Origin of the sequence: Streptomyces sp. NPDC004609 (assembly GCF_042873655.1) — a bacterium.
Lineage (GTDB): Bacteria > Actinomycetota > Actinomycetes > Streptomycetales > Streptomycetaceae > Streptomyces.
Genome location: NZ_JBIALS010000003.1, coordinates 117810 through 233152, shown reverse-complemented (window position 1 = coordinate 233152; position 115343 = coordinate 117810). Strand labels below are relative to the sequence as shown.

Genomic DNA, 115343 nt, shown 5'->3' with positions numbered 1-115343 from the left:
TCGAGCGCCGTTCCGCCCATGTGTACGCCCAGTGGTGGCTGCGCGGGATGCAGTCCGTACGCGGTCATCTCCCCGCTCTGACAGCGGCGGTCGGGCAGCGGGAGATGAGGCGCTTCGAACCCCGGCTGGGCGGTGTCTTCCGGGGGCTCGTGGGCGCGGGCGGCGCGGCGGACGAGGCACACACCCGGAGTTCGCGCACGCAGAGTGACTGATCGACATGCGTGGTGTGTCCGCCCGTGCCACGCTGAAGGAGCCCCAGGGGTCGTCACGGCCCGGGGCTCCCCCCACACCCCTCACGAGGAGTGAACAAAGCATGGGCATCAAGGACCAGTTCCAGAACAAGGCGCAGGAGCTTCAGGAGCAGGCGAAGCAGCGCGCGGGCAGGTCGAAGGACCAGCCCCAGGACCGCGACCGGCGCCGTGAGCGCCCCCAGGACGAGCCCCGCGACCGCACCCCGCAGGACGCCGCCCGCGGGGCGGAGGACCGGTACGGCCGGTCCCCCGACCGCGACGCCTGACGCCGCGCGCGTGTTCTGAAGGGGCGCACCCGCCGGGGACGGCGGGTGCGCCTCGCGGCGTCTTCGGGCCGGGCGCGGCTATGTCGCTGGGCGCGGCTATTCCGCCGGGCGCGGCGGCAGCGGGGGCCGTCGGCGGTCCGGGACGTCGTCGTAGCCGGGGGGTTCGGCCGCCGGGTGTTCCGCGAGCAGGTCCAGTGCCAGCCGGACGGCGTCGTCGAGTTGCACATGGCGGCCCTCCGCCCAGTCGAGCGGGGTGCGCAGCGCGTCCAGGTCGGGCTCCACACCGTGGTTCTCCACCGACCAGCCGTACGTCTCGAACCAGGCCGCGTTCATGGGGACCGTGATCACCGAGCCGTCGCCCAGCCGGTGCCGGCCCGTGATGCCCACGACCCCGCCCCAGGTGCGGCTGCCCACCACCGGCCCGAGCCCCAGCAGTTTGAACGCCGCCGTGATCATGTCGCCGTCCGACGAGGTCGCCTCGTCCGCCAGGGCGATCACCGGGCCGCGCGGGGCGTTCGAGGCGTACGAGACGGGCCGCGCGCCGCGCGTCAGGTCCCAGCCGAGGATCTTCCGGGTCAGCTTCTCCACCACCAGCTCGCTGATGTGCCCGCCCGCGTTGCCGCGTACGTCGACGATGAGCGCCGGGCGGGACATCTCCAGCCTCAGGTCCCGGTTGAACTGGGCCCAGCCCGAGCCGCCCATGTCGGGGATGTGGAGATAGCCGCACCTGCCGCCGCTCAGCTCCCGGACGACCTCACGGCGCTTGGCCACCCAGTCCTGGTAGCGCAGCGGGCGCTCGTCCACGAGCGGCACGACCGCCACCCGCCGCGAGCCGCCCTCCGCGGCCCGGAAGGTCAGCTCGACCGTGGTGCCGCCCGCCGCCGACAGCATCGGGTAGGGGCCGGCCACCGGGTCGACCGGGCGGCCGTCGACATGGGTGAGGACCGCGCCTTCGCGGATGCCCGTACCGGCGAGCGGCGACCGCGCCTTCGAGTCGGACGACTCGCCCGGCAGGATCCGCCGGACCGTCCAGTTCCCGTCCCGGCAGACCAGGTTGGCGCCCAGCAGGCCCATCGGACGCTGGTAGTGCGGGGGTCCCTCGTTGCGGCGGGCGGGTGTCACATAGGCGTGCGAGGTCCCGAGCTCGCCCAGCACCTCCCGCAGCAGATCCGCGAACTCGTCCGGCGAGGCGACGCGTTCGACCAGCGGCCGGTACTGCTCCAGGATGTCCGGCCAGTCGATGCCGCTCATCTCGGGGTCCCAGAAGTACGCGCCGATCAGCCGGCCCGCCTCCGCGTACGCCTGCCGCCACTCGGACGCCGGGTCCACCTCGTGCAGAATGCGGCGCAGATCGAGCTGGACCGTGGAGTCGGCGTCAGCGGACTCGGTCGCGGGGACCGCCCGCAGCTCGTCGTCGTCCACGACCACCAGCCGCGTACCGTCACCGCTCACCGCGAACCAGTCCAGATCGCCGACCAGTTCGGTCCTGCGGGCCTTCGAGATGTCGAAGTGCTCCAGGGTCGGGCGGCCCGAGGTGTCGGCGGGATTGGCGAACGTCTCCCCCAGCGCGCCCGAGATCGGCCACCGCAGCCACACCAGACCGCCGCCGCTCACGGGGTGCAGCGCCGAGTACTTGGAGGCCGCCACCGGGAACGGTGTCACCCGGCTCTCCAGCCCTTCGGTCTCCACCACCGTCCCGGCCCCCTCCTCGGGCGAGCCCGCCGACTCGTCCAGCGGGTCGAGACCGCCCGCGGCGGGCCGCCCGTCCGGGGAGAGCGCGAAGGGCGACGGTGTCGCGGACGACAGCGGTACGAGGTAGGGGCGGCAGCCGAGCGGGAAGGACAGGTCCCCGGTGTGCACGTCGTACACCGGGTCGAAGCCGCGCCAGGACAGAAACGCGAGGTAGCGGCCGTCGCTGGTGAAGACCGGGTTCTCGTCCTCGAACCGCCCGTTGGTCACGTCGACGATCGACCGGTCCTTTATGCGGGCCATCCTGATCTGCCGCAGCGACCGGCCGACTCCCGGCTGCGACCAGGTCAGCCATGTCCCGTCGGGCGAGAACGCCAGATCCCCCACGGGCCCGTTGCCCGACCGCACCAGCTCCACCACGCCCGAAGGGGACGGGGAGTCCGCGGCCGTACCGGAGGAGCTCCCGCCGTCCGTAATGTCACGTACCTCCGTATTGTCCGGCTCCTCCGTGCTCCGGGGGCCGACCGTGTCGCACGTGCCGGCCGCCTGTCCCGTGTCACCCGCGTCCCCTGTGCCTCCCGTCTCGTCCGCGCCTCCCACGTCCCCTGTGCCCCCGGCGTCGCCCGCGTCGAGCAGCAGCAGCCGGCCGTCGTGGGACGCGATCGCGAGGCGCTCGCCCTCCGGGTCCGAGACCAGTTCGAGGACGCGGCCCAGCTCGCCGGAGGCCAGCCGCCGGGGCTCGCGGTCGCCGGTGGCCCGGGGGAGATACGCGATCTCGACCGCGTCCTCGCCCTCCGCGTCCGTGACGTAGGCGACCTGACCGCCGGTGCCGAGCATCACGGGCAGCCGGACCCGTACACCGGGGGTGTCCGCGATGGTGCGCGCGGGCCCGTCGCGGTGGGTGAGCCAGTACAGGCTGCCCCGTACGGACACGGCGCTCGCGCGGCCCGTGGTGTCGACGGAGACCGCGTCCACATGGCTGGCGGCCGGGACCTGGTACGTACGCCGTCCCGCGCGCGGCCCCCCGAGCCGTACCTCCAGCCGGCGCGGCACCGCGCCGGGCACGGTCAGGTCGTCGACGATCCACAGGTCGCCCGCGCACTGGTACACGACCCGGCTGCCGTCGCTGGAGGCGTGCCGGGCGTAGAACGCGTCGTGATCGGTGTGGCGCCGCAGCCCGCTCCCGTCGGGCAGACAGGAGTACAGATTGCCGACGCCCTCGTGGTCGGAGAGGAACGCGATCCTGCCGCGGACGAACATCGGGCAGTCCAGATGCCCGTTCAGATCGGCGAGCAGGCGTTCCCCGTGCAGCCACAGACGCCCGGTCGCCCCGCCCCGGTACCGCTTCCACGCGGCGGGCTCGTGCGGCGGCTTCCCGGTGAGCAGCAGGGTGCGCCGCTCCCCGTCGATGTCGGTGACGGCGATGTCGGAGACCGGCCCCCAGGGCAGTTTGCCGCCGGGCGCGCCGTCGAGCGGGACGTTGTAGGCCCAGGAGAAGTACGAGAAGGGCTGGTTGTGCGAGGAGACGGCGAGGATCTGGCCGTCGGGGGTCCAGCCGCAGACCCGGGTGTCGACGGAGCCCCAGTAGCTGAGCCGCCGGGCCGGGCCGCCCTCCACGGGGGCGAGATGGATCTCGGGGTCGAGGCTGCGCCAGGTCGTGTACGCGATGTGGCGGCCGTCGGGGGAGAAGCGCGGGTGGCCGATCCGCGTCCGGTCGACGGTGACCCGCCAGGCCCGCCCCGGCCGCTCGCCCTCCGGTACGAGGGGCGCGATCCACAGATCGTCCTCGGCGGCGAAGCACAGCAAGTCGTCGTGCAGATGCGGGAAACGGAGATACGCCACGTCGTCACTCACCCTCCCATGCTTTCCGCGCGGGGGTGCCGGGGCAACTCCTGAGCGGGGGTGAACTGCTGCCCGGGTCCCTTCCGGCCCGTGGCCGACGGGCGCGGACGCCTTACATCTACTTTTGGTTGAAGTCCGCACTACGTGATCAAGCCCACATCGAAACGGTTTCGTTTCGATGGCGGGTGCAGGTTATGTTCTCTGGGTCACAGATGTACGAAACCGTTTCGTTCGGATGGCGAACCGACCGGCGAGGGGAGGCCGATTTCATGACGCGCAGCCGACTGACCCCCGAGCGCGAGAACGAGCTGTTCGAAGCAGTGCTCGATCTGCTGCGTGAGGTCGGCTACGACTCCCTGACGATGGACGCCGTCGCCGCCCGGACCCGATCCAGCAAGGCCACGCTCTACCGGCAGTGGCACAGCAAACCCGAGCTGGTGGCCGCGGCCCTCCAGCACAACCAGGTCGCCGGTGCCCACGAGGTCGACACCGGAAGCCTGCGGGGCGACTTCCGCGCGATGCTGACCGCCGCGGACGACCTCCAGATGGAGAAGGACTCCGCGCTGTTGCGGGGGCTCGTCCACGCGATCCACACCAACCCCGATCTCCACGACGCCCTGCGCAAGAAGCTGATCGAGCCGGAGACCGCGGCGCTCAACAGGGTGCTGCGGCGAGCGGTGGAGCGGGGGGAGATCGGCGCGGACAATCCGGCGGTCGAGTTCGTCCCGCACATGCTGCTCGGCGCGTTCTTCACGCTCCAGGTCATCGAGGACCGGGACCCCGGCCGGGACTTCCTCACCCGCTACATCGACGCGGTGGTTCTGCCGGCCCTGGAGGCACGATGACCGCGCGGTCCTCGCTGCACCGGGCCGTCGCCCGGGGGGCGACCCCCGGACGGACACGGCGGTGCGGCGGTGTCGGAGGGCTCACGGGGCCACCGCCTCCCCGGGCCTGAACCCCTTCCCCGGGGTCCGCGTCCTTCGAGGTCCGAACCCGCCGGTTCCCCGGCGACCCGGGGTCCCCACCCAAGGATCCCGGCTCCCCGCCCCCGGATTTCCCCACCATCCCCAGGCTTCCCGGCCGTCCTCCCCGGACACGCCCGCTCGCCTTTGCACCATCCGTAACACCAGAAACACCTGACGCGCGCCGCTCTCGTCGTCGGGCCGACTCCCCCTGCCCATGTCGTCTCACCAACGGGAGTACGCCCTCGTGGCCACGTTCCTCTACAAACTCGGGCGGCTCGCCTTTCTGCGCCGCCGAATCGTCGCACTTGTCTGGGTGGCACTGCTGGTGCTCGCCGGAGTCGGTGCCTCCGCCGCGTCCACCCCCAAGGAACCGGGCTTCGCCCTGCCGGGCACCGAGTCCCAGAAGGCGTTCGACCTTCTGGAGCAGCGGTTCCCCGGCGGTGGCGCCGACGGAGCCACCGCCCGGATCGTCTTCAAGGCGCCCGACGGCCAGAAGATGACCGACGCCGAGAACAAGGCGGAGGTCACCAAGGCGGTCACGGACCTCCAGAAGTCGCCCCAGGTCGCCAGTGTCGCCGACCCGTACAGCGCCGCCGCGGTCTCCAAGGACGGCGACATCGCGTACATCCTGGTCACCTACAAGGTCACCGGCATGGAGCTGACCGACAAGGCCAGGGACGTGCTGAAGGAGTCGGGCGACACCGCGCGTGACTCCGGGCTCACCGTGGAGATCGGTGGCGACGCCGCCATGGCGGAGGAGCACGCGGCCTCCACCGAGATGATCGGTATCGCGATCGCCGCGGTCGTCCTGGTGATCACCTTCGGCTCGCTGATCGCCGCCGGTCTGCCGCTGCTCACCGCGCTCATCGGCGTCGGCGTCGGCATCTCCTCCATCACGGCGCTCGCGAACGTCCTCGAACTCGGCTCCACCACCTCCATGCTGGCCATGATGATCGGTCTGGCGGTCGGAATCGACTACGCCCTCTTCATCGTCTCCCGCTACCGGGCCGAACGGGCCGAGGGCCACAGCCCCGAGGAAGCGGCAGGCCGGGCCACCGGCACCGCCGGCTCCGCGGTCGTCTTCGCCGGTCTGACCGTCGTCATCGCCCTCTCCGGTCTGGCCGTCGTCAACATCCCGCTGCTCAGCAAGATGGGCTTCGCCGCGGCCGGTACGGTCGTGATCGCCGTCGTCATCGCGCTCACCCTGATCCCGGCGCTGCTCGGCTTCGCGGGCGACAAGGTGCTCGGCCGCAAGGCCCGCAAGGCGGCCAAGGCCGGAGCCCACTCGGCCGCCGCCCAGGCGGTCACCGCGGGCAAGCCCAACATGGGCACCCGCTGGGCGCGCTTCGTCCTGCGCCGCCCGGTCGCCGTGCTGCTCGCCGGTGTCGTGGGCCTCGGCGTGATCGCGCTGCCCGCGTCGTCGCTGGAAGTGGGCCTGCCCGACGAGGGCTCGTCCTCTCCCGCGTCCACCCAGCGCAAGGCGTACGACCTGCTCTCCGACGGCTTCGGGCCGGGCTTCAACGGTCCGTTGACGGTGGTCGTGGACGCCGCGAAGAGCGAGGACGCCAAGGGAGCCGTCGACGAGGTCGCCAAGCGGATCGAGAAGCTGGACGGCGTCGCCGCGGTCGCTCCCGGCCCGCTCAACAAGGCGGGCGACACCGGAATGATCAACGTGGTGCCCGAGGACCGGCCGTCCTCGCTCAAGACCGAGGACCTGGTCCACGACATCCGGGACATCAACAGCGCGGTGAAGTCCGACACCGGTGCGACCGTGCTGGTCACGGGTATGACCGCGATGAACATCGACTTCTCCCAGAAGATGAACGACGCCCTGGTGCCGTATCTGGCGCTCGTCGTCGGACTCGCGTTCCTGCTGCTGGTCCTGGTGTTCCGCTCGATCCTGGTCCCGCTGAAGGCGGCCCTCGGCTTCCTGCTCTCCGTCCTCGCGGCGCTGGGCGCGGTGGTCGCCGTCTACCAGTGGGGCTGGCTCGCCTCGCTCTTCAATGTGGAGCAGCCCGGCCCGATCATGTCGATGATGCCGATCTTCATGGTGGGTGTGGTCTTCGGTCTCGCGATGGACTACGAGGTCTTCCTCGTGACCCGGATGCGGGAGGCGTACATCCACGGCGAACGGCCCGGCGAGGCGGTCGTCACCGGCTTCAACCACGGTGCGCGGGTGGTCACCGCGGCCGCGGTGATCATGGTCGGTGTCTTCGCCGGCTTCATCGGCTCGGGCGAGCAGATGGTCATGATGGTGGGCTTCGCGCTCGCCATCGCGGTGATCTTCGACGCCTTCGTGGTCCGGATGACGATCGTCCCCGCGGTCCTGGCACTCCTGGGCCACAAGGCGTGGTGGCTGCCGCGCTGGCTGGACCGCGTGCTGCCCAATGTGGACGTCGAGGGCGAGAAGCTCCAGAAGCACCTGACCGCCGACCCCGACGACCCGCACGCGGACCGCGAACTGACCCGCGTCTGACCCTGCACACGCGTGGTGGCCGACTCTGTCTTCCTGGACGGGGCCGGCCACCACGCGTTTGGTTTGAGGCGCGGTCTACGCGGCGCTCGGGTGCGTGGGGGGCAATTCCAGCCCCGCCGGCGTTTGAGGCGCGGGGTCCGGGGCGGAGCCCCGCAAGCGGCTTGCCCGGGCGGGCGACTGTCACGCCACCCGGCTTGCCCGCCGCCGGAGGCCAACGGCAGGGCTCAGGCGCTCAGGTGATCCGCCGCACCCGCACCCGCGCCCGCCGCCGCATACGTATGCCGCAGAAAGCGGTCCAGCACGTTCGAGTCGAACTGCACCACCGCCACTCCGTCCGGACTGTGGAACTCCATGACCGCCTGCACCCGGCCGCACGGCCAGACCTCCACATCACCGATGCGGGCGGGGGCCCGCAGCCCCGTCTCCAGCAACTCGCGCGGGAACGTCCAGCCCATTCCGCCGGGAAAGGCGAAGCGCACCGCCTTCGGGTCCTCGGCGGGCTCGTAGGACATCGATACACGGACCGGCCGGTACTGGGGAGCGTCGGTGACTATCCGGGCCCATGCGTGGTCCTCGACGGCGTCCGCGGACATCGCTCGCTCCTCACACTCGTCTTCTTTGTCATCTAATGTCCCATATTTTGGCCAGGGGTTCGATCGGTAGCTGTGACGGAGACGCTCTTGCAAGTCATGTGCAGGAGGGCAGAAACATGGGCAGTCATGCAACGGGACAGCCGGAGCTGTTCTCCCTGCCGCCCTTTCCGTCCTTCCGTCTTGCCGAAGCGGAGCCCGCCATGCATGTTCCCGACGGATTCATCAACGCGCCCGTATCGGTTGCCGCCGGCGTCCTGGCCGCCGGGGCCGTCGCCGTCAGCCTCCGGGGAGCCCGCCGGGAGCTGAGCGGGGGACTGGCGGCGGCCACCGGAACGGGCGGTGAACGGACCGCGCCCCTCGCCGGACTCGTCGCCGCGTTCATCTTCGCCGTACAGATGCTGAACTTCCCCGTGGCCGCGGGCACCAGCGGCCATCTCCTCGGCGGCGCGCTCGCCGCGATCCTCGTCGGGCCCTGGACCGGGGTCCTGTGCATATCCGTCGTCCTGCTGATGCAGGGCATCCTCTTCGCCGACGGCGGCCTGACCGCGCTCGGCGTGAACATCACCGTCATGGGCGTGGTCACCGTCCTCGTGGCCCACGGCCTCTTCCGCGCCCTGCTCGCTCTTCTGCCGGCGGGCCGCCGCACGGTCACCGCCGCCGCGTTCGCCGCCGCGCTCGTGTCCGTACCGGCGTCGGCCGCCGCCTTCACCCTGCTGTACGCGATCGGCGGAACCACCGACGTACCGATCGGCAAGGTCCTCACCGCCATGGTCGGCGTCCATGTCCTCATCGGCATCGGAGAGGCCGTGATCACCATGCTGACGGTCGGCGCGGTCATCGCCGTACGCCCCGATCTGGTCCACGGCGCCCGCGGGCTGAGCACCCCGCTCGTCCTCCGGGTCGGCGGCCGGCCCGTCGAAGCCGCCCCCACCGCGACCGCCCCCACGGCAACCACCTCCGACCCGACGACACGCGCACCCGGGACCGACCCCGACCCCGCCCCCGTCACAGGACCGGCCCCCGACCCCGCGAGCACCCCCGCCCGCTCCCCGCGCGCCGTGTGGGTGACCGGCCTCGTCACCGCCCTCGTCCTCGCGGGCTTCGTCTCCTTCTACGCCTCCGCCAGCCCCGACGGCCTGGAGAAGGTCGCCGCCGACCAGGGCATCGACCGGAAGGTCCGGGAGCACGCCGCCGCCGACTCCCCGCTCGCCGACTACGGAATCGAGGACGTCACCGACGCCCGGATCTCCGGCGGCCTCGCGGGCGTCATCGGCGTCGCCGCCACGGTCGCGGTCGGCAGCGGTGTCTTCTACGCCGTGGTCCGCCGGCGCCGTACGGACCGGGGAGCGGACGAATCCCCCCGCGTACCGGACGCGACGGGCTGACCGTGGGCGCCGGACACGGCCACAGGCTCCACCGCCCCGGTGACACCCCGGTGCACCGCCTTCCCCCGCACTGCAAGCTCGTCGCCGTCCTCTGCTTCGTCCTGGCCGTGGTCTCCACCCCGCGCGAGGCGATGTGGGCCTTCGGGCTGTACGCGGTGCTGCTCGCCGCGGTCGCGGCCGTCGCCCGCATCCCGCCGGGTTTTCTGCTCAAGCGGCTGCTGATCGAGATCCCGTTCGTGGCCTTCGCGCTGCTCATGCCGTTCGTCGTCCCCGGCGGGCGGACGACCGTGCTGGGGGTGTCGCTGAGCGTCCCGGGCCTGTGGGACGCGTGGAACATCCTCGCCAAGGGCACCCTCGGCGTCGCCGCGTCCGTGATCCTCGCCTCCACCACCGAACTGCGCGCCCTGCTCCTCGGCCTCCAGCGGCTCCGGCTGCCGCCGCTGCTGGTGCAGATCGCGTCCTTCATGATCCGCTACGGCGACGTCGTCACCGACGAGATGCGCCGGATGTCGATCGCCCGCCGCTCCCGCGGCTTCGAGGCCAGGGGCGTACGGCACTGGGGCGTTCTCGCCGCCTCGGCCGGGGCCCTCTTCATCCGCTCCTACGAACGCGGTGAGCGTGTGCATCTGGCGATGATCAGCCGTGGCTACACCGGCACGATGCCCGTGATCGACGAGGTGGCCGCCTCCCGGGCCCAGTGGTCGTCCGCGGCCGCCCTCCCCGTCTGCGCGCTCGCCGTCTGTCTCCTGGGATGGTGGACCCTGTGACCCTCTCCCTCGACGTACGCGGTCTCGCCTACGCCTACCCCGACGGCCATCAGGCGCTCTTCGGCGTGGAGTTGGCCGTCGCGCGCGGTGAGCGGGTCGCCCTGCTCGGCCCCAACGGCGCGGGCAAGACCACCCTCGTACTCCACCTCAACGGCATTCTCGGCGGCGGTCTCGGCACCGTCACCGTCGCGGGCCTGCCGGTCGCCGGGCGGAACCTCGCCGAGATCCGGCGCCGGGTCGGCATCGTCTTCCAGGACCCGGACGACCAGTTGTTCATGCCGACGGTCCGCGAGGACGTCGCGTTCGGCCCGGCCGCGTCCGGGCTGCGCGGCCCGGACCTGGAAGCCCGGGTCGCGGGCGCGCTCGAACGGGTCGGCATGGAGGAGTACGCGGACCGGCCGCCGCACCATCTCTCGTTCGGGCAGCGCCGCCGGGTCGCGGTCGCCACCGTGCTCGCGATGGAGCCGGAGATCCTCGTGCTCGACGAGCCCTCCTCCAATCTCGACCCGGCGTCCCGGCGTGAACTCGCCGACATCCTGCGATCGTTGGACGTGACCGTGCTGATGGTGACGCACGATCTCCCGTACGCGCTGGAGCTGTGCCCGCGCTCGGTGATCCTCAGCGAGGGGGTGATCGCGGCGGACGGGCCCACCCGGGAGCTGCTGAGCGACGAGGAGCTGATGCGGGCCCACCGGCTGGAGCTGCCGTTCGGGTTCGATCCGCGGTCCGTGCCCACGGGAGCGTGAACACGGGTCGAGTGCGCCCCGGCCCCCGGCCCTCCGACTCCAGGCCCCCGGACCCCCGCATCCGGCCCCGAGCCGCGTTCGGCCGTCCGGAACCGGCCCCGCCGCGCCCGCCCCGCGCCCGTACCCTCCCGTCCCGAGCGCCTACCCTCCGGCCCCGGACCCGCGTACCGCGCCACACGCCGTCCGCGACACCGCCGGCGCATCCGTCATGCTGAGCTGACCTGGAAGGATTGAACTCCCGCGGCCGTTGCACCATGGGGGGACGAACGGGAGCGGGAGGACAGGCACAGTGGACGTGCGGGGCACGGTGGCGGAGGGCTTCGAGCCCGTAAGGGACGCTTTTGTCCGCAACTTCGAGCAGCGCGGCGACCGGGGAGCGGCCGTCGCCGTCTACCGCCACGGGCACAAGGCCGTCGATCTGTGGGCGGGCACCCGCGACGTCGACGGCCCGGCGCCCTGGGCCGTCGACACCGCGCAGATCGTCCGCTCCGCCACCAAGGGGGTCGCCGCGGCCGTCGTCCTCCTGCTCCACCAACGCGGGCAGATCGATCTGGACGCCCCGGTCGGCACCTACTGGCCCGAGTTCAAGGCGGCGGGCAAGGAGCGTGTCCTCGTACGGCAGTTGCTCTCGCACCGCGCCGGGCTGCCCGTCCTCGACCACCCCCTCACCCCCGCCGAGGCCGCCGACGGTGTCAGCGGTCCGGCCGCGCTCGCCGCGCAGAGCCCGGTGTGGGAACCCGGCACCGACCACGGCTACCACGTGCAGACCTACGGCTGGCTGACCGCCGAACTCGTCCGCCGGGTCACGGGACGCGGCATCGGCCGCTGGGTCGCCGAGGAGATCGCCCGCCCGCTCGGCCTGGACTTCTGGATCGGGCTGCCGGAGGAGGAGGCGGGCCGCGTCGGCCGGATTGGACCCGTCGACGAGCCGCCGGCCGCCGAGGGCGGGGGACTGCGGCTGCGCCCCAAGCGGTCCGTGGCCGAGGCGTACCGCGACCCGGGCTCGCTCACCCGCCGCGCCTTCGGGGCCGTCACCCCGCTGCCCGACGAGAACGATCCCGCCTACCGCGCCGCCGAACTCCCCGCGTCCGGCGGCATCTCCACCGCCCGCGCGCTCGCCCGCTTCTACGCCGCCACGATCGGCGAGGTCGACGGCGGCCCCCGGCTGTTCGCCCCCGCCACGCTCGCCCTCGCCCGCACGGAGGAGTCGGCGGGCCCCGACCGGGTCCTCGTCGTGCCCACCCGCTTCAGCCTCGGCTTCATGCTCCACGGCCCGGCCGCGCCCCTGCTGGGCCCGGGTTCCTTCGGCCACCCCGGCCGCGGCGGCTCCCTCGGCTTCGCCGACCCGGAGTCCGGGATCGCGTTCGGCTATGTGACCAACGGTCTGCGCAAGGGAGTGACGGCCGATCCGCGTGCCCAGGCGCTGATCAGGGCGGTACGGTCGGCCCTATGACTCCTGGGGTGACACGTTTCCACGGCCATGGTGCGCTGATCACGGGCGCGGCGCGCGGCATCGGCGAGGCCATCGCCCGGCGGCTCGCCGCGGAGGGCGCGCGGGTCCTCGTGACGGACGTCGACACCGAGGCCGGGGCACGCACCGCGGGGACCATCCCCGGAGCGGAGTTCACCGTCTGCGATGTCTTCGACCGTACGCAGGTGGAGGCGGCCGTCGCGTACGCCGTCGAACGCTTCGGCACTCTCGACGTCCTCGTCAACAACGCTTTCTCGTGCGCCCCCGACACCCCGCGTTTCGAGGACCAGCCCGACGACACCTGGCAGCGCGACCTCGACATCACCCTCACCGGCGCCTTCCACTGCGCCCGCGCCGCGCTGCCCGCGCTGGAGGCGTCGGGCCGGGGCGCGATCGTCAACATCGGCTCCGTCAACGGCGAACAGGACTTCGGCAACCACGCCTACAGCGCCGCCAAGGCGGGCCTCGCCTCCCTCACCCGCACCCTCGCGGGCGACGCGGGCCCCCGCGGCGTCCGCGTCAATCAGGTCAACCCCGGCACGATCCGCACCCGCGGCTGGGAGGGCCGCGACAAGGTCCTCGGCGCCCTCGCGGACCTCTACCCCCTCGGCCGCGTCGGCGAGCCCTCAGACATCGCGGCGGCCGTCGCCTTCCTCGCCTCCTCCGACGCGTCCTGGATCACCGGCACGACCCTCCGCGTCGACGGCGGCCTGCTGGCGGTGAACACCTCGTTCGGCACGACGATCGCGGCGGTCGAGGCGGAGACGGATTCGTAAAGGGGCTTCGGGGAGCCTCCGCGTCCCGGCCGTCCCCGTCAGGATGAGGAGATGGCGACCCTGCTGGCTTTTCACGCTCACCCCGACGACGAAGCGCTCATGACCGGTGGGACCCTCGCGCGTGCCGCCGCCGAGGGGCATCGGGTGGTGATCGTGGTGGCCACCGACCACATGGGCGCCGCCACGGAGGGGGAGTCCGGGCGCATGACGGAGCTGCGGGCGAGTGCCGACGTGCTCGGGGTGCACCGTGTGGTGCATCTGGGGTACGCGGACAGCGGACACGGCCCGGTGCTCCACCCGGACCCGCCGGGGCGAGTGCGCTTCGCGCGGGCGGACACGGAGGAGGCCGTCGGGCGACTGGCGCGGGTGCTGCGTGAGGAGCGGGTGGACGTGCTCCTCGGTTACGACCCCAACGGCGGCTACGGCCACCGCGATCACATCAAGGTGCACCACGTGGGCAGGCGCGCGGCCGAACTGGCGGGAGTCGCACGGGTGCTGGAGGCGACGATGCCGCGTGATGCGGTCGTCCGCCTGGTGAGGCTGATCCGGATGCTGCGGATTCCGTTCCGCTACGATCCCGAGGCCCTGCGGGCCGCCTACAGCCCGCGTTCGGCCATCACGCACGTGATCGATGTCCGGCCGTTCGCGCGGCAGAAGCGGGCGGCGATCGCCGCGCACCGCTCCGAGGTGACGGGGAACGGCCGTCTGGCCCCGGTCATGCGGGTCCTGGTACGGCTCCCGGTGCCGGTGTTCGCTCTGGTGCTCGGGCGGGAGTGGTACGCGGAGTCGGGGGCGCCGCGTCCCCCGGGCACGGCCGTGGGCGCCGATGTCTTCCGGCCCGCGACCCAGCCGGGGACCCGGAGCGGGACCCGGAGACCGTGACCGCAGACCGCAGACCGCAGACCGCAGACCGCAGACCGCAGACCGTGGTCCGGAGCCCGCCGGGCAGGGTGCCGGGCGGGGTGCGGGGCCGCCGCGTCGGCGCCGTCGGCCCGTGGCAGGGGCCGGCCGCAACCGGCCCGGCCCCGCCGAACTGCCCGGCGCGGGAACCGGACGACGGATTCCGGACGTCCCACGCCGTGTCGCAGACGTCTTCGACCGCCCGTAGTCCGCCGCTGGAGGTGCGCCGTATGTGGGTCGCTCTGGGCCTGTTGTATGCCGCCGTACCGCTGGTCGCCTGGTGGCTGCTGGCGCGGACCCGCCGGATCGGACCGCCGGTCGGCGCCGTGCTGCTGACCGGTGCGGTGGTGCTGGTGGCCGTGCAGCACGGCTGGATCCCCACCTACCGGGCGGACGCCCATCTCGTGTACGCGGTCTGCGCGGCGCTGCTCCTCGCCGTCGGCACCACCCTCGAAGGCCGGTACGCGGGCCAAGGGCCCGAGGTGTGGGCCCGCCGCAGGAGCAAGGCCGTCGGTCTGGTGGGCGTCCAGCTCGCGCTCACCGTCTGCGGCTCGGTGCTGTACTCGCTGGCGCTGGAGGCGTCGTTGCCGCCCATGCGTGCCGTCCCGCCGCTGCCGCCCGGGCTCACGGTGGTCGGGCATCACAGCAGCTGCGGCTCGGGGAGCTGCTTCCGCCAGCTGGAGATCGGCAGTACGACGGGACTCTCCCGCGAGGAGATCATCCGCACGCTCGACCGTCCGCACGAGACCTGCCGTGCCAACGGCTGGCTGCTGGACCGGCGCGACCTGTGCATCGGGGTCGACGACTCCGACGAGCGGAGGGTCCGGATCTATGTGAGCCTCTCCAACACGCTGGACTGACCGGGACGTCACCCGTCCCCGTCACCCGTGGGGCGGCCGGCCGGAGTTCCCGCGACCCGTACCGAGCGTCCGCGTACCCGGGCGCCCGTCCGTCCCCGCTCGTCCCCCGTCCGTCCCCGTCAGCTCCGCCTGAGTGGCGCGTGCGCGCCCCACCGCGAGCCGCGCCGCAAGCTGCCCGTCCCCCCGGCATCCTGTGCCGCATGTTCCTGATCTGCGCCCTCGTCATCGGTGTGCTGGTGCTGTACGGCCCGGGGCTGGTGGCTCTGCGCGGCTACGCCCGCGTCTCGTGGGGGGCCGCGATCGCCATGGCACCCCCGGTCTCCGTCGGCTTCACGGCCTTCGTGGCGCTGACCCCGGGCGGGCTCGGCGGCTTCACCCTGCTGACCTGGGCGGTGTGGACCACGCTGCTGGCAGCGCCGTTGTTGCTGCTGCTCAAGGGGCGCCGTACGGAAGGGGGACGGCCGGCACGGGACGAGCGCCGTACGAACGCGCTGACCGCCGCCGGGATGGGGCGCCCGCTCCTCATCGGCACCGCAGCCACCGTGGTGCTCGCGGCCTGGGTGTGGTGGCCCGCGCTCACCGGCGTCCCCCAGAGCTACGACTTCAACTGGCACGGATACGTCGTCGCGAGCGTCCGGAACCTCCAGAGCGGCGCGCCCTGGGATCTGGTCCCGCTCGACCCGCTGACTCCCCGGGTGCGCCAGTACTACCCGATCGGCATGCACAACGTCATGGCCCTCTCGGCGACCGGCTCCACCTCGGTCGTCCCGGCCGTCAACGCCGTGCAGTTCCTGCTCGCCGCCGTCGCCGCCCCGACGGGCGTGGCCGTCCTCGTACGCCGGGTCCTGCCCCGGCTGCCGCTCGCCGCCCCCGTCGCCGCCGCGCTGGTGGTGCTCGCTCCGAGCTTCGGGCCGAAGATCGTCGCCATTCCCTCGTACGCCGCGGGCCTGGCGCTCGCCCCCGCCGTGCTGGCCCTGATCCTGCGGGCCCACCATCCGGGCGGGCCCCGGTCGGGTGCCGGAGCGGCCCCGGCCCCCGTGGCGCTGGTCCTCGCGGCGGTGTTCGCGACGGTGGGCCTCTTCGCGACCCACCCGGCCGCCGCGGTCTGCGCGGCGGTCCCGGCCGCGCTCGCCCTCGCGGGGGTGCTGATCCGCTCGCCGCGGCGGACCCGGGCCCTGCTCCGGATCACCGGCTTCACCGCGCTCGCGCTCGTGTCGCTGCTGCCGTGGGTCCTCTCCGGTCTGGACACCGCCGTGGGGATCACCAGCACCGACCGGCCCGCGTACACGGACGTGCGCGGCGGGCTCGTCGATCTCGCCCTGCTCGACTGGCGCGGGCGCGGCTCGGGGCTGTTCTCCGCGACACTGCTCGCGACGGCGCTCGGCTGGACGGGCCTGCTGTGGCTGGGTGTTCGCTGTCGTGTGTGGTGGCCGCTGCTCACGGCGACCGTGTTCGGCGGACTGTACGTGGTGGCCGCGGGCACCAGGACCCCGTACCGCGAGACCCTCGTCGGGCTCTGGTACGGGGACTGGTACCGCCTGCTGCCGGTGGTGGTGCTGCTGGTCGCCGTCGGCTTCGGCGCCGCGGTGGCCGCCGCCGCCCGTACGCTCTCCGCCCGCGACGTGCGGCCGAACCCCGGGACGGCCGCCCTGCTGATCGTCGTCTGGGGGGTCGTGGGCGGGGTCGTCTGGTACGACAGTCAGGCTCCGGCCGCCCGTGACTATGTGACGGGCTCCCGCCGCCCGACGCTGGTGACGGACGGCGAGGTCGCCGCGTTCGGCTGGCTCAAGGAGCGGGTCGGGCCGCGTGAGCGGGTACTCAACGACTGGGTGCAGGGCACGGAATGGATGTACGCGACCCATGGTGTGGTGCCGTTCCAGCCGTACGCGTACACGACCCGGGCGGAGGGCCGCCGCAATCAGCTCCTGCGCGATCTGCCGAGGCTGGGCGAGGATCCGAGCGTGCTCAGCAGGCTCCAGGCGTACCGGATCCGGTACGTCATCGTCAGCGTGTCGCAGCTGGCCGCCCCGGTGAATCTGGCGCTTCCGCCGGAAGGGCGCGGGCTGACGACGGTGTTCCGCCGGGACGACACGACGGTCTACCGCATCGACGGCACCTGACCCGCGCGGCGGCCGGCGGCGGGGGCGGCACCCACGCCCGGGCCCGGCCCGCGCGGTGACCGCCGATCGGGCCCGCACCGGACTTGCACCGGGCCCTTCGGCCGAAGCCGCACCGGGCCCTTCGGCCGAAGCCGCGCGGAGGCCGCTGCTCGGAAGCAGCCGCGCGGAGGCCGCCGGAAGGACACCGTCCGGCAGTGATCGCCGGGACGCCCTCCGGCACGTACTCCGCAGCACCCCGTGCCACCCCGGAACGCCCCGACCGCCGGAGCCGGATCAGCGCCGGAACAGGATCAGCACCTCAGCGCCGGATCAGCGCCAGCATCAGCACCATCACGGCCCGCGCCAGCAACAGGCAGGCCCGCAACGGCCGCTGGCTCGGCCGCCCGCCCGTCCGCGCCCGCATGGCGACGGGCACCTGCCGTACGCAAAAACCGCGCCGCGCCGCCATCGCCAGCGTCTCGACGGTGTCCCCGAGGTACTCCACGGGGTACTGCGCCGCGAACACCTCCACCAGCGGCCGGGACACGGCCCGTATCCCCGAGGTGACATCGGTCAGCCGGGTCCCGGCCAGTGCCGACAGCGCCGTGCTGAGCAGGAACATCATCCAGCGCCTGGGGCCATGGACGGCATAGTCGCCCTCTCCGGCGAACCGGGCCCCGATCACCAGGTCGGCGCCCCGGTCGAGCCGCTCGCACAGCGCCCGCGCATAGCGGGGGTCGTGCTGTCCGTCCGCGTCGATCTGTACCACCGTGTCGTAGGCCCGCGCCGCCGCGTACCGGTAGCCGAGGCGCATCGCCCCGCCGACACCGAGGTTGTACGGCAGCCGGGCCACGGTCGCCCCGGCCGCGTGCGCGCGGGCGGACGTCGCGTCGTCCGAGCCGTCGTCCACCACCAGCACATCGGCGAACGGCAGCGCGGCGCGCACCTCGGTGACGACCGCGCCGATGGACGCGGCCTCGTTCAGGGCCGGTACGACGACCAGAACGCGCCGCTCACCGTTCACGGCCGCGCCACCCGGGCGAAGGCACCGGGGGAGATCCGTCGCACCCCCCGCGCCGCGCCGCCCCGCCCGGCCCCGCCACCCCGGTACGACGGCCACCGGCCGGAATCGGCCGGGCCGCTCCGTACCGCCGACGACCGCCCGGCGCCGGCACCAGCACCGGCGACCGTCCGTACCGCCCCTCACTCCTCATAGCCGCGCATCCCGTCGGGCCGGGGCTCGGGCACCAGCAGGGCCGGTTCGGGCTGGGGCCGGGGCCGTTGTACCCGGTCGTCCTCCCGCTCCAGCCGGATGAGCGCGATCTCCTCGGACAGGGTGCGGGTCTTCTCGTCCAACCGGCTCGCCTCCCAGGTCAGTTGGGCGCAGACGGCGAGCAGGAAGACAACGCCGAGGAACAGCACCAGGCTGACGCCGTTCTCCACACCGAGGGCGTGCGCGGCGAGGTCGGGCCCGCTCGGGAAGGCGGCCAGCACCACCACGAGCACCCCCGTGACCAGCCACAGCACCGCGTACTTCTCGCGGAGCTGTCGGCGTCGCAGTAACTCGATGAGGCCGGCCACGATCGCCAGGCCGACCACCGCGGTGAGAAGGACCAGTCGCACGGCGGCGACTCTAGCTTTTGACGGTTCGTCAGCAAGGTGGCGCGCGTATCGGCCCGCCGCGTACCGGCGTACGGCGCAGAAGGTGCGTCCACCCGGCCTATCCGGATATCGCAAACGCTGTAAATGGGGCATAAGGCGAAATTCTGCGTGTAAAGATATGCCCGCTTTCCCCACTGTTGCTCAACTTCCGAGGCCTGTGGAGGATCTCGTGTACGACAATCATCTCGCCGCCACGGGCTCGGGGGCGCTCGTCATCGGCTCCGTGGTCCTGCCCTGGTGGCTGATCGCCCTGCTGCTCGTCAGCGTGGGCGCGGGTCTTGTCCTGACCCGCGTCCACGCCCGCCGCGCCCAGGACCGGTACTGACCGTGAAACTCCCCCTGAACTGGCTGCCCTCCGCGACCGCGATGGCCGTCGCCCTCGGTCTGGTCCTCTATCTGGAGGACGGCTCCGACCCCGGCTTCTACGGCATCGCGATTTTCGTCCTGCTCGCCGCCAAGCTCACCGCGTCCCTGCTCCACCGGCCGAAGACTCCCACCCCCGCCGAGCGCGAGCGCGCCCGGGCGCTGAACGTGGTTGCCGTGATCACCGCGTACAACGAGGACCCGGCCACCTTCGCCCGCTGCCTCGAATCCATGGTCCGCCAGACCAGGCCGCCGCAGCACCTCGTCGTGGTCGACGACCATTCCGCGGACTCACGAGCGCTCGACCACGCCCGTTCCGCGGCGGTCACCGAGTCGTTCGCCCGCGCCGGAATCGGCTACGAGGTCATCGCCTTCCCCGTCAACCGGGGCAAGCGCCACGCCCTCGCCGCCGCCTTCCGCGCGCACCCCGAGGCCGATGTCTACCTCGGCATCGACTCCGACACCGTCCTCGACGAGTCCGCCGTCGACGAGGGCACGCTCCCCTTCGTCAACGCCGACGTCAACGCGGTCACCGGAATCGTCGGCGCGCTCAACGCCCGGACGAATCTGCTCACCCGGCTCATCGATCTGCGCTACGCCAACTCCTTCCTCTACGAGCGGGCCGCCTACTCGCTCCTCGGTTCGGTCCTGTGCTGCTGCGGCTCGCTCGCCTTCTACCGCGCGTCCGTCATCCGGGCCAACCTCGACGACTTCCTCGCCCAGCGCTTCCTCGGCCGGGCGGCGACCTTCGGCGACGACCGCCGGATGACCAACTACTGCCTCCAGAACGGCCGGGTCCTCCTCCAGCCGACGGCACTCGCCTGGACACTCGTCCCCGAGACCCTCGGCCACTATCTGCGCCAGCAGATCCGCTGGAACAAGTCCTTCGTCCGCGAGTCCCTCTGGGCGGTGAAGAGCGCCCCCGCGCGCAGGCCCGCGTTCTGGCTCTCCCTGCTCGAACTCAGCTCCTGGATCACGTTCACCACCCTGCTGCTGATGGCCCTCGTCCTCACCCCCATCCACGCGAACGCGCATGTCCTGCTGCTCTACCTCGTCTACGCGATGCTCGTGGGCTACGCCCGTTCCGTCCGCTACCTCGAATCCGACCACCCCAACGGCATGCCCTGGCCCGAACGCCTCGGCACCTTCCTCCTCGCGCCCCTGTACGCGCTCCTGCATCTGACGCTGCTGCTGTGGGTGCGCCTGTACTCGCTGGCCACGCTCAAGGACAACGGCTGGGGCACGCGCGAGAACGTCGAGGTCTCCCTGACGGGCGCGCAGGCCGCTGTGCAGCGGGCGTAGGACCCGCGCCCGCTCCACAGCGCACAGGAGCTCTGCCCGGTACGGGACCGGGCAGAGCTCCTGTGCTTGGTGCGACGGCCACGGCTCGTGGCCACGGCTCGCGGTTTCGTCGGGCCACGACTCACGGTTCGCGGGAGTCACCGCGTACGGAACGGGGGTGCGGGAGCCGGGGGTTCGGCCGGCGCGGGCGCATCCGCCGTCAGGGCTTGCGGGCCACCGCCCCGTACATCCCGACCTGGCTCGTGTCGACGGACTCCTGCTCCGGGTCCGGGCGCCAGCGGTGGACCTGGGCCAGTCCCGGCTCCACCATCTCCAGCCCGTCGAAGAACGCCTCCACCTGCTCGCGGTCGCGGGTGACCACCGGGATGCCCCGGCCCCGGTACAGCTCCATCACCCGGTTGATCTCCTCGGGGGCGAACTCGTCGGTGACCGTGGAGATCGCCAGATAGCTCCCGGAGGGCAGCTGGTCCAGCAGCCGCCGGACCAGCGCGTAGTCGTCCGGCGGGGGCACGAACTGGAGCATCGCGATGATCGTGAGCGCGACGGGCTGCTTCAGATCGAGGACCTCGCGGAACGCCTCGGACTCCAGAATCGCCCCGGGGTCGCGCATGTCCGCGTCGACGTAGGCGGTACGGCCCTGGGAGGAACTGGTGAGCAGCGCCTGTGCGTGCGCCAGCACGATGGGGTCGTTGTCGACGTAGACGATCGACGCGTCCGGCCGCTCCTCCTGCACCACCTCGTGCAGATTCGGGGAGGTCGGCAGCCCGGTCCCGATGTCGAGGAACTGTCCGATCCCCGCCTCCCGCGCGAGATAGCGCGCCACACGGTTCATGAACAGCCGGTTCTGACGCATGCTCACCGGCATGGAGGGCCACTCGGCGACCATCGCGTCGCCCGCCTCCACATCCACCGGGTAGTGGTCTTTTCCGCCCAGAATGTAGTCGTACACACGCGCTGAGTGCGCGCGCCCCGTGTCGATCCGGTCCCTCGCACTGCCGTCGTGTGTCATACCGCAACTCCCGTCGTTTCGCGGATGGTTCAGGAGTGTAGGGGCATCCCGGACGGATGACCGCCCATCGCCGTATCCGGGACCACCTGAAGCTCCCGTCGAGCCCTGGCTCAGCCCGCCCGCAGGATCAGCCCGATGCCCACCACCATCAGCCCCGCCGCCACGATCCTCGGTGCGCCGAAGCGTTCCTTGAACAGGAGCGCCCCGATCGCCGCGCCGACGATGATCGAGGACTCGCGCAGCGCCGCGACCGGTGCGAGCGGGGCGCGGGTCTGCGCCCACAGGACCAGTCCGTACGCGGCGGTCGAGACCGCCGCGCCGAGGAGCCCCCGGGCCGCGTACGGGCGCAGCCGGGGCAGGAACCCGCCGCGCAGCCGCACCAGGGCGTACAGGGGGACCAGCCCGCCCTGGAGGACCAGCAGCCAGGCGAGATAGCCGAGCGGCGAGCCCGATTCCCGGACTCCGGCACCGTCCACCACCGTGTACGCGGCGATCATCAGGCCCGTCGCCAGCGCCGTCGCGAGCGCGGGCCACTTCGGCCGGGACCCGGCGTCCCTGATGCCCCACAGCGCCACACCGACCAGCCCCGCGGAGCCGATGATCACCCCGGCGAGCTGCGGTCCGTTCAGCGTCTCGCCGATGAACAGCGCCGCGGCGGCGGTCACCGCCAGCGGAGCCGTACCCCGGGCGATCGGGTACATCTGGCCGAAGTCGCCGAGGCTGAACGACGTCATCAGCAGCCACTGGTAGCCGATGTGGAGCAGCGCGGAGACGATCAGATACGGCCACGCCCCGGCCCGGGGGAGGGGCGTGAAGAACGCGAGCGCCACGCCCATCAGGGCCCCGCCGCCCGAGATGAGGGTGAAGGCGGTCAGCCGGTCCCTGATGGTGTGGGCGACGGCGTTCCAGCCGGCGTGGGCGACCGCGGCCAGGACGACCGCCGCGGCCACGAGCGGTGTCACTTCCCGCGCTCCCGCACATCCACCAGCGTGCCGCCCGCGTGCGCGATCAGCGTCTTGGGATCGAGGGGGAAGACGGTGTGCGGGGTTCCGGCCGCCGCCCACACCACGGCGTGGTCCAGCAGCGCGCGGTCGGCCAGCACCGTGGTCCTGGTGACGTGCCCGAAGGGCGGTACGCCCCCGATCGCGTAACCGGTGGTCTCCCGTACGAGATCGGCGTCCGCGCGCTTGACGGACCGCGCGCCCAGCTCCTCCCGCACCCGCTCGACGTCCACCCGCGACGAGCCGTCCATCAGCACCAGCACCGGCACCCCGTCCGCCGCGAAGATCAGCGACTTGACGATCTCGCTGACGTCGCAGCCGATCGCGGCGGCGGCCTCGGCGGCGGTCCGGGTGGCGTCCGGGAACCGGCGTACCGGAACATCGAGCCCCAGCTCTCGCAGGGCGGCGGCGAAACGGGGGTGGGCGTCGGTGTCGTGAGTGCTCATGGTGCGGCACGGTATCGGTAGCTGTAGAAGCCATGCGAGGGGATTCGCCGAGGTCCGCGGACCTCCGGCCCGACCGCGATCCGGCGCCCCGGGCCGTACCGCCGACGACACCGCCCGCGCCCGGTGATCCGGCCGCACCGGGCCGTACGGCTCACCTCACCGAGGACCCCGCGTCACGGTGTCGGTCCGCGGCCGCCGGCCGCGCCATCCGGCTCACCGCGCCCGCAGGACCTTCGCCACCACCGGGCCCGCCGCGTCGCCGCCGTGGCCGCCCGCCTGGACGACCGCCGCGGCGGCCAGATCACCGGCGTATCCCGTGAACCAGCTGTTGCTGGAGCCCTGTCCGTCGACCTCCGCCGAGCCGGTCTTCGCGCCCTTGTCCCCGCTCACCGACGACATCGCCTCCTGGCCGGTGCCGTAGGCCGCCGACGCCCGCATCAGCGAGCGCAGGGTGTCCGCCATGGAGCCCGGCATCGGCTGCGCACGGGCGATCTCGCGGCCGTCCAGCGCGGGCGGCACGATGACGGGCTGCTTGAAGCCGCCGTTCTTCACCGTCGCGCTGACGGACGCCATGTTGAGCGCGTTCATCGTGATCCGGCCCTGGCCGATGTAGGAGGCGGCCGTCTCCGGACCGGACGACTCCGGCACCTTGCCGTCGGCGCTCACCACCCCGGTCTGCCAGTCGAGCCCGAGGCCGAAGTACTTGCGGGCGGTCTCGCCCAGCGCCGTACCGGAGAGGTCCTTCTCGTCGAGCGGTTTGACGGCCTTGATGAACGTGGTGTTGCAGGACCGGGCGAAGCTCTGCTCGAACGTCGGGTTCGTGAGGGAGAACCTGTCGAGGTTCTGGATGGTCCGGCCCATCCAGGTCACGGTCGCCGGGCACTCCACCCGGGAACCCGGCCCCTGCACCAGCCCGTTGTCCAGCATCATCGCGGCGCTGACGATCTTCATCGTCGAGCCCGGCGCCTGGCCGCCCAGCATCGCCGTGTTGTAGCCGTCGGCGGGCTTGTTGGCGACCGCCAGGATCTCCCCCGTACTCGGTCTGATCGCGACGACCGACGCCTGGGAGTACCGGCTCACCGCGGCCTCGGCCGCGGCCTGCACCGTCGCGTCCAGCGTGGTGGCCAGCCTGCCCTCGGTGCCCGGGGCGAGGGTGAGCAGCGGCCGGTCGGGCACCTTCCCTTCGGTGGACGCGACCACCAGCTCGGTCCCGGCCGTACCGCCCGCCGCCTGGCCGTACTTGGCGCGCAGCGCGTCCAGGACCGGCCCCAGCGAGGGGTACTTCTCCTTCGTCAGCTCCCGCCCGTCCCGGTCGACCGCCTTGATCGGCGGGGCCGACGCCCCGGAGGTTTTGAGCGTGGTGCCGGCCGTCAGCATCGGGTGCATGACCGCGGGCTTCCAGTCGACCAGCGCCCGGCCGGTGGTCAGGCCGCGCACCACGGTCAGTTCGGAGGCGTACGTCCAGAGCTTGCTCTGTCCCCCGAACGTCACCGTCGCCTTGACCGTGAACGGCACTTTCGTGCCGAGCGGCGGCCCCGGGGTGATCACGGCCTTGGTGACCCCCGCCTCGGACCGGTATCCGGTGAGCGACGGCTCCGCCCGCACGGCGTCGTTGGTGAGCCGGGCCGCGCCCGCCGCGTCACCGCCCGCCCAGGCCGCCAGGAAGTCCCGGGAGGTCTCGCTGATCTCCTCCGGGCTCGGCGGCCCCGTCGGCCGCTTCCCCTCACCGGACGTGGAGCCGGCCCCGTTCCCGCCCGTCATGTCGCCGATGAGCTGGTAGCCGCCGTACCCCACGCCCGAGGCGACCACCAGAAAAACACTTCCGACAACAGCGACTTTCGCCCCACTGCGCATGGTGTGCGGTCCTCCCCAGGAGCCCGGCCACTTGAACGTGTTCAAGGTGTGTGTCCCCCGCACACTAGGCGACGGGAGGGGCCGCGGCCGGAACCGTTACTGGACCGCTACACCCAAGTGTCCAGCCACATCCGGTCCCGCCACTCGTCCACCGGGATCGGGGTGCCCGTGTAGATCGGATAGAAGTAGATGAAGTTCCAGATGATCAGCAGCACCAGCACGCCCGCGCCGATCGCGCCGACCGCGCGCCGGCGTTCGTCGCTGCCGGGCGGCCCGAGCATCGCGCCGACCATCATGGCGACGGCGAGACAGAGGAACGGCACGAACACGACCGCGTAGAAGACGAAGATCGTACGCTCCTGGAAGAAGAACCAGGGGACCCACCCGGCCGCGACGGCACAGGCGATCCCGCCCGCGCGCCAGTCGCGGCGGAAGAGCCAGCGCCACAGGACGTAACACAGGGCGAAGCAGCCCGCCCACCACAGCAGGGGGGTGCCGAGGGCCAGGACCTCGCTGGCGCACTTCTCCGCCGTCCCCCGGGGACAGCCGTCCACGCCCGGCGCCGGACTCTCGTAGTAGTACGAGACCGGGCGGCCCATGACGATCCAGCTCCAGGGATTGGACTCGTAGGGGTGGCCGGAGGTCAGGTTCACATGGAAGCGGTACACCTCGGCCTCGTAGTGCCACAGGCTGCGCATCCAGTCCGGGACGAACGGCCAGTCGGTCTCCCGCCCCGGGCCGGTGGAGGCCCACTGCCGGAAGTGGCCCCGGCCGGTGAGGATCCACCCGGACCAGGACGCCACATACGTGACCAGCGCCACCGGCACCGTCGCCACGAAGGCCGGGACGAGATCCTTCCTCAGCACCGCCGCGTACGGGCGGACCGCGCCGGCCGTCCGGCGCGCACCCACGTCCCACAGGACCGTCAGCAGCCCGAACGCGGCCAGATAGTAGAGGCCGTTCCACTTGGTGCCCGCCGCCAGGCCCAGCATCACGCCCGCCGCGATCCGCCAGGGGCGCCAGCCGAGACGGAGGGTCTCCGCGATCGCGGAATCGGGGCGCAGCACACCCTCCGCGTCCGTGGGCAGGGCCGCCGCGAGTCTCGCGCGCACCGTGTCCCGGTCGACGAGGAGACAGCCGAAGGCCGCCACCACGAAGAACATCAGCACCAGATCGAGCAGCGCGGTACGGCTCATCACGAAGTGGAGCCCGTCCACGGCGAGCAGCAGACCCGCGAGACAGCCGAGGAAGGTGGAGCGGAACAGCCGGCGGCCGATCCGGCAGAGCAGCAGCACCGAGAGGGTGCCGAGCAGGGCGACCATGAACCGCCAGCCGAACGGCGTGAAGTCGAACATCTTCTCGCCCAGGCCGATGAACCACTTGCCGACCGGCGGATGCACCACATAGCCGGGGTCGGTGGGGACCTGGACCGACGACGGGTCGGCGATGAGCTTCTGGTCGACGTTCTTCGGCCAGTTGCCCTCGTACCCCTGGTTGATCAGCGCCCAGGCGTCCTTGGCGTAGTACGTCTCGTCGAATATCACCGCGTTCGGCGAGCCCAGGTTCCAGAACCGCAGGATCCCCGCGAACAGCGCGACCAGCAGCGGACCTCCCCACGGGGCCAGCCGCAGCAGGGCCGCCACCAGCGACGGCGGCGCTCCCAGCACCGACCACAGCCGCGGGGAGGGGCGGGTGTAGGGCGGCACCAGGCGCTCACGCAGCCCGATCACGGGCCGGGGCGCGTAGCCGAATCTGCGCAGCCGCCGCTGCCAGCCCGGCGGCTGCTGGTCGGCGTCCCCGCCCTGGCGGGTCTGTGGCGCGGTACTGGTCACCGCGCCATCGTAGGGAACGCCACTGTGATCGGTGGGCGACCGGCCCCAGGACCACCCCGCGACCGGCCCGGGCGCCGTCGCGGGGCCGGTGCGGGGCCCGGTGCGGGCCCGGTGCGCGCTCCGGGCGTGCGCCCGTTCCGGGCCCTGAGCGCACGGGCTCCGGGCCCGGGCGTGCGCCGGGCCGGTCCCGGCCGGGGCAGTCGCGGGGTACGGGCGTGCACTGACTCCGGGCCTCGGAGAGCATGTGCGCCCGTTCTCGGGCCGGTGCCTGTTCCGGGCCGTCGGGGGCCCGCGTCGGCTCCGCGCACCGCGCCCACCGGCACTGGCTCCGGTTACCGCGCGGGTGTCCGGTCCGGGCCCGGGCCCGGAGGGGCTCCGCGCACCGCGTGCCCTGCTCCAGGCCCGGACGGGTGGGCTGCTCCCGGCCGAGGGTGTCCGGTCCGGGGCCCGCAGGGGCTGCGCGCACCTCGTGCGCCCGGTTTCGGTCCGGGCGCGTGCCCCGTTCCGGCCCGCGCGGGTGCCCGCTCCCGTTCCGGCACAGCGCCGGTCCGGGCAAACGCCGACAGGGGCGGGTACGGGGCCTGCCCGGTCCGGTACTAGGACGAGGGCTGCCCGGTCCGGTGCCCAGGCGGTGCCTCGCGGGGGCCGTACCCGGTGGCCGGGCCGGGGCCCGGTCCGCGCCTGGGAGGATGGGCGGGTGAGCACCGACACCCCTTCCGCCCCGCACGCACCCTCCGCCGGGCTGCTGATCCTCGCCGGAACACCCATCGGCGACGTCGGCGACGCCCCGCCCCGGCTCGCCGCCGAGCTGGCGGGAGCGGACATCGTCGCCGCCGAGGACACCCGGCGGCTGCGGCGGCTCACCCAGGCGCTGGGGGTACAGACCCGCGGCCGGGTCGTCTCGTACTTCGAGGGCAACGAGGCCGCCCGTACGCCCGAGCTGGTGGAGGCGCTCACCGGCGGCGCCCGGGTGCTGCTGGTCACCGACGCCGGAATGCCCTCGGTCTCCGACCCCGGCTACCGGCTCGTCGCCGCCGCCGTCGAGCGGGACGTCCGGGTCACCGCCGTTCCCGGCCCCTCCGCCGTGCTCACCGCGCTCGCCCTCTCCGGGCTGCCGGTGGACCGGTTCTGCTTCGAGGGCTTCCTGCCCCGCAAGGCGGGCGAGCGCCTCGCCCGGCTGCGCGAGAGCGAGCAGGAGCGCCGCACCCTCGTCTACTTCGAGGCCCCCCACCGCCTCGACGACACCCTCGCCGCCATGGCCGAGGTCTTCGGTGCCGACCGCCGGGCCGCCGTCTGCCGGGAGCTGACCAAGACCTACGAGGAGGTCAGGCGCGGCGGTCTCGGCGAGCTGGCCGCCTGGGCCGCCGAGGGCGTACGCGGGGAGATCACCGTCGTCGTCGAGGGCGCGCCCGCCACGGCACCCGGCGATCTCGACCCGGCCGAGCTGGTGCGCAGGGTGCGGGTGCGCGAGGAGGCGGGGGAGCGCCGCAAGGAGGCCATCGCGGCGGTCGCCGTGGCGGCGGGGGTGCCCAAGCGCGAGGTGTTCGACGCGGTCGTCGCGGCAAAGAACGCGGCCGGAAAGGTACCCGGAGACGGTAAAGGACTATCGTAAAAAGCAAAGCGCGGACCGCGTCCAGGGGCAGTTGGGCATGGGAACGCCAAAGACCACACCATTATTCGACAGGCGCTGATGCGCTCCCGCCGGAATGGCAGTCCACTGGGGCAGTGGAGAGGAGCAGGCATGAGTGAGATCACCGGCACCGCCAAGGCCCACGAGGCCTATGCCTTTGCTTGTATGCGCTGCGGGCACGGCTGGGAACAGTCGTACGAAATCGAGCACCACGTCGATCCCACCGACCCCGCCCGCCATGAATACGTCGTCTACAAGACGGGTGGCGTGCGCGTGCCGTCCCCGCTGTCGAGCCCCACGTGCGCGAATTGCGGCGGGCACGTCGTGAGGATCATGCGAGCCGGACAGGTCTCGTCCGTGCTCGATCTGGTCGAGCGGTCGTCGCGCACGGTGCGCCCGCCGCGGGGGAAGAAGTCCTCTGACCGCAAGCCGGCGGAGGAACGGGAGAAGGAGGGCGTCGCCGCCGAGGGGGCGCGGGACACCCCCGCCGAGCCCCATCACTGGCACCTGTCCGACCTGCTGCACCCGTTCCGGAGGTAGCCCGGACACCCGGGGGCCTCGGGGGTCCTCGGGCGGGCGCCGGGCCGGACCCGGCCCCAGGACAGGTGGGGCCGGAGAAGGCGGAGGCGGCACCGGGACCGGGACGGGTGGGCCTGACACGGCCCCGGGCGGGACCGAGGGCGGGCGCGCCTGGCCGGGCCTCGTAGGATCGCGTCCATGAGTGCGAAGTCCGCCCCGCCGCCGCTGCCCGAACCGCTCGGGGTTCCGGTCGCCGATTCCCACACCCACCTGGACATGCAGGAGGGCACCGTCGAGGAGTCGCTGGCGAGGGCGGCGGCCGTGGGGGTCACCACCGTCGTCCAGGTGGGCTGCGACCTCAAGGGCTCCCACTGGGCGGCCCGGATCGCGGCCGACCACCGGGAGGTGCACGCCTCGGTCGCCCTGCACCCGAACGAGGCCCCGCGGATCGTCCTCGGCGACCCCGCGGGGACCCCCGCGGCCGGAGCCCGGCGGGGGGTGCGCGAGGCCGGCGGGGACGGCGCCCTCGACGACGCGCTCGCCGAGATCGACGCGCTGGCCGCCCTGCCGCAGGTGCTGGCGGTCGGGGAGACCGGGCTCGACTATTTCCGTACCGGACCGGAGGGAATCACCGCTCAGGAACGCTCATTCCGCGCGCATATCGAGATCGCCAAACGGCATGGAAAAGCGTTGGTGATCCACGACCGTGACGCGCATGCCGATGTTCTTCGCGTCCTCGCGGAAGAAGGCGCGCCCGAGCGCACGATCTTCCACTGCTATTCGGGGGACGCGGAAATGGCGGAGGTGTGCGCGGCGGCGGGCTACTACATGTCCTTCGCGGGCAATGTGACCTTCAAGAACGCCCGTCCCCTGCGGGACGCCCTCGCCGTCGCCCCCCGCGAACTCGTCCTCGTCGAAACCGACGCGCCCTTTCTCACCCCGGCCCCCTACCGCGGACGGCCCAACGCCCCATATCTCATTCCGATCACGCTGCGGGCCATGGCGGAGGTCAAGGGACTGGACGAGGACACGCTGGCCGCGGCCGTCGCGGCGAATACCGCCGAGGCCTTCGGTTACTGACCGATAACGGAATCGGGCCCTTTTCGGCGCGTACGGCGTATCGACGCGACGCTGAGTAGTCGTATTGCAGGGGAGAGTGACAAACCTCCGATATCGTCCCCGCCGCGAGACCTTCGGGCGGACCGGACATACGGAGCGTCATGAGCAATACGGGCAATGGGGGCGATGGTCACGGGGGCGGCGGGGGCGGAGAGAGCGGCGGTGGCGGCACCGCCACGCTGACGGAGCCGCACGCGCTCCCCTGCGAACCCGGCACCCCCGTTCCGGCCCCTGCCCGGAGGACCGGGACCCGCCGGGTGCCCGGACGCCGCCGCCCTGCCCGGCGGACCGGCACCCTGCGCAGGCTGCTCCCGCAGGCGCTCGTCGTCGCGTTCCTCGCGGGCGGCACCTCCGCGTTCCTCGCCGACGACAAGGCCGTCCGGCTCACCGTCGACGGCGTGGCGCGCACCACGCACACCTTCGCCGACGACGTCCGGGAGCTCCTCGAAGAGGAGGATCTCGACGTCGGCGCCCACGACATCGTCGTCCCCGCCCCCGGCACCCCCCTCGGCAGCGGGGACGAGATCGTCGTCCGCCACGGCCGTCCCGTCACCCTCACCCTCGACGGCCACCGCCGCCGGGTGTGGACCACCGCCCGCACCGTCGACGGCGCGCTGCGGCAGCTCGGGGTCCGCGCCGAGGGCGCGTACCTGTCCGTGTCCCGCTTCTCCGTGATCTCCCGCGACGGCCTCTCCCTGGACGTCCGCACCGAGCGGACCGTCACCTTCCTCGCCGACGGGCGCGAGCGCGTGATCCGTACCAACGCGGCCACCGTCATCGAGGCGCTCGCCCGGGCGGGCATCACCCTCACCGGCGAGGACACCACCTCCGTACCGCCCGCGAGCTTCCCGTACGACGGGCAGACCGTCACCGTCACCCGGATCACCGGCACCACACGGATCCGCGAGGTGCCGATCCCGTACGACACCGTCAGGACCGAGGACCCCGGCGAGTTCGCCGGTACGGAGGTCGTCGTCCAGCCGGGCCGGGCGGGCGCCCGCCGCGTCACCGACGCCCTGCGCACGGTCGACGGCGTCCGCCAGAAGCCGAGGCGGATCGCGGACGAGGTGGTACGCCGGCCCGTCACCCGGCGGGTCGCGGTCGGCACCCGGCCGCTGCCGGAGTCCGTACGGGGCGCGGACGGCCTCGACTGGGCCGCCCTCGCGCAGTGTGAGTCCGGCGGCCGCCGGAACGCGGTGGACCCCTCGGGCACCTACGGCGGGCTCTACCAGTTCGACATCCGCACCTGGCGCTCCACCGGCGGCAGCGGACGGCCGCAGGACGCGTCCGCCGCCGAGCAGACCTACCGGGCGAAGAAGCTGTACGCGCGGCGGGGCGCGAGCCCCTGGCCCCACTGCGGCAGCAGGCTGAACGGCTAGCACCCTTAGGCTGTATCGGTGAGTACCACTGAGCCCCCCGATCCCGATGCCGCCGGCGTCCTCCTCGGTCCCGCGGACATCCGCGAACTGGCCGCGGCGCTGGGCGTACGCCCCACCAAGGCGCGCGGCCAGAACTTCGTCATCGACGCGAACACCGTCCGCCGGATCGTGCGGACCGCCGGGGTCCGCGAGGACGACGTCGTCGTCGAGGTCGGACCCGGGCTCGGTTCGCTGACCCTCGCGCTGCTGGAGACGGCGCGGCACGTCGTCGCCGTCGAGATCGACGACCTCCTCGCGGGCGCGCTGCCCGCGACGGTCCTGGCCCGGCTGCCCGGGAAGGCGCGGAACTTCTCGCTCGTCCACGCCGACGCGATGACCGTCGGGGAACTGCCCGGCCCGTCGCCGACCGCGCTGGTCGCGAACCTCCCGTACAACGTCGCCGTGCCCGTCCTCCTCCATATGCTCGACCGCTTCCCCGGCATCGCGCGCACCCTCGTGATGGTCCAGGCGGAGGTCGCCGACCGGCTCGCGGCCGGGCCCGGGAACAAGGTGTACGGCGTGCCGTCGGTGAAGGCGAACTGGTACGCCGAGGTCAAGCGCGCCGGGTCGATCGGCCGCAACGTCTTCTGGCCCGCGCCCAACGTCGACTCGGGGCTCGTCTCCCTCGTCCGCCGCGACCCTCCGGGGACGACGGCGTCCAAGGAGGAGGTTTTCGCGGTGGTCGACGCGGCCTTCGCGCAGCGCCGCAAGACCCTGCGGGCCGCCCTGGCGGGCTGGGCGGGCTCCCCGGCCGCCGCCGAGGCCGCCCTGCTGACGGCGGGCGTCTCCCCGCAGGCGCGCGGGGAGTCCCTGACGGTGGAGGAGTTCGCACGGATCGCGGAGGCGAAGGCGTGAGCGTCACGGTACGGGTCCCGGCCAAGGTCAACATCCAGCTCGCGGTGGGCGGCGCGCGCCCCGACGGCTTCCACGACCTGGCGAACGTGTTCCTCGCGGTGTCCCTGTACGACGAGGTCACCGTCCGCCCCGCGCCCGCCCTCACCCTCACCTGCGAGGGCCCCGACGCGGCGCGGGTCCCCCTGGACCGTACGAACCTCGCGGCCCGCGCTGCCGAACTGCTGGCCGCGCGCCACGGGCTCTCCCCGGACGTCCACATCCACATCGCCAAGGACATCCCCGTCGCGGGCGGCATGGCGGGCGGCAGCGCGGACGGCGCGGGCGCGCTCCTCGCCTGCGACACGCTGTGGGGCCTCGGCACCCCCCGGTCCGAACTGCTCTCCCTCTGCGCCGAACTGGGCTCCGACGTCCCCTTCAGCCTCCTCGGCGGCGCGGCCCTCGGCACCGGCCGCGGCGACCGGCTGACCCCCCTCGGCGTCGGCGGCACCTTCCACTGGGTGTTCGCCGTGGCGGACGGCGGGCTGTCGACCCCCGCGGTGTACGGCGAGTTCGACCGCCTCACCGCCGGTACCCCGGTCCCCGCCCCCGAGGCGTCCGCACCGCTGCTCGACGCCCTCCGCACGGGCGACGCACCCGCCCTCGGGGCCGCCCTGGCGAACGACCTCCAGCCCGCGGCCCTCTCCCTGCGCCCGTCCCTGCGGTCCACCCTCGACACGGGCCTGGCCGCGGGCGCGCTCGCGGCCCTCGTCTCGGGCTCGGGCCCCACGACGGCGTTCCTGGTCAAGGACGAGGACGCGGCGGCCTCGGTGGCCGCGGCCCTGTCGGCGTCCGGCACCTGCCGCGCGGCGCGGGTGGCGTCCTCGCCGGTGCCGGGCGCGGTGGTCCGCTGAGCGGACCCCCGGGACGGGGTGCCGGGGCCCGAGCGGGCTGGACCCCGGGGTTCCACCGGCCGGACTCCTTCGTCCCACGGGGCCGGACCCGGGGAGTCCACCGGCCGGACTGCCGGGGCCCACGGGGCCGGACTCCCGGGTTCCACGGTGCGGACCCCGGGGTTCCACCGGCCGGGCTCCCGCGTCCCGCCGGACCCGGACCCGGACCCGGACCCGGAGCCGCGTACCCGGACCGGTGGCGCACGAGCCCGGAGCGGTGGCGCACGAGCCCGGACTCCATCCGACCCACCCGGATCTTTCGGGTGATCGGCACGCCGGCCCGGTGTGTGGTGCCGCTCCCGTCCGCCCCCGCGTGATCGATTGCTCTCCATGCCCGGTTCCGGTGACCGGGCCCGGAGAGGAATCCATGAAGAGCACCCTGGCCAAGGCCCTCGTCACCGCGGGCGCCGCACTGTCCCTGGCCGCCGTCGCCGCCCCGGCCCACGCGGACGCCACCGCCGGCGGGGGCGGCGAGTACATCGCCTCCGCCGAGCACCCGTTCGTCTTCGCCGCCTCCGAGGAGTACGGCTTCGCGGCGACCGACACCGTCTTCGTCGGGGGCACCGCCTGGAACTGGGCCACCGGCAGCACGGCGGGCAGCGGCTTCGAGGGCGTCGCGATCATCGAAGGACACTGACGCCGGGCCGGGGCCGGGCGCGGGGCCACGGGGGCTCGGCGCCCGGCCTCCGGCCTGTCCGGACCGCTGCCGCGGACGTAAGCTGACGTATACGCTTTGTCGCTTCCGCCGGTCCGGTGAGGAGCGTCCGCCGTGGCGTTGGCCGCCCCCTGGGTGCGGCCGGTATTCCGGGGATCAGCCCAGGACGGAGAGAACATCGATGCGTCGCCCGCGCTTGGGGATCGCCATCCTGACCATGGGCAACCGGTCCGCCGAACTGGCCGCCCTGCTCGACTCGGTCGCCCGCCAGGACACCCCCGCGACCCGGATCGTGGTCGTCGGCAACGGTTCGCCCCTGGAGCCGCTCCCCGCCGGGGTGACCGGAGTCGAACTGCCGGAGAACCTCGGCGTGACCGGCGGCCGGAACGCCGCGATCGCCCGGCTCCGTGAGTTCGGGGACGTCGACGTCGTCGTGGATCTGGACGACGACGGACTCCTCATCAGTACGGATGTCTTCACCCGGCTCGCCGGGCTGTACGAGTCGGACGCCCGGCTCGGCATCGTCAGCTTCCGCATCGCCGACGAACACGGCCGCACCCAGCGCCGCCACGTTCCCCGCCTGCGGGCCAAGGACCCCGAGCGCGGCGGATGGGTGACGACCTTCCTCGGCGGCGGGCACGGCCTGTCCATGCGGATGCTCGACGAGATCGGCGGCTGGCCGGAGGAGTTCTTCTACGCCCACGAGGAGACGGACCTCGCGTGGCGGGCCCTGGACCGGGGCTGGAAGGTGCTGTACGAGCCCGGGCTGGTGCTCCGTCACCCCTGGACCTCGCCCACCCGGCACGCGATGTTCCACCGCATGGTGGCCCGCAACCGCGTATGGCTCGCCAAACGCCACCTTCCCGCCCTCCTCGTCCCCGTCTACCTGGGCGTATGGACCGCGTTGACCCTGGCCCGCACCCGCTCGGCCTCCGGCCTGCGCGCCTGGTTCGCCGGCTTCGCCGAGGGCGTCCGCACACCGTGCCCGCCCCGGCGGCCGATGCGGTGGACCACGGTCTGGCGCATGACCCGCCTGGGCCGCCCCCCGGTGATCTGACCACCACCCGCCACCCGCCTGGGCGGCCCTGCCCCCGGGGTGGGGCCGCCAGGGGAACGGCGCGGTGCCGCCCCGCTGCCGTGAACGGCTGGGTCGTCGGCTGGCGGCTTCACGCGCGTGTGTGTTCGTCGGGGGTGGGGCCGGGGGTGAGGTGGGGTGCGCAGTGGGGGCAGGCGTAGTGGAGTGAGCGTTCTATCCAGCGGATGGGGATGGGGGCGTGGGTGGGGCGGGTGCAGTGGGTGCAGGTGGCGGTGAGGGGCTCGGGTGCGGGGGCGGTGAGTGCGGCGGCGTTCACGGGCACGCTCCCGGGAGTGCGAGGCCGTGGGGTGCGTGCAGGAGCGTCTTCCGGCGCGGTCCGCGGTTGCGGATGCGGAGTTGGAGGGTGTCCTCGACGGGCGCGTAGGGGCGTACGAGCCGGTTGTCCTCCCCACGGAGCGGCGTACGGCGTTCGACGACATGGACCGGGACGGGCGTGGTCCATGGCTCCCCCCACGGGTTGAGCGGGGCGGACCGGTCCGCGGGGGCGTGATCCCCCTGGGCGGATAACAGCCGGCCCAGCACCCACATCAGGACTTGGGCGAGGGTGTGGCGCATGGGGTGGTGGCTCCTTGGTCGGTGGTGGGTGGCCCCGGCCTGCCCGTGACGGGGGGTGTGGGCGGGCCGGGGCCCGGGGGCCGCCCGGGGGCGGTGGTTTGCGGGGAGGTCAGGCGCGTTCGCAGGGCCGGGTGTGGAAGACGAGGGTGACGCCCGCGCCCGAGCCGGAGAACTTCACGGCCTCCTCGTACGGTTCGCCGGGCAGGAGGGGCTCCCGGCAGCAGTCACAGCGCCGCAGCACCCCGCCCGGGGCGGGAACGACCCGCAGATACGCGGTCCTGATCTCCCGGAACCCGCTGTGCTCCGGATGCGCCTGGGTATGCGCGATGGCCCACGCCTCCGGCCCCAGACCCTCCGTACACGCCTGCGACCGCCCGTCACACGAGGTGCACTCCACCTCCCGCACCGGCCCGGACACCCCCGGAGAACGATCCGCCCCGATCACCCAGTCCGCCCGCGTCACGACCGCCGCCACGACCCCACCACCGGCACCGGCCCGGCCGCCGCCGCGGACGCCGTACAGCGGGCACACGAACACGCCGGAAACGCCAACGACTGAGGAACGGGCCGGTCCTCATCGCTGGGTACCTCAACCGGTCGGCCCACGGGAACCCGCTCCCCGTCCCGGCCCACCCGATACACCTTGATCGTCATCACGGGTCGTCCCCCGTCGCCTCAGGTCCCTGGTCAGTGGTGAGACGACGCTAACGGCCGTGCACGTGAGGCAGGCGCACAAAGTGTGCGCAGTTGTTCAGGCGGCCAGCATGCCCAGCTTCACCGCGAGTTCGCAGGCCCGTTGCCTTCGGCCCGGAGCCTTGGACGCGGCTTCCTCCAGGATGATCCGCTTGGCGTAGCCGTTGTACTTGATCGTCTCCGGGGCGGCCTCGTGAGCCTGTGCCAGCGTGGCGAGGGCCACATCGGGTTGCCCGTCGAGTTGGTAGCCGCGGGCCTGCTCGATGCGGTGCCGGGCGCGGCGCGGCCGCGACGGAATGGTCGTGGCCTCCGAGGCGGCGGCCTGCCGTACGGACTCCCCGCCCGCGTGCAGTTCGACCGCGACGGTCACGGCGTGAGCGCCCACGATGGCGCGCGAGAACGACGTCACGGGGTGGTAGTACGCCTCCGGAAGCCTGTCGGCCATGGCACGGGACCGGTCCCAGTACTGCCAGGCCGTACCGGATTCACCGCGGCGGGCAGCCGTGTATCCCGCCTCGAACGTCAGCGCTCCGGCGATCGCGAGAACGTCATCTGCCGCGTCGGACAGGAGAGGCGCGAGGAACGACAGGGCTCCCATGGTGACCGCGTCGGCCGCGTCGTAGTGCCCCGGGCCGGAGTCGCGGTGGGCCTGGGCGGTGAGCCATGCGGCCACTCCGATGGTGTGCGGATCCTCGGACTCCTGTGCCGCGACCATGCCGCGTTCGGCGACGCGCCACAGGAGAGCGGTGTCGGGCTGGTAGGCCAAGAAGAACTGGGCGAGGGAGTAGACCTCGCTCAACACGCCCTGCGCGGCACGTCGTTCGGCGGCGCTGTCAGCCTGTCGTACGGCGGCCTGGGCGTCCTTGACCAACTCGGGGAGCAGCGCGCCCACGACCTCGCGGTGATCGGGCGCGGAGTGGCGGGCCGCCCACGCACGGGCGAGCCGGGCGGTCAGATGACCCACGGTCGGCGCCTCGCGTCCGGTGGTGAGAGGGAACGCGTCGACAGCGGACCTCACCGCCGCGAGTCGCGGATGGCCTGGGCCGGTGAAGAGGGCGACGGGCACGGACTGGTCCCCGGTGAGATCGGACAGGTCCCGTACCCGCAGAATCTCCGCGATACGCAGCACGACGTCAAGACGCGGCACCTTCAGCCGCCCCTCCTCCAGGGCACGCACCCACGACGCGGATTTCCCCATGAGACCCCCGAGCTGTTCACGGGTCTGCCCGCGCCTGGTTCGGAGGATCTTCAGCCTCTGCCCGAAGGCGATGGGGTCACGGTACGGATCCGGGCTCGCGGTTCCTCGCACGGCTTCGCCCCTCTTCCTCACACAGCCTGGTCACCGCCAGGGTAGGCCCGAGCCCGCTGCCACGGGACCCCACAGATCGCGGTCGCCGCCGCTCGGAAGGGACGCCCATGACCCCGCACCCCGCGCTCGACCTCCGTCACCACGACCACACCCACGCCGTCGCAATCCGCACACTTCTCCTGGACGTTCACGACGAGGCGTACGAGGGCAGTGACGATCCCCTCGCCGGGCGGGACGCCTTCGCCCGGTTCGTCGACCACTGGTCCGCCCGCGACGGCTTCGCCTGCGTGATCGGCTACGACGGTGGGCAGCCTGTCGGCTATGCCTACGGCGCACCGCTGAGCTCGGCCACCACCTGGTGGGCCAAGGTCGTGCCGCCCCTGCCGGACGGGTTCACCGCCGAGACCGGCAACCGCACCTTCGCTCTGTCCGAACTCATGGTCCGTGCGCCCTGGCGCGGCACAGGGGCCTCCCGGCGCATTCATGACGCCCTGCTGGCCCCGCGTACGGAACAGCGGACCACTCTCCTCGTACACAAGGAGCATCCGAAAGTGCGGGCCCTGTACACAAGCTGGGGTTACCGGTCCGTCGGAGAGGTCGTTCCCTTCCCGGGCGCACCGGACCTGTGCGCGATGGTCCTGGAGCACGGACTTCGACCGCGCGCCGGCACACCCCCGGCCTGAGCGGACGCCCCGTCCACACCGAGGGCGAACGGTCGGCCCTGACAGCCATGGCCGCCCACACCACCGTCCCGCTTCCGCCGCGGCATTACCCCGGACGTAATCGACCCGCACCCCCGGTGCCCGGCAAGCTGAAGGCATCCGGAGCACGGGGGTGGGGAACTCCTCCCGGCTCCGGTGCCACCGGCACAGGGGACCGACCACTTTCAGGAGACTGATTCACATGTCCGTGCACGAGACCGCTGTCGCCCGTTACTTCGAGGCGTGGAACGCCCAGGGGGCCGAGGACATCGCCAAGGCCGTCGCCGACGCCTGGACGGAGGACGGGACCTACACCGACCCGCTGGCCGACGTCAGCGGCCACGCGGGCGTCGCCGCGGTGATCGCCGGCGCCCATGAGCAGTTCCCCGGGTTCGAGTTCCGGCAGCTCGGGGAGGTCGACGGTCACCACTCGATCGCCCGCTTCGGGTGGGAGCTGGTGTCCGTCGCGGACGGGTCCGCGCCCGTCGCCGGGTTCGATGTGATCGAACTCGCGGAGGACGGCCGGATCCGCCGGGTGTTCGGATTCCTGGACCGTGTCCCCACGAGCTGAGGCCCGCGCGTCCGCGAGGGCCGCGCATCGGCCGTGACCCCGGGGGCGTCCCCGTACTCAGAGCGGAGTTGAGTACGGGAGCCCTCACCGGGCGGGGGCCGGGCGGGTGACCGTACCGGTATGGGATCAACCGTTCGTGAGCTGGCCGCCGCCACCCCCGGTACGCGGGACCGGTACGTCGATCTGCTGCGGGTCGCGTCGCTCGGCGTCGTGGTGCTCGGGCACTGGCTGATGGCCGCCGTCACCGGGGACGGGGTCGGGAATCTGCTGGCCGTCGTCCCGGAGCTGCAGGCGCTGACATGGGTGCTCCAGGTCATGCCGGTGTTCTTCTTCGTCGGCGGGTTCTCGCACGCGCTCTCGTACCGCTCGCTGAGCCGGAAGCACCCCGGGGGCACCGGGCTGTACGCCGTGTTTCTGCGGGCCAGGCTCCAGCGGCTGCTGCGGCCCACGATGGTGTTCATCCTCGTGTGGGGCGCCGCAGCGCTGATCGTGCAGCTGCTCGGCGGGGACAGGGGACTGACCGGGGTCGCGCTGCGGCTCGTGGCGCAGCCGCTGTGGTTCATCGGGATCTATCTGGCGATGGTGGCGTTCACCCCGGCGCTGCTGAAGCTGCACGAGCGGTACGGGTGGGGAGCCTTCGGTGCGCTGCTCGCGGGAGCCGTCGCCGTGGACGTCGCGCGGTTCGCGCTGGGCGTTCCGTATGTGGAGTTCCTGAACTTCGGTTTCGTATGGCTGGCGGTCCACCAACTCGGATTCCTCCGGGCGGACGGGAGGATCCGGATACCGGCGGCCCTCGCGGGTGGCGGACTCGCGGGGGCCGCCGCACTCGTGGCGTACGGGCCCTATCCGCTGTCCATGGTGGGGATGCCCGGCGAGAAGGTGTCCAACATGGCGCCGCCGACGCTCGCGCTGCTCTGCCACGGGCTGTGGCTCGTCGGCGCGGTCGAGCTGCTGCGGAGGCCGGGGACCCGGCTGGTGCGCGGGGCCCGGGTCTGGCGCGGGGTCGTGGCCGCGAACGGGATCGCGATGACCGCGTTCCTGTGGCATCTGACCGCGATGCTCGGGGTGTACGGCGCGATGCTCGCGCTCGGGGCGGGGCTGCCCGAGCCCGCGTCCGCCGCCTGGTGGGCGGGGACCCCCGTCCGTATCGCCGCCGCCGCTCTCCTCACGGCCGGTCTCGTCGCCGTGTTCCGGGGCTTCGAACGGCCGGCCCCGGGCACCCCCGCCCCGCGCGGTGGCGGCCCGGCCCCGGGCACCTCCGCGCCGGGCGGGAGCGCTGCCGGCACGGCGCCCGGCGCGGGCACCCCGGCCGAGGGCAGAACCCCGGCCGCGGGGGAAGCCGCGACCGAAGGCGAGCCCCCGGCACCCGGCACAAGCCCGGCACCCGGCGGGAGCCGTCCCCTGCCCGGCCGGACCGCCCGGGCCCCGCGCTCCGGACCCCTCGCCGCGATCGGGGTCGCGCTGTGTCTGTTCGGGGTGCTCGGGCTGTCCATGGTCGGCTTCGGCGGCCTGCTGGACGGCAGGTCGGCGACGCTGATCGCGGTACGGATCACCGCGCCCGCCGCCGTGGCCATGGCGCTCGCCGGGTGGCTGCTGGTGGAGCGAACCGGGCGCTCCTGAGCGTTCCGCGCGGCGACTACCCTGGGAGGCCGATGCTTCCCCCGCCCGTATCAGGAGAGTAATGGCCGTCAATCTGGTCAATGTCGAGGCCGTCAGCAAGGTGTACGGAACCCGTGCCCTGCTCGACACCGTGTCCCTCGGCGTCTCCGAGGGCGACCGTATCGGCATCGTCGGCCGCAACGGGGACGGCAAGACCACCCTCGTACGGCTGCTCGCCAAGCTGGAGGAGCCCGACACCGGCCGAGTGACCCAGAGCGGCGGACTGCGGCTCGGGGTGCTCACCCAGCACGACTCGCTCGACCCCGCGGCGACCGTCCGCCACGAGGTGATCGGCGATCTCGCCGACCACGAGTGGGCCGGGAACGCCAAGATCCGGGATGTGCTGACCGGACTGTTCGGCGGGCTCGACCTGCCCGGTTTCCCGCAGGGCCTGGACACCGTCATCGCCCCGCTCTCCGGCGGTGAGCGCCGCCGCATCGCGCTGGCGAAGCTGCTCATCGCCGAGCAGGACCTGATCGTCCTGGACGAGCCGACCAACCATCTCGACGTCGAGGGCATCGCCTGGCTCGCCGACCACCTCCGGCGCCGCCGCTCGGCGCTCGTCTGCGTCACCCACGACCGGTGGTTCCTCGACCAGGTCTGCACCCGCATGTGGGACGTCCAGCGCGGTGCGGTGTACGAGTACGAGGGCGGCTACAGCGACTACGTCTTCGCCCGTGCCGAGCGGGAGCGCATCGCGGCCACCGAGGAGGCCAAGCGGCAGAACCTGATGCGCAAGGAGCTGGCGTGGCTCAGGCGCGGCGCCCCCGCCCGTACCTCCAAGCCCCGCTACCGCATCGAGGCCGCCAATGAGCTGATCGCCGATGTGCCGCCGCCGCGCGACACCAGTGAGCTGATGAAGTTCGCCAGCGCCCGGCTCGGGAAGACCGTCTTCGACATGGAGGACGTGACCGTGCAGGCCGGGCCCAAGGTGCTGCTGAAGCATCTGACCTGGCAGCTCGGCCCCGGTGACCGGATCGGCCTGGTCGGCGTGAACGGCGCGGGCAAGACGTCCCTCCTCAAGGCGCTCACCGACGCGGCCGTCAGCGACGGCGAGACCCAGCCCGCGGCCGGGCGGGTCGTGGTCGGCCGGACCGTCCGGCTGGCGTATCTCTCGCAGAACGTCACCGAACTGCCCCCCGCGCTGCGGGTGCTGGAGGCCGTCCAGCAGATCCGTGACCGCGTCGACCTCGGCAAGGGCCGGGAGATGACCGCGGGCCAGCTGTGCGAGCAGTTCGGCTTCGGCAAGGAGAAGCAGTGGACGCCCGTCGGCGATCTCTCCGGAGGTGAGCGCCGACGGCTCCAGTTGCTGCGGCTGCTCATGGACGAGCCGAACGTCCTCTTCCTCGACGAGCCCACCAACGACCTCGACATCGAGACGCTGACCCAGCTGGAGGACCTGCTGGACGGCTGGCCGGGCTCGATGGTCGTCATCTCCCACGACCGGTTCTTCCTGGAGCGGACGACGGACCGGACGTTCGCGCTGCTCGGCGACGCCACCCTGCGGATGCTGCCGCGCGGTATCGACGAGTATCTGGAGCGGCGCAGGGCGATGATCGAGGCGGCGGTCCCGGCCTCCTCCGCGTCCGTCTCGGGTGCGGGTGCGGGTGCGGGTGCGGGTGCGGGTGCGGGCGCGGGCTCGGGTGCCGGTGCCGCGTCCGGATCCGCGGGCCCGGCGGTCAAGGTGAGGACGGCGGGGGAGCAGCGGGCCGCGCAGAAGGAGTTGCAGCGGATCGAGCGGCAGCTCGACAAGCTCTCCGCCAAGGAGGCCGGACTCCACGACCGGATCGCCGAGAACGCCACGGATTTCGAGCGGGTGGCACAGCTCGACGCCCAGCTTCGGGAACTCGCCGGGGAACGCGAGGATTTGGAGATGCGCTGGCTGGAGTTGGCCGAAGACGCATAGTCGGCGGGGCGGGCACGCGGTCGTGACGGCGGCGTGCAGGTCTCGTAACAACGCCATCACGGGCCCGTCAGTCCTTGGGTACAGCGTGGACCGGGCACCGGTTTGACATGGCACGGGTGATAGAAAGAAGTTCCGCTCGACTGCCGTGAGAACGCGGATCCATGTCTGAAAACGCTCCTTTCCGGGATACGGCACATGCGACAGAAGTGCGCACCGGAACAGCGGGGGAGGCTGTCGGACAGCGGACCGTATGAAGGGGGAAGCGCTGATGTCTCAGCCGCCCAGCCAGCAACCGCCGGGGGGCTTCGGAGCACCCCGGGATCCCCGCCAGGGGGTTCCCCAGCCGCCGCCTCAGCCGCCCCAGGGCCCGCCGCCGCAGGCACCCGGCCAACCCCCGGCGCAGCCTCCGCAGATGCCGCCCGCTCCGCAGGGCGCGCCCCAGGCGCCGCCTCCGGCGGGCCCGCCCGCGGGTTCCCCCGCCGGTTACGGCTACCCGGGCCAGCAGGGCCAGCCGGGGCCGTACAACCAGCCCCCCGGCCCTTACGGACAGCAGCCCGGCCCCTACAACCAGCCTCCGGGGCCCTACGGCGGCTGGCAGGGCCAGCCGCAGTTCCCCGGGCCCCCGGCCGGTCCCGGAGGTCCCCCGGCACCGCCGTCCGGCGGCGGCGGTTTCTTCAAGGGCAGGACGGGGGTCGTCGTCGCCGCGGCGGTCGCCGCGCTCCTGGTCATCGGCGGCGGCACCTACGTCGCCCTGAGCGGGGACGACAAGAAGGACGACAAGCAGAAGAACGTCAGCAAGAGCGACGACCCGAGGCCCTCGGCCTCCGAGTCCGTCGACCAGGGCGACGGCTCCGGCACCGGCAGGGGCGACGACGACCTCAACGCCGGGCGCAAGCCGGGCGAGGCGAAGGCCCTCTTCGTCGCCAAGAACGACGTCGACCTGCCGAGCGGCGGGGCGGACGTCTTCGGTCCGTGGGTCGCCGGCGACACCGTCGCCAAGGCGATGTACCGCAGTGTCGTGGGGTACTCGGTGACCGACGGCAGCAAGAAGTGGACGGTGCCGCTCACCACCGAGGTGTGCGCGGCCACCCCCCAGCCGTCCGCCGACGGGAAGATCGTCATCGCGGTCAAGGACGGCCCCACGGACAAGGCCAAGTGCCTCGACCTCCAGCTGATCGACCTCACGACCGGCAAGGTGGGGTGGAAGAAGTCGATCCCGAAGGGGACCGGGTTCCTGTCCTTCTCCGACTTCACGCTCACCATCAACGGCAACACCCTCGCGGCGGGCGGCACCGGTGCGTCCTTCGGCTTCTCGATGGCCGACGGCCGACAGCTCTTCCAGGGGCCGAAGAGCGGCTGCAAGCCCTTCGCGTTCGCGGGCGGGCCCAGGCTGCTGACGGCCCTGAGTTGTCCCACGAAGGACTACAACAAGCCCAAGCACCAGCTCCAGGAGGTCGATCCGGCGACCGGCAGGGCGAAGTGGACGTTCGACGCGCCCCCGGGCTGGGAGATCGACAAGGTCTACTCGGCCGACCCGATCGTGATCTCGCTGATCCAGCGGGAGCCGAAGAAGTGGGCCGTCTTCGCGCTCACGTCCAAGGGCACGGTCCGCTCGCAGATCGACGGCGGCAAGGACAAGTACCGGATCGCCTGCGGCGGCTCGTTCGTCGTCTTCGGGCAGAACCTCGAAGGCTGCACCGGGGTCGCCGCCGACGCGAACACCTTCTACATGCCCACCGACTCCGCCCGCGCGGGCGGGGCGAACGAGGTCGTCGCGTTCAACCTCGACACGGGCAAGCCCAAGTGGCGCTCCCCGTCGGGCGGTGACACCGGGCTGATGCCGCTGCGCATGGAAGGCGGCAGCGTGGTCGTCTACCGCGAGCCGTCGTACGACTCCGGTGGCGCGATCGCCACGATCGCCCCGACGGGCGGTGCGCCGAAGGTCGTCCTCCAGCACCCCGAGGCCGCCGCGGACGTCGAGAACTCCTTCTACACGGCCCGCTATCTCTACGCGGGCGAGCGCTTCTTCATCGCGGCGGGCCGGGTGAGCGCCCGCAACGACACGGAGGAGATGCGGACCGCGACGATGATGGCCTTCGGCAAGTGACCTGCCGTCTCCGCGGCCCGTACGCGCGGACCCGGGACGCCGTCCGCCTTCCGCGCCGGTACGTCCGGCTCCCGGGCGGGCCCGCCGTCCGCTTCCCGGGCCGGTGCGCCTGCCGCCAGGGCCGGCACGCCCGGCTCCCGGGCCCGCACGCCTGCCTCCGGGGCCCGGTCCGGGCCGGCGGGCAGCCCCGGGCCCGGGCCGACGGCACTACGGAACTCCACGGCCCGGGGCCGACGGGACTCCACCACCCGGGGCCGACGGGACTCCACGGCCCGGACCTCTCCGGACCGCACGGCCCGGACCCTTCCGGACTCCGGTGTCCGGACCTCTCCGGGCTCCGGTGTCCGGGGTCCGCCCCTCTCCTTCTTCCGCTTTCTTCCGAGGTAACCACGCCATGACACAGCCGCCGCCCCCGCCGCCCCACCAGCCCCCGCAGGAGGGAGGGTTCGGCGCACCGCAGGATCCGCCCCCCGGGGGGTTCGGGCCACCGACGCCACCGCCGCCGCAGGGGCAGCCACCGCAGCCGCCCCAGGGACAGCCCGGTTACGGGTATCCGCAGCAGCCCCCGGGACAGCCGGGATACGGATACCCCCAGGCCCCCGGCGGGCAGCCGGGATACGGTTTCCCGCAGCAGCCGGGCCAGCCCGGTCAGCCCGGGTACGGGTATCCGACCCAGCCTCAGTACGCGGCACCGCAGCCCGGCGGCCCGGGCGGTCCCGGAGGCGGCAAGAAGCTCAGCACCCAGATGCAGATCATCATCGCCGCCGCGCTCGCCGTGGTGCTGATCATCGGCGCCGGCGTCTGGTTCGCCGCCTCCCGGGGCGACGACGGCGGCAAGAAGGACGAGGCCAAGAACAGCTCCGGCAAGACGTCCGAGGGCGCCACCGGCGGTGAGGACGAGAAGCCGCCCGCGGACGGCGACGGCAAGGAGAAGGCCCCCGCCAACGTCAAGTCGAAGGTGGCGTTCCAGCTTCCGGAGCCCAAGATCAGCGACATCACGGGCGTCAAGGGCTCCTGGGCCACCGACAAGGCGTACGTCAAGCCGGGTGTCGACTCGGTCGTGGGCTACGACCTCGCCAAGGGCAGCGAGCTGTGGAAGCTCCCGCTGCCCGGCCAGGTCTGCGGCGCGTCCCGGCACCAGTCCGCGGACAACAAGACCGCGATCCTCTTCGAGGCGGCCAAGCGCACCGGCACCGGGATCCAGAACTTCCAGCCGTGCACCGAGGTCGGCGCGATCGACATGACCACCGGCAAGCTGCTGTGGAGCAAGTCGATCACCACCGCGTCCAGCGGTGACCGCAAGGTCCGCTTCTCGGAGGTCACCCTCAGCGGTAACACCGTCGCCGCGGGCGGCCTCGACGGCGGCGCGGCCTTCGATCTCACCAGCGGCGCCATCCGCTGGAAGCCCACCACCAACACGGAGAACTGCGCCGACCAGGGTTACGCCGGCGGAGCCGCGCTCGTCGCGGTCCGCAAGTGCGGCGACTACGGCAGCCAGCAGGTGACCATCCAGCCGGTCGACCCGAACAACGGCACACCCCGGTTCTCCTACAAGATGCCCACGGGTGTGGAGTACGCGAGCATCATCAGCACCAAGCCGCTGGTCGTCGCGGCCGATGTCGGCGACACGGGCAAGTTCGGGATCTCGGACTTCTTCTCGATCGACGACACGGGCAAGCTGCTGGCCAAGATCTCGGCGACGGGCGACAAGTTCGAGGCGCGCTGCCGTTCCACCGAGGTCGAGTCCTGCACCAAGGTCGTCGTCGGCAACGGCCGTATCTATCTGCCGTCCGCCGAGCACCGGGGCACCGGGGACTTCGGCCGCACCAACGAGATCGTCTCGTACGACCTCGCCACCGGGAAGCCGCTGCCGGGCCGCGCGGACGCGGGTGACAAGTACACGATGTTCCCGCTCCGCATGGACGGCGGTCATCTGATCGCGTACAAGGTGCCCCCCTACGACAAGGGCGGCCAGATCGTCAGCATCCACGGCGGCACCCTCAAGCCGACGGTGCTGATGGACAATCCGGCGGAGAAGCCGGTGCGGGACGCGGAGACCAGCTTCACCCCGGACTACGCCGAGTACGTATACGCGAACGGCCGCCTTTTCATCAGCCAGGTGCTGATGAGCAAGCCGACGTCGAACAGCTCGGCGTACGGGAAGAAGTATCTGGCGGTCGCCTTCACGACGGCCGACTGACATGCGGGCCGACATGCCGACCGTCATGTCGGCCGGCGGGGCGGCGGACATGACGGCCGGCCCGGCGAGAGGCTCGCGGCCCGCACGGCGACAGGCCGGACCGCCTGCTGACGCGACGGCGGCCGGGACCCGGCCGGCCGGGCCGGACGAGACCGGAACGGGCTGATCCACCGATCAGTAGTGGCCCGGCGCATCGGAGTATCCGAGGCGCCGGGCCACTGCTTTTCGGTCATGTTGTGGCCATGCCATGGTCATAAGTAGCCCTGTTTGGCGAAGAATTCCGCACTCTGGGGGACTTCTGCCAAGTTAGGGGCGCGCAAAGTCGAACAAGCGTGTAGCTTGCCGGGGCAAGCGGCAACGGGGGATGGGGGTTGCTCGATGGGCGTTCGGCTCATGGTGGTCGACGATCACCGGCTGCTCGCCGAGGCGCTCGCCTCGGCGCTGAAGCTGCGGGGGCACCGGGTGCTCGCCGCGGCCGCGCCCGCCGCGGGCGCGGCCGAGCTGGTGGTGTCCCGGGCGCCCGAGGTGTGCCTGCTGGGCACGGCGACGCCCGCCGAGCCGGGGGCCTTCGACCCGATCGTGAAGATCAAGCGGGAGCGGCCCCAGGTGGCCGTGGTGGTGCTCGGACCCGTGCCCAGTCCCCGGGGGATCGCCGCCGCGTTCGCGGCGGGCGCGTCCGGTTATGTGCGCCACGACGAGCGCATCGAGGGCGTCGAGCGCGCGATGGTCAAGGCGCGGGCCGGTGAGGCGGTGGTGGCTCCCCAACTGCTCCAGGGGGCGTTCGCCGAACTGCTGAACCCCGTCGCCCAGCCGGACGACGAGGGCCAGCGGCTGCTGCAACTGCTCACCCCGCGCGAGGTGGAGGTGCTGGTCAGGGTCGCGGAGGGCGAGGACACCCGGCTGATCGCGGCCGGTATGGGGATCGCGCCGAGCACCGCCCGCACCCATGTGCAGCGGGTGCTGATGAAGCTCGGCGTGGGCTCCCGGCTGGAGGCCGCCGCGCTCGCGGCGCGCACCGGGCTGCTGGACCGCGCGGCCCTCGCGGCCCCACCGCCCAACGCCCGCTGACCGGCGCCCGTACCCGCGCCTCTCCACGTACGGGCTCCTCGGCGCCCGTGCCTTCCGCCGTACGGGCCCTTTGGCGCCCGCGGGGCTCCCGTGGCGGGCGCGCCCGTCCCGTGGTGACCGCTCTGCCCTGCGGACGCCCGCAGTGCTCCGTCGACCGGCGCCGGGCGGGCCGACCGGTCGGGGTCCCGTCGGCCGGGTCCGTCTCTCGTCCGACCGGCCCGGCGGCCCGCCGACCGGGCGGCCGGCGCGGGGCGATCGGCCGGATCACCCGACCCGCTGTGACGGGCCGGAAGCGCCGGATACCGTCACCTCACCGTTTATAGCGATATATAGAGGCATGCCCGAACAAGCGCACCCCGCCCGTTGACGACGTCTGTTTGATGGTGATTCTTTATGTGCGGTTGTGTGAGAGAGGGTGAGGGAGTCCACCGTGAAGAAGACATCGACCCGGCTCGCCGACGGTCGTGAGCTGCTCTACTACGACTCCCGTCACGACTCCGTGCGCGACGCCGTCGACCGCCGCCCGCCCGGCCCCGTCGCCACCGGCTCCGAGATCCGCCGTGACCCGCTGCTCGGCGACCGTGTGGTCATCGCGTCCCACCGCCAGTCCCGTACGTACCATCCGCCGGCCGACGCGTGCCCGCTCTGCCCCTCCCGCGACGGCCGCCTCAGCGAGATCCCGGCGGCCGACTACGACGTCGTCGTCTTCGAGAACCGCTTCCCCTCCCTCGCCGGAGGCACGGGCCGCTGCGAGGTCGTCTGCTTCACCTCCGACCACCACACGTCCTTCGCCGACCTCGGCGAGGACCGGGCCGCGCTCGTCCTCGACGTCTGGACCGACCGCACCGCCGAACTCGCCGCACGTCCCGAGGCCGAGCAGGTCTTCTGCTTCGAGAACAGGGGCGCGGAGATCGGCGTGACCCTCGGCCATCCGCACGGCCAGATCTACGCCTTCCCCTTCGTCACCCCGCGCACCGCGCTGATGCTCAGCTCCGCCGCCGAACACCGGGCGGCCACCGGCCGCAACCTCTTCGACGACCTCGTCGCGCGCGAACTCGCCGACGGCTCACGCGTCGTCCTCACCGGTCGGGAGTGGGTCGCCTTCGTCCCGTACGCGGCGCACTGGCCGTACGAGGTGCACCTCTACCCCCGCCGGCGCGTCCCCGACCTGCGCGGTCTCGACGACGCCGCACGTGCCGAGTTCCCCCGCGTCTATCTGGAACTCCTCCGGCGCTTCGACCGGATCTTCGGCCGGGACGAACCGCCGACGCCCTATGTCTCGGCCTGGCACCAGGCGCCGCTGCGCGCCGAGGGCCGGGACCGCTTCGGGCTCCATCTGGAGCTTTTCACCATTCGACGGAGTTCCGGCAAGCTGAAGTTCCTCGCCGGCGCCGAGTCCGGTATGAGCGTTTTCATCAACGATGTGCCGCCGGAAGCCGCGGCCCAGCGACTGCGGGAGGCAGCGAGCGCATGAGCAAGTATCTGGTGACGGGCGGGGCGGGGTACATCGGCGGTGTCGTGGGCCGCCGACTGCTGGAGACGGGACATGAGGTCGTCGTGCTCGACAACCTCTCCACCGGGTTCCGCGAAGGCGTCCCGGACGGCGCGGAGTTCATCGAGGGCGACATCCGCGACGCCATCAAGTGGCTGGACGGCTCCTACGACGGAGTGCTCCACTTCGCCGCGTACTCCCAGGTCGGCGAGTCGGTCACCAGACCCGAAAAGTACTGGGACAACAACGTCGGCGGCACGATGGCCCTGCTCGCCGCGATGCGCTCGGCCGGGGTGCGCAGGCTCGTCTTCTCCTCCACGGCCGCGGTGTACGGGGAACCCGCCCGCACCCCCGTCACCGAGTCCGACCCCACCGCCCCCACCAGCCCCTACGGCGCGTCCAAGCTCGCCGTCGACCATATGATCGGCGGCGCGTGCACAGCGCACGGGCTCGCGGCGGTGTCCCTGCGCTACTTCAACGTGGCCGGTGCGTACCGCGGCTCGGGTGAGCGCCATGAGCCCGAGTCCCACCTGGTGCCGCTGCTCCTCGACGTCGCGCTCGGCCGCCGCGCCTCGGTCTCCGTGTACGGGAGCGACTACCCGACCCCGGACGGCACCTGCGTACGCGACTACATCCACGTCGCCGATCTCGCGGAGGCGCATCTGCTCGCGCTGGACGCGGCCCGCGAGGGCGAGCAGCTGATCTGCAACCTCGGCAACGGCAGCGGCTACTCCGTGGCCGAGGTCATCGAGACCGTCCGCGCGGTGACCGGGCATCCCGTGCCGGTCACCGCCGCCCCCCGGCGCGCCGGTGACCCGGCGGTGCTCGTCGCCTCCGCCGCGAAGGCGCGGGAGCTCCTCGGCTGGGCGCCCCGGCGGCCCGCCCTGGCGGGAATCGTCGCGGACGCCTGGGAGTTCGCCCGGACGCGGGAGTCGTGATGGAGGGCGTCTGGGCCGCTCCCGGCCGGGTCAATCTGATCGGTGAGCACACCGACTACAACGACGGCCTCGTCCTGCCCTTCGCGCTGCCGCACACCGTCGTCGTGACGGCCGCGCGCCGGAACGACGGCGTCCTGCGGCTGCGGTCGGCGGACGCACCCGGCGGCGCGGTCGAGCTGCGCGCCGCCGACCTCGCGCCCGGCCACGGCCCGCGCGGCTGGACGGACTACCCGGCGGGCGTCCACTGGGCCCTGAGCACCGCGGGCCACCGGCCCGGCGGCGCCGAGCTCTCCTTCGAGTCGGCCGTACCGGCGGGGGCGGGGCTGTCCTCGTCCGCGGCGCTGGAGGTCGCCACCGCGCTGGCCCTGAGCGATCTGTACGAACTGGGCCTGGAGCGAGACGAACTGGCCCTGCTGTGCCGGCGCGCGGAGAACGAGTACGTCGGCGCGCCCGTCGGCGTCATGGACCAGACGGCATCCGCCTGCTGCACGGCCGGTCATGCGCTGTATCTGGACACCCGCGATCTGTCCCGGCGGCCGATCCCGCTGGACCTCGACTCCCACGGCCTCGCGCTGCTCGTCGTCGACACCCGGGTCGAGCACGCGCACAGCGGAGGCGAGTACGCCGTGCGCCGGGCGGGCTGCGAGGCCGCGGCGGTGGCGCTGAGGGTCCCGGCACTGCGGGACATCGGGCCCGCCGGTCTCCCGGACGCCCTCGAACGCCTCCCGGACCCCCGGGCGCGGGCCCTGGTCCGGCATGTGGTGACGGAGAACGCGCGGGTGGAGCGGGTCGCGACCATGCTCCTGTCCGGCGCACTCCGCGCCGTCGGACCCGTCCTCACCGAGAGCCACGCCTCCCTGCGCGACGACTTCCGGGTCTCCTGCCCCGAACTGGACCTCGTCGTCGAGTCGGCCCTCGCGGCCGGGGCGCTGGGCGCCCGGATGACCGGCGGCGGCTTCGGCGGCTCCGCGATCGTCCTCACGTCCAGTGGCGCGGCGGTCGCGGTCGCGGCGGCGGTGGAATCGGCGTTCGCGTCGGCGTCGTACGAGCCCCCGGTCATCTTCGCGGCGAAGGCGTCGGAAGGGGCGAGACGGCTGTCCTGACCGGCGGGGGCCGACCACGGGCTGTGCCGACCGGTGCCTGTGCTGACGGGCGGGTCGACCGGTGCCTGTGCTGACGGGCGGGTCGACCGGTGCCTGTCCTGACCGGCCCGGACGACCGGCCCGGACGACCGGCCCGGACGACCGGCCCGGTCGACCGCCGGCCCCGGCTTGCCCGGCCCGGACAGCCGGTGCCGGACGGTTGTCGGCCGTCTGTGACACGTACGCCCCGGGGACCCGCGCCGACCCGTCAGGAACCGTCGCCGGGGGAGCGGGCCCCGAGCGCCGGGCCCGCGATGCGGAGCATCGTGGAGACGTGCAGCTCCGCCTGGGTGGCCACCGGGAGCCAGCGGGGGGAGAAGGCGGTCGCGAGCTCCCGGGACCAGGCGGCCAGCAGGGCGTCCAGAGCGGCGAGGGCGGGCTCGGGGGCGTTGAGGGTCAGCGCGCGGCGGGACATCGCCGCCGCGCGCAGGGTGATCCGGCGGGCCGCGATACCCAGGGAGGCACGGTTGCCCGCGGTCGTCCCCATGACGGCCGTGGCCGCGTGGGGCGGGCCCAGGGAGCGCCAGGTGGCGGCGATGGCGGGGCAGACGTCCAGCAGTTCGCGGGCGGCGGCGGCCAGGGGGGAGGCCGCCGCGCCGGGGCCCTCGGGCAGCAGGCCGCCGAGCGCCTTCTCCACCTGATCGGCACGGTCGAGGAGCAGTTCGCCCGCCGCGGCGACCTCCCGCCCGGGATCGGCCACGGGCCGCGGGTCGCTCACGGCGCCCGCGGCCCACATGGGGGCCTCGGCGACGACGGACACCGTGCCGTGGCGCATGGCGTACATCCAGGTCGCCTGGGCCGAGAAGCCGCCCGGGTCCCGCTCGCTGGTGCCGCTGCCCTCGGGCAGGAGCAGCACCCCGGGGGAGTCCGCGATCCAGTCCACCCCGTCGTACGGGCGGAACTCCAGGGGGACGTCCAGGGCGGCGGCGGCCCGCCGGCGGTGCGGACGCGCCGTACCGCCGTCCGCCTCCGAGCGGCGCGCCGGGCGGCCGGTCCGGTGCCGGAACAGGCCCGTGGCGTGGGTTTTCGCCACACCGGACGCATACGGCCCACCATGAACACGCCGGGACCACCAGTTCTGCAAATACACTTCCCCTCCCGCCGCCCCGCCGTACTCTGATGCTCAACGCCGGTGGGGGCCGGTGTTGATCAGGGGGCGAGACAGCCGGGTACGACGCCCGGGGTGGGGTATCAGTGACAGCGCGGCGGCGGCCGGGCGACCGCTGGCGCACCCGTCCGGGCGGCGTGCCCGCGCCGAGCCGTCCTCCGACACAGGGGGTGTCTGTGGTCCGTATCCGGGTCCTGGTGGTGGACGACCACCGAATCTTCGCAGAGTCACTGGCTGCCGCTCTCGCGGCCGAGCCGGATGTCGATGTCGCCGCCGCGGGCAGCGGTCCCGCAGCGCTGCGGTGCCTGGAGCGGGCGGCGGCCGAGGGCCGCGGCTTCGACGTCATGCTCGTGGACGCCGATCTCGGCACGGGAATCGTCCAGGGCACGGGCCTCGCGGCCGCGCAGGCCGCCCACGCCCCGGCGCAGGGGTCGCGCGCGCCGGTCGCCCGTGCCGTCGCCGACGACGGCGAGGACGGTCTGGTCGACGGCATCTCGCTCGTCTCGGGGGTGCGTTCCGGCCAGCCCACCGTCCGCAGTGTCGTACTCGCGGAGAAGGACGACCCCCGCCGGGCCGCCCTCGCGCTCCAGGCGGGGGCCTCCGGCTGGGTCGCCAAGGACTGCTCGCTCCAGCGGCTGCTCGCGGTCATCCGAGGCGTACTGCGGGACGAGACGCATCTGCCGCCCGCGCTGCTCACCGGTGTGCTGCGCGAGCTGACCGCCGCCCGCAAGCACCGCACGGAGAGCGAGCGGCTGGTCGAGTCGCTCACCCCGCGCGAGCGGGAGGTCCTGCGGTGCATGGTCGCGGGCCTGGGGCGCAAGGCCGTCGCCGAGCGTCTCTTCCTGTCGCCGCACACCGTCCGGACGCATATGCAGAACGTGCTGGGCAAGCTCGGCGTCCACTCCACCCTCGCCGCGGTGGCGCTCGCGCGCAGGGCGGGCGTGGGCCCGGTGGACCTAGCCGGGGATGTTGTCGAACGGGGCGGTCAGCTGGCGTAGCAGCGCGGCCAGCTCCGCCCGCTGGGCCCGGGACAGTTCGGCGAGGATCGCGCGCTCCTGGGCGAGCAGCCCGGCGAGCGCCTGGTCCGCCCGGTCCCGGCCCTCGGCGGTGAGCCGTACGAGCACACCGCGCCGGTCGCTGGGGTCGGGCAGCCGCTCCACCAGGTTCTTTTTGGCCAGGCGGTCGATGCGGTTGGTCATCGTGCCGGAGGTCACCAGCGTCTGGGTGAGCAGCTGTCCGGGGGAGAGCTGATACGGCGCTCCCGCGCGCCGCAGCGAGGTGAGAACGTCGAATTCCCACGGTTCGAGCTGATGCTCGGAGAAGGCCAGCCGCCGTGCCCGGTCCAGATGACGGGCCAGCCTGGAGACGCGGCTGAGCACCTCAAGCGGTTCCACGTCGAGGTCAGGGCGCTCGCGGCGCCACGCTGCGACCAGTCGATCGACCTCGTCCTCCATGACGATCAGTGTAGATGGTCCCTCGATATGAAGTCTCTTGACATCAAGAGACCTTCTGGTGGACCGTGGAGCCGGCAGGGCGGACCCCGGTCGGGCCACCGTTCCGTTTCGGTCACCCGCTCCGTCAGCCGTCCGTTCCTCCAGCCGTCCGTTCCTTCGGCCATTCATTCCGTCAAGGGATCTTGAGCATGCCTTCCGAACCGATCTGGGATCCGCATCAGTACCTCCGGCACTCCGGACACCGCACCCGCCCGTTCCTGGACCTCCTCGCCCGGGTCCCCGAGCTGCCCGGGGGAGACGGCGCGCCCGTCCGGATCGCCGACCTCGGCTGCGGCGCCGGCAACGTCACCGCGCTGCTGGCCCGGCGCTGGCCCCGCGCGCACATCACCGGCTTCGACAACTCGCCCGAGATGCTCGCCCTCGCCACGAAGGACCACGCGGGCGCGACGCCGGGCGGCGGCCTGCTCGACTTCCGGCCCGCCGACGCGGCGCACTGGACCCCGGACGAGCCCTACGACCTGATCGTCTCCAACGCCGCGCTCCAGTGGGTGCCCGACCACGCCGACTCCTTCGGCCGCTGGATCGGCGGTCTCACCCCCGGCGGCGCCTTCGCCTTCCAGGTGCCCGGCAACGCGGGCGCCCCCAGTCACACCCTCCTCGCCGGGCTGTGCGGGCGCGATCCGTGGCGCGTACGCCTCTCCGGCCGGGGGCTCGGCTCCGTCTTCGTCCTCGATCCGGCGGACTATCTCGCCCGCCTGGTGGACCTCGGCTGTGAGACGGACGCGTGGGAGACGACGTACGCCCAGCTCCTCACGGGCGACGACCCGGTCCTCGACTGGATCAAGGGCACCACCCTGCGGCCGGTCCTCACCGAGCTGGCGGACGACGAGAGCGGGCTGACCGCGTTCCTCGGCGAGTACCGCGCGCTGCTGCGGGAGGCGTATCCGGCGGGCCCGCACGGCACGGTCTTCCCCTTCCGCCGGATCTTCGCCGTCGCGGCGAAGGCCCGGTGAGACGGCCACCGCCGTTTCCCCCGTGCCGCCCCGGCCGGCCATCGCCGGGAGTTCCCCGGAGGCCCGTAGCGCCACGCGCCGCCGGACAGCGCTGACGCCCGCTGTGTCCGGCCGTAGTCGGACGGCGGGCGTCGCATGATGCCGGGCACGGGGGCGGGGCGTGGCACGGGGCCTGGGGGCCGGGGCCCACCCCGTACGCGCCGACAGGCTGTCCGTACGGCACACCGTCCGTACGGCACGCGGTACGGAATCAGTTCTTGCGGTGGCCCATCAGCCGCGGCTTCGGCTCCAGGCCGTCCAGGCCGTGCCACGCCAGATTCACCAGATGCGCCGCCACCTCCGCCTTCTTCGGGCGGCGCGCGTCCAGCCACCACTGGCCGGTCAGCGCGACCATCCCGACCAGTGCCTGCGCGTACAGCGGTGCCAGCTTGGGATCGAAGCCGCGGGCCTTGAACTCCATGCCGAGAATGTCCTCGACCTGGGTCGCGATATCGCTGATCAGCGAGGCGAAGGTGCCCGTCGACTGGGCCACGGGCGAGTCCCGGACCAGAATCCGGAAGCCGTCCGTATAGGTCTCGATGTAGTCGAGAAGGGCAAACGCCGCCTGTTCCAGCAGCTCACGCGGGTGCCCGGCGGTCAGCGCGCCCGTCACCATGTCCAGCAGCTGGCGCATCTCACGGTCGACCACCACCGCGTACAGGCCCTCCTTGCCGCCGAAGTGCTCGTAGACCACCGGCTTGGAAACACCCGCCTTCGCGGCGATCTCCTCCACCGAGGTGCCCTCGAAGCCCTTGTCGGCGAAGAGCGCGCGGCCGATGTCCAGCAGCTGTTCGCGGCGCTCCGCACCGGTCATCCGCACCCGGCGCGTGCGCCGTCCTGATGACCGGTTCCTGTCCGTACCACTACTGCCGTCGGTCGCCACGTCCTCCATCATGCCGTGTCGGGAGCTTCGGTGTTCCTTCGGGAGGAGATCCGGGAGGCCGTCGGCCAGCGCACGTCATAGGCCCACCCGAGCCGCTCGAACCAGCGGATCAGCCGGGCGCTGGAGTCCACCTGACCGCGCAGAACACCGTGCCGGGCGGACGTCGGATCGGCGTGGTGGAGGTTGTGCCAGGACTCGCCGCAGGACAGGACCGCGAGCCACCAGACATTGCCGGAACGATCACGTGATTTGAACGGGCGCTTGCCGACCGCGTGGCAGATCGAGTTGATCGACCAGGTCACATGGTGGAGCAGCGCGACCCGGACCAGCGAGCCCCAGAAGAACGCGGTGAACGCGCCCCACCACGACATCGTCACCAGACCGCCGACGAGCGGGGGGATGCCCAGCGACACCACGGTGTAGAAGACGAAGTGGCGGGAAATGCGGCGGATGGCCGGATCCTTGATCAGATCCGGGGCGTACTTCTGCTGCGGGGTCTGTTCCTCGTCGAACATCCAGCCGATGTGCGCCCACCACAGGCCCTTCAGCAGCGCGGGCACGGTCTCCCCGAACCGCCACGGGGAGTGCGGATCGCCCTCGGCGTCCGAGAACTTGTGGTGCTTGCGGTGGTCCGCGACCCAGCGCACCAGCGGGCCCTCGACCGCCAGCGAGCCCGCGACCGCGAGAGCGATCCGCAGCGGGCGCCTGGCCTTGAACGCGCCGTGCGTGAAGTAGCGGTGGAAGCCGACCGTGATGCCGTGGCAGCCGATGAAGTACATCGCGGCCATCAGACCGAGGTCGAGCCAGCTCACTCCCCGGCCCCAGGCCAGCGGCACCGCCGCCAGCACGGCCAGGAAGGGAACCGTGATGAAGAGCAGCAGGGTGATCTGCTCGATCGACCGCTTGCTGTCCCCGCCGAGCGTGGCGGACGGGAGGGCGGCGGCCGGCTCCGGGTCGGCGGGAGCCTCCGGGACGTCGTCGAGCAGGTCGGGGCTTGTCGTCATGGATGGTCCCCTGGGGGGTGAGAGGCGGGGGGTGAGAGATACGTGGAAGGGCCGTGCTACGGGTGCGTAACCTACGGCAACGTAAGTATGGCAGTGCGCAGCCTGGCGGCAAGAGCCCCTGCGGACGGCGCCCGGCGGACGGACACCTATCCTGGGTCGTGTCGGACAGCGCGGTCCGCAGCCTCCAGTACCCCTCCAGACGTGCTCAAACACTGCAAGGAGCCGCACCTGTGAGCAGTGCCGACCAGACACCCACGGCCAGCGCCGAACTCCGTGCCGACATCCGCCGACTGGGCGACCTCCTCGGCGAGACGATCGTCCGCCAGGAGGGTCCCGACCTGCTCGACCTCGTCGAGCGCGTCCGCGCCCTGACCCGCAGCGACGGCGAGGCAGCGGCGCAGCTGCTGGGCGACACCGACCTGGAGACCGCGGCCAAGCTGGTACGCGCGTTCTCCACCTACTTCCATCTGGCCAATGTCACCGAGCAGGTGCACCGGGGCCATGAGATGCGCGAGCGGCGCGCCGCCGAGGGCGGCCTGCTGGCCCGTACCGCGGACCGGCTCAAGGACGCCGACCCCGAGCATCTGCGCGAGACCGTGAAGAACCTGAACGTCCGCCCGGTCTTCACCGCGCACCCCACCGAGGCCGCCCGCCGGTCGGTGCTGAACAAGCTGCGCCGCATCGCCGGGCTGCTGGAGCGGGACGCGGCCCGGGGCGCGGGCCCCGCCGACCGGCGCCGCTGCGATCTGCGGCTCGCCGAGAACATCGACCTCATCTGGCAGACCGACGAACTCCGCGTCGTACGCCCCGAGCCCGCCGACGAGGCGCGCAACGCGATCTACTACCTCGACGAGCTGCACGCCAATGCCGTCGGCGACGTTCTGGAGGACCTCGCCGCCGAACTGGAGCGCATCGGCGTCGAGCTGCCCCCCGGCACCCGTCCGCTGACCTTCGGCACCTGGATCGGCGGCGACCGCGACGGCAACCCGAATGTCACCCCCAAGGTGACCTGGGACGTCCTGATCCTCCAGCACGAGCACGGCATCACCGACGCGCTCGACCTCGTCGACTCCCTGCGCGGACTGCTCTCCAACTCCATCCGCTACACCGGGGCGACCGAGGAACTCCTCGACTCCCTCCAGACGGACCTGGAGCGGCTGCCGGAGATCAGCCCCCGCTACAAGCGGCTCAACGCGGAGGAGCCGTACCGCCTCAAGGCCACCTGCGTCCGGCAGAAGCTCGTCAACACCCGCGACCGCCTGGCCAGGGCGTCCGCGCACGAACCGGGCCGCGACTACCTCGGCACCGCCGAGCTGCTCGCCGACCTGACCCTGATCCAGACCTCCCTGCGCGCGCACCGCGGCGGGCTTTTCGCCGACGGCCATCTGGACCGTACGATCCGCACGCTCGCCGCCTTCGGCATCCAGCTCGCCACGATGGACGTCCGCGAGCACGCGGACGCCCACCACCACGCCCTCGGTCAGTTGTTCGACCGGCTCGGCGAGGAGTCCTGGCGGTACGCGGACATGCCCCGCGAGTACCGGCAGAAGCTGCTCGCGAAGGAGCTGCGCTCCCGCCGGCCCCTCGCGCCCACCCCGGCGCCGCTGGACGCGGCGGGTGAGAAGACCCTGGGTGTCTTCCACACGGTCCGGGCGGCGTTCGAGCGCTTCGGGCCCGAGGTCATCGAGTCGTACATCATCTCCATGTGCCAGGGCGCCGACGACGTCTTCGCGGCGGCCGTGCTCGCGCGCGAGGCCGGGCTGCTCGACCTCCACGGCGGCTGGGCGAAGATCGGCATCGTGCCGCTCCTGGAGACCACGGACGAGCTGCGCGCGGCGGACGTCATCCTCGACGACATGCTCTCCGACCCCTCCTACCGGCGGCTCGTCTCACTGCGCGGCGACGTCCAGGAGGTCATGCTCGGCTACTCGGACTCGTCGAAGTTCGGCGGCATCACCACCTCGCAGTGGGAGATCCACCGGGCGCAGCGGCGGCTGCGTGACGTGGCCCACCGCCACGGCGTACGGCTGCGTCTCTTCCACGGCCGCGGCGGCACGGTCGGCCGGGGCGGCGGCCCCTCCGCCGAGGCGATCCTCGCGCAGCCGTGGGGCACGCTGGAGGGCGAGATCAAGGTGACCGAGCAGGGCGAGGTCATCTCCGACAAGTATCTGATCCCCTCCCTCGCCCGGGAGAACCTGGAGCTGACGGTCGCGGCCACCCTCCAGGCGTCCGCCCTGCACACCGCGCCCCGCCAGTCGGACGAGTCGCTGGCGCGCTGGGACGCGGCGATGGACACGGTCTCGGACGCGGCGCACGCGGCCTACCGCCGGCTGGTGGAGGACCCGGACCTGCCCGCGTACTTCTTCGCCTCCACGCCCGTGGACCAGCTCGCCGAACTCCACCTCGGCTCCCGCCCGTCCCGCCGCCCGGACTCCGGCGCCGGGCTCGACGGGCTGCGGGCCATCCCGTGGGTCTTCGGCTGGACGCAGTCCCGGCAGATCGTGCCGGGGTGGTACGGGGTGGGCTCGGGTCTCAAGGCGCTGCGGGAGGCAGGGCTGGACACCGTGCTGGACGAGATGCACGAGCGGTGGCACTTCTTCCGCAACTTCCTCGCGAATGTCGAGATGACCCTCGCGAAGACCGATCTGCGGATCGCCCGGCACTATGTGGACACGCTGGTGCCCGACGACCTGAAGCACGTCTTCGCCGCGATCGAGGCGGAGCACGAGCTGACGGTCGCCGAGGTCCTGAAGATCACGGGCGGGCAGCGGCTGCTCGACTCCAACCCGGTCCTCCAGCAGACGTTCGCGATCCGGGACGCCTATCTGGACCCGATCTCCTACCTCCAGGTCTCGCTCCTGGCCCGCCAGCGCCGCGCCGCGGAGCACGGCGAGGAGGCGGACCCGCTGCTGTCCCGGGCACTGCTGCTGACGGTGAACGGGGTCGCGGCGGGCCTGCGCAACACGGGCTGACCCGTCGGGGGCCCCGCCCGTCTCCGGGCAGGGGCCCCTGCCCTGTGGACGGCAGGCCGGCCCCCTGGGTCCCCAGGTAACCGGACGGACCGCTGCCCGGCGTGCGACGAGCGCGCCGGGCAGCGGTGTGTCCGGATACCTGCGCGGTGGGCGGACGATCCGGACGCGGCGAGCAAGGCCGGGCGCATGGGGAGCGGGCCCACCGGGACCGGAGCCCCCGTCTTCTGGCGACACGGGCCGGACCAGGACCGGGACGGGTCGGGGCGTCGACCGGGACCGGACCCCAGGGCGGGCCGGACCGAGCCGGCCGGAGGGCGCGAGCCCGCCGCAGGCTCGCGGGCCCGGATCGGGCGGCGGGGGGGGCTCAGAGGGTGAAGAAGGCGGCCAGGAGCAGCGCGCCGCCCGCCGCCGCGGTCGCCCAGGCGAACCGGGGCAGTCCGACTCCGCCGCCGATGATCAGGGCCGCCAGGACCAGGGCCCCGCCCAGGGGGAGCCAGGCGTGGAAGGCGCCGCCCGCGCCGGTGCGGACCACTTCCGAGGTGCCGGGCTTCACCACCACGTCCAGGGTGGCGCCCTTCTTCACCGCGACCGAGTTCTCGATCGTCATGTCCGTGCGGGGCGGGGGCGCGCCCTCGGGGTCGTACCGGCCCGTGCAGGTCTTCGCACCGCAGGCGGAGACGGTGATCGTGCCGTGTTCACGGCCCTTCGCCAGCAGGATGTGCTGTGCCGTACCCCATGAGGCCCAGAATCCGGCCGCCAGCAGCAGGACGGCGACAGCGCCCATCACGGCCCGGCGGCCGTGCAGCAGCGCGCGCCGGGAGGTACTCCGCTTCATGGGGCGCGATCCTTGAGTATGTGACCGCGCTCAGTCAACCTTGGGCAATGGGGGACGTGTCAGGAGTTGTACGTACTCTGCGCGCGCTCCAGGCCCTCGCTCACCAGGCACTCCACGGCGTCCGCGGCGCGGTCCGTGAAGTAGTCCAGTTCCTTGCGCTCGGTGGCGGAGAAGTCCTTGAGCACGAAGTCCGCGACCTGCATCCGGCCGGGCGGGCGGCCGATGCCGAACCGTACCCGGTGGTAGTCGGGGCCCATCGCCTTCGTCATCGACTTCAGACCGTTGTGACCGTTGTCACCACCGCCGAGCTTCAGCCGGAGCGTGCCGTAGTCGATGTCCAGCTCGTCGTGGATCGCGACGATGTTCGCCGTCGGGATCTTGTAGAAGTCACGGAGCCCGGTGACCGGCCCGCCGGAGAGGTTCATGTACGACATGGGCTTGGCCAGCACCACCCGCCGGCTCGCCGGCCCGGGGGCGCCGATCCGGCCCTCCAGGATCTGGGCCTGCGCCTTCTGCGCCCGTTTGAAGGTGCCGCCGATCCGTCGCGCGAGCAGGTCGGCGACCATGAAGCCGACGTTGTGCCGGTTCGCGGCGTATCCCGGGCCCGGATTGCCGAGGCCCACGATCAGCCAGGGGGCGTTCGCGTCGGTCGTCATCTGCGCGTCTCCATCAAAAAAGCCGGCTGCTGAAGAAGAGGGCGTCCCCGGGGCGGGGGGCCGGGCCCGGGGGACTCTCCGGGCGCGGGTGGCGGGCACGCGGCCCGGGCGAGCACGAGAGCGGGCCACCGCGGAAGCGCGATGGCCCGCTCTCCGGGGCTCACGCCTCCGCGGGCGCCTCGCCCTCGGCGGTCTCGCCCTCGGCCGCGGGCTCCTCGGCCTGCGCGGCCAGGATCTGGAGGACGACGGTGTCCTCGTCGACGGCCAGCGTCGAACCGGCCGGCAGCGGGATGTCCTTCGCCAGCACGGAGGCACCGGCCTCCAGCCCGGCGATCGAGACCGTGACGGCCTCCGGGATGTGGGTGGCCTCGGCCTCGACCGGCAGGGTGTTGAGCACGTGCTCCAGCAGGAAGTTGCCCGGCGCGAGCTCGCCCTCGGTCTGGACGGGGATCTCGACGGTGACCTTCTCGCCGCGCTTGACCAGCAGCAGGTCGACGTGCTCCAGGAGGCCCCTCAGCGGGTCGCGCTGGACGGCCTTCGGGATCGCCAGCTCGGGGGAGCGGCCCTCGATGTCCAGGGAGATCAGCACGTTCGGCGTGCGCAGGGCGAGCAGCAGCTCGTGGCCCGGCAGCGTGACGTGGACCGGGTCGGTGCCGTGGCCGTACAGAACGCCGGGAACCTGGTTGGCGCGGCGGACGCGACGGGCAGCGCCCTTGCCGAACTCGGTACGGATGCCGGCGGTGAGCTTCACCTCGGACATGTGCACTCCTCGTATGACAGACGTGTGACGGATGGATCGAGTGGTCACCCGGCCATGAACGGCCTGCTACGCCTGCTACGAAGAGCGCGTCGATAACGGACCGCCGCACCTGCAGTGCGGCCTCCCTCGCCGAGCAACCCCGACAGTCTACGCAAGTCCGTGTCCGCCGACCCAATCGATCATGGGTCCCCAGCAGCACCGCGACCCCGGCGCCGGACCGGAGAGGCGCCAACGGTGCCAACGGCGGGGGTGGCGGACGACCCGGGGAAGCGTCGGGGACGAGCCGGGGACCAGCCCCGTGCGGGCCCTGGACAGACCGCAGGGCCGCAGCCTCCGAAACCGAAGACCGCGGCCCTGTCTCAGTGGGCCCGGCGAGTGAGCCGAAGGGGTGCGTCATGGTCTGGAAGGAGAACGCGCGCAGGCCGCGAGGAACGAGCGGTCGAGGGGGGCGGGGGACGAGACCCGTGCGGGCCCGGACAGACGTCAGGGCCGCGGCTCCCGGGGGAGACCGCGACCCGTCCGCCGAGGGTGCCCGGCGAGTGAGCCGAAGGGGTGCGTCATGGTCTGGAAGGAGAACGCGCGCAGGCCGCGAGGAACGAGCGGTCGAGCACGATCGACTGAAGACCAGGACTGAAGCACCCCGGAGGCGAACCGAGCCTCAATAGATCAAGCCTGCTCCTCGAAGAGGCTCGTCACCGAACCGTCCTCGAACACCTCGCGCACCGCGCGCGCGATCGTCGGCGCCATCGACAGCACCGTGATCTTGTCCAGCTCCAGATCGCTCGGGTCGGGCAGGGTGTTGGTGAACACGAACTCGCTCACCTTGGAATTCTTCAGCCGGTCCGCCGCCGGGCCGGAGAGCACGCCGTGCGTGGCCGTCACGATGACGTCCTCCGCGCCGTTGGCGAACAGCGCGTCCGCCGCGGCGCAGATCGTGCCACCGGTGTCGATCATGTCGTCGACGAGTACACAGACCCGGCCCGCGACATTGCCGACCACCTCATGGACGGTCACCTGGTTGGCGACGTCCTTGTCACGGCGCTTGTGGACGATCGCCAGCGGTGCGCCGAGCCGGTCGCACCAGCGGTCGGCGACCCGGACGCGGCCGGCGTCCGGGGAGACGACGGTGAGCTTGGCGGGGTCGACCTTGGCGGCGACGTAGTCCGCGAGGATCGGCAGGGCGAAGAGGTGGTCCACCGGGCCGTCGAAGAAGCCCTGGATCTGGTCGGTGTGCAGATCCACGGTGAGGATCCGGTCCGCGCCGGCCGTTTTCATCAGATCGGCGATGAGCCGGGCCGAGATCGGCTCACGGCCGCGGTGCTTCTTGTCCTGGCGGGCGTACCCGTAGAACGGAACGATGACGGTGACGCTCCGGGCGGATGCTCGCTTCAGAGCGTCGATCATGATCAACTGCTCCATGATCCACTTGTTGATGGGAGCCGTGTGGCTCTGCATCAGGAAGCAGTCGGCACCGCGGGCGGATTCCTGGAAACGGACGTAAATCTCGCCGTTCGCGAAGTCGAAGGCCTTGGTCGGCACCAGGCCGACACCCAGTTGATGTGCGACTTCCTCGGCCAGCTCGGGGTGGGCGCGGCCGGAGAAGAGCATGAGCTTCTTCTCGCCGGTCGTCTTGATCCCGGTCACAGCACTGTCTCCTCAGAGGGTGTTCTCTGGCCGCGGGGCAGCACAGGGCGTGCGGACGCGAGCCAGCCGAATGTGTGTGCACGTATCACGGTACGCCGAGTTCGGCGCACCTGTTTCCGGTCAGTTGTCGTCGCCGGACTTCTCCGTGGCTGCCGCCGCGGCCTGCGCGGCAGCGCTGCCGGGCCGCTTACGGGCCACCCAACCCTCGATATTCCGCTGCTGGCCACGGGCCACGGCCAGCGAACCGGCCGGTACGTCCTTGGTGATGACGGACCCCGCGGCGGTGTAGGCACCGTCCCCGACCGTGACGGGTGCCACAAACATGTTGTCCGAGCCCGTCTTGCAGTGTGAGCCGATCGTCGTGTGGTGCTTGGCCTCGCCGTCGTAGTTCACAAAGACGCTGGCCGCACCGATGTTCGAGTACTCGCCGATCGTCGCGTCGCCGACATAGGACAGATGAGGCACCTTGGTGCCCTCGCCGATCGACGCGTTCTTCATCTCGACATACGTCCCCGCCTTGGACTTCGGGCCCAGCCGGGTGCCCGGGCGCAGGTAGGCGTACGGGCCGACGGCCGCGCCCTCGCCGATCTCGGCACCGTCGGCGACGGAGTTGTCCACCCGCGCCCCGGCGCCGACGGCTGTGTCCTTCAGCCGTGTGTTGGGACCCACTTCGGCGCCTTCGCCGAGATGGGTGGCCCCCAGGAGCTGGCTGCCGGGGTGGATGATCGCATCTGGCTCAAAAGTGACGGTGACATCGACAAGAACGGACGTGGGATCCACCACGGTGACCCCAGCCATCATCGCCTGCTCCAGCAGGCGCGCGTTGAGGAGCCGGCCCGCCTCGGCGAGCTGTACGCGGTTGTTGATGCCGAGGATCTCGCGGTGGTCGTCCGCGACGCACGCGCCGACCCGGTGACCTGCCTCACGCAGGATGCCGAGGACATCGGTGAGGTACTCCTCGCCCTGGCTGTTGTCCGTACGGACCTTGCCGAGCGCGTCCGCCAGGAGCCGGCCGTCGAAGGCGAAGACCCCGGAGTTGATCTCCCGGATCGCACGCTGGGCGTCGGTGGCGTCCTTGTGCTCGACGATCGCGGTCACCGCGCCGCTGGCGGCGTCCCGCACGATACGGCCGTAGCCGGTCGAGTCGGGGACCTCGGCGGTCAGGACCGTGACGGCGTTGCCGTCGGCGGAGTGCGTGGCGGCCAGCGCGGTGAGCGTCACGCCGGACAGCAGGGGGGTGTCACCGCAGACGACGACGACCGTGCCGTCGAGCGCGCCGCCCGGCGCCAGCTCCTCCAGTCCCGTGCGGACGGCGTGACCGGTGCCGTTCTGCTCGGCCTGGTAGGCGGTGCGGGTACCGGCGTACCGCTCGGCGAGATGCCCCTCGACCCGCTCGTTCGCATGGCCGACGACGACGACGAGATGCTCGGGGTCCAGCTCGCGCGCGGCGCTGACGACATGTCCGACGAGTGATCGCCCGCACAGTTCGTGCAGGACCTTGGGTGTCTTCGACTTCATGCGGGTGCCCTCACCCGCTGCGAGGACGACGACGGCTGCCGGGCGAATGGCGCTCACGGGTATGCCCTTCGGCTTCGAGTGGTGGACATCCGAAGGATACCGGTGGGTTTCACCAGTGAAATGGGGACGGGTCCCGACCCCACAGGTCAGGACCCGCCCTCACCACGCTCCCAGGGAAGGAATCGAACCCTCATTCAATGGACCAAAACCATTTGTCCTGCCATTAGACGACCTGGGAAGGCGTGCCCCGCTGCGGTGATGACGTGCCGTTTCGCGTGGCCGACATCACCAGGGCAGCCCCTACTATGCCGTACCGCCCGCCTCCGCCGCGACGGTAGTCCGCCAACGGCCGCGGGGGGCGGGTCACCGGGGGTGTCCGGGGTCGCCCGGAGGCGCCCGGAGAGGTGCCCGGGGGCCCGAAGCGCCACGGCGTACGCGGTGGGCACGCGGTGGCGTACGCCTGGGGTGCCGGACGGCCGCGGGCCGGGCGCGAGGGCCCCCTCCAGGCGGCCGTGCGCCGGGCACGCGGCGGCCACCGACGGCCCACTCCCCGAAAACTGCCGGGAGAATACGTCACGTCCGCCCGTAGGGTGGACTGCATGACCACAACGGGGGCACAGCAGGACGCCACGGGCACGACCACCCGTGCCTGGCTGTGGTGGGGACGGCGGCGGAGCGTCGCGCTGGACGCAGGGCTCGGCGTCGTCTCCGCCTTCGAGTGCGCCCTGGAGGGCGCACGATTCGCGGAGAGAGCCGCGTTTCCCCTCCCCATCGGGGTGCTGTTCGGGCTGATCGCCGGATCCGTGCTCGTCCTGCGGCGGCGCTCGCCGATCGCCGTGGTGCTCGTCGCGATCGCGGTCACACCCGCCGAGATGGGCTATCTGCTGGGCTTCGTCGGCCTGTACACGCTCGCCGCGTCCGAGGTGCCGCGCCGCATCATCGGCACGCTGTCGTGCATGTCGCTGGTGGCCACGTTCATCGTGGTCTCCCTCCAGTTCCGCCAGGACGTGCGGAACTCCGACTTCGAGGACCCCGGCGCCTGGTACATCCCGCTGATGTCCAGCTTCGTTGCCATCGGCCTGATCCTGCCGCCCCTTCTCTTCGGCCTCTACGTAGGGGCCAGGCGGCGGCTGATGGAGAGCCTGCGGGAGCGCGCCGACAGCCTCGAACAGGAGCTGTCCCTCCTCGCCGACCGGGCCGAGCAGCGGGCCCAGTGGGCGCGTACGGAGGAGAGGACCCGGATCGCCCGGGAGATGCACGACGTCGTGGCCCACCGCGTGAGCCTGATGGTCGTCCACGCGGCGGCGCTCCAGGCGGTCGCGCTGAAGGACCCCCAGAAGGCGGTGAAGAACGCGGCGCTCGTGGGGGACATGGGCCGCCAGGCCCTCACCGAGCTGCGCGAGATGCTCGGCGTCCTGCGCACGGGCGACGGCGAGCAGCCCCGGATCACGCCGGTGCCGCTGGCCGCGGTCGGGGCGGCGGCGGCCGCGGCTGCCGCCGCCGCGGCGGAGGACGGGCCCAGCATCGCCGATGTGGAGGACCTCGTCGGGCAGTCCCGCCAGGCCGGGATGGTCGTGGAGCTCGCCGTCCAGGGAGAGGTACGGGCGTACACGCCGGAGGTCGAGCAGACGGCCTACCGCGTCGTCCAGGAGGCCCTCACCAATGTCCACAAGCACGCGGCGGGCGCCAAGGTGATGGTCCGGCTCGCGCACCGGGCGGCCGAGATCGCCATGCAGATCGAGAACGGCGCGCCGGAAGCGGCCGGCTCGGCGCCGGACGCGGACCTGCCGAGCGGGGGCAACGGGCTGATCGGCATGCGGGAGCGGGTGCTGGGGCTGGGGGGCGTGTTCGTGTCCGGCCCCACGGACGCGGGGGGCTTCCGCGTGTCGGCGGTGCTTCCGTGCGGTTCGGCGGGGTAGGTCTTTTCCGCGCTTGTCCGTGACCGCGGTTTGCCTGGCCGCGCTTGGTCCGTGACCGCGCTTTGTCCGTGAACGCACCCCGGGTGCCCCTGGGTCCTCAATCGCCGGACGGGCTGGTTGGGTCGGCCTTGCCTTGTCCGTGGCCGCGCCCCGGGGCCAGGGTCAGGAAAGGGTGAGGCGCTTGGGCTGCAAGCCCATGAGGAGCGTGGAGAGCGCGCGGTCGATGTCCGCGCCCACGTACCAGTCCCCCGTGTGATCCACACTGAACACCCGCCCGTCGATGTCGATCGCGAGGACCGCCTGATCCTCCCCCTCCATCCCCAGCGGAGCGACCTCCGTGTCCAGGGCCCGCCCCAGATCCGCGAGCGTGCGCGCGAGATGCAGGCCCGCGAGCGGATCCACCCGTACCAGCGGCGGCGCCGTCTGCCGCCCCGGACCGAGCGCCGCGATCCGCAGGCCGCCGAACTCCGCCCACGCCTCCACGGCCGCCGGGAACACCGTATGGCGGTGCCCCGCCGGGGACTCGTACGCGCGCAGGGAGTCGGCCCAGTGCTCGGCCAGCTTGATGTCCCAGCGGCCGGGCTGCCAGCCCGCCTCCCGCAGCGCGGCGTCGACGCCGACCGGGAACCGGGTCGTACTGAGGTTTTCGGGCATAGGGGGTTCAGCCGTTCTCGGGGGCGGTGGGGTCCACGGCTCGTACCCCGAAGTGGTCGAGCATCGCCGTACAGGAACGGCAGGGCGGCGCGTAACCGCCGTGCAGCGGATCGCCGTCCTCCCGGATCCTGCGCGCCGTCAGCTTCGCCTGCTTCAGCGCGCGTTTCGCCTCGCCGAACGTCAGCGGCTTGCGCTGCGCCCGCTTGGAGCGCTTGCCGTCCACCGCCGTCAGATGGCGCGACAGCAGGATCGCCTCCGGGCAGCGCCCGGTGAAGCGCTCGCGCTGACCGCTGGTGAGGGTGTCGAGGAAGTCCTGGACGAGCGGGTGGAGCACGGGCGGTTGGTCGCCCTTCCCGGCGGTGGACGTGAGCGTTTCGCCGCGTACGGAGAGTGCCGCCGCGACGGTGGGCAGGATGCCGTCGCGCCGGTGGTTCAGCGCAGGCGCGGGCGACTCCTCGTCGCTGCTCCAGCTGAGACGAGGATCACCCGTGTTGCTCTTTGTACTTGGTTGCGCTGTGTGCATGGTGCGGTCGTCCCCTCCGGTGCACTCCCCCCGAGTTGCGAACAGCCTGCCAAACGCGGTGCTGCGTGGGGAAGCTGGGTCGCGGAAACATGCTTCCCCGTCGGCGTTCGGTCACTCGGTTGTGACACTTCGTAACGACCGGGAACGCCCGGCGGCAGCGGTACGAGGGGCCCGCGACGGGCGGTCGAGTCGGGCCCGGAACGGGCGGGAAGCGGCCGGGCGGGGACTGCCGCAGCGGCCCGGGCGCCCCCTGTCGCCCCACCGCATAGGCTGTCCCGAACAGCCAGTAGCCAGCAGGGGGCAGATCGCCATGACGACAGATCGGCAAGGGCTGGGGGCACCACCACCCGGCCCCCGGGGACACGTCGCGCCACCGAACGCGGCCTACGCCGGTCAGGTCGTGAACTTCCCGGATCCGGTACGGGCCGCCCGCCACCCCGTGGGCGTGCGCGTGGACGACGACGGGTACCCGGACTTCTCGGTGTACGCGCGTGCCGCCGCCGAGATCGACGAGCCCCCGACGGGCTTCGGCATCGACGAACTGCGCCTGACGGACTACGTGTCCGCGAACGCCGCGCTCCACGCCGACGGCCACCACCTCTGGGACACGGTCTCCCCGGTCGCCACCCCGCACGGCTGGACCTGGCACCACGTCCGCGGCACCCGCCGGCTCGAACTGATCCCGGTCGAGGTCAAGGCCCTGCTCCGGCACCACGGCGGGCTCACGACCACCGACGTCGACCAGTCCAAGCGCGGCACCCGCCCCCTCCAGGAGACCCGGCCCGCGCACTTCGGGCTGCCCAAGAGCGCGGTCTCCGTCAGCGAGCAGCAACTGCTCGGTGTGGAGGAGGACCTCGGCTACCGGCTGCCCGGCGCGTACCGCACCTTCCTCAAGGCCGCCGGCGGCTGCGCCCCGGTCGGCGCCGCGCTCGACGCGGAGCTGGGGCTGCTGGTGGACCAGCCGTTCCTCACGGTGCGGGACGAGGCCGCGGTCAACGACCTGGTGTACGTCAACAAGTGCCTGCGGGACCATCTGACCAAGGACTACCTGGGCATCGCGTTCGTCCAGGGCGGCATCCTGGCCGTGAAGGTGCGGGGTTCGGCGATCGGCTCGGTCTGGTTCTGCCCGTACGACGATGCACGCGATCAGGACGGCTGGCACGTGCAGGAGCGTGTGGACCGGCTGCTGCTGCCCTGCGGCGACGACTTCGACGGCTTCCTCCAGCGGCTCGCGGGCAATCCGCCGGAGCTGGAGACCGTCGCGAACCTGATGGTGGACGGCGGCTTCGCGCGTGCCGTCCCGGTTTCGGACGAGGGGTGACGCTCCGATGGTGACCTTCGCGCAGGCGCAGGAGCGCGCGGAAGAGTGGGTCAACGGCGATGTGCCCGCCTACCAGCACCGTGAGGTGCGGGTGCGGGAGTTCGATCTCGGCTTCGTCGTCTGGGCGGAGGACCGCGAGGGCGCCCGTTCCGACGGTGGTGCCCAGCGGCTGGTGATCGCCCGCGACAGCGGTGACGCGACGCTCTGGCCGGGACTGCCCGTGGGCGAGGTCATCCGGCGGTACGAGGAGGAGTACGCCTCCGCCGCGGCGGCCCCGGTCGCCTCCGGCCCGCCGAAGCGGATCGATCTCAACCAGACGTCCTTCCTGATCACTCCGCCGGAGTGGCTCCAGGAGGCGGCCGACAGAATGGGCACGCAGGGCGGGCTGCCGTCCTCCGGTGCGGACACCGGTACCGGGACTCCCGTCCCCTCTGCCCCGTCTGTCCCTTCCGTACCCGCCGACGCTTCCGGTTCCGCCTCCGGCGCCTTCCCGGCGGGCGGCCCGGCCTCCGGTGGTTCGCCCGCCGCCGGTCCGTCCGCCTCCCGGGGCGGGACCGCGTGGCCCGACGCGCGCGGCGGCGCCCGCGAGCCCGTGCCCTCGGACGCGCCTGGGTCCGGCGCGGCGCCCGCCGACCGGGTCCCCTCCGGCCAGGGCCCTTCCGACCGGGTGCCCCCGGTCGCCCCGGGCCCCTCGGACACGCCCCCCGGGTCCCGTACGCCCTGGAACGACACCAGCGCGGTGGGCCCGGACGACGCGTCCGTACCGCTGCCGGACACCGTGTTCGCACCGCCGATCTCCGGCTCGGACCGGGAGGACGCCCCGCCCGTGGTGGGCGCGGACGCCCCCACCGCGCTGATGTCGGGCGGCAGCGCGCTGCCGCCGACCGCGGTCTCCCCGACGCTCGACCCCACGCCGGGCCGGGCTCCCGCCGGCCCCGGCGCCGCCGCCGGTTCTCCGCCCGTGCCGGGTGACACACCCGCGAGGCCGGGCGCGACCCCCTCCGTGCCGCCCGGGGCCGCCGACATCGCGGACGCGGCGACGAGCAAGGCGCAGGCAACGCCGAGGGGTGCGCGCGGCCCGCGCGGCGGCGGCTCGACGACCCCGCCGCCGCCCGGTGCTCCCGGTACGCCGGGGGTACGTCCGGGGGCGACGCCCCCGCCGTCGGGTCCGGGTACCCCGGGAGCGCCGGCGGCGGGATATCTGCCGACACAGCTCGTCTCCCAGCTCGGTTCCGGCGGCCCGCAGCCGCCCGGTCCGCCCGGTCCTCCGGGTGCGCCCGGCGGGTCCTCCGGTGCCACCCCGCCGCCCCCGGGCCCCCCCGCGCCTCCGGGTCCGCCCGGCTCCACGCCTCCGCCCCCTCCGGGAGGCGGTGTCCATCACGCGGCGACGATGCTGGCGGGCCCCAACCCCCTGGGACCTCCCGCGCCTCCGGGTCCGCCCGGCTCCACGCCTCCGCCCCCTCCGGGAGGCGGTGTCCATCACGCGGCGACGATGCTGGCCGGTCCCAACCCCCTGGGCCCCGGCGGCCCGCAGCCGCCCGGTCCGCCCGGTCCTCCGGGTGCGCCCGGCGGGTCCTCCGGTGCCACCCCGCCGCCCCCGGGACCCCCCGGTCCTCCCGGGCCCCCCGGTCCGCCGGGAATGCCGAACACCTCCCAGGGCGCCCCGCCTCCCGCGTACGGCTATCCCCAGCAGCCGACCGGAACCCCGACCGTCGGACCCGGGTACCAGGCCGTGCTGCGCTACCGCGCGCCCGACGGCTCCGAGGCGCAGCTGATCCGCCGTTCCGCGCCGGGCACCCCGCACCCGGAGTGGCAGATCCTGCACGAGCTGCGCGCCATGAACGTGCCGCCGCAGCAGGTGCTGGAGCTGCACACCGAGCTGGAGTCGTGCGAGCTGCCCGGTGGCTACTGCGCCCGGATGATCCGGGAGACCTGGCCGCAGGCGCGGATCACCAATATCGCCCCGTACGGCAGGGACCACGCCAGCCGCCAGCAGGGCATGCGCCAACTGATCACCCACCAGGGTGAGTTGCACCAGGTGGCGGACGGCCCGGCGCGCCCCGCGCCGGTACGGGCACCGCTGCCGCAGGTCCAGCCGGCGCCGCCCGTCCCGCCGCAGGCGGTGGCGCAGGAGCTGCTGGGCGCGTTCGGGCCGCAGGGAATCTGCCGGTTCGACCAGCGCGCGGTGGCGCGTCAGGGAGTGCCGGACGTCGTGGCCGCGACCCTGGTGTTCGCGGGGCTGCCGGGCGACTTCAACCCGTTCTTCTGGGCGCAGCCCGCCCAGCCGGTCATCCCGACGCTGGCCGAACTGGCCGCGCAGCGCCAGGTGCAGGCGGCGGCCGACGCCGGTTCGTATCTGGTGATCGGCAGCGACTTCGGCCGTGCGATCTGTGTGCAGTACGGCACGGCGAACATCGTCGCCGTCCCGGTGGAGGCCGGTCCGGGCGGCCGGCCGTCGGGGCCGCAGTTCGTGAACACGGGGCTGCCCGAGTTCGTCCGCTGCATGGCGCTGCTCGGCCGGATGTGGCGGCTGCGCTACGGGCTCAACCCGGAGCAGGCGGGCCGCTGGACGGTGGACTTCCAGTCCTATCTGGCCGCGCTCGACCCGGCGGCGCTGGCGTCGCCGGAGGGCTGGTGGTCGGTCCTGCTCGAACAGATGTGGGACGGCCTGCTGTAGTTGTGCCGAGGCGCCCGGACCGCACCGAGGTCCGGGCGCCTTGTCCATCCCGCCCGTGCATCGCGTTCGTGCATCGCGCGTGCATATCGCGCCCGTACACCGTGCCCGCGCATCGCGTCCGGCGCCTGGTCCGCGACCCGGCCCGGCGGAGCGCCCGCCTGCCCGCCCGGGAGCCGGCAGCCGTATCCCCGCGACTCCGCACCCCCGGGATTCCGTATCTCCGCGACTCCGCGACTCCGCGACTCCGCGACTCCGCGCCCCCGTGAGTCCGCGTCTCTGCGGGTCCGCCCGCCCGGGAATCCATGAGTCCCCGTCCCCGCGCATCCGTGTCCGCGTGGTCCGGCCACCCATGAATCCGCGCATTGTCCCGCAGACTGCCCCGCAGAGTGTCGCGTTTTGAACGCTTCGCTTCGATCCTGGATGATATGCGCACTATCGCGTCATGTGCTCTGGGTGCCGCGGTGGTCCGCTGTGTCGTGGGGGGCCGGAAGGGATCGCAAATGAGTACCGCTGCAGTGCCGCCTCACGGCTTCGACGTCGTACGCCGCGGCTACCGCCCCGAACAGGCCGACGCGTACGTCACCTCCCTCTCCCAGGAGCGCGACGCGTCCTGGGAGCGCGCCGCGCGGCTGACCGTTCTCGCCAAGCAGATGGAGACCGAGGCGGCCCGGCTGCGGGAGACCGTGGCCTCGCTCGCCCCGCAGACGTACGAGTCGCTCGGCGTGCGCGCCCGGCAGCTCCTCGCGCTGGCGGAGGAGGAGGCCGCCGCGCTGCGCGAGTCCGCCCGCGACGGCGCGCAGGCGGCGCTGGACTCCGCCTCCGCCGACGCCCGAGCCGTCGGCGACCGGGCCCGGGGGAACGCCGACGCCGTACGGTCGGCGGCCGAGGAGCACGCCCGGCAGCTCCTCTCCGCGGCCCGCACCACCGCCGGTGAACACGTGACGGCCGCCCGCGGTGAGGCGGCGGGACTGCGCGACGACGCGATGACCGCCTGGCAGGACATGCGCCGGCGCGCCGAGGACATGCTCGCCGGGCTGGAGTCCGGGCAGGCCGAGCGCTGGGAGTCGGCGGAACGCGAGTTCGCCGGCCGCCTCACCGCCCTGGACGCCCGGCACGCCGAGCTGACCGCCCGCGCCGAATCCGTACGGGCCGAGGCCGAACGCTCCCTCGCCGAGGCCCAGGAGTACGACCGCCACACCCAGGAGGACGCGGAGGCCCGCGCGGCGGAGCTGCTCACCGCGGCCCGTACGGCCGCGGAGCGCACCGCCCGTGAGACGGACCGGATCCTGCGGGAGCACGAGGAGTCGCACGAGGAGATGCAGGCGCACATGACCCACATCCGCAACAGCCTGGCCTCGCTGACGGGCCGGGCGCCCGCGGACGGTTAGGCCGTTATCTCCTCCCGCGCCCCCGAGCGGCACGTCTCCTCCCGCGCCCCCGAGCGGCACGTCTCCTCCCGCTCCACCGGGCTCGGCACGTCTCCTCCCGCCCCCCGGGCTCGGCACGTCTCCTCCCGCCCCCCGGGCTCGGCACGTCCCGTCAGCCGAGCGGCTGTTCCCCGGGACCCGGCGGGCGGCTCGCACCCGCGGCCCGCCCGCCGCTCGGCTCACTCTCCCCGTGCCCGTCCCCTTCCCCGTGCCTGTCGCCTTCCCGGCGACCGTCGCTTTCCCCCTGCCCGGGATTCTCCCCGCGCCCGTGCTCCCCGCCCTCCCCGGGCCCGTCACCCTCCTCCGGCTCCTCCACCACCGGAAAGCGCCGGGGCGCCACGAACAGCAGCACCAGCAGGGCGATCGCCGCGGCCGCCGCCGCACCGAGGAAGACCAGGTCGACCGCCGCGTCGAAGGCGCGGCGCAGCCGGTCGGCGGCGTCGGCCGTGAGGGCGGCGGGGTTCTCCAGGGCGCGGCTGACGGAGTCGGTGTCGCCGTCGGTGCCGAGGCGGGCGGCGAGCACGGCGTTGGCGACGGCGCCGAAGAGGGCCGCGCCGAGGGTCTGGCCGATCTGGCGGCAGAAGAGTACGGACGCGGTCGCCGTACCGCGCTCGGAGCGCACCACGGTGACCTGCACGCCGATCATCAGGGGCAGCTGGAAGAGACCGAGTGCCCCGCCGAGGAGCAGCATCAGGGCGGCGGCGTGCCAGGGTTCGCCGGGATAGGGGAGGAACGGAAAGGCGGCCAGGATCAGGAAGGTCACCGAGATGCCGATGACCGCGGTCCGGCGGAAGCCGATACGGCTGTAGAGGAGGCTGGACAGGGCGGCGCTGACGGGCCAGCTCACGATCATCACGGACAGGACGAATCCGGCCTCGGTGGGGCCGAGTCCGAGGACGGACTGCGCGTAGGTCGGGATGAAGACGTTCGGCGCGATCATCAGCAGGCCGAGTGCGCCCATCGCGAGATTCACCGCCGCGATCGTGCGCCGCCGCCATACCCAGCCGGGGATGACCGGTTCCGCGGCCCGCCGTTCGACGGCCACGGTCAGGGCGACGAAGGCCGCCCCGCCGGCGAGCAGTGCGAGCGACGGTGCGGAGAGCCAGGGCCAGGCGACCCCGCCCTGGACGAGTGCGGTGAGCAGCAGGGCGCCCGCGCCGAAGACGGCGAGCGCGCCCGGCCAGTCGATGGAGACGGGGGTCTTCTCCCGCTGTGGCTCCCGCAGATGACGGACGATCAGCCAGAGCGCGACCGCGCCGACGGGCAGATTGAGCAGGAAGATCCAGCGCCAGTCGGCGTAGGTGGTGAGGACTCCGCCGACCGCGGGACCGCCGACGGCGGACGCCGCCCATACCGTCGACAGCCGTGCCTGGATCCGGGGGCGCTCCTTCAGCGGGTACAGATCCGCCGCGATGGTCTGCACCGTGCCCTGGATCGCGCCGCCGCCGAGCCCCTGGACGACCCGGAAGGCGATCAGCGAGGTCATGCTCCAGGCGGTGGCGCAGAGCAGGGAGCCGAGGAGGAAGAGGCCGATGCCCGTGACCAGGACCGGTTTGCGGCCGAAGGTGTCGGAGAGCTTCCCGTACACCGGGAGGGTGACGGTGACGGCGAGCAGATAGCCGGAGAAGATCCAGGAGAAGGCGGAGAAGCCGCCGAGGTCCCCGACGATCTGCGGGACGGCCGTGGCCACGACGGTCACATCGAGCGCGGCGAGCGCCATCCCCACCATCAGCGCGGCGACGACCGCACCGCGCCCCCGGGGGCGCCCGCCGCCGCGTGCGCCACCTGGGGCGGACCGTCCTCGCCTCCCCACCACCGCAAGATCCTTTCGCCATGCATCTAAATATCCCGGACAGCATGGCACTTGAGGCCGACGTAACGGGAGGGTGCAGGCTCACGGAGGTGTCCTCCACCCGGGGGTGTAGACCCCTAGGGGCCTCTCCCTACGTGCGGCAGGTACATGTTCGTACTGGGGGACGACGAGACCGAGGGCGCCCGTTCCCTAGCTTGTTCCTACGGCGCCCGGAAGCGGGTTGCCCGCGGCGCCCGGACCGCTCCGGCAGGGGGAGTCCGGCCGCTGAGCAGGGGGGCGAAGGCCGCTCAGGGCGGGACCGTGCCGGGCGCGGTGGGGGAAGCACCACCGGGAGGTGGGGTAAACCCCCGCACCAAGACGGTGCCCCGCCCCAGCGCGCCGCCCGGCTCCCGCCGACAGACTCGTCCTGTACGCGGCGACACCAACCGACCACTGATCGAGGAGACATACCGTGACCACGGCTATGACGTTTCCGCCCCACGGGGCCACTGGAGGGCGGACCGCCGTCGCCGCGCGCGGACGGCAGGTCGTCAAGGCGTACGGCACCGGGGAGACCCGGGTCGTCGCGCTCGACCATGTCGACGTGGACATCGACCGGGGCCGGTTCACCGCCATCATGGGCCCCTCGGGCTCGGGCAAGTCCACACTGATGCACTGCCTCGCCGGACTCGACACCGTCACCTCGGGGAACATCTACCTCGACGACACCGAGATCACCGGCCTCAAGGACAAGAAGCTCACCCAGCTCCGCCGGGACCGGATCGGCTTTATCTTCCAGGCGTTCAACCTGCTGCCGACGCTCAACGCCCTGGAGAACATCACGCTCCCCATGGACATCGCCGGCCGCAAGCCGGACTCCGCCTGGCTGAACCGCGTCGTCGAGACCGTCGGCCTCGCCGACCGCCTCAAGCACCGGCCCACCCAGCTCTCCGGCGGCCAGCAGCAGCGGGTCGCCGTGGCCCGCGCGCTCGCCGCACGGCCCGAGATCATCTTCGGCGACGAGCCGACCGGAAACCTCGACTCCCGCGCGGGCGCCGAAGTCCTCGGCTTCCTGCGCCGTTCCGTCGACGAGCTGGGCCAGACCATCGTCATGGTCACGCACGACCCGGTCGCCGCCTCCTACGCGGACCGCGTCGTCTTCCTCGCGGACGGCCGGATCGTCGACGAGATGTTCCGGCCCACCGCCGACGCCGTACTCGACCGTATGAAGGACTTCGACGCCCGGGGGCGTACGTCGTGACCGTATTCAGGACCTCCCTGCGCAACTTCCTCGCGCACAAGGGGCGTATGGCGCTCTCGGCCGTGGCGGTGCTGCTGTCCGTGGCCTTCGTCTCGGGCACCCTGGTGTTCACCGACACGATGAACACCACCTTCGAGAAGCTGTTCGCGATCACCTCGCCCGACACCACCGTCCTGCCCAAGGGCAGCGGCGACGAGGACGAGAGCCAGCAGACCGGCAAGCCCGATACGCTGCCCGCGTCCCTGGTGCGGACCGTCGAGTCGGCGGACGGCGTCGCGTCCGTCGAGGGCGGGGTCGTGAACATGAATGTGACCGTCGTCAACGCCGACAACAAGAACATGGGCTCGACCACCGGCGCCCCCACCATGGCCGGCAACTGGGTCCGGAACGATCTCAAGATGGTCGACATCACCTCCGGCCACGAGCCGCGCGGCCCCACCGAGGTGATGGTCGACGCCGACACCGCCGACAAGCACGGTCTGAAGCTCGGCGACGAACTGCGCACCATCTCCGCCACAGGCGACTTCTCCGCGAAGATCTCGGGTATCGCCAGCTTCAAGGTCACCAACCCGGGTGCGGCGATCGTCTACTTCGACACCCGCACCGCGCAGCGCGAACTCCTCGGTGCGGAAGGGCTGTTCACTCAGCTCATCGTCACCGCCGGCAGCGGTGTCAGCGACGAGCAGCTCAAGAAGAACGTCGCAGCGGTCACCGGCGGCGACTACAAGCTCCAGACCGCCAAGGAGAGCGCGGACGAGGGCCGCGAGGACCTCGGCGAGTTCATGAACGTCATGAAGTACGCGATGCTCGGCTTCGCCGGAATCGCCTTCCTCGTCGGCATCTTCCTCATCGTCAACACCTTCTCGATGCTGGTCGCCCAGCGCACCCGTGAGATCGGGCTGATGCGCGCGATCGGCTCCAGCCGCAAGCAGGTCAACCGCTCCGTGCTGATCGAGGCGCTGCTGCTCGGCTTCGTCGGCTCCGTCGCGGGTGTCGGGGCCGGGGTCGGGCTCGCCGTCGGCCTGATGAAGCTCATGGGCACCATGGGCATGGAGCTGTCCACGAACGATCTGACCGTCAAGGTGACCACCCCCGTCGTCGGGCTCGTGCTCGGCGTCGTCGTCACCGTCGTCGCCGCGTATGTCCCGGCCCGGCGGGCGGGCAAGGTCTCCCCGATGGCCGCCCTGCGCGACGCCGGCACGCCCGCCGACGCCCGGTCCGGCTGGATCCGGGCCGTGCTCGGACTCCTCGTCACCGGCGGCGGCGCGGCGGCCCTCGTGATGGCCACCCGCGCCGACAAGGCGAGCGAGGGGTCGATGTACCTCGGCCTCGGGGTGTTCCTCACCCTGGTCGGCTTCGTCGTCATCGGCCCGCTGCTGTCGGCCGTGATGGTACGGATCATCAGCGCGCCGACCCTGCGGATGTTCGGTCCCATCGGCCGCATGGCCGAACGCAACGCACTGCGCAACCCGAGGCGCACGGGAGCGACCGCCGCCGCCCTGATGATCGGCCTCGCCCTGGTGGCCGGGCTGTCGGTGGTCGGCTCCTCCATGGTCGCCTCCGCCAACGACGAGCTGGACAAGTCGGTCGGCGCGGACTTCATCGTCGTGCCCTCCACCTTCCAGCCGATCGTGCCGCAGGCACAGCAGGCCATGGCGAAGGTGCCCGGCATCGACCACATCACCCAGTACAAGGACGTCCGCGCCAAGGTCACCACCGCGTCCGGCGCCGTCACCAAGGAATCCCTCATCGCCGCCGACCCGACCTATGCGCGGGACCTGCGCCGCGAGACCGTCACCGGCGACCTGTCCGCCGCGTACGGCAAGGACTCCATCTCCGTCGGAGAGACCTACGCGGACAAGTACGGCGTGAAGGTCGGCGACAGGCTCACCGTCGCCTTCAACGGCGGCCGCACGGCCGAGCTGACGGTCCGGGCGGTCACCTCCGACGACGCCAGCCTCGACCAGGGCGCCAAGTACCTCTCCACCGCCACCGCCGAGCGGTACATCCCGGCCGAGCGGATGCCGGGGAACCTCATGCTCCTCGCCTCCGCGAAGGAAGGCCAGGAGAAGGAGTCGTACACCGCCCTCAAGAAGGCCCTGGAGCCGTACCCGCAGTACCAGGTGAAGAACCAGGCGGACTACAAGAAGGACCTCCAGAACCAGATCGGCCAGCTTCTGAACATCGTGTACGGCCTGCTGGCGCTCGCCATCATCGTCGCCGTCCTCGGTGTGGTGAACACCCTGGCCCTCTCGGTGGTCGAGCGCACCCGCGAGATCGGCCTGATGCGCGCCATCGGCCTCTCCCGCCGCCAGCTCCGCCGCATGATCCGCCTCGAATCGGTCGTCATCGCCCTCTTCGGCGCCCTCCTCGGCCTCGGCCTGGGCATGGCCTGGGGCACCGCGGCCCAGAAGCTGCTGGCACTGGAGGGCCTGAAGGTCCTGGAGATCCCCTGGCCGACGATCGTGACCGTCTTCGTCGCCTCCGCGTTCGTCGGCCTCTTCGCCGCACTGGTCCCGGCATTCCGCGCGGGCCGCATGAACGTCCTGAACGCCATCGCCACGGAATGACCCTCCGGGTGGGGTGAGGAAGCCGGCCCCCGGGGCGTGCGGAGGAACCGCGCCCCGGGGGCCGGTCGTTGTTCACACGGCCTCGCGTGGGTCGGGACGTGACCCGGAGAACCCGCAGTCGACCGGCCCCGGACCCGGGACCAGCAGCGGTGCGCATGCGGGGCACGCGTACAGGGTGCGTCCGGGACCGCTCGGCGTCTCGATCCTGCGGACGGTGACCGGCGCGGTGGTCAGCCGTCCGCAGTTCAGGCAGCGGGCGGAGCGCTCGGGTGGTACGGGAACGGTGAGCCCTCGCAGATTCATCCGGCCGCTCCCTGCGGCACCCGCACGGAGCGGCGCCCGTGCCGCGCGTACAGCCCGCCCAGGATCTCGACCTGCCGGCCGAAGACCGCGTACACCGGCTTCCGGGGCCGCCGGGCCACGGTCCGGTGCGGTGGGTGCCGGGCCGGTGAGACATACGGGCGGACCAGGCGCACGTCCTCACCCCGCAGGGGTGTGTGCCGTTCGACGACATGCGCTGGTGTGGGGGTGGGCCAGGGCTGTCCCCAGAGACCGACCGGGCGGGGGCCGGGCGTCGGTACGGGCCCCCGGTCGGCGGCCGATCGATGGCGCCCCCGGGACGGCAGCACGAGATTCAAAGCCTGGACGAGGGCACGCCGGACAGCATCACGCATACGTGGTTCAGCTCCTTGTCGGCTGTTCTGCGAAGCCCCGGTGGACCGGCCCTCAGCGGTACGCCGGGGCGCTTGGTCACAGGGCTGCCCGGAGGGCAGTGGGGCCCGCCGGAGCGGGCCCGCCTCAGATCCTGCGGCGGCTCTGCGCGTTGGCGTCCCTGACCGCGTCGCTTATGGCGTCGGACTGCACGGCGGGCCGCAGATCCCGTGCGGGTGCCTCCCACTCGCGTCCGCCGTTGAGCGGCCGGAGCTGGTAGTTCGTGCCGACGCGATCCATGACCCGCCCCACCTTGCCGATGCCCATGTCCTTGACGACGTCGCCGGGGTGGAGTTCGGGCATTCCGGTGTCGGCCGCCGGTTCGTTCAGGCCGGAGGTCTCTGTTCGTACCTTGCCGTGGGCGTGGCCTCCGGCCTCATCGGGTGACACAGGTACGGACGACGGCGGGATGGGTTCGCCACGGACGAAGGGACTGCTCCCCGTGGTCTCGTCGGCCTGACATGGGAGTTCTTCGCCGGTCATCGTCGCACGCCGCCCTTCGCTCGGTGTCTTCTTGCTGCGCGTGCTCAGATCAACACAACGAGGCATAGGATGACTGCACTTGAATGGGATCATTCAATTCTCATTCGCAGCGAGGCACCTGGTCAGAGCGGTCTATGGGGAGGCCAGCCGTATGAGTGATGGTGAGTCTGGGCAGAGTTTGAATCCCCTGGAGCGCTTCGGCCTGGAGGTCCGGGAGGTGCGCCGTGGCCGCAAGCTCACTCAGAAGCAGCTGGGCAGAGCGGTCGGATACACCGACGGATACATCAGCAAGGTCGAGGCGGGCGCCCTGATGCCGAGCGAGAAGTTTGCCCACGGATGTGATCTCGCTTTTGGGACACACGGCCTCTTCGCGCGCTTGCTCCGTCGTGTCGAGGAAGGGGAGCATCCTTCGTGGTTCGTGCCGTATCTACAGCTGGAGTGGAAGGCGGTCCGCATCCTCGACTTCTCGGCCACGAGCATCATGGGGATGCTTCAGGCCGAGGAGTACGCGCGAGCGATCTTCCGTGCGGGACATCCGCGGGAGGCGGCGGAGGTGATTCAGGGCAAGGTCGCGGCTCGGATGAGCCGACATGAGGTTCTGGAGCGCGAGCAGCCACCCATGCTGTGGGTGGTCCTGCACGAGTCCTGTCTGAGGACTGTGGTCGGCGGTCCGTCGGTGATGGCCGGGCAGATGGACCACTTGATCAGTATGTCCGGCCGACCTGGGGTCGACCTTCAAGTCATCCCCTTCTCATCAGGGGCCGCCGCCGCGCACACACTGCCGTTCACCCTGCTCGCGTTCGATGACAACACCACAGTGCTGTACGCGGACGATGTCCCCAAGGGGGGTCGGATCTACCGTTCTGACGACGCCGTGAGAACCGCCGTGGAGAACTTTGATCGGTTGCGAGCGCATGCCCTGTCGCCTGATGATTCGGTCACTCTGATGAAGGCCGTGCACAAGGAGTACACACCGTGAAGCAGCAGGACTTCAGCACGATCAACTGGGTCAAGTCGTCGTACAGCGGATCCTCCGGCGGGCAGTGCGTCGAGTGGGCCCCCGCACACGCCTCGGCCCGGGACCTCGTTCCCATACGTGACAGCAAGGCGCCGCACGGTCCCGCCGTCGTCGTCGGTACGGCCGCGTGGGGCTCATTCGTCGAGGCGGTCAAGGGGGCCGTGCTGTAGAGGACCTCCACCGCGCGGCCGCCACCCGGATGGCCGCCGGGAGCGTGGGGGACGGAATACGCCGCCTTCGGTCGCCGGTTGGGGCCGACATGGCAGACACACTCTTCGATCCGCACGCGCTGCTCGCACAGAGCCGCCTCGGCGTGCTCGCGACGATCAAGTCCGACGGCCGTCCGCAGCTCTCTCCCGTCCTGCCGTCCTACGACAGGGCGGCCGGTGTCATCCGGGTGTCGACCACCGAGGGGACCGCCAAGGTCGCCAATCTGCGCCGGGACCCACGGGCCGCGCTGGAGGTGACCAGCCCGGACGGCTGGGAATGGGTGACCGCCGAGGGCGCGGTCACCCTCGTCGGGCCGGGGGACGATCCGCACGGTCCCGAGGTCCAGGCACTGGTGGACTACTACCGCGCCGCCTCCGGAGAGCATCCGGACTGGGACGAGTACCGGTCGGTCATGGTGTCCGACCGCAGAGTGCTGGTGACGATCACGGTCGACAACGTGTACGGCGCCAGGGTCCGCTGACCGCCCTGCCCGGAGGCCGCCCGCCCCCACGCCCCGGTGCGCACGACTGCCACCGGTCCGGTGTCCGAGGGCTGGCCTCGGTGAGCGTCCGGGCCGGGGGAGACCAGGCCCGAGCCGCCCAGGGACCACCGGCGCGCCCCCGGCTCCCGCCCCGGCGTCCTCTTTCGTGTGGTGTGCGCACCACGCACACGACACGGCTCGGGCCCCGGAGGCCCGGGGAGAGGCCCGGAACAGGCGCGTCGGCGGTGCAGGGCGGCAGGCGTCGCGAGCCTCCCGCGGGGCCGGGGGCTGCGCGCGCGGGGAGTGCGGGGGCGGGCGTACGCTGGAGACCCCCGGCCCGTTGAACGTGTCGGGTCCTTCGCGTTGCCCGCCGCCTCGTCGTCCTGGGATGGAACCGTTTTCATGAGCCTGCACGGTCTGCTCGATGCCGTCGTACGTGACCCCGCGCTCGCCGAAGCGGTGGAGGCCGCCCGCGGCGCGGGCCGTATGCATGTCGACCTGGTCGGACCGCCCGCCGCGAGGCCCTTCGTCGTGGCCGCGCTGGCGCGGGACAGCGGGCGCCCGGTCCTCGCGGTCACGGCGACCGGCCGGGAGGCCGAGGACCTGGCCGCGGCGCTGCGCTCCCTGCTGCCCGCGGAGGGCATCGCCGAGTACCCGTCCTGGGAGACGTTGCCCCACGAGCGGCTCTCACCGCGCTCCGACACCGTGGGCCGCCGCCTCGCGGTGCTGCGCAGGCTCACCCACCCCTCGGCGGACGACCCGGCCGCCGGGCCCGTGTCCGTGGTGGTCGCGCCGATCCGTTCCGTACTGCAACCGCAGGTCAAGGGCCTGGGCGAGCTGGAACCGGTCTCCTTGCGCACCGGGCGGCAGGCGGATCTGAACGAGGTCGTGGACGCGCTCGCGGCAGCCGCGTACTCCCGGGTGGAGCTGGTCGAGAAGCGCGGCGAGTTCGCCGTGCGCGGCGGCATCCTGGATGTCTTCCCGCCCACCGAGGAGCACCCGCTCCGGGTGGAGTTTTGGGGCGACGACGTCGAGGAGATCCGTTACTTCAAAGTCGCGGACCAGCGCTCGCTGGAGATCGCCGAACACGGACTGTGGGCCCCGCCCTGCCGTGAGCTGCTGCTGACGCCCGAGGTGCGGGAGCGGGCCGCCGCGCTCGCCGAGGCCCACCCCGAGCTGGGAGAACTGCTCGGCAAGATCGCCGAGGGCATCGCCGTCGAGGGCATGGAATCCCTCGCGCCGGTGCTGGTCGACGACATGGAACTGCTCGTCGACGTGCTGCCCCAGGGCTCGATGGCCGTGGTCTGCGACCCGGAGCGGGTCCGTACGAGGGCGGCGGACCTGGTGGCCACCAGCCAGGAGTTCCTGCACGCCTCCTGGGCCGCGACGGCGGGCGGGGGCCAGGCCCCCATCGATGTGGGGGCGGCCTCGCTGTGGGGGATCGCGGACGTACGGGAGAGGGCGCGCGAACGGGAGATGATGTGGTGGTCGGTCTCCCCGTTCGCCTCCGGAGCCACCGACACCGGAACCGGAGCCGACACCGGAACCGGAGCCGCCACCGGAACCGGGACGGGGATCGGCGCCGGGGCCGGTGACGGGCCGCCGGACGACATCGTCGGCGACGACACCCTCAAGCTCGGCATGCACGCCCCGGAGTCGTACCGCGGGGACACCGCCCGTGCCCTCGCCGACACCAAGGGCTGGCTCGCGAACGGCTGGCAGACGGTCTATGTGACCGAGGCCCACGGCCCCGCGGCCCGTACCGTCGAGGTGCTCGGCGGCGAGGGTATCCCCGCCCGGCTGGACTCCGACCTCGCGGACATCTCGCCGTCCATCGTCCATGTGGCGTGCGGCTCGATCGACTACGGCTTCATCGACCCGGCGCTGCGGCTCGCCGTGCTCACCGAGACCGATCTGTCCGGCCAGAAGGCGGCCGGCAAGGACGGCCAGCGGATGCCCACGCGCCGCCGCAAGACGATCGACCCGCTCACCCTGGAGACCGGCGACTACATCGTCCACGAGCAGCACGGCGTCGGCCGCTACATCGAGATGGTCCAGCGGACGGTCCAGAACGCGACCCGCGAGTACCTCGTCGTCGAGTACGCCCCCGCCAAGCGCGGCCAGCCCGGCGACCGCCTGTACATCCCCACCGACCAGCTGGAGCAGATCACCAAGTACGTCGGCGGCGAGGCCCCCACCCTCCACCGCCTCGGCGGCGCGGACTGGACGAAGACGAAGGCGCGCGCGAAGAAGGCGGTCAAGGAGATCGCCGCCGATCTGATCAGGCTCTACTCGGCCCGGATGGCGGCCCCCGGCCACGCCTTCGGCCCGGACACGCCCTGGCAGCGGGAGCTGGAGGACGCGTTCCCCTACGCGGAGACCCCCGACCAGCTCTCCACCATCGCCGAGGTCAAGGAGGACATGGAGAAGACGGTCCCCATGGACCGGCTGGTCTGCGGCGACGTCGGTTACGGCAAGACCGAGATCGCCGTCCGGGCGGCCTTCAAGGCGGTCCAGGACGGCAAGCAGGTCGCGGTCCTCGTACCGACGACCCTGCTGGTGCAGCAGCACTTCGGCACGTTCTCCGAGCGGTACTCCCAGTTCCCGGTCAGTGTCCGGGCGCTGTCCCGCTTCCAGTCCGACACGGACGCGAAGGCCACCCTGGAGGGACTGCGCGAGGGCGCGGTCGACATCGTCATCGGCACTCACCGGCTGTTCTCGTCGGAGACGAAGTTCAAGGACCTCGGGCTGGTCGTCGTCGACGAGGAGCAGCGCTTCGGCGTCGAGCACAAGGAGCAGCTGAAGAAGCTGCGCGCCAACGTGGACGTGCTCACCATGTCCGCCACCCCGATCCCGCGCACGCTGGAGATGGCGGTCACCGGCATCCGCGAGATGTCGACGATCACCACTCCGCCGGAGGAGCGGCATCCGGTCCTCACGTTCGTGGGCCCGTACGAGGAGAAGCAGATCGGCGCGGCGATCCGCCGTGAACTGCTGCGCGAGGGCCAGGTCTTCTACATCCACAACCGGGTCGAGTCCATCGACCGCGCGGCGGCCCGGCTGCGGAGCATCGTCCCCGAGGCCCGGATCGCCACCGCCCACGGCCAGATGTCGGAGAACGCGCTCGAACAGGTCGTCGTCGACTTCTGGGAGAAGAAGTTCGACGTCCTCGTCTCCACCACGATCGTCGAGTCGGGCATCGACATCTCCAACGCCAACACCCTCGTCGTCGAGCGCGGTGACAACTTCGGCCTCTCGCAGCTCCACCAGCTCCGCGGCCGGGTCGGCCGGGGCCGGGAGCGCGGCTACGCCTACTTCCTGTACCCGCCGGAGAAGCCGCTGACGGAGACCGCGCACGAGCGCCTCGCGACCATCGCCCAGCACACCGAGATGGGCGCGGGCATGTACGTCGCGATGAAGGACCTGGAGATCCGGGGCGCGGGCAATCTCCTCGGCGGCGAGCAGTCCGGCCATATCGCGGGCGTCGGCTTCGACCTGTACGTCCGCATGGTCGGCGAGGCGGTCGCCGACTACCGCGCGTCCATCGACGGCGGTGTGGTGGAGGAGCCCCCGCTGGAGGTCAAGATCGAGCTGCCCGTCGACGCGCACGTCCCCCACGACTACGCGCCGGGCGAGCGGCTGCGCCTCCAGGCGTACCGCGCGATCGCCTCCGTGAACACGGAGGAGGACATCAAGGCGGTACGCGAGGAGCTGACCGACCGCTACGGCAAGCTCCCGGAGCCGGTCGAGAACCTGCTGCTGGTCGCGGGGCTGCGCATGCTGGCCCGGGCCTGCGGGGTCTCCGAGATCGTGCTCCAGGGCTCCAACATCCGCTTCGCGCCGGTGGAGCTGAGGGAGTCCCAGGAACTGCGCCTTAAGCGCCTGTATCCCCGTACGGTCATCAAGCCCGCTGCCCACCAGATCCTCGTGCCGCGCCCGGCGGGGGCCAAGATCGGCGGGAAGCCGGTGGTGGGACGGGAACTGCTGTCGTGGACAGGCGAGTTCCTGACGACGATCCTGGGCGGCTGACGCTCGTCCCGGACTGCCGGGGCCCGACGGGCTGTCAGTAACCTGCGTGGGTGAAAGCACTCAGGGTTCCCGCCGTATGCGCCGCTCTCCTCGCCGTCACCGCGCTGCTCGCCGGGTGCGAGACGGGCGACGGGCCCTCGGCGGACGGCGGCGCCGGGGACGGCGGGGGGCGGGGTGCGGACGCGCGCGGTGTCAGCCCGCTCGACAACCCCGAGGGGACGCGGCCCGGTCTCGGTGCCGTCGGCCCCGGCGGGGAGCGGGCCGAGGCGCGGCGGCTCATCGAGAAGGTGGCGACCAAGGGGCGCGGGCCCAGGACGGGGTACGAGCGGGAGCGTTTCGGGAGCGCCTGGCTGGACACGGCCGACGGGGTGCCGCTGGCGCGCAACGGCTGCGACACCCGCAACGATCTGCTCGCCCGGGACGGCAGGGACCTGCGCTACCGCGAGGGCTCGGACTGTGTGGTCGTCGCGATGACCCTGGACGACCCGTACACCGGCGCGGCCATCGACTGGCGCAAGCGGGACGCGTCGGCCGTGCAGATAGACCACGTGGTCCCGCTGTCGTACGGCTGGCAGCTGGGCGCGGCCCGCTGGAGCGACGCCAAGCGGCGGCGGTTCGCGAACGATCCCCTGAATCTGCTGCCCGTGGACGGCCCGGCGAACGGCCGGAAGGGCGACTCGGGCCCCGCGTCCTGGCTCCCGCCGAACAAGAAGGTCCGGTGCGCGTACGCGGTGCGGTTCGCGCAGGTCGCGGTGGAGTACGAGATGCCGGTGACCGCCGCGGACAAGCGGACGATGCTCGCACAGTGCGGAACCCCCTGACGTCCCGGCCCCGGCCGACTGTTCATCGGGGGTCGCGTGCGGTGGGGTGCGCCGTGGGGGGTATGCGCATGGGACGGATCGTTCTCTCCAGCGGATGACGATGGGGGAGAGGGCGGGTGGCAGTGGCCGCGGTCGGTCGCGAGTACTGCCGCGTACTCGGCATGGTGTGACCGGCCGGGGCAGCGGACGGGCTCACCGGGCCCGGTCCACCGGCGTGGGAGGTGGAAGAACAACCGGGGTACGGGCGGCGGCCCCCCATGCCCGCCCTCCCGTTGCGCGAGCGGTGTACGAGCGCTGTGCGCCGCTCGTGTCCGGCCCCGGGGGACCGGCTCCGTCGGCCGGCCCCGCGGCAGGCGGCACCCGTCGGAGGCGGCACGCGAAGAAGGCCGCTCCCCCGGGGCGGCCTTCTTCACGGTCGGGCGACGGGACGCGGGCGGGTCATGCGACCCCGGGCCCGTGTGGTCCCGCTACCCGATGTCCAGGATGTCCCCGGCAGCGGGCTTCTTCGCCGGGACCGGCTTGTCGAAGTCGGAGAAGGTCATCGTGCCCGGCTCCGTACTGCCCGCCTCGTCGACACGGAGGACGTAGGGCTTCCCCTCCGTGCGGGGAGCCGGGCGGACGGTCAGAGCGTCAGCTCCCAGATCGCCGCGTCGTGCGAGAAGCCGGGGGTGACCTCGACCGTGAGCTCCTTGGCGTCGGCCGGCGCGTCGAAGGCGTAGGTCACCGTGGACTTCTTCCCGGGCAGGATCGTGCCGTCGAAGCCGGCGCCGACCTTGTCGTCGAAGATCTGCTCGGCGGTGACCCCGTCCGCTCCGGCGCGGGCGTCCGCGAGGACCAGCGTGGAGTCGAAGTTCTCCTGGCCGGCGTTCTCGATGGCCACGGTCACCTGGTACGCCTTGTTGCCCGGGGTGTGGCCCGAGGCGTACTCGCTCGGGGTGTAGGCCTTGGCGGCGGAGACGGTGACCTTCAGGTCGTCGTCGTAGGCGGCGGTGTCACCGGCCGCGAGACCGCTCGCGCCACCGCCCTTGCCCTTGTCGCCACCCTTGCCCTTGCCCTTCCCCTTGCCCTTCTTGCCCTTGCCCTTCTTGCCGTCCGTGTCGAGCGAGCCCGAGTCCGACTCCACCGAGGAGCTGGCGTCATTGACGGACCGGTCCAGCTCGTCCACCGCGTCGCTCATGATCTGGAGCGTGATCACCGCGCCGACGACGGCGAAGACCATGCCGGCGCCTCCCAGGATCGCGCCGACGGGGTTGGCCGCCCGGCCGTACTTCGACCGTCCCGACAGGCCGACGATCAGAGCGATCAGACCGAGGATCCCGCCGATCCAGAAGACGAAGGGGATCAGACCGACGATGAGGGCGATGATGCCGAGCACCAGCGCGGTCTTGGGGCGGCTGTTGTTCGCCGGCGGATCGGCCCGGTGGGAGGGGCCGCCGCCCCACTGCGGGTCCTGCTGGGGCCCGCCCCACTGGGGGGTCTGCTGGGGCCCGCCGTGCGGGGGCTGGGGCTGCTGCATGGAGTGGGACATGGACGTGTTCTCCCGGAGGACATGACGATGTGTGGGGCGCGACGTTGCCGACGGCCCCGTGAAGCGACGGGGTCAATAACAGCAGAGCCTGTGAACTCGGTCAACATCACTCGCGTGATGAAGTGATAGGTGTGGTGTGAATCGGTCTCTCCGGTGAACATCGGTATGATCGGCAACACAACGGGGGCTACCGAGCAGCGGGTGCGGATGATCACGGAGGCGGTCAGGTGCCAGAGAGCGCAAGCGAGGTGACCGCGGCCGGAATCGCCCGGCTCGCGGGAGTGGGACGGGCCGCGGTCAGCAACTGGCGGCGCCGGCACGCGGACTTCCCCAAACCCGTCGGAGGCACGGAGACCAGTCCGTCCTTCGCCCTCACCGACGTCGAGCGATGGCTGCGCGACCAGGGGAAACTCGCCGAGGTGCCCCTGCGGGAACGCGTCTGGCAGCAGCTCGCCGACCATCCCGCCACCGCCGCCGACGCCCTCGTACAGGCGGGCTGCGCCCTGCTGCTCGTACGGGACCGGCCGACCACCTGGCAGGAGCTGACCGCCCGCTCCGACGAGCGCATGGCGGAACTGCTGCCGACCGCGCTGGAGCAGGCGCTCGGCTCCCGCTTCGGCGACGGGCGGACCGAGCGCACCGAACTGTTCACGGGACGCGCGGCCGGCGTCCGTCCCGAGAACCTCGTCCCGTTCCTCCGGTCCGCAGGGGAACTCGCCGCGCAACTGGGCGCCCGGCAGACGTACGAGTTCCTCCTCGGCCGCTTCCTCGAATCCAACCTCCGCCAGTACACACCCACCCCGCCCGGCCCGGCCGCGCTCATGGCCGCCATCGCCGTGCCCGGCCCCGGCCGCACCGTCCTCGACCCGGCGGCCGGCGCCGGAACCCTGCTGCGCGCCGTCGAGCGCCCCGCCGCCCTCTACGCCCAGGACGCCGACACCGGCCTCACCGCGCTCACCGCCCTGCGCCTCGCCCTGCACGGCGACGCCACCGTGAGCGCCCGCTCCGGCGACACCCTGCGCGCCGACGCCTTCCCCGATGTCACCGCCGACGCCGTGCTGTGCCATCCGCCGTTCAACGAACGCAACTGGGGGCACGAGGAGCTGGGCTACGACCCGCGCTGGGAGTACGGCTTCCCGGCCCGCACCGAGTCCGAACTCGCCTGGGTCCAGCACGCGCTGGCCCGGCTGCGCCCCGGCGGCACCGCCGTCCTGCTGATGCCGCCGGCCGCCGCGTCCCGCCGCTCCGGCCGCCGGATCCGCGCCGGGCTGCTGCGCCGCGGGGCGCTGCGGGCCGTCATCGCGCTGCCCGCGGGCGCCGCGCCCCCCTACGGCATCCCGCTCCACCTCTGGGTGCTGCGCAAACCGGACGCGGAGCGCGGCCCCTCGCCGGAGCTGCTGTTCGTGGACACCACCGACCTCGCCGGCTCGGGCGGGGGCCGGGACCGGCTCGACTGGCAGGCCGTGCACAACGCCGTACTCGACGCCTGGGGGCCCTGCGACGAGCCGGACGGCCGGGCGGAGGACCGGGCCGGGGTCAGCCGGGCCGTACCCGTCATCGAACTCCTCGACGACGATGTGGACCTGGCCCCCGCCCGCCATGTCCCGCCCGCCGCCACCGGCGGTGACGCGGACGAACTCCTGCGGGTGAGGGACCGGCTGGCCGACACCCTCAAGCTCACCCGGGAACTCACCCCCGCGCCCGCCGCCACCGGACGGGCCGCGCCCTGGCCGACGACCACCATCGGCGAACTGGCCCGCGCGGGCGCGCTGGTGATCCGCGCGGGCACCGCGTCCGCCGCGCCCGGATCGCCCCGGGGCACCGTCCTCACCGAACACGACGTCCTCACCGGGTCACCCCCGTCGGGCACGCTCCAGGAGGTCCCCGCGGGCCTGGAGAGCCTGGCCGTACCCGCGGACCACGCGGCACCGGGAGGTGCGGCCGGGGCCGAGGGCGCGGGCGCGGAGGAGGGCCTCGTCCGCACCGAGGAGGGCGATGTCGTCGTGCCCGTCCACGGCGGCGGCGCCGTCGTCCGCGTGGTCGACCGGGCGACCGCGGGCGCCGCGCTCGGCCGCAGCCTCCAGCTGCTGCGCCCCGACCCGCAGGCGCTCGACCCCTGGTTCCTCGCCGGGTTCCTGCGCGGCACCGCCAACACCCGGCAGGCCAGCAGCTATGCCTCCACCGCGACCCGGCTCGACGTACGCCGTCTGCAACTGCCACGAGTACCCTTGGCCGACCAGCGCCGCTACGGTGAACGCTTCCGCGCGCTGGCCGCGTTCGAGGACGCGCTGCGGCTGGCGGGGCGGCTCGGCGAGCAGTTGGTGCAAGGTCTGTACGACGGCCTCACGGACGGCACCGTACAGCCGGACGGCGGTCCGCGAACGGACGGGAGAGCGGACTGACATGCGGAATCGGGGGTTCAGTAGGTCCGGAGTGACGTATCGGACAACAGGTGGGTACAACCCCTGAGCCGTTGTCCTCGTCGGTGTATACGCTCGTCCCTACCCACCTTGCCTCGTCCCCAGGTCACCAGGAGCAGGAATGCACGGCCCCGGCTATGCCCCTCAGCAGTCCGGTCCACCGTCGACCGCGGTGGCCGTCGTGCTCCGCGTGGTGTTCGTGATCCTCTCGGTGTTCAGCTGCGGCATGCTCGCCTGGGGCACCATGCTGCGCGTCGCCGTCATCCGGCGGCGGCAGTCCGACTGGATCCTGTTCGCGGCCAGCTTCATCCTGACGATCGTCCTGCTCATCGTCATCTCCCAGTGGGGTGCCCCGGAGGGCGAGGAGATCAACGCCGTCGACTGGATGGTGCTGCTGACGCTGTTCGCCCTGGCCATCGGGTCGGCGATCCACCTGCTGGTCGTCGACATCCGGCACCACGACGCCCGCCGGGCCGCGTGGGCGGGCGGACCGGCCGCGTACCACCCCGGGGTCACCGGGGGCTACGGTCCGCCGCCCGCGACCCAGGGGTACGGCTACCCGCCCCACGGGACCACCCAGCCCTCCGCGGCGCCGGGCTACGGCTATCCGCACCCGGCGTCCCCGGCCTCCCCGCTTCCCCACCCGCAGCCTCAGCCCCAGCCCCAGAACCAGAACCAGCCGCACCCGCAGCCGCAGAACCCTCCGGGCGCCCCCGTGCACCCCTCCGCGCCGGTGCCGCCCGCCCCGGCGGCCCCCGCCGCCCCGGCCGCCGCCTCCGACAAGCCCCGGATCGACCAGGTCCGTGCCGAACTCGACGAGCTGAGTGACTACCTGCGCAAGGAGCAGGGCCGGTGAACGGTCGCGTCGTCTCGGAGCGGTACGAGCTGTCCGCTCTCATCGGCCAGGGCGGCATGGGCCAGGTCTGGACGGCGTACGACCGGCGGCTCGACCGCCGGGTGGCGGTCAAGCTCCTGCGTCCCGACCACATGGCCCACGGCTCCGACGCCGACGAGATGCGCCGCCGCTTCGTCCGCGAGTGCCGGGTGACCGCCCAGGTCACGCACCCCGGCCTGGTCACCGTCCACGACGCCGGCAGCGCGGACGACGACCTCTATCTCGTCATGCAGTACGTCGAGGGCGCGGACCTCGCCGACCACTTCGCCGAGCACGAGCCCTACCCGTGGCAGTGGACCGTCGCGGTCGCCGCCCAGCTCTGCGCGGTGCTCGCGGCCGTGCACGCGGTGCCGATCGTGCACCGCGACCTCAAGCCGCGCAATGTGATGGTCAAGCCGGACGGCACCGTCACCGTTCTCGACCTCGGCGTCGCCTCCGTCATCGACACGGACACCACCCGGCTCACCCACACCGGCTCACCCATCGGCAGCCCCGCCTACATGGCCCCCGAGCAGGCGATGGGCGGCGCGGTCGGCCCGTACACCGACCTGTACGCCCTCGGGGTGCTGATGCACGAACTCCTCAGCGGGAACGTGCCCTTTGCGGGCTCCACCGCCCTCGGCGTCCTCCACCGCCATCTGTACGAGGCCCCGCTCCCGGTCCGCCGGATGCGCCCCGACATACCGGAGCCGCTGGAGGCCCTGGTCCTGCGGCTGCTCGCCAAGGACCCGCAGCACCGGCCGTCCGGCGCCCAGGAGGTGTACGAGTCACTCGCGCCCCTGCTGCCCCAGCGCGGTGTCCCGAGCGGGCCGCTCGATCCCACCCGCCCCTTTCTCCGCCCGCACGCGCCCTGGCCGGACCGGGCCACGGCCGCCCAGCCCGCCCCGGTCGTCGCGCCCCCGGCCGCGCGGCCGGATGTGGCCGCCGCCGTCGACGAGGTCAAACGCCTGCTCGGCGAGGGCAGCATCACCCGGGCCGTGGACATCCTCGGCGGCATCCTCCCGGCCGCCGCCGCCGAGCACGGCGAGCGCTCCCCGGTCGTCCGCATCCTGCGCAAGCAGTACGCGACGACGCTGATGGACGACGGGCAGTACCGCCGCGCGCTGCCCGAGCTGCGGCGGCTGGCCGACGACCGGGCGGCCGAGGCGGGCCCCGCCGACCCGCAGACGCTCCAGTTCCGCTACGACGCGGCCCAGTGCCTGGAGCAGCTGGGCGAGGCCGCCGCCTCCATCGCCGAGTACCGCGCGGTGCTGCCGTACTACCAGAACGGCGGCGACCCGGCCCGTGCCTTCGACGTCCGCCACCGCATCGCGAATCTGATGCTGGCGGTCGGCGACCACGGCGGCGCGCGGCACGAGTTGCAGAGCCTGCTCTACGACGCCGAGCGGACCTACGGGCCCTACCACCAGCTTCCCGTCGAACTGCGCAGGGCGCTGGAGCGGCAGCGGCAGTTCCATCCCTGAGGAACCGCTGCCGTCGCGGGGAACCCCCGCCGGCCCGAGGAACCGCTTCCACCCCGAGGAACCGCGGGGCCGCTGCCGCTCGTCCGCAAGACATACGGGGAGTTCGACCCGCCAGGCGTACGGCCATGACGTACGCTTCCCGGGTCCTTGTACGGACACGGACAGCCACCAGGCACGGGAGCCGGCGAGAAGATGACAGTCCAGGGCCAGCTGGTCAGATTCGCCCTGGTGGGTGCGGTCAACACCGGCACGTACTACGGCATGTACCTGGTCCTGCTGAACCGGCTGCCGTATGTCGCCGCGCATGTGATCGCCTTTGTGCTCAGCATGATCGGCTCCTTCTTCCTGACCTCCTACTTCACCTACCGGACCCGGCCGACCTGGCGGAAGTTCCTCCTCTTCCCGCTGACGAACGCGGCGAACTTCACGGTCACCACCACCGGGGTCTATCTGCTGGTGGACGTGCTCCACCTCGGCAGCCGCTACGCGCCGCTGATCGCCGCAGCCGCCGCGATACCGATCACCTTCATCGTCTCCCGGGCGATCATGCTGCGCCCGGAGCCCGCGTCCGCGCGGGAGCGCGGACGCGGGCACGGGACGGCGGAGAACCCGGCGGCGCGGACGGAGAACCCCGCCGCGGGCGACGGGCGGGCCTCAGCGTCCGTCGGGCAGAATCTGTGAGGCCGGCGCCCAGAAGTCCTTGAGCGATCCCGCGGTGATATGAATCATCGGCCGGCCGTTGACCACGGCCCTGCGGTCGAAGGGCGCCGTGGACGCCTTGGCGAACCGCACGGTCTTCGTCTCCAGGACGTCACCGTTCTCCGCCACCTTGATGCAGCCGATGCTGGTGGCCGCGGGGAAGGTGGCCATCCGGGTCGGCCGGTAGACCGACGCGAACCACTCGCCCCGCAGATACGCCTTCGGGTACGCCTCGGGCGTGTACCACCCCTTGGCCGTGCCCGAGCTGATGAGGTAGTGGATCCCGCGCCCCTGAATACGGATGCGCTGGGAGGACGGCGCCGCGGTGGCGCGGTTGAACGTGAGCTTCTTCGTCGCCGTGATCGCACCCGTGGCGCCGAACTTGTAGAAGGTGTGCACGCCCCCGGCCAGCGCGATCTGGCCACCCGGCGAGCCCAGCGCGGGATGCGGGTAGTCGTCCATCAGCATGTCGGAGATGTGGGCGGACTTGACGCTGCCGGAGAGCCAGTGCAGCTGCCGCATCAGCTTGACGTGCACACCATGGTATTTGGCGTTCGGAACACCGTGGGTGAGGCAGTAGTCCGACATCCAGTTGGTGTTCCGCATGTTCGGGTAGTACTGGAAGAGCGTCGTCAGCGAGCCGTCGAAGAGCTTCTCCGCGAGCGGATTGCCCGTCATCTTGTGGTAGTCCCACAGCCCGAGCGCCGCGAACATGAAGCCGTTGTACGTGAAGTCGGAAACGGCCGGCTTGTTCTTCGGGTACTCGTGGATCCACAGGTAGCCCGCCTTGTCCCTGGCGACCACCCACGGGTTGGCGTTGTCCGCGACCAGCAGCGAGGCGAAGGCGCCGTCGGCGATCTGGCGGTACAGCTGCTGATCGGCCGGGGACACACCGTCGAGCAGGGCGAGCTGGGAGAACAGGCTCAGCGCCTCGCCCTGGGCCATCCCCGAGTACCAGGGGGCCTTGTAGGCGACTCCCTTGTGCGCGCCGGAGGACCAGTCGAAGGGGTACGGGAACCACCAGGCCGCACGCGCCCTGACCTTGCGGTCGATCAGCCGCTTCGCCTGCGCCTGGGCCCTCTTGAGGTAGAAGTCGTCCTGGGTCTGCCGGTAGCTGGTGACGTTCTGGAGGCCGTACTGCAGCTGGCTGACCGGGTGGTCGTACTGCTTGCCGTTCACGAGGTGCATCCGCACGCCCTCGGCGTCGTGCGGTCCGGTGTCGACCCGCAGGGCCGTGTGGTCGCGCCACGGCTGCATCTCGTCGGGGACATCCGTGACACAGGTGTAGCCACCGGTCTTGAACTGGAACGGCAGTCCGCTGGTCACGGCGGCGGAGGCCCGCCCCTCCAGGGCCCAGGAGCCCCCGGCGGCCAGCGCGGCGATGCCGGTCGCCTTGAAGAGGGTTCTGCGGCTGGGGCCGTCGTATGCGGCATGATTCATGCGCTTCTCCCGATCGGGCCGGATATGCCCGTTGTCGTATGTCGGTCCGGTTGACCGTGGTCCGTGTGTCCGCCCCGGGGCCGCGGTGGTCTCGCCGGGGGCCGCGAGCGCCGGGCCGCGCGCCCCGCGGCCCGTGTGTCCCCGGCGGCCCGAGTCCCCGCGCGCGAGGGCGGGAAGGCCGGAGCCGCTCCGGGAGGACGACGCCGGCCGGCGGTGGTCCCGGCGGGCACCGGAGCAGCGGTGTCCGCGGTGGGAAGGCCGTGGCCCTCGCGGTGAACGAGCGGTGTCATGCGGTCTCTTTGCCGTCTCTGCCGAGTGAGATCTCCCGGCCGCCCGTCCGCCTCGCGAAAGAGCCTCCGTTCGCCCGGGGTTGTGATCGACGATCACGGATCCCACGGGCCGGTCTGCTGGTCCGGTCGCGGGGAATTCGGGCGGTCGCGGCGAACTGGCCAAAAGAGTAACTGTTGCATGCAGCAACATGAAGGGGGATATCCGTGGTGGGTGCGATCGGTGGCGCAAGACCGCCCTCGGAGGCGGGGCGCGGTCCGTGGTGCGAGAGGCGACACGCCCGCCGCGCCCGGGGGCGGTGCGTTCCGGCGGTCCGTCCTGTGCCGTGTGCCGGTCCCCGGCCGCCCTTCGGTGTGCTTTCCGGGAACGGCCGTGCCGTGGACGGGCACACCGGCGGCCGGATCGAACCGGCGTACGGATCATTGACCGAATCAGTGAGGGCGAAGTAGTGGCCCGGACCACCCTCCACTGCCTAACATCATCACCTCAGGGCTTTGTGAACCACCGCACAATCACGCCGGGAGGCTCCTTTGCACCGCCGCCGTCGCACCGCGATCATCGTCTCCGCCGCGCTGCTCCTGGCCGCGCCCCTTCTCAGCGCCTGCAGTGACCAGGCTCACCCCGGCGCGGCCGCCGTCGTGGGCGGGGAGCGGATCGAGGTGTCCACGGTCCAGGGAGCGGTCAAGCAGGTGCGCGCCGCGCAGGAGAACTCCCCGGAGGCCGCCGAGCTCATCAAGAACAGCGGCCAGATCAGCCGCGCCAAGCTGTACGACCTGATCGTGAACAGGGTCGTCCAGCGCGCCGCCGACGACGCGGACGTGACCGTCAGCCGCAAGGACATGCAGGCGGCCCGGACCGCGGTGGTGCGCCAGGCGGGCGGCGAGGAGCAGCTCGCCGCGATGTACCTCCAGCAGCGCGGGGTCGCCCCCGACCAGCTCGACTCCGTGATCCGGCGGGACGTCCTCATCAACAAGCTCGCCCAGTCCATCAGCGCGGCCAATGAGGCCGAGGGCCGGCAGAAGCTGAACGACGCGTTCACCGCCGCCGCCAAGTCCCTCGATATCGACGTCAACCCCCGCTTCGGCGCCTGGGACAACCAGAAGCTGGAGCTCGGCGAGTACAAGGCCCCCTGGATCAGCCAGGTCACCAAGCCCCAGGAGCCCGTGCCCGCCACTGCGTGACGGGCCCGCCCGGTCCTCGCCGGGTCCGCCTTCCCGGTCCTCATTCCCGGGTCCGGCGCCCGCCCCGCGTCCGCCCGGCCCGTGGAATCCGCCAGCGCGGGCCGCGGGGTAGGTTCGAGGGGTGACCACTTCACCCCCCACTCCCGACGGCCGTGTCGTCCTGCTGACCGCCAGCCACCGTGTCGCGCCGGGACTGCTGTCCTGGCCCGCGTGGCAGACGCTGCACGCGGCCGACCGGGTGCTGTGCGCCGACGCCTCCCACCCTCAGCTGCCGTATCTGCGCGAGGCCGGGGTCACCGTGGAGATCGCCGCGCCCACCGCGCGGGAGCTGGTCGACGCCTGCTCCGGGGGAGCGACCGTCGTGGTCCTCACCACCGGTGAGGGCGACCGGGCCCTGACCGACGGACTCGCCCGCCTCGCGGGCTCCGGCCGCGTCCCGATGCCCGACCTGGAGCTGCTGCCCGGCTCGTACGACCTCCCGGGCGCCCGGCTGCTCGACGTCGTCCAGGTCATGGACCGCATCCGCGCCGAGTGCCCCTGGTCCTCGGTGCCGACGCACCGGGCGCTGGCGAAGTACGGGATTGAGGAGGCGTACGAACTCGTCGAGGCCATCGAGGACGGCGACCGCGACGAACTGCGCGAGGAGTTGGGTGATGTCCTGCTCCAGGTCGTCTTCCACGCCCGGATCGCGGAGGAGGACGAGGAGGAGCCGTTCTCGGTCGACGACGTCGCCGCGACGATCGTGGAGAAGCTGATCCACCGCCATCCCCATGTCTTCGGCGACGAGAAGGCCGAGACCGCGGAGGACGTCCGGCGGATCTGGCTCCGGACCAAGGCGGTCGAGAAGCAGCGCGATTCGGTCACGGACGGTGTGCCGCTCGGACAGCCCGGCCTGGCGCTCGCCGCGAAGCTCGCGTCCCGGGTCCGTACGGCGGGACTGGACGTACCGCTCCCGTCCGGAGCGGGCGTCGGGTACGAGCTCCTCGCCCTCGCCGTGGCGGCGGAGTCGTCCGGCACCGACCCGGAGGCGGCGCTGCGTACGGCGGCCCGCGCGTACCGCGACGCGATCCGTACGGCGGAAGGCCACGGCGGCTGACCCGGCCGGACGCCCGCCGGGCCGCACCGGCCGCCGCTCAGTACGGCCGGACGAGCGGCCCGTGCCGCGGCGCGGGCACCCGGCCCGGCTGCCCATAGCAGACCCGGGTGCGGGACTCCGGGGGCAGCGGGGGTGCGTGAGCCGAAGGGGGCCGTGGGTGTCGAAAGGGAGAACGCGCGGAGGCCGCGAGGAACGAGCGGTCGAGCACGATCGACCGTCGACACACACTGAAGGCCCCCGGAGGCGAAGGAACCACAAAAAATACAGCGCGTCGGTCACCGTCCGGCCCACGTCCCCCGGCCCCCCGGCCCAGCACCATCGCCCCCCACCCCCCACCAAAGGGCCCCCGGTGGGAGTCCCCCCGGACGGAGTCCAGGGGAGAACCGAACCGCAAAAGCCCCCGGCCGCCGGGTAACGTCGGAGGGTGAGCAGCACCCCCGCGCCCGGTCCCGCCCCCGAACTCTTCACCTGGGAGTTCGCCACCGATCCGTATCCCGCCTACGCCTGGCTGAGACGGCACGCGCCGGTCCACCGGACCACGCTCCCCAGCGGGGTGGAGGCATGGCTCGTCACCCGCTACGCCGACGCCCGGCAGGCCCTCGCCGACCAGCGGCTGTCGAAGAACCCGGTCCACCACGACGAGCCCGCGCACGCCCGTGGCCGCACGGGCATCCCGGGGGAGCGCAAGGCGGAGCTGATGACGCATCTGCTGAACATCGACCCGCCGGACCACACCCGGCTGCGGCGGCTGGTGTCCAAGGCGTTCACGCCCCGCCGGGTCGCGGAATTCGCCCCGCGGGTCCAGGAGCTGACGGACCGGCTCATCGATGGTTTCGCCGGGCGGGGGAGCGCCGACCTCATCCACGAGTTCGCCTTCCCGCTGCCCATCTACGCGATCTGCGATCTGCTCGGCGTCCCGCCCGAGGACCAGGACGACTTCCGGGACTGGGCGGGAATGATGATGCGGCACGTCAAACCGGGGCAGAGCGGCGGGCCGCGCGGCGGGGTCGCCCGGTCGGTGAAGAAGATACGGGGCTATCTGGCGGAGCTGATCCACCGCAAGCGCGAGTCCCCGGGGGACGATCTGATCTCCGGGCTGATCCGGGCGAGCGACCACGGGGAGCATCTGACGGAGAACGAGGCCGCCGCCATGGCCTTCATCCTCCTTTTTGCCGGTTTTGAGACGACCGTGAATCTGATCGGCAACGGGGTTTACGCCCTGCTGTGTCACCCGGAACAGCGGGCCCGTCTCCAGGCGTCCCTCGACGCGGGCGAGACCGGGCTGCTGGAGACGGGGGTGGAGGAGCTGCTGCGCTACGACGGGCCTGTGGAGATGGCGACCTGGCGGTTCGCCACGGAGGCGCTCGTCATCGGCGGCCGGGAGATCGCCGCGGGCGATCCCGTACTGGTCGTGCTCGCGGCGGCCGACCGGGACCCGGAGAAGTTCGCCCGGCCCGATCTGCTCGACCTCTCCCGGAGTGACAATCAGCACCTCGGATACGGGCACGGCATCCACTACTGCCTGGGCGCGCCCCTGGCCCGCCTGGAGGGACAGACCGCGATCGCCACATTGCTGCGGCGGCTGCCCGACCTCGGTCTGGCGGGGGATCCGGCGGATTTGCGCTGGCGTGGCGGCCTGATCATGCGTGGACTGCGCACCCTGCCCGTGGAGTTCGCGAACCGATACAACTGACAGTATGTCAATTCTGTGACTCCAGCGTGATCTGTGCATCATCGACTTGTGACAGACGTTCGGGTGCCGCTACCTTTCACCCCCGTCTCGGGTGTCACGTGAAAGGCAACTGCATGCTCTCCGGAAATGGTCGACATCGCCGTCCCCGCCAGGCCCCCGCCATCGTCGTCGCCGCGGGGGTGACGGGATCCGCCATCGCGATCCCCCTCCTCGGCGCGGGCTCGGCGTCCGCGGCGGACGGGGCGGTGTGGGACCGGGTCGCGGAGTGCGAGAGCGCGGGCCTGTGGAGCGCGAACACCGGGAACGGCTACTACGGCGGACTCCAGTTCTCCCAGCAGACCTGGGAGGACTACGGCGGTACGCAGTACGCGGCCCGCCCCGATCTCGCCAGCCGCTCCCAGCAGATAGCCGTCGCGGAGAAGGTCCTCGCCGCGCAGGGCCCCCAGGCGTGGCCGTCCTGCGGCACGCTCGCGGGGCTCGCGCCCGGCGGCACCGACACGGGGGCGGCGGTCGACCCCGGGCCCGCGCCCGAACCGTCCGGCACCCCCGCCGGGACCCCGGCTCCCGGGCAGAAGGCGCCGGGAGCGAAGGCGCCCGGGGCGAAGGCGCCGGGAACGAAGACACCCGCACCCGGGGCGACGACCCCGGCCGCCCCCGCAGGCCAGGGCGTCGGCGGCGACACGGGCGGCGGGACGCCCGGTGGCGAACCCGCGCCCGCGGCGACCGGCTCAGCCGCCGCCGACCCGGTCTCTCCCACGCCGCCCGCCGGACAGGACGGCGTCGGCGCGAGCCGTGACGCGGACGCTGACCGCGCCTCCCGCGGCGACACCGCGACGCGCCCCGGCGCCAACGCGCAGAAGCAGACCGGCGGAACCGGCACCGCGGAGGTGCCGCCCCTCACTTATACGGTCAAGCCCGGCGACAACCTCTGGGCCATCGCCGAGGAGAAGAAGCTGGAGGGCGGCTGGCCCGCCCTCTACGAGACGAACCGTGAGACCGTCGGCGCCGATCCGGATCTCATCCTTCCCGGTCAGAGCCTTGAACTGGGCTCGGAATAGCGGGAATCAGCGGCGAAATCCCGCCCTGGTTCACACCTCTTTGTCCGATTCTGCGCAAGTGAGACATGGGTCTCTTTGCCGAATCAGGCTCATCCCGCCCGTCGGAATGTTTCATTCCGTACTCGACCTGCGGAAACGCGGGTTGTGGCCGTGGCGGGATGGGCGTTTTTTCCCCGATGGGCCTCTTTGAACATCCGGGACAGGTGTGTCTACGGTCTGAACCGCTCGCCACCGCGGGCACCGTCGACCGTCACGCCGAATCCTGCCGTCGGTCGGGGGGAGAACTCGTCGCCCAGAGCGCCGAAGGCAGGAGCGGGGGACCCAAGGTAAGTGCCGGCCCCGTCCGTCGAGGATGACGACGGGCACCCGGCTTGGGGTGAAGCCGCGCGCTAGGACGCGCGGCCGGGCAACTCACTTGGCCCGAACCCGACAGCTCACCTCGCAGGCGTCGGTGAGGAGATCGATCCATGCTGTTTTCCAGCAAGGGCAAGCACCGCCGCCCGTCCAAGGCCGCCAAGATCGTCGCTTTCGCCGGTATCACCGGTGCCGCTGTCGCCGCACCGCTGATCGGCGCCACCTCCGCCTCCGCCGCGACCGCCTCCGAGTGGGACAAGGTCGCCCAGTGCGAGTCCGGCGGCAACTGGTCCATCAACACCGGCAACGGTTACTACGGCGGCCTCCAGTTCTCGTCCTCCACCTGGGCCGCGTTCGGCGGGACCGCGTACGCCCCCAACGCCCACCAGGCGTCCAAGTCGCAGCAGATCGAGATCGCCGAGAAGGTCCTCGCGGGCCAGGGCAAGGGTGCCTGGCCGAGCTGTGGTGTGGGCCTGTCCAACTCCGCGTACACGGGCTCCTCCGACTCCGGCTCCTCGCAGCAGCAGTCGAAGCCCCGGCAGCAGCAGTCGCAGCCCTCCCAGCAGCGCTCCGAGGTCCCGACCACCCGCTCCGAGCGCTCCAAGGCCCCCGCCCCGGCGCACCAGGAGTCCTCGAAGCCCGCCGCCAAGGCCGGGGGCTTCCAGAAGGGCGACGGCGAGTACGAGGTCAAGTCCGGCGACACCCTCAGCAAGATCGCCGAGGCCCAGGGCGTCGACGGCGGCTGGGAGAAGCTGTTCGAGCTGAACAAGGACATCGTGAAGGACGCCGACGTCATCTACCCGGGCCAGCAGCTCCACCTGGGCTGACCCGCCCGCCTCACGGCATCCGCCCCCCTGCCGGGGGCACCCGGAGCACCCCGGTCCGGCGCGCTTCCCCCGTACGCGCCGGACCGGGGTTTCCGTGCGTCCGGCCCCCGCCGCCGGGCGGCCCGGACGCCCCGCGCCCGCACGCCGTCCGCCCCGCGGAGTGGACCCGGCGCCCCGCAGCGGACCTTACCGATGGGTAATGATCGCCCGTCCGGCTGTCCTTTTATCCCCCGGCGACGCGCTTCACGCCGTTTTTCGTCCCAGGGGGCGGGCATCGACAGGGCCACGACCCCCGGCCGGTTAGGCTCATGCCGCAAGGCCGATGAGGCCCTGCACTTCCAGCGTCACATCCCAGAAGGAGATGCTCGTGCCGTCCATCGACGTCGTCGTAGCCCGGGAAATCCTGGACTCCCGAGGCAATCCCACGGTCGAGGTCGAGGTCGGCCTCGACGACGGAAGCACCGGCCGTGCCGCCGTGCCCTCCGGCGCCTCCACCGGTGCGTTCGAGGCCCTTGAACTCCGCGACGGTGACCAGGACCGTTACCAGGGCAAGGGCGTCGAGAAGGCCGTCCTCGCCGTCATCGAGCAGATCGGCCCGGAGCTCGTCGGCTACGACGCCACCGAGCAGCGCCTGATCGACCAGGCCATGTTCGACCTCGACGCCACCCCGGACAAGTCCTCGCTCGGCGCCAACGCCATCCTCGGCGTCTCGCTCGCGGTCGCGCACGCCGCCTCCGAGGCGTCCGACCTGCCGCTCTTCCGCTACCTCGGCGGCCCGAACGCGCACCTGCTGCCCGTTCCGATGATGAACATCCTGAACGGCGGCTCGCACGCCGACTCCAACGTGGACATCCAGGAGTTCATGATCGCGCCGATCGGCGCGGAGTCCTTCTCCGAGGCCCTGCGCTGGGGCACCGAGGTCTACCACACCCTCAAGAAGGTCCTGAAGCAGAAGGGCCTGTCCACCGGCCTCGGCGACGAGGGCGGCTTCGCGCCGAACCTCGACTCCAACCGCGCCGCGCTCGACCTCATCCTCGAAGCCGTCAAGGAAGCCGGCTACGCCCCCGGCCGGGACATCGCGCTCGCGCTCGACGTCGCCGCGTCCGAGTTCTACAAGGATGGCGTGTACGAGTTCGAGGGCAAGTCCCGCTCGGCCGCCGAGATGACCGAGTACTACGAGGAACTGGCCGCCGCCTACCCGCTGGTCTCCATCGAGGATCCGCTGTTCGAGGACGACTGGGCGGGCTGGAAGGTCCTCACCGACCGCCTCGGCTCCAAGGTCCAGATCGTCGGTGACGACCTGTTCGTCACCAACCCGGAGCGCCTGGCCCGCGGTATCGAGGACGGCGCCGCCAACGCCCTCCTCGTCAAGGTCAACCAGATCGGCTCTCTCACCGAGACCCTGGACGCCGTCGAGCTGGCCCAGCGCAGCGGCTTCAAGTGCATGATGTCCCACCGCTCCGGTGAGACCGAGGACGTCACCATCGCCGACCTCGCCGTCGCCACCAACTGCGGCCAGATCAAGACCGGCGCCCCGGCCCGCTCCGAGCGCGTCGCCAAGTACAACCAGCTCCTGCGCATCGAGGAGATCCTCGACGACGCGGCGGTCTACGCGGGACGCAGCGCGTTCCCCCGCTTCAAGGGCTGATCCGGCGCCGGTCCTGCCAGTCGCTCGTACGTCCCCGGCCCGGTCCCGTACCGTGTCCGGGGACGTACGCGCGCAAGGCACGGGAGGCGAGTGATGGCCGGGAAGGACCGGGACCGGTTCTCCACCGCGACCAGGCTGAGGCTGCTCGGCGAGCAGACCGCCGCCCGTGTCTACCGCTCCCAGACCCGGCGCCAGGCCCGCCGCTCCCGGCTCACCGGCCGTGCGGCGTTCCTCGCGCTCGTCGTCTGCTCCCTGGTCGTCGCGCTCGCGTACCCGATGCGGCAGTACGTGTCCCAGCGCGGCGCCATCTCCGACCAGCGGGACCGCATGGCCGAGGCGGAACAGCACGTCGAGCGGCTCCGTGACGAGAAGGCCCGCCTCCAGGACGAGATGTACATCCGACGGCTGGCCCGCGAGCATCTGCACTACGTGCTCCCCGGGGAGACCGGGTACACGATGATCGACCCCGAGGTCGCGGAGAAGCGCCGCACGGACGAGGGGTCGGCCGACCGGCCCTGGTACTCGAACGTCTGGGAAGGCGTCGACAACGCGGACCGCGACTGAGGACCGGCGCGGGCGGGCACTCCCGGCGGGCCGGGGCACTCCCGGCGCGGCCGGGCACACCGGACAGAACAAGATCCAAGGCAGGCATGGAAACCCCTCCACCCACCACCGAACCCACCGAGCCGACCGACGCGGACATCGCGGCGTTCCAGGAGCAGCTCGGCCGCCCTCCGCGCGGGCTGCGCGCGATCGCGCACCGCTGCCCGTGCGGCCTGCCGGACGTCGTCGAGACGGCGCCGCGGCTGCCGGACGGCACGCCCTTCCCGACCCTGTACTACCTCACCTGCCCGCGGGCCGCGTCCGCGATCGGGACGCTGGAGGCGAACGGGGTCATGAAGGAGATGACCGAACGCCTCGCGAACGATCCCGAGCTGGCGGCGGCGTACCGCGCGGCGCACGAGGACTACATCGCGCGGCGGGACGCGATCGAGGTGCTCCAGGGCTTCCCCAGCGCGGGCGGGATGCCGGACCGGGTCAAGTGCCTGCACGTCTTGGTCGGCCACTCCCTGGCCGCGGGGCTCGGGGTGAACCCGCTCGGCGACGAGGCGATCGCGATGCTTCCGGAGTGGTGGCGAAAGGGCCCCTGCGTCTGCCCGTCCGCGTAGCCCCGCGGGGTGGCGCCTCCGGGTGGCAGCCCCGGCCCCCCGCGCCTCAATCGCCGGCGGGGCGGGGTTTGTCCGGGGTGCGGTTCAGGGCCTGGTGGTCCGGTTGCCCCGCGGGGTGGCGGGTTGCTTGTCGGGGCGCTGCCCCGATCCCCGCGCCTCAATCGCCGGCGAGGCTGGAATTTCCTGCCGCCGGTTGCCTTCTGGCAGGCATCCGGGGGAGCCACTGCGGTTCGTAGAGTTTGGGGACGGGGTGACTATTCCAGCCCGTCCGGCGTTTGAGGACGGACCTGTGGCTCGGGGGCGTGAGTCTTGTGGGCAGGGGTGGGGCGAGGGACCTGTCCGGGCCATCAGGATCTGGGGGCGGGGTGACAATTTCAGCCCGTCCGGCGTTTGAGGACGGACCTTGGCGGCAGGGGCCGGAACCCTGGGGCAGGGGTGGGCCGGGAGAAACAGCCCGTCCGGCGTTTGAGGACGGACGGGACCCGGGCGCAGAGGCCCGGCAGGAGAGGGACGTACGGGTGGGGAACCCCGCCCGGAGACAGAGGAGCGCACACAGACATGACCCGCGTCGCCGCCATCGACTGTGGCACCAACTCCATCCGGCTCCTCGTCGCCGACGCGGACCCCGCCACCGGGACCCTCGTCGAGCTGGAGCGGCGGATGACGATCGTCCGGCTCGGACAGGGCGTCGACCGCACGGGACGGCTCGCCCCCGACGCCCTGGACCGGACGTTCACCGCGTGCCGCGACTACGCGGAGGCCATCAAGGCGCACGGAGCCGAGCGCATCCGCTTCGTCGCGACCTCCGCCTCGCGCGACGCGGAGAACAGGGACGACTTCGTACGGGGCGTGCTCGACATCCTCGGTGTCGAGCCCGAGGTCATCACGGGCGACCAGGAGGCGGAGTTCTCGTTCACGGGCGCCACCGGGGAACTGCCGGGCCACGAGGAGCGCCTGGTCGTGGACATCGGCGGCGGCTCGACGGAGTTCGTCATCGGGCGCGAGCACGTGGAGGCCGCGCGTTCCGTGGACATCGGCTGCGTACGGCTGACCGAGCGGCACATCCGCCACGACCCCCCGTCCGCCGCCGAGCTGGCCGCCGTCCGCGCCGACGTCGACGCGGCGCTGGACCTCGCGGAGGAGACCGTTCCGCTGCGGGGCGCCCGGACCCTGGTGGGGCTGGCCGGTTCGGTGACCACGGTCGCCGGGATCGCGCTCGCGCTCGACGCATACGACTCCGAGGCGATCCACCACTCCCGTATCAGCCGTGACACGGTCGCGAAGATCACCCGGAGCCTCGCCGCGTCCACGCACGAGGAGCGCGCCGCGATCCCCGTGATGCACCCGGGACGGGTGGACGTCATCGTCTCCGGCGCCCTCGTGCTGCTCGCGATCATGGAGCGCGTCGGAGCTGCGGAAGTGATCGTCAGCGAGCACGACATCCTCGACGGAATCGCCTGGTCCATCGCCTAGAACCCCGGGGGCGCCTCTCCGGAGGCGCGGGGAAACCCCCCGGGGGGCCTCGCGGTGGCTCCGCGAGACCCCCGGCGGATCCCCGGGGGACCTCCGGACGGCCCCCGGGGGAGCCCTCCGCGCCCCTCGCGAGACCCTCGAACACCCCCCGGAAAGTCGCATATATGCGGCCTGCGATGAGAGGGCTGTGAGCAACTTCGTGAAGTTCTTCACAAGGAAAAGGGGCCTGATGAGGGCGGTATGAGGCCGAAAGGCTCTCCTTGTGGTGGCCCCGGATGCGGCAGCGTGGGTGCCGGGCGGATCCGGTCCTGTTTCAGGGGTGTGGAACCGCCGGGTGGTTCGGGCCCGTACGCCCCTCAAGGCGGCAGCTCACAGGGGGTGCGCAACGGTCGGCCGGGAGCGGTGGTTCCCCCCGGTTCCATGATCTCGATCACGCGGGGCGCGCAGTGTAGCAGAGGTGGTCGGACACCTTGTGAAGGGGCTCACGAGCACCCCCCACCAGGGGGGTGGATACTCGATGGCATGAGCACCACGGAGCGTCCCAGGATCCTCGTCGTAGGCGGTGGGTACGTTGGCTTGTACGCGGCACGGCGCATTCTGAAGAAGATGCGCTACGGCGAGGCGACCGTTACGGTCGTCGACCCGCGCTCGTACATGACGTACCAGCCCTTCCTCCCCGAAGCCGCCGCCGGCAGCATCTCCCCCCGGCACGTCGTCGTCCCGTTGCGACGCGTGCTGCCGAAGGCGGAGGTGCTCACCGGACGGGTCACCACGATCGACCAGGACCGCAAGGTCGCCACGATCTCCCCGCTGGTCGGCGAGGCGTACGAGCTGCCGTTCGACTACCTGGTCATCGCGCTGGGAGCGATCTCCCGCACCTTCCCGATCCCCGGACTCGCCGAGCAGGGCATCGGCATGAAGGGCATCGAAGAGGCCATCGGCCTGCGCAACCATGTGCTGGAGCAGCTCGACAAGGCCGACTCCACGAACGACGAGGACGTCCGCCGCAAGGCGCTGACCTTCGTCTTCGTCGGCGGTGGCTTCGCCGGTGCCGAGACCATCGGCGAGGTGGAGGACCTGGCGCGCGACGCGGCCAAGTACTACACCAACGTCAAGCGCGAGGACATGCGGTTCATCCTCGTCGACGCGGCCGACAAGATCCTGCCGGAGGTCGGGCCCAAGCTCGGCCAGTACGGCAAGGAGCACCTGGAGAGCCGGGGCGTCGAGATCTATCTGTCGACGTCGATGGACTCCTGCGTCGACGGCCATGTGGTGCTGAAGAACGGCCTGGAGGTCGACTCCGACACCATCGTGTGGACCGCCGGTGTGAAGCCCAACCCCGCGCTCGCGCGCTACGGGCTGCCGCTCGGCCCGCGCGGCCATGTGGACACCTCCACCACGCTCCAGGTCCAGGGCACCGACTACATCTGGGCCGCGGGCGACAACGCCCAGGTCCCGGACGTCGCCGCCCGCAAGGCCGGCGTCGAGAACGCCTGGTGCCCGCCGAACGCCCAGCACGCGCTGCGCCAGGCGAAGGTCCTCGGCGACAACGTGATCTCAGGCCTGCGGGGCTTCCCGCAGAAGGAGTACAGCCACGCCAACAAGGGCGCCGTGGCCGGACTCGGCCTGCACAAGGGCGTCGCGATGATCGTCATGGGCAAGATGAAGATCAGGCTCCGCGGCCGGCTGGCCTGGTACATGCACCGTGGCTACCACGGCATGGCGATGCCGACCTGGAACCGCAAGATCCGCGTCTTCGCGGACTGGACGCTCGCGATGTTCCTCAAGCGCGAGGTGGTCTCCCTCGGCGCCATGGAGACTCCGCGCGAGGAGTTCTACGAGGCCGCCAAGCCCACCCCCGCGGCCGTCGGCTCCGTCTCCTCTCCGGCGCCCGAGAAGGCCAAGGCGTCCTGAACCGGGCCTGACTGACCGGTCGTCAACGGCACCCGCCGAAGGGGCCGCCCGCCATCCGTGGTGCGGGCGGCCCCTTCGGCGTCCGTACGGCCATCACCTCGCGCACACCCCCGGAGTAGCCCGATCGCACCGCCGAGCGGGCGCTTCCTGGGGGAATCCGGTCGGGAATGTTGCGTTCCGGGAAGCACCCAGAGTGGTCGGCTTGTTCTCAGGAGACAGGAATCCGCCAGCTGGAAGCTCATGGAGGTGTGCGCCATGGCCGATGCCGCACTGCGGCTGACCGCCCACGCGGAAGAATTGCTCGGGACGCCGTTCCCGATCCGTATCCGGGCCTGGGACGGCTCGGAGGCGGGCCCGCCGGACGGGCCCGTCCTCGTCGTACGGCACCGGCGTGCCGTACGGCGGCTGCTGTGGCGGCCGGGTGAGCTCGGGCTCGCCCGTGCGTGGGTCGCCGGGGACGTCGACATCGAAGGAGACCTCTACACGGCGCTCGACCGGCTCTCCGGAGTCGTCTGGGAGCGCGGCGACGACGACCCGGGGCCCCTGCGCTCACTGCGCGACCCCGCGGTGCGCGCCGCCGCCCGCGGACTGCTCAGGCTCGGCGGTACGCTCCCGCCCCCGCCGCCGCCCGTCGAGGAGGTCCGCCGCCGCTCGGGCCCCCTGCACACCAAGCACCGCGACCGCCGGGCCATCAGCCACCACTACGACGTCGGCAACGACTTCTACGAACTCGTCCTCGGGCCGTCCATGGTCTACTCGTGCGCCTACTGGGGGGACGACGACACCACCCTGGAGGACGCCCAGCGCGCCAAGCTCGACCTCGTCTGCCGCAAGCTCGGCCTCAAGGAGGGCGAGCGGCTGCTCGACGTCGGCTGCGGCTGGGGTTCGATGGCCATGCACGCGGCCCGCGAGTACGGGGTGAACGTCACCGGCATCACCCTCTCCCGCGAACAGGCCGCGTACGCCCGCAAGCGCATCGCGGAGGCCGGGCTCACCGACCGGATCGAGATCCGCGTCCAGGACTACCGGGACGTCAGGGACGGTCCGTACGACGCCGTCTCCTCCATCGGGATGGCCGAGCACGTCGGCTCGGTCCGCTACCACGAGTACACCACCCGGCTCAGCGCCCTGCTGGTGCCCGGCGGGCGGCTGCTGAACCACCAGATCGCCCGCCGTCCGGAGAAGGACGAGGAGTCCTACCGGGTCGACGCGTTCATCGACCGGTACGTGTTCCCGGACGGGGAGCTGTCGCCCCTGGGCCGTACCGTCTCCCTCCTGGAAGAGGCCGGCTTCGAGGTGCGGGACGTCGAGTCGATCCGGGAGCACTACGCCCTCACCCTGCGCCGCTGGGTCGCCCGTCTGGAGGCGGACTGGCACCGGGCGGTGTCCCTCAGCTCACCGGGGCGCGCCCGTGTCTGGCGGCTCTACATGGCCGCGTCCGCGCTCTCCTTCGAGCGCAACCGGATCGGCGTCAACCAGGTCCTGGCCGTGAAGCCGTCCGCCGGGGGAGCCTCCGGCCTGCCCCTGCGCACCCGCACCTGGACCTAGTCCGTACGGGGAAGGGGTACGTGACACGGGCCGGCGCCACGGCCCGCTCCGGTACGAGAACTCCGTCTTCCGGAGCCGGGCCCGTGGGGCACGTCCCGCCGCGGGCCCGCTCACGCGCTGGGGCCCCGCGACCACCTCCCGGTCGCGGGGCCCCGCCGTGGGGTCGTGCCGCGGCTATTCGGTCTTGATCGCCGTCAGCATGTTCAGCCGCGCGGCGCTGCGCGCGGGCCACATCGCGGCCAGCACACCCACCACTCCGGCCAGCAGCAGGAAGATCCCGATCCGCGCCCACGGGACGACCAGTTCGTAGCCCGCGATCGAGTCCCTGAAGGTCTCACCGATCGCCCAGCCCAGGAAGGAGCCGAGCGCGATGCCGATCACCGCTCCGAAGAGGGAGATCACGACGGCCTCCAGGCGGATCATGCGCTTGACCCGGCCGCGGTCCAGGCCGATCGCCCGCAGCATGCCGATCTCCTGCTGACGCTCGAAGACGGACATCGCCAGGGTGTTGATGACCCCGAGGACCGCGATGATCAGGGCCATCGCCAGCAGGCCGTACATGATGTTCAGCATCGTGTTGATCATTCCGCCGAACATATTGCGGATGTCCTGCTTGTCCATGACGGACATCCCGGGGTTGTCGCCGAGGGCGTCCACGAGCGCCTGCTCGTTGGCCTTGGTCTCCCCGCCGTCCATCTTCACCCAGATCTCACGGATGTCGGCCTTCTGCTGGTAGGGGGCGACCACGGACTCGGCGAGCAGATAGGGCGAGACCAGCTCGTTGTCCTTGTAGATCGCGCCGACCGTGAGGTTCTTGGTGTCCTTCCTGCCGTTGCCGTCGAAGACGGCGGGCACCGCGTCGCCGGTCTTCCAGCCGTGGTTCTTCGCCGTCTTCTCCGCCACGGCGACCTGGCCGTCGGAGAGGGTGTCCAGCGAGCCGGACAGCGTCTCCAGGTTGAAGACCTGCTGCACGCCCGCGGGGTCCACGGCGGAGACCGCACGGTCCTCGCCCTTGACGGTGATGTAGGCCGCCTGCTGCCGGGAGAGCCCCTGGACGCCGTCCGCCTTCGCGAGCGCGGAGAGCGCGGACTCGTCGAGCGGGTGGCCGCTGGCCATGGAGACCAGGTAGTCGGCGCGGATGTTGTCCGTCGTCATCTTGTCGATGGCCTGACCCACCGTCACACCGATCACCGTCAGACCGGTGACCAGGGTGAGGCCGATCGCCAGCGCGGAGGCGGTGGCGCCGGTGCGGCGCGGGTTGCGGACCGCGTTCTGCCCGGCGAGCTTCCCGGAGACTCCGAACACGCCGTTCAGCACCGGCCGCACGAGCGCGATCACCGGGCGGGACAGCAGCGGGATCAGTACGATCACGCCGATCAGGGCCAGGAACGCGCCCGCGCCGATCAGCATCCGGCCGTTGGCGCCGTCACTCGACGACGCACCGGCGAGGATCGCCCCGGCGCCGCCGGCGGTGATGAGGCTGCCGATGGAGTTCCGTACGACCAGGGACTTGGCCGTCGCGACCGCGTGCACACTGCTCATCGCGGCGACCGGCGGGATCTTCGCGGCGCGGCGGGCGGGCAGCCAGGCGGCCAGCACGGTGACGAGGACACCGACGGCGAGGGCGGCGAGCACGGCGGTCGGCGAGATGATCAGCGGGCCGTTGGGGATCTTCGCGCCGATGGAGCTGACCAGGGAGCGCAGGCCCACCGCGAGCCCGAGGCCGACGACGAAGCCGACGAGGGAGGCGAGTGCGCCGACGACCAGGGCCTCCAGGATCACCGAGCGCTTGACCTGGCGGCGGGAGGCGCCGACGGCGCGCATCAGCGCCAGCTCACGGGTGCGCTGGGCGACCAGCATGGTGAAGGTGTTGGCGATCAGGAAGATGCCCACGAAGAGGGCGATGCCGGCGAAGGCGAGCAGCATGGTGTTCAGGTTGCTCATCTCGGACTTGATGTCCTTGGCCTCCTGGTCGGCCAGCGCCTTGCCGGTCTGCGCCTCGGCGCCCGCCGGCAGCAGCGGCTCGACGGCCGCCAGGACCGACGCGTCGGAGGTGCCCGGGGTGGCGGTGACGGTGATGTCCTGGAAGTAGCCGGGCTTCAGGTACAGCTTCTGTGCCACGGCGGTGTCGAAGAGCACGAGGCTGCCGCCCGCGTTCACCGCGCCGTCCTCGGTGGTGAAGACGCCGGCGAGCGTGAACTCCTGCACCGGGCCGGTCGTCGCGACCCGCACGGTGTCACCGACCTTGTACTCGCCCTTGTCGGCGCTGGTCTTGTCGAGGGCGATCTGGCCGTCCTTCACCGGGCCGGAGCCCTGGGTGAAGTCGTAGGCGCTGTCCTGGCCGTCCTTGCCGGGGGAGAAGTTCCCGCCCTTGTTGGCCCAGCCGGTGCCGATCAGTTTGCCCTTCTGATCGGCGACGCCGGCGAAGCCGCTGAGACGGCCGGTGGCCTCGGCGACCCCGTCGACACCCTCGATCTTCTCCAGGGTGGCGGCCGGGATGCCCAGGTCCATGTCCTTCTTGCTGGGGCCCTCGACGGCCACGGCGACATCGTCGTAGCTCTTGGCCGACTGTTTGCTGAAGGCGTTGCCGAGGGTGTCGGTGAAGACCAGGGTGCCGGAGACGAAGGCCACGCCGAGCATGACCGCGAGCACGGTCATCAGCAGCCGGGCCTTGTGCGCGAGCACATTGCGCAGGGCGGTACGGAACATGTCAGTCAGTCCTGTGGTGAGAGCCGGAGGTCTGCGGAGCGGCCGGGATCAGCTGGTCCGGCCCTTGGCGTCGAACGCCTTCATGCGGTCGAGGACGCCGTCGGCGGAGGGGCTGTACATCTCGTCGACGATCCGGCCGTCGGCCAGGAAGATCACCCGGTCGGCGTAGGAGGCGGCCACCGGGTCGTGGGTGACCATGACGACGGTCTGGCCCAGTTCGCGCACCGAGTTGCGCAGGAAGCCGAGGACCTCGGCGCCGGAGCGCGAGTCCAGGTTTCCGGTGGGTTCGTCACCGAAGATGATCTCCGGCTGGGAGGCGAGGGCGCGGGCCACGGCGACCCGCTGCTGCTGGCCTCCGGAGAGCTGGGTCGGCCGGTGGCTGAGCCGGTCCCGCAGGCCGACCATCTCGATCACGCCCTGGAGCCACTGCTGGTCGGGCTTGCGGCCGGCGATGTCCATCGGCAGCGTGATGTTCTCCAGCGCGGTCAGCGTGGGGAGCAGGTTGAACGCCTGGAAGATGAAGCCGATCTTGTCGCGGCGGAGCTGGGTGAGCTGCTTGTCCTTCAGCGAGCCCAACTCGGTCTCGCCGATGCGCACGGAGCCGGAGCTGAAGGTGTCGAGCCCGGCGACGCAGTGCATGAGCGTGGACTTGCCGGAACCGGACGGTCCCATGATCGCGGTGAACTCCGCCTGCCGGAAGTCGACGGTGACATGGTCGAGCGCGACCACCTGGGTCTCGCCCTGTCCGTACACCTTGGACAGATCCGTGGCGCGGGCGGCCACAGTGGTGGCGCGGTGTGCGATGGGCGTGGTGGTCACGAGGAGACACTCCTGTCGGCGTGTGACGTTCGGGGACCACACCATCGTGTCGGCCGTATCGCGCCGGAACGTCAGTCCCCGTGCCCGTTCCCGGGGCCCTCTTTGGTCGGATCGCCGGGCCCGCTCCTCCTCCTTTGGTATGACGGTGCCCCTGAGCCCGGGGGCCTTCCGAGGGAGCGCGCACGCGCCCTTCGCGAGCCCCCCGAACCGCCCTGATGAGCCGTTCGGGCCGGGTGGGAGACGGCGGCGGCGAGTTTCCGTCAATCGCACGAAGTCGTGAGGGTGACCACCTGTCGGGACATGTGCGCGTACGTGCCTTTCACCAGCACTGACGCTTCCTCAGGCGGCAATAAAATAAGACAACATCGGGCCAATGCCCGCCTGGCCAAGGGATCTACCCGGATAGGCTCTTGGGCCTACGCGGAGCCGCGCAGACCAGGCCCGGATGGTGGAATGTAGACACGGCGAGCTTAAACCTCGCTGCCCTTCGCGGGCGTGCCGGTTCGAGTCCGGCTCCGGGCACTCAGCCGGCGTCCGGATCGGCTGAAAGTGATTGAACCCGCAAACGTCCGATGAGTGTATCTGGTAACTATCCGTTGTGGCCACATATAAGCGAAAACGTTTCTTCGCGTGGTGTCGGCCCACGGCCCGGGCCACTCTCCTCCGAGACCGCCCGCCGGGCCGCGGCCGTTCGGGTTCCGCCGTACCGTGGTTCGGCCCGGCGACCGGGGATGACCTGGATGCCCGGGTCGGCCGGGCGACCGGGGTACGGCCCGCCGTCCCGTGGATGTGATGAGACGCGCTCTCACCCGGTAACGGCTTTTTCATACTCCTTGATCTCCCGGGCGGGCTCTCCTAGCCTCCCGTGCGGTCGTGAAAGCCGCCTGTGCGGGGGCGGCGCTTTTGCCGGAGTCCTGCCGAGGAGCGCCATTGAAGACCCGCACAGCCCCCTTCGCCGGCACCGCGGCATGCGCCGTCGTGTCCGTACTCGCACTGCTGCTGGGCCTGATGGCCGCGGTCGCCGCTCCCGCGCGGGCGCAGCAGTCCAACCACCCGACCGGTCTGCGGGCCGTGGCGGTCACCGACACCACCGTGACCCTGAACTGGACCGCGTCCCCCCGTCCGGCCGATGTCGGGCACTACCAAGTGGTGGTCGGCGGCGGGTTCGAGGTCGGCACCACGACCGGTACCGACTTCACGGTGACCCACCTCAACGTGGACACCGCGTACACCTTCGCCGTGGTCGCGGTGAGCCCGGACTGGCGCTGGCCGAGCGAGCACATCCCGGTACGGACGACCGGAACAGTCCCGCCGATGCCCGCGCATCCCGTCAGGATGGGGGTCTTCGCCGAGAAGGGCAGCCATCAGCGCGACTTCCACGTCAAGAACCTCCTCACCAGCGGTACGGCCGGTGAGCTCACCCACCTCACGTATGGATACGGCACGGTCACCGACGGCCGGTGCGGTATCGACGACACCTACGCGGCCCTCGAAAGGACCCAACCGGCCGAGACCAGCGTCGACGGGAAGGCCGACACCTGGGACCAGCCGGTCCGCGGCTACCTCAACCAGTTGCGCGAGCTGAAGCAGACCCGTCCGGGGCTGAAGATCCTGTGGTCCTTCGGCGGTCCCGAACGGGCCCATGCCTGGACCGGGGCCCGGCAGGACCCGGCGGCCTTCGCCGCCTCCTGCGCGCGTCTGGTCGACGACCCGCGCTGGGCGGGACTCTTCGACGGCGTCGACCTGGCCATGGAGTTCCCCGAGTGCCGGACGGCCCCCTGCGATCTCGGCGGCGCCGCCGCCGTGACACCCCTCACCCGGGCGCTCCGGGCCGCGCTCGGACCCGACCGGCTCGTCACCGTGACCCTCGGCAGCCGAGGCGGCGGGGCCGACCTGTACGGCAGGGCCGACCTCCCCGGCGCGGCCGCGTACGCCGACTGGTTCAACGTGAAGACCTACGACTACTACTGGTCCACCGACGCGCAGTGGCGGTACCGCACCGCCCCCCACGCTCCCCTGTACGCATGGGACTTCGACGAATGGGCCCGGGACATCCACTACGACATCCGGAGCCTGACCGCTCAGGGAGTCCACCCCAACAAACTCGTCCTCGGTGTCCCCACCCACGCCTGGGGCTGGGAAGGCGTGAGAGCGGGACCCTGGGAGGGCAGCCTCCACGCGACGGGGCCGGCACCGGGACCGTACGAGTCGGGGCAGGACG

At 72.2% G+C, this 115343-nt stretch carries 93 protein-coding genes, 2 tRNA genes and 1 riboswitch (2 of these 96 cut by a window edge); of the genes, 63 read left to right on the top strand and 32 right to left on the bottom strand.

The genetic code is table 11. From position 1 onward, the window contains the following. Together ACFYT4_RS04340 and ACFYT4_RS04335 are read left to right on the top strand one after the other, a co-directional pair. Positions 1 to 212, top strand: partial view of an SDR family oxidoreductase gene (locus tag ACFYT4_RS04340; protein ID WP_389265112.1) — the 3' end only. Its footprint begins 685 nt before the window's first position; 212 of the gene's 897 nt are visible here — the last part of the coding sequence; the start codon falls outside the window, past its left edge; its stop codon occupies positions 210 to 212. Positions 213 to 313: 101 nt separating this feature from the next. Beyond that, positions 314 to 517, top strand: a complete 204-nt coding sequence (locus ACFYT4_RS04335; RefSeq protein ID WP_389265110.1) for a hypothetical protein — start codon at positions 314 to 316, stop codon at positions 515 to 517. A 96-nt stretch (positions 518 to 613) separates the two neighbouring features. Here the strand turns inward: ACFYT4_RS04335 and ACFYT4_RS04330 are convergent, their stop codons facing one another. Further along, positions 614 to 4060 carry a S41 family peptidase gene (locus ACFYT4_RS04330; RefSeq protein ID WP_389265109.1) on the bottom strand — a complete coding sequence of 1149 codons (3447 nt, stop codon included), beginning with the start codon at positions 4058 to 4060 and terminating at the stop codon, positions 614 to 616. 257 nt (positions 4061 to 4317) lie between these two features. Between ACFYT4_RS04330 and ACFYT4_RS04325 the strand changes: the two genes are divergently transcribed. After that, the gene (locus ACFYT4_RS04325) at positions 4318 to 4893 is read left to right on the top strand and encodes a TetR/AcrR family transcriptional regulator (protein WP_389265107.1); all 576 of its coding nucleotides are present in this window, start codon (positions 4318 to 4320) and stop codon (positions 4891 to 4893) included. Positions 4894 to 5257: 364 nt separating this feature from the next. Next, complete coding sequence (locus ACFYT4_RS04320; RefSeq protein WP_389265293.1) at positions 5258 to 7489, top strand: MMPL family transporter; 2232 nt, start codon at positions 5258 to 5260, stop codon at positions 7487 to 7489. A gap of 224 nt (positions 7490 to 7713) precedes the next feature. Here ACFYT4_RS04320 and ACFYT4_RS04315 read toward each other — a convergent pair whose 3' ends face one another. Then, complete coding sequence (locus tag ACFYT4_RS04315) at positions 7714 to 8082, bottom strand: SsgA family sporulation/cell division regulator (protein WP_389265104.1); 369 nt, start codon at positions 8080 to 8082, stop codon at positions 7714 to 7716. Positions 8083 to 8282: 200 nt separating this feature from the next. Between ACFYT4_RS04315 and ACFYT4_RS04310 the strand changes: the two genes are divergently transcribed. The 8 genes from ACFYT4_RS04310 (at position 8283) to ACFYT4_RS04275 (ending at position 17107) form a co-directional block, all read left to right on the top strand. Then, positions 8283 to 9467 (top strand): energy-coupling factor ABC transporter permease, encoded by a 1185-nt coding sequence (locus ACFYT4_RS04310; protein ID WP_389265291.1) that lies wholly within the window; start codon positions 8283 to 8285, stop codon positions 9465 to 9467. Between the two features lie 2 nt (positions 9468 to 9469). After that, the gene (gene cbiQ, locus ACFYT4_RS04305) at positions 9470 to 10234 is read left to right on the top strand and encodes a cobalt ECF transporter T component CbiQ (protein WP_389265101.1); all 765 of its coding nucleotides are present in this window, start codon (positions 9470 to 9472) and stop codon (positions 10232 to 10234) included. Next, positions 10219 to 10980, top strand: a complete 762-nt coding sequence (locus ACFYT4_RS04300; RefSeq protein WP_389265099.1) for an energy-coupling factor ABC transporter ATP-binding protein — start codon at positions 10219 to 10221, stop codon at positions 10978 to 10980. The genes cbiQ and ACFYT4_RS04300 overlap by 16 nt, the downstream gene beginning before the upstream one ends. A 289-nt stretch (positions 10981 to 11269) precedes the next feature. Continuing rightward, positions 11270 to 12433 (top strand): serine hydrolase domain-containing protein, encoded by a 1164-nt coding sequence (locus ACFYT4_RS04295; protein ID WP_389265097.1) that lies wholly within the window; start codon positions 11270 to 11272, stop codon positions 12431 to 12433. Beyond that, the gene (locus ACFYT4_RS04290) at positions 12430 to 13227 is read left to right on the top strand and encodes an SDR family NAD(P)-dependent oxidoreductase (RefSeq protein WP_389265095.1); all 798 of its coding nucleotides are present in this window, start codon (positions 12430 to 12432) and stop codon (positions 13225 to 13227) included. Before ACFYT4_RS04295 ends, ACFYT4_RS04290 begins: the two co-directional genes overlap by 4 nt. A 51-nt stretch (positions 13228 to 13278) precedes the next feature. After that, a complete protein-coding gene (locus ACFYT4_RS04285) occupies positions 13279 to 14109 on the top strand; it encodes a PIG-L deacetylase family protein (protein WP_389265094.1) in 831 nt (276 codons plus the stop codon). Positions 14110 to 14357: 248 nt separating this feature from the next. After that, positions 14358 to 14987 carry a hypothetical protein gene (locus ACFYT4_RS04280; RefSeq protein ID WP_389265092.1) on the top strand — a complete coding sequence of 210 codons (630 nt, stop codon included), beginning with the start codon at positions 14358 to 14360 and terminating at the stop codon, positions 14985 to 14987. Positions 14988 to 15187: 200 nt separating this feature from the next. Then, positions 15188 to 17107, top strand: a complete 1920-nt coding sequence (locus ACFYT4_RS04275; RefSeq protein WP_389265090.1) for a DUF6541 family protein — start codon at positions 15188 to 15190, stop codon at positions 17105 to 17107. Positions 17108 to 17405: 298 nt separating this feature from the next. Here ACFYT4_RS04275 and ACFYT4_RS04270 read toward each other — a convergent pair whose 3' ends face one another. Both ACFYT4_RS04270 and ACFYT4_RS04265 read right to left on the bottom strand, forming a co-directional pair. Further along, on the bottom strand, positions 17406 to 18110 hold the full coding sequence (locus ACFYT4_RS04270; protein ID WP_389265088.1) for a glycosyltransferase family 2 protein: 705 nt from the start codon (positions 18108 to 18110) through the stop codon (positions 17406 to 17408). A gap of 179 nt (positions 18111 to 18289) precedes the next feature. After that, complete coding sequence (locus ACFYT4_RS04265) at positions 18290 to 18709, bottom strand: DUF2304 family protein (protein WP_389265086.1); 420 nt, start codon at positions 18707 to 18709, stop codon at positions 18290 to 18292. A gap of 208 nt (positions 18710 to 18917) precedes the next feature. Here ACFYT4_RS04265 and ACFYT4_RS04260 point away from each other — a divergent pair, with 208 nt between their 5' ends. Beyond that, positions 18918 to 19073, top strand: coding sequence for a hypothetical protein (locus ACFYT4_RS04260; protein WP_389265084.1), 156 nt, complete (start codon positions 18918 to 18920; stop codon positions 19071 to 19073). Positions 19074 to 19075: 2 nt separating this feature from the next. Beyond that, positions 19076 to 20413: a glycosyltransferase gene (locus ACFYT4_RS04255; protein WP_389265082.1), complete on the top strand. Its 1338-nt coding sequence runs from the start codon at positions 19076 to 19078 to the stop codon at positions 20411 to 20413. 199 nt (positions 20414 to 20612) lie between these two features. Here ACFYT4_RS04255 and ACFYT4_RS04250 read toward each other — a convergent pair whose 3' ends face one another. The 5 genes from ACFYT4_RS04250 to ACFYT4_RS04230 form a co-directional block, all read right to left on the bottom strand. Next, the gene (locus ACFYT4_RS04250) at positions 20613 to 21422 is read right to left on the bottom strand and encodes an SAM-dependent methyltransferase (protein WP_389265080.1); all 810 of its coding nucleotides are present in this window, start codon (positions 21420 to 21422) and stop codon (positions 20613 to 20615) included. 110 nt (positions 21423 to 21532) lie between these two features. Continuing rightward, the gene (locus ACFYT4_RS04245) at positions 21533 to 22384 is read right to left on the bottom strand and encodes an EamA family transporter (protein WP_389265078.1); all 852 of its coding nucleotides are present in this window, start codon (positions 22382 to 22384) and stop codon (positions 21533 to 21535) included. Further along, positions 22381 to 22869 (bottom strand): YbaK/EbsC family protein, encoded by a 489-nt coding sequence (locus tag ACFYT4_RS04240; RefSeq protein ID WP_389265076.1) that lies wholly within the window; start codon positions 22867 to 22869, stop codon positions 22381 to 22383. Before ACFYT4_RS04240 ends, ACFYT4_RS04245 begins: the two co-directional genes overlap by 4 nt. 213 nt (positions 22870 to 23082) lie before the next feature. Further along, positions 23083 to 24723 carry a penicillin-binding transpeptidase domain-containing protein gene (locus tag ACFYT4_RS04235; protein WP_389265289.1) on the bottom strand — a complete coding sequence of 547 codons (1641 nt, stop codon included), beginning with the start codon at positions 24721 to 24723 and terminating at the stop codon, positions 23083 to 23085. Positions 24724 to 24830: 107 nt separating this feature from the next. Further along, on the bottom strand, positions 24831 to 26555 hold the full coding sequence (locus tag ACFYT4_RS04230) for a dolichyl-phosphate-mannose--protein mannosyltransferase (RefSeq protein WP_389265075.1): 1725 nt from the start codon (positions 26553 to 26555) through the stop codon (positions 24831 to 24833). A gap of 697 nt (positions 26556 to 27252) precedes the next feature. Here ACFYT4_RS04230 and rsmI point away from each other — a divergent pair. The 8 genes from rsmI to ACFYT4_RS04190 all read left to right on the top strand — a co-directional run bounded on the left by rsmI (position 27253) and on the right by ACFYT4_RS04190 (position 34737). Continuing rightward, entirely contained in the window at positions 27253 to 28167 is a 915-nt protein-coding gene (rsmI, locus tag ACFYT4_RS04225) for a 16S rRNA (cytidine(1402)-2'-O)-methyltransferase (protein ID WP_389265073.1), read from the top strand. Positions 28168 to 28296: 129 nt separating this feature from the next. Next, a complete protein-coding gene (locus tag ACFYT4_RS04220) occupies positions 28297 to 28725 on the top strand; it encodes a hypothetical protein (RefSeq protein WP_389265071.1) in 429 nt (142 codons plus the stop codon). Between the two features lie 177 nt (positions 28726 to 28902). Beyond that, positions 28903 to 29784: a TatD family hydrolase gene (locus tag ACFYT4_RS04215; protein WP_389265069.1), complete on the top strand. Its 882-nt coding sequence runs from the start codon at positions 28903 to 28905 to the stop codon at positions 29782 to 29784. A gap of 140 nt (positions 29785 to 29924) precedes the next feature. Then, positions 29925 to 31202, top strand: a complete 1278-nt coding sequence (locus ACFYT4_RS04210) for a ubiquitin-like domain-containing protein (protein ID WP_389265067.1) — start codon at positions 29925 to 29927, stop codon at positions 31200 to 31202. Positions 31203 to 31220: 18 nt separating this feature from the next. Continuing rightward, positions 31221 to 32096, top strand: coding sequence for a 16S rRNA (adenine(1518)-N(6)/adenine(1519)-N(6))-dimethyltransferase RsmA (gene rsmA / locus ACFYT4_RS04205; protein WP_389265065.1), 876 nt, complete (start codon positions 31221 to 31223; stop codon positions 32094 to 32096). Then, positions 32093 to 32986 (top strand): 4-(cytidine 5'-diphospho)-2-C-methyl-D-erythritol kinase, encoded by an 894-nt coding sequence (locus ACFYT4_RS04200; RefSeq protein ID WP_389265063.1) that lies wholly within the window; start codon positions 32093 to 32095, stop codon positions 32984 to 32986. Before rsmA ends, ACFYT4_RS04200 begins: the two co-directional genes overlap by 4 nt. A 406-nt stretch (positions 32987 to 33392) precedes the next feature. Further along, positions 33393 to 33662, top strand: coding sequence for a hypothetical protein (locus ACFYT4_RS04195; protein ID WP_389265062.1), 270 nt, complete (start codon positions 33393 to 33395; stop codon positions 33660 to 33662). A gap of 199 nt (positions 33663 to 33861) precedes the next feature. Further along, positions 33862 to 34737 carry a glycosyltransferase family 2 protein gene (locus tag ACFYT4_RS04190; protein ID WP_389265060.1) on the top strand — a complete coding sequence of 292 codons (876 nt, stop codon included), beginning with the start codon at positions 33862 to 33864 and terminating at the stop codon, positions 34735 to 34737. Positions 34738 to 34846: 109 nt separating this feature from the next. Here the strand turns inward: ACFYT4_RS04190 and ACFYT4_RS04185 are convergent, their stop codons facing one another. From ACFYT4_RS04185 to ACFYT4_RS04175, 3 genes are all read right to left on the bottom strand, one after another. Continuing rightward, positions 34847 to 35032, bottom strand: a complete 186-nt coding sequence (locus ACFYT4_RS04185; RefSeq protein WP_389265058.1) for a hypothetical protein — start codon at positions 35030 to 35032, stop codon at positions 34847 to 34849. Positions 35033 to 35440: 408 nt separating this feature from the next. Then, positions 35441 to 35869 carry a hypothetical protein gene (locus tag ACFYT4_RS04180; RefSeq protein WP_389265056.1) on the bottom strand — a complete coding sequence of 143 codons (429 nt, stop codon included), beginning with the start codon at positions 35867 to 35869 and terminating at the stop codon, positions 35441 to 35443. A 213-nt stretch (positions 35870 to 36082) separates the two neighbouring features. Beyond that, positions 36083 to 37333, bottom strand: coding sequence for a helix-turn-helix domain-containing protein (locus tag ACFYT4_RS04175; RefSeq protein WP_389265054.1), 1251 nt, complete (start codon positions 37331 to 37333; stop codon positions 36083 to 36085). 107 nt (positions 37334 to 37440) lie between these two features. On the opposite strand from ACFYT4_RS04175, the gene ACFYT4_RS04170 reads away from it, so the two are divergent. From ACFYT4_RS04170 to galK, 10 genes are all read left to right on the top strand, one after another. Further along, a complete protein-coding gene (locus ACFYT4_RS04170) occupies positions 37441 to 38016 on the top strand; it encodes a GNAT family N-acetyltransferase (protein ID WP_389265052.1) in 576 nt (191 codons plus the stop codon). Positions 38017 to 38236: 220 nt separating this feature from the next. Further along, a complete protein-coding gene (locus ACFYT4_RS04165; protein WP_389265050.1) occupies positions 38237 to 38605 on the top strand; it encodes a nuclear transport factor 2 family protein in 369 nt (122 codons plus the stop codon). Between the two features lie 120 nt (positions 38606 to 38725). Continuing rightward, complete coding sequence (locus tag ACFYT4_RS04160; RefSeq protein WP_389265048.1) at positions 38726 to 40225, top strand: acyltransferase family protein; 1500 nt, start codon at positions 38726 to 38728, stop codon at positions 40223 to 40225. 61 nt (positions 40226 to 40286) lie between these two features. Next, a complete protein-coding gene (locus ACFYT4_RS04155; RefSeq protein ID WP_389265046.1) occupies positions 40287 to 42170 on the top strand; it encodes an ABC-F family ATP-binding cassette domain-containing protein in 1884 nt (627 codons plus the stop codon). A gap of 268 nt (positions 42171 to 42438) precedes the next feature. Next, positions 42439 to 44277, top strand: a complete 1839-nt coding sequence (locus ACFYT4_RS04150) for a PQQ-binding-like beta-propeller repeat protein (RefSeq protein WP_389265044.1) — start codon at positions 42439 to 42441, stop codon at positions 44275 to 44277. 394 nt (positions 44278 to 44671) lie between these two features. Next, positions 44672 to 46477: a PQQ-binding-like beta-propeller repeat protein gene (locus ACFYT4_RS04145; protein WP_389265042.1), complete on the top strand. Its 1806-nt coding sequence runs from the start codon at positions 44672 to 44674 to the stop codon at positions 46475 to 46477. Positions 46478 to 46855: 378 nt separating this feature from the next. Continuing rightward, positions 46856 to 47545, top strand: coding sequence for a LuxR C-terminal-related transcriptional regulator (locus ACFYT4_RS04140; protein ID WP_389265040.1), 690 nt, complete (start codon positions 46856 to 46858; stop codon positions 47543 to 47545). A 430-nt stretch (positions 47546 to 47975) separates the two neighbouring features. Next, complete coding sequence (galT, locus tag ACFYT4_RS04135; protein WP_389265038.1) at positions 47976 to 49019, top strand: galactose-1-phosphate uridylyltransferase; 1044 nt, start codon at positions 47976 to 47978, stop codon at positions 49017 to 49019. Then, positions 49016 to 49975, top strand: coding sequence for a UDP-glucose 4-epimerase GalE (gene galE / locus ACFYT4_RS04130; protein WP_389265036.1), 960 nt, complete (start codon positions 49016 to 49018; stop codon positions 49973 to 49975). The genes galT and galE overlap by 4 nt, the downstream gene beginning before the upstream one ends. Continuing rightward, positions 49975 to 51078 (top strand): galactokinase, encoded by a 1104-nt coding sequence (gene galK, locus ACFYT4_RS04125; protein WP_389265034.1) that lies wholly within the window; start codon positions 49975 to 49977, stop codon positions 51076 to 51078. Before galE ends, galK begins: the two co-directional genes overlap by 1 nt. Before the next feature lie 247 nt (positions 51079 to 51325). Here the strand turns inward: galK and ACFYT4_RS04120 are convergent, their stop codons facing one another. Beyond that, complete coding sequence (locus tag ACFYT4_RS04120) at positions 51326 to 52150, bottom strand: hypothetical protein (protein ID WP_389265032.1); 825 nt, start codon at positions 52148 to 52150, stop codon at positions 51326 to 51328. 251 nt (positions 52151 to 52401) lie between these two features. On the opposite strand from ACFYT4_RS04120, the gene ACFYT4_RS04115 reads away from it, so the two are divergent. Continuing rightward, on the top strand, positions 52402 to 53223 hold the full coding sequence (locus tag ACFYT4_RS04115) for a LuxR C-terminal-related transcriptional regulator (protein WP_389265031.1): 822 nt from the start codon (positions 52402 to 52404) through the stop codon (positions 53221 to 53223). On the opposite strand, the gene tamR is transcribed toward ACFYT4_RS04115, so the two are convergent. Further along, entirely contained in the window at positions 53182 to 53679 is a 498-nt protein-coding gene (gene tamR / locus ACFYT4_RS04110) for a MarR family transcriptional regulator TamR (protein ID WP_389265029.1), read from the bottom strand. The genes ACFYT4_RS04115 and tamR overlap by 42 nt on opposite strands. Before the next feature lie 188 nt (positions 53680 to 53867). Between tamR and ACFYT4_RS04105 the strand changes: the two genes are divergently transcribed. Beyond that, the gene (locus ACFYT4_RS04105; protein ID WP_389265027.1) at positions 53868 to 54692 is read left to right on the top strand and encodes a trans-aconitate 2-methyltransferase; all 825 of its coding nucleotides are present in this window, start codon (positions 53868 to 53870) and stop codon (positions 54690 to 54692) included. Positions 54693 to 54942: 250 nt separating this feature from the next. On the opposite strand, the gene ACFYT4_RS04100 is transcribed toward ACFYT4_RS04105, so the two are convergent. Both ACFYT4_RS04100 and ACFYT4_RS04095 read right to left on the bottom strand, forming a co-directional pair. Next, entirely contained in the window at positions 54943 to 55626 is a 684-nt protein-coding gene (locus ACFYT4_RS04100) for a TetR family transcriptional regulator (RefSeq protein WP_389265025.1), read from the bottom strand. Continuing rightward, positions 55623 to 56618, bottom strand: coding sequence for an acyl-CoA desaturase (locus ACFYT4_RS04095; RefSeq protein WP_389265023.1), 996 nt, complete (start codon positions 56616 to 56618; stop codon positions 55623 to 55625). Before ACFYT4_RS04095 ends, ACFYT4_RS04100 begins: the two co-directional genes overlap by 4 nt. A 230-nt stretch (positions 56619 to 56848) precedes the next feature. Here ACFYT4_RS04095 and ppc point away from each other — a divergent pair, with 230 nt between their 5' ends. Further along, entirely contained in the window at positions 56849 to 59590 is a 2742-nt protein-coding gene (ppc, locus tag ACFYT4_RS04090) for a phosphoenolpyruvate carboxylase (RefSeq protein ID WP_389265021.1), read from the top strand. 364 nt (positions 59591 to 59954) lie between these two features. On the opposite strand, the gene ACFYT4_RS04085 is transcribed toward ppc, so the two are convergent. From ACFYT4_RS04085 to ACFYT4_RS04060, 6 genes are all read right to left on the bottom strand, one after another. After that, positions 59955 to 60425 (bottom strand): hypothetical protein, encoded by a 471-nt coding sequence (locus tag ACFYT4_RS04085; protein ID WP_389265019.1) that lies wholly within the window; start codon positions 60423 to 60425, stop codon positions 59955 to 59957. Between the two features lie 59 nt (positions 60426 to 60484). Next, entirely contained in the window at positions 60485 to 61081 is a 597-nt protein-coding gene (gene pth / locus ACFYT4_RS04080; protein WP_389265018.1) for an aminoacyl-tRNA hydrolase, read from the bottom strand. A gap of 160 nt (positions 61082 to 61241) precedes the next feature. Continuing rightward, a complete protein-coding gene (locus ACFYT4_RS04075) occupies positions 61242 to 61841 on the bottom strand; it encodes a 50S ribosomal protein L25/general stress protein Ctc (RefSeq protein ID WP_389265016.1) in 600 nt (199 codons plus the stop codon). 666 nt (positions 61842 to 62507) lie between these two features. After that, positions 62508 to 63485: a ribose-phosphate diphosphokinase gene (locus ACFYT4_RS04070; RefSeq protein WP_389265014.1), complete on the bottom strand. Its 978-nt coding sequence runs from the start codon at positions 63483 to 63485 to the stop codon at positions 62508 to 62510. A gap of 120 nt (positions 63486 to 63605) precedes the next feature. Further along, positions 63606 to 65060 carry a bifunctional UDP-N-acetylglucosamine diphosphorylase/glucosamine-1-phosphate N-acetyltransferase GlmU gene (gene glmU, locus ACFYT4_RS04065; RefSeq protein ID WP_389265012.1) on the bottom strand — a complete coding sequence of 485 codons (1455 nt, stop codon included), beginning with the start codon at positions 65058 to 65060 and terminating at the stop codon, positions 63606 to 63608. A 110-nt stretch (positions 65061 to 65170) separates the two neighbouring features. After that, positions 65171 to 65241, bottom strand: a tRNA-Gln gene (locus ACFYT4_RS04060). A gap of 361 nt (positions 65242 to 65602) precedes the next feature. Between ACFYT4_RS04060 and ACFYT4_RS04055 the strand changes: the two genes are divergently transcribed. After that, on the top strand, positions 65603 to 66922 hold the full coding sequence (locus ACFYT4_RS04055) for a sensor histidine kinase (protein WP_389265010.1): 1320 nt from the start codon (positions 65603 to 65605) through the stop codon (positions 66920 to 66922). 162 nt (positions 66923 to 67084) lie between these two features. On the opposite strand, the gene ACFYT4_RS04050 is transcribed toward ACFYT4_RS04055, so the two are convergent. Together ACFYT4_RS04050 and ACFYT4_RS04045 are read right to left on the bottom strand one after the other, a co-directional pair. After that, positions 67085 to 67576: an SUKH-3 domain-containing protein gene (locus ACFYT4_RS04050; protein ID WP_389265008.1), complete on the bottom strand. Its 492-nt coding sequence runs from the start codon at positions 67574 to 67576 to the stop codon at positions 67085 to 67087. Between the two features lie 7 nt (positions 67577 to 67583). Further along, a complete protein-coding gene (locus tag ACFYT4_RS04045; RefSeq protein ID WP_389265007.1) occupies positions 67584 to 68099 on the bottom strand; it encodes a YwqJ-related putative deaminase in 516 nt (171 codons plus the stop codon). A gap of 310 nt (positions 68100 to 68409) precedes the next feature. Here ACFYT4_RS04045 and ACFYT4_RS04040 point away from each other — a divergent pair, with 310 nt between their 5' ends. The 3 genes from ACFYT4_RS04040 to ACFYT4_RS04030 all read left to right on the top strand — a co-directional run bounded on the left by ACFYT4_RS04040 (position 68410) and on the right by ACFYT4_RS04030 (position 73485). Beyond that, positions 68410 to 69420, top strand: coding sequence for an SMI1/KNR4 family protein (locus tag ACFYT4_RS04040; protein ID WP_389265005.1), 1011 nt, complete (start codon positions 68410 to 68412; stop codon positions 69418 to 69420). Between the two features lie 7 nt (positions 69421 to 69427). Next, positions 69428 to 72097, top strand: coding sequence for an SUKH-4 family immunity protein (locus ACFYT4_RS04035; protein ID WP_389265004.1), 2670 nt, complete (start codon positions 69428 to 69430; stop codon positions 72095 to 72097). A gap of 500 nt (positions 72098 to 72597) precedes the next feature. Then, positions 72598 to 73485 (top strand): cellulose-binding protein, encoded by an 888-nt coding sequence (locus tag ACFYT4_RS04030; RefSeq protein ID WP_389265002.1) that lies wholly within the window; start codon positions 72598 to 72600, stop codon positions 73483 to 73485. 151 nt (positions 73486 to 73636) lie between these two features. On the opposite strand, the gene ACFYT4_RS04025 is transcribed toward ACFYT4_RS04030, so the two are convergent. Further along, positions 73637 to 75337 (bottom strand): MDR family MFS transporter, encoded by a 1701-nt coding sequence (locus ACFYT4_RS04025; RefSeq protein ID WP_389265287.1) that lies wholly within the window; start codon positions 75335 to 75337, stop codon positions 73637 to 73639. A 463-nt stretch (positions 75338 to 75800) separates the two neighbouring features. On the opposite strand from ACFYT4_RS04025, the gene ACFYT4_RS04020 reads away from it, so the two are divergent. Then, a complete protein-coding gene (locus ACFYT4_RS04020; RefSeq protein WP_389265285.1) occupies positions 75801 to 76577 on the top strand; it encodes an ABC transporter ATP-binding protein in 777 nt (258 codons plus the stop codon). Further along, positions 76574 to 79147, top strand: a complete 2574-nt coding sequence (locus ACFYT4_RS04015; protein WP_389265000.1) for an ABC transporter permease — start codon at positions 76574 to 76576, stop codon at positions 79145 to 79147. Before ACFYT4_RS04020 ends, ACFYT4_RS04015 begins: the two co-directional genes overlap by 4 nt. A 72-nt stretch (positions 79148 to 79219) precedes the next feature. On the opposite strand, the gene ACFYT4_RS04010 is transcribed toward ACFYT4_RS04015, so the two are convergent. From ACFYT4_RS04010 to ACFYT4_RS04000, 3 genes are all read right to left on the bottom strand, one after another. Continuing rightward, the gene (locus tag ACFYT4_RS04010; RefSeq protein WP_389264999.1) at positions 79220 to 79450 is read right to left on the bottom strand and encodes a hypothetical protein; all 231 of its coding nucleotides are present in this window, start codon (positions 79448 to 79450) and stop codon (positions 79220 to 79222) included. Continuing rightward, positions 79447 to 79821: a hypothetical protein gene (locus ACFYT4_RS04005; protein WP_389264997.1), complete on the bottom strand. Its 375-nt coding sequence runs from the start codon at positions 79819 to 79821 to the stop codon at positions 79447 to 79449. The genes ACFYT4_RS04010 and ACFYT4_RS04005 overlap by 4 nt, the downstream gene beginning before the upstream one ends. Before the next feature lie 124 nt (positions 79822 to 79945). After that, on the bottom strand, positions 79946 to 80407 hold the full coding sequence (locus ACFYT4_RS04000) for a hypothetical protein (RefSeq protein WP_389264996.1): 462 nt from the start codon (positions 80405 to 80407) through the stop codon (positions 79946 to 79948). An 85-nt stretch (positions 80408 to 80492) separates the two neighbouring features. Between ACFYT4_RS04000 and ACFYT4_RS03995 the strand changes: the two genes are divergently transcribed. From ACFYT4_RS03995 to ACFYT4_RS03975, 5 genes are all read left to right on the top strand, one after another. Further along, a complete protein-coding gene (locus ACFYT4_RS03995) occupies positions 80493 to 81320 on the top strand; it encodes a Scr1 family TA system antitoxin-like transcriptional regulator (RefSeq protein WP_389264995.1) in 828 nt (275 codons plus the stop codon). Beyond that, on the top strand, positions 81317 to 81529 hold the full coding sequence (locus ACFYT4_RS03990) for a DUF397 domain-containing protein (protein WP_389264994.1): 213 nt from the start codon (positions 81317 to 81319) through the stop codon (positions 81527 to 81529). The genes ACFYT4_RS03995 and ACFYT4_RS03990 overlap by 4 nt, the downstream gene beginning before the upstream one ends. An 89-nt stretch (positions 81530 to 81618) precedes the next feature. Then, a complete protein-coding gene (locus tag ACFYT4_RS03985) occupies positions 81619 to 82050 on the top strand; it encodes a PPOX class F420-dependent oxidoreductase (RefSeq protein ID WP_389264993.1) in 432 nt (143 codons plus the stop codon). A 402-nt stretch (positions 82051 to 82452) separates the two neighbouring features. Beyond that, positions 82453 to 86079, top strand: a complete 3627-nt coding sequence (gene mfd, locus ACFYT4_RS03980; protein ID WP_389264991.1) for a transcription-repair coupling factor — start codon at positions 82453 to 82455, stop codon at positions 86077 to 86079. Positions 86080 to 86129: 50 nt separating this feature from the next. Further along, positions 86130 to 86900: an HNH endonuclease family protein gene (locus ACFYT4_RS03975; RefSeq protein ID WP_389264989.1), complete on the top strand. Its 771-nt coding sequence runs from the start codon at positions 86130 to 86132 to the stop codon at positions 86898 to 86900. Between the two features lie 622 nt (positions 86901 to 87522). Here the strand turns inward: ACFYT4_RS03975 and ACFYT4_RS03970 are convergent. Beyond that, on the bottom strand, positions 87523 to 88428 hold the full coding sequence (locus tag ACFYT4_RS03970) for a DUF4352 domain-containing protein (protein ID WP_389264987.1): 906 nt from the start codon (positions 88426 to 88428) through the stop codon (positions 87523 to 87525). 227 nt (positions 88429 to 88655) lie between these two features. Between ACFYT4_RS03970 and ACFYT4_RS03965 the strand changes: the two genes are divergently transcribed. From ACFYT4_RS03965 to ACFYT4_RS03950, 4 genes are all read left to right on the top strand, one after another. Continuing rightward, positions 88656 to 90830 (top strand): N-6 DNA methylase, encoded by a 2175-nt coding sequence (locus ACFYT4_RS03965; protein ID WP_389264986.1) that lies wholly within the window; start codon positions 88656 to 88658, stop codon positions 90828 to 90830. A gap of 139 nt (positions 90831 to 90969) precedes the next feature. After that, positions 90970 to 91704, top strand: a complete 735-nt coding sequence (locus tag ACFYT4_RS03960) for a hypothetical protein (protein WP_389264984.1) — start codon at positions 90970 to 90972, stop codon at positions 91702 to 91704. Then, positions 91701 to 93206 (top strand): protein kinase, encoded by a 1506-nt coding sequence (locus tag ACFYT4_RS03955; protein ID WP_389264983.1) that lies wholly within the window; start codon positions 91701 to 91703, stop codon positions 93204 to 93206. Before ACFYT4_RS03960 ends, ACFYT4_RS03955 begins: the two co-directional genes overlap by 4 nt. Positions 93207 to 93398: 192 nt before the next feature. After that, positions 93399 to 93887, top strand: a complete 489-nt coding sequence (locus tag ACFYT4_RS03950; protein ID WP_389264982.1) for a GtrA family protein — start codon at positions 93399 to 93401, stop codon at positions 93885 to 93887. Here the strand turns inward: ACFYT4_RS03950 and ACFYT4_RS03945 are convergent. Then, entirely contained in the window at positions 93861 to 95345 is a 1485-nt protein-coding gene (locus tag ACFYT4_RS03945; protein WP_389264980.1) for a D-glucuronyl C5-epimerase family protein, read from the bottom strand. The genes ACFYT4_RS03950 and ACFYT4_RS03945 overlap by 27 nt on opposite strands. Before the next feature lie 818 nt (positions 95346 to 96163). Between ACFYT4_RS03945 and ACFYT4_RS03940 the strand changes: the two genes are divergently transcribed. The 11 genes from ACFYT4_RS03940 to ACFYT4_RS03890 all read left to right on the top strand — a co-directional run bounded on the left by ACFYT4_RS03940 (position 96164) and on the right by ACFYT4_RS03890 (position 109594). Next, entirely contained in the window at positions 96164 to 96814 is a 651-nt protein-coding gene (locus ACFYT4_RS03940) for a SurA N-terminal domain-containing protein (protein WP_389264978.1), read from the top strand. Positions 96815 to 96935: 121 nt separating this feature from the next. Next, positions 96936 to 97910 (top strand): nucleoside triphosphate pyrophosphohydrolase, encoded by a 975-nt coding sequence (locus tag ACFYT4_RS03935; protein ID WP_389264977.1) that lies wholly within the window; start codon positions 96936 to 96938, stop codon positions 97908 to 97910. Between the two features lie 424 nt (positions 97911 to 98334). Continuing rightward, positions 98335 to 99603, top strand: coding sequence for a cytochrome P450 (locus ACFYT4_RS03930; protein WP_389264975.1), 1269 nt, complete (start codon positions 98335 to 98337; stop codon positions 99601 to 99603). Positions 99604 to 99782: 179 nt separating this feature from the next. Beyond that, positions 99783 to 100661, top strand: coding sequence for a transglycosylase family protein (locus tag ACFYT4_RS03925; RefSeq protein ID WP_389264974.1), 879 nt, complete (start codon positions 99783 to 99785; stop codon positions 100659 to 100661). 288 nt (positions 100662 to 100949) lie between these two features. Continuing rightward, positions 100950 to 101124, top strand: a riboswitch (cyclic di-AMP (ydaO/yuaA leader). A gap of 4 nt (positions 101125 to 101128) precedes the next feature. Beyond that, on the top strand, positions 101129 to 101842 hold the full coding sequence (locus ACFYT4_RS03920; protein ID WP_389264972.1) for a transglycosylase family protein: 714 nt from the start codon (positions 101129 to 101131) through the stop codon (positions 101840 to 101842). A 367-nt stretch (positions 101843 to 102209) separates the two neighbouring features. Beyond that, on the top strand, positions 102210 to 103490 hold the full coding sequence (gene eno / locus ACFYT4_RS03915) for a phosphopyruvate hydratase (protein ID WP_389264970.1): 1281 nt from the start codon (positions 102210 to 102212) through the stop codon (positions 103488 to 103490). A 93-nt stretch (positions 103491 to 103583) separates the two neighbouring features. Further along, positions 103584 to 104054, top strand: a complete 471-nt coding sequence (locus tag ACFYT4_RS03910) for a septum formation initiator family protein (RefSeq protein WP_389264968.1) — start codon at positions 103584 to 103586, stop codon at positions 104052 to 104054. Between the two features lie 86 nt (positions 104055 to 104140). Continuing rightward, positions 104141 to 104659 (top strand): DUF501 domain-containing protein, encoded by a 519-nt coding sequence (locus tag ACFYT4_RS03905; RefSeq protein WP_389264966.1) that lies wholly within the window; start codon positions 104141 to 104143, stop codon positions 104657 to 104659. A gap of 558 nt (positions 104660 to 105217) precedes the next feature. After that, a complete protein-coding gene (locus tag ACFYT4_RS03900; protein WP_389264964.1) occupies positions 105218 to 106132 on the top strand; it encodes an exopolyphosphatase in 915 nt (304 codons plus the stop codon). 522 nt (positions 106133 to 106654) lie between these two features. Beyond that, a complete protein-coding gene (locus tag ACFYT4_RS03895) occupies positions 106655 to 108046 on the top strand; it encodes an NAD(P)/FAD-dependent oxidoreductase (protein WP_389264962.1) in 1392 nt (463 codons plus the stop codon). A gap of 255 nt (positions 108047 to 108301) precedes the next feature. Further along, positions 108302 to 109594: a class I SAM-dependent methyltransferase gene (locus tag ACFYT4_RS03890; protein ID WP_389264960.1), complete on the top strand. Its 1293-nt coding sequence runs from the start codon at positions 108302 to 108304 to the stop codon at positions 109592 to 109594. A 174-nt stretch (positions 109595 to 109768) separates the two neighbouring features. Here ACFYT4_RS03890 and ACFYT4_RS03885 read toward each other — a convergent pair whose 3' ends face one another. Beyond that, positions 109769 to 112303 carry an ABC transporter permease gene (locus ACFYT4_RS03885; protein ID WP_389264958.1) on the bottom strand — a complete coding sequence of 845 codons (2535 nt, stop codon included), beginning with the start codon at positions 112301 to 112303 and terminating at the stop codon, positions 109769 to 109771. Positions 112304 to 112351: 48 nt separating this feature from the next. Beyond that, the gene (locus tag ACFYT4_RS03880; protein ID WP_389264956.1) at positions 112352 to 113122 is read right to left on the bottom strand and encodes an ABC transporter ATP-binding protein; all 771 of its coding nucleotides are present in this window, start codon (positions 113120 to 113122) and stop codon (positions 112352 to 112354) included. Between the two features lie 439 nt (positions 113123 to 113561). Between ACFYT4_RS03880 and ACFYT4_RS03875 the strand changes: the two genes are divergently transcribed. Further along, positions 113562 to 113644, top strand: a tRNA-Leu gene (locus tag ACFYT4_RS03875). 408 nt (positions 113645 to 114052) lie between these two features. Continuing rightward, positions 114053 to 115343, top strand: partial view of a glycosyl hydrolase family 18 protein gene (locus ACFYT4_RS03870; protein ID WP_389264954.1) — the 5' portion only. It continues 236 nt past the right edge of the window; only the first 1291 of its 1527 coding nucleotides appear in the window; the start codon lies at positions 114053 to 114055; its stop codon lies off the right edge, out of view.

What these genes read in the sequence shown, in the direction of transcription:
- ACFYT4_RS03920 (WP_389264972.1), top strand. Translation starts at nt 101,129, where the DNA reads ATGCTGTTTTCCAGCAAGGGCAAGCACCGCCGCCCGTCCAAGGCCGCC.
- ACFYT4_RS03970 (WP_389264987.1), bottom strand. Translation starts at nt 88,428, where the DNA reads ATGTCCCACTCCATGCAGCAGCCCCAGCCCCCGCACGGCGGGCCCCAG.
- ACFYT4_RS04150 (WP_389265044.1), top strand. Translation starts at nt 42,439, where the DNA reads ATGTCTCAGCCGCCCAGCCAGCAACCGCCGGGGGGCTTCGGAGCACCC.
- galE (WP_389265036.1), top strand. Translation starts at nt 49,016, where the DNA reads ATGAGCAAGTATCTGGTGACGGGCGGGGCGGGGTACATCGGCGGTGTC.
- ACFYT4_RS04100 (WP_389265025.1), bottom strand. Translation starts at nt 55,626, where the DNA reads ATGATGGAGGACGTGGCGACCGACGGCAGTAGTGGTACGGACAGGAAC.
- ACFYT4_RS04215 (WP_389265069.1), top strand. Translation starts at nt 28,903, where the DNA reads ATGAGTGCGAAGTCCGCCCCGCCGCCGCTGCCCGAACCGCTCGGGGTT.
- ACFYT4_RS04220 (WP_389265071.1), top strand. Translation starts at nt 28,297, where the DNA reads ATGAGTGAGATCACCGGCACCGCCAAGGCCCACGAGGCCTATGCCTTT.
- ACFYT4_RS03910 (WP_389264968.1), top strand. Translation starts at nt 103,584, where the DNA reads ATGGCCGGGAAGGACCGGGACCGGTTCTCCACCGCGACCAGGCTGAGG.
- tamR (WP_389265029.1), bottom strand. Translation starts at nt 53,679, where the DNA reads ATGGAGGACGAGGTCGATCGACTGGTCGCAGCGTGGCGCCGCGAGCGC.
- ACFYT4_RS04315 (WP_389265104.1), bottom strand. Translation starts at nt 8,082, where the DNA reads ATGTCCGCGGACGCCGTCGAGGACCACGCATGGGCCCGGATAGTCACC.
- ACFYT4_RS04210 (WP_389265067.1), top strand. Translation starts at nt 29,925, where the DNA reads ATGAGCAATACGGGCAATGGGGGCGATGGTCACGGGGGCGGCGGGGGC.
- ACFYT4_RS04095 (WP_389265023.1), bottom strand. Translation starts at nt 56,618, where the DNA reads ATGACGACAAGCCCCGACCTGCTCGACGACGTCCCGGAGGCTCCCGCC.
- ACFYT4_RS03900 (WP_389264964.1), top strand. Translation starts at nt 105,218, where the DNA reads ATGACCCGCGTCGCCGCCATCGACTGTGGCACCAACTCCATCCGGCTC.
- ACFYT4_RS04310 (WP_389265291.1), top strand. Translation starts at nt 8,283, where the DNA reads ATGCATGTTCCCGACGGATTCATCAACGCGCCCGTATCGGTTGCCGCC.
- ACFYT4_RS04165 (WP_389265050.1), top strand. Translation starts at nt 38,237, where the DNA reads ATGTCCGTGCACGAGACCGCTGTCGCCCGTTACTTCGAGGCGTGGAAC.
- ACFYT4_RS04190 (WP_389265060.1), top strand. Translation starts at nt 33,862, where the DNA reads ATGCGTCGCCCGCGCTTGGGGATCGCCATCCTGACCATGGGCAACCGG.
- ACFYT4_RS04020 (WP_389265285.1), top strand. Translation starts at nt 75,801, where the DNA reads ATGACGTTTCCGCCCCACGGGGCCACTGGAGGGCGGACCGCCGTCGCC.
- ACFYT4_RS04285 (WP_389265094.1), top strand. Translation starts at nt 13,279, where the DNA reads ATGGCGACCCTGCTGGCTTTTCACGCTCACCCCGACGACGAAGCGCTC.
- ACFYT4_RS04325 (WP_389265107.1), top strand. Translation starts at nt 4,318, where the DNA reads ATGACGCGCAGCCGACTGACCCCCGAGCGCGAGAACGAGCTGTTCGAA.
- ACFYT4_RS04160 (WP_389265048.1), top strand. Translation starts at nt 38,726, where the DNA reads ATGGGATCAACCGTTCGTGAGCTGGCCGCCGCCACCCCCGGTACGCGG.
- ACFYT4_RS03945 (WP_389264980.1), bottom strand. Translation starts at nt 95,345, where the DNA reads ATGAATCATGCCGCATACGACGGCCCCAGCCGCAGAACCCTCTTCAAG.
- ACFYT4_RS04050 (WP_389265008.1), bottom strand. Translation starts at nt 67,576, where the DNA reads ATGCCCGAAAACCTCAGTACGACCCGGTTCCCGGTCGGCGTCGACGCC.
- galK (WP_389265034.1), top strand. Translation starts at nt 49,975, where the DNA reads ATGGAGGGCGTCTGGGCCGCTCCCGGCCGGGTCAATCTGATCGGTGAG.
- ACFYT4_RS04250 (WP_389265080.1), bottom strand. Translation starts at nt 21,422, where the DNA reads ATGACACACGACGGCAGTGCGAGGGACCGGATCGACACGGGGCGCGCG.
- ACFYT4_RS04005 (WP_389264997.1), bottom strand. Translation starts at nt 79,821, where the DNA reads ATGCGTGATGCTGTCCGGCGTGCCCTCGTCCAGGCTTTGAATCTCGTG.
- ACFYT4_RS04235 (WP_389265289.1), bottom strand. Translation starts at nt 24,723, where the DNA reads ATGCGCAGTGGGGCGAAAGTCGCTGTTGTCGGAAGTGTTTTTCTGGTG.
- ACFYT4_RS04105 (WP_389265027.1), top strand. Translation starts at nt 53,868, where the DNA reads ATGCCTTCCGAACCGATCTGGGATCCGCATCAGTACCTCCGGCACTCC.
- ACFYT4_RS03895 (WP_389264962.1), top strand. Translation starts at nt 106,655, where the DNA reads ATGAGCACCACGGAGCGTCCCAGGATCCTCGTCGTAGGCGGTGGGTAC.
- ACFYT4_RS04300 (WP_389265099.1), top strand. Translation starts at nt 10,219, where the DNA reads ATGGTGGACCCTGTGACCCTCTCCCTCGACGTACGCGGTCTCGCCTAC.
- ACFYT4_RS04275 (WP_389265090.1), top strand. Translation starts at nt 15,188, where the DNA reads ATGTTCCTGATCTGCGCCCTCGTCATCGGTGTGCTGGTGCTGTACGGC.
- ACFYT4_RS04000 (WP_389264996.1), bottom strand. Translation starts at nt 80,407, where the DNA reads ATGCCTCGTTGTGTTGATCTGAGCACGCGCAGCAAGAAGACACCGAGC.
- ACFYT4_RS04335 (WP_389265110.1), top strand. Translation starts at nt 314, where the DNA reads ATGGGCATCAAGGACCAGTTCCAGAACAAGGCGCAGGAGCTTCAGGAG.
- ACFYT4_RS03950 (WP_389264982.1), top strand. Translation starts at nt 93,399, where the DNA reads ATGACAGTCCAGGGCCAGCTGGTCAGATTCGCCCTGGTGGGTGCGGTC.
- ACFYT4_RS04140 (WP_389265040.1), top strand. Translation starts at nt 46,856, where the DNA reads ATGGGCGTTCGGCTCATGGTGGTCGACGATCACCGGCTGCTCGCCGAG.
- pth (WP_389265018.1), bottom strand. Translation starts at nt 61,081, where the DNA reads ATGACGACCGACGCGAACGCCCCCTGGCTGATCGTGGGCCTCGGCAAT.
- ACFYT4_RS04040 (WP_389265005.1), top strand. Translation starts at nt 68,410, where the DNA reads ATGACGACAGATCGGCAAGGGCTGGGGGCACCACCACCCGGCCCCCGG.
- ACFYT4_RS04045 (WP_389265007.1), bottom strand. Translation starts at nt 68,099, where the DNA reads ATGCACACAGCGCAACCAAGTACAAAGAGCAACACGGGTGATCCTCGT.
- ACFYT4_RS04240 (WP_389265076.1), bottom strand. Translation starts at nt 22,869, where the DNA reads ATGAGCACTCACGACACCGACGCCCACCCCCGTTTCGCCGCCGCCCTG.
- ACFYT4_RS03995 (WP_389264995.1), top strand. Translation starts at nt 80,493, where the DNA reads ATGAGTGATGGTGAGTCTGGGCAGAGTTTGAATCCCCTGGAGCGCTTC.
- ACFYT4_RS04030 (WP_389265002.1), top strand. Translation starts at nt 72,598, where the DNA reads ATGAGTACCGCTGCAGTGCCGCCTCACGGCTTCGACGTCGTACGCCGC.
- ACFYT4_RS04170 (WP_389265052.1), top strand. Translation starts at nt 37,441, where the DNA reads ATGACCCCGCACCCCGCGCTCGACCTCCGTCACCACGACCACACCCAC.
- ACFYT4_RS04155 (WP_389265046.1), top strand. Translation starts at nt 40,287, where the DNA reads ATGGCCGTCAATCTGGTCAATGTCGAGGCCGTCAGCAAGGTGTACGGA.
- ACFYT4_RS03985 (WP_389264993.1), top strand. Translation starts at nt 81,619, where the DNA reads ATGGCAGACACACTCTTCGATCCGCACGCGCTGCTCGCACAGAGCCGC.
- ACFYT4_RS04145 (WP_389265042.1), top strand. Translation starts at nt 44,672, where the DNA reads ATGACACAGCCGCCGCCCCCGCCGCCCCACCAGCCCCCGCAGGAGGGA.
- ACFYT4_RS04010 (WP_389264999.1), bottom strand. Translation starts at nt 79,450, where the DNA reads ATGAATCTGCGAGGGCTCACCGTTCCCGTACCACCCGAGCGCTCCGCC.
- ACFYT4_RS03890 (WP_389264960.1), top strand. Translation starts at nt 108,302, where the DNA reads ATGGCCGATGCCGCACTGCGGCTGACCGCCCACGCGGAAGAATTGCTC.
- ACFYT4_RS03885 (WP_389264958.1), bottom strand. Translation starts at nt 112,303, where the DNA reads ATGTTCCGTACCGCCCTGCGCAATGTGCTCGCGCACAAGGCCCGGCTG.
- ACFYT4_RS04035 (WP_389265004.1), top strand. Translation starts at nt 69,428, where the DNA reads ATGGTGACCTTCGCGCAGGCGCAGGAGCGCGCGGAAGAGTGGGTCAAC.
- ACFYT4_RS04195 (WP_389265062.1), top strand. Translation starts at nt 33,393, where the DNA reads ATGAAGAGCACCCTGGCCAAGGCCCTCGTCACCGCGGGCGCCGCACTG.
- mfd (WP_389264991.1), top strand. Translation starts at nt 82,453, where the DNA reads ATGAGCCTGCACGGTCTGCTCGATGCCGTCGTACGTGACCCCGCGCTC.
- ACFYT4_RS04085 (WP_389265019.1), bottom strand. Translation starts at nt 60,425, where the DNA reads ATGAAGCGGAGTACCTCCCGGCGCGCGCTGCTGCACGGCCGCCGGGCC.
- ACFYT4_RS04290 (WP_389265095.1), top strand. Translation starts at nt 12,430, where the DNA reads ATGACTCCTGGGGTGACACGTTTCCACGGCCATGGTGCGCTGATCACG.
- ACFYT4_RS04280 (WP_389265092.1), top strand. Translation starts at nt 14,358, where the DNA reads ATGTGGGTCGCTCTGGGCCTGTTGTATGCCGCCGTACCGCTGGTCGCC.
- ACFYT4_RS03960 (WP_389264984.1), top strand. Translation starts at nt 90,970, where the DNA reads ATGCACGGCCCCGGCTATGCCCCTCAGCAGTCCGGTCCACCGTCGACC.
- ACFYT4_RS03905 (WP_389264966.1), top strand. Translation starts at nt 104,141, where the DNA reads ATGGAAACCCCTCCACCCACCACCGAACCCACCGAGCCGACCGACGCG.
- ACFYT4_RS04055 (WP_389265010.1), top strand. Translation starts at nt 65,603, where the DNA reads ATGACCACAACGGGGGCACAGCAGGACGCCACGGGCACGACCACCCGT.
- ACFYT4_RS04075 (WP_389265016.1), bottom strand. Translation starts at nt 61,841, where the DNA reads ATGTCCGAGGTGAAGCTCACCGCCGGCATCCGTACCGAGTTCGGCAAG.